Here is a 110,568-nt window from a genome sequence, read left to right on the forward strand (position 1 = left end):
ATGCCGTGCTGGAACCTGCCCAAGGCGCACCGGCTGCTGGTGAACAAGGGCCTGACCGGGACCATGCTCACGGCGCCGGGCTATCTGTCGGTGCTGAAGGCGGCGTCCAGCAGAGCGCCGGCCTAAGGCCTCGCGTCGAGACGGTCGCGATGCTCTAAGGCGGCCATGATCGAAGCCACCCTCGCCGGCCGCCGCGCCTTCATCCTCGAGAACACCCGGCTTCAGCCCCCGCCGCACACGCCCGAACTCCAGCTGCACCTCGCCGACGAGATCACCCCGATCTGGAAGCTGACCGAGGAGGCCCTGGCCGAGATCGGCCTGCCGCCGCCGTTCTGGGCCTTCGCCTGGGCGGGCGGCCAGGCCCTGGCGCGCTACATCCTCGACAATCCCGAGATCGTGGCGGGCAAGCGGGTGATCGATTTCGCCAGCGGCTCGGGGCTGGTGGCGATCGCGGTCATGAAGGCGGGCGCGGCCAGCGTGCTGGCGGCCGACATCGACGTGTTCTGCGAGGCGGCGATCGGCGTCAACGCGGCGGCCAACGGCGTCGAGATCGGCTTCACCCAGGTCAACCTGCTGGACGCCCCGCCGCCAGCTGCCGACGTGCTGCTGGCCGGCGACATCTGCTACGAGCGGCCGATGGCGGAAGCGGTCATGGCCTGGCTGGCCCAGGGCCGGGCGGCGGGCGCGACCGTGCTGATCGGCGACCCGGGCCGCGCCTATTTCCCCAAGGACGGCCTGACCAAGCTGGCCGAGTACCAGGTGCCGACCACCCGCGAGCTCGAGGACATGGCGGTCAAGCGCACCAGCGTCTGGACTCTGCCCTAGTCGCGGACTAGAACAATAAGAGAACAAATGAAGGGCTCGACCATGCGCGAAGACGGCAAGATCGACTATATCGAATGGCCCGCCGGCGACCTTTCGGCCACCAAGGCCTTCTATGGTCAGGCCTTCGGCTGGACCTTCACCGACTATGGGCCCGACTACGCGGCCTTCGAGGGCCAGGGCGCGGACGGCGGCTTTTTCCACGACCCGGCGGACGTTCCGGCCAAGCCGCTGGTGGTGCTCTACGCCCACGACCTGGAGGCCATGCTGGCCAAGGTGACGGCGGCGGGCGCGGCGATCACCAAGCCGATCTTCGCCTTCCCCGGCGGGCGGCGCTTCCAGTTCACCGACCCGTCCGGCAACGAGCTGGCGGTGTGGAGCGAGGGCTGAAAGGCACGTCTGCTTCCTATTGAAGCGCCTCATCTCCACCGCCGTTTTCCCGGCGAAGGCCGGGACCCAGATTCATCCGGAGCGGCTCGTGGGCTTCACCTGGGCCCCGGCCTTCGCCGGGGAGACGGGCAGATAGAACTCGCGATTCAGCAGCGAGAAATCACGCTCCAGCGGATAGTCAGTGCGCGCGAAAAACCGTCACGAAAAGTCGATAAATCCGTCTCCTGACGAATTGCGAGGCGACGGACGGTGGGCGAGGCGGCGCAAGACAGGACCTGCGGCGACTGCGGCATGTGCTGCAAGCTGATGGGCGTGAAGGCCATCGACAAGGCGCCGCATGTCTGGTGCGGCCATTTCCGCAAGGGCGCGGGCTGCGGGATCTATGCCGAGCGGCCCCGGGCCTGCGCCGATTTCTCCTGCTACTGGCTGCGCGCGCCCAACCTGGACGACCGCTGGCGGCCTGACCGGGCGCGGTTCGTCCTGCATCGCGAGAACGACGGCCAGGCCCTGGTGGTCGAGGTCGACCCGGCCTCGCCCGACGCCTGGCGGCGCGCCCCGTTCTACGACACCTTCAAGGCCTGGGCGGCGCGCGGCGCGCCCCGGGGTCTGACCCTCAATGTCCTGGTCGGACAGCGGGGCTACGAGATCCTGCCCGACCGTGACGTCGACTACGGCGTGGTGCGCGAGATCCCGGCATGACCGACACCACCGCCTCGAAGGCCTGCGGCGACTGCGGCATGTGCTGCAAGGTGCTGCACATCAGCGAACTGGACAAGCCGGCCGGCGCCTGGTGCGGCAAGTTCCGCAAGGGCTCGGGCTGCGGCGACTATGACGGCCGGCCCAGCGCCTGCCGGGGTTTTCACTGCCTGTGGCTGACCTCGGAGAAGCTGGACGACGCCTGGCGGCCCAATCGCGCGGGCTTCCTGATGTACGCCGACCACGACGGCAAGCGGCTCAACGTGGTGGTCGACCCCGGCAAGCCGGCGTCGTGGACGCGCGAACCCTACTATTCACGGCTCAAGGCGATGTCGCGGCGGGCCCATGACGGCTACGAGCTGCTGGTCTGCATCGGCGACCGCCGGGTGGTGATGTTCCCCACCGAGGACGTCGACCTGGGCGTGCTCAATCCCGACCACAAGCTGGTCAGCGGCTATGTCGACCGCGACGGCGCGCAGGTTCCGTTCGCCATGGTGCTGAGCGACGTGGAGGGCTGAGGCGCGGTGCGTCCTTCGAGGCCCGCTGTGCGGGCGCCTCAGGATGAGGAATTCAGAGCCATCCCACGGTCCTCATCCTGAGGTGCGAGCCGCAGGCGAGCCTCGAAGGACGCACCGCTTCTCAGAACCTTGGCCGGAAATCCCTGGGCCCCCACCCAAAATCCCGCCGGGCCGGCGCGTCGTCGAAGGTCAGGTCCTGGGCCATGCGGTCGCCCATGGTCGCCGTGGCGCCGGGATAGAACGGCTTGGCCAGGGTCAGCAGCAGGCGAAACAGCCATGGCGGCAGGCCGAGGATCGCCGGCCGGCGGCCCAGGCCCTCGAACACCCGCTGGGCCATCACCCGGTAGGTCAGGGTCTCGCCGCCGGTCAGGTCATAGGCCTTGTCGTGGGCGGCCGGGGACGCGGCGGCGGCCAGGGCGCCGATCGCCAGGTCCTCGGCATGGACCGGCTGGCGCAGGCCCTCGCCGCGTCCCGACAGCGGCAGGATCTTGAAGCGCTGGATCAGGCTGGCCAGGCGGCTGACATTGCCGTCGCGGCCTTCGACATAGATCAGGGTCGGGCGAAGGACCGTCCAGGCCACGCCGTGCTCGGCGCAGAACGCCTCGACCTTGGCCTCGGCGTCGGCCAGGGCCTTGGCCACGCCGCGCTCGGCCGCGTCGGGCGAGTTCTGCTTGGTGAAGCGGCTGGTCGAGGAGAACGCCACCAGCCGGGTCATGCCGCTGGCCTTCAGGGCCGGCAGGGCCTGGGGCAACAGCCAGATCGGCGACAGCGAAAACACCGTGGCGACCGGCGGCAGTTCGTCGGCCAGGTCTGGGTCGGCCAGATCGGCGTCCACCCAGCAGACGTCGTCGCTGGGCGGCCGGCGGCTGAGCGCCATCGGCTCGATCCCGGCGGCGTTCAGGCGCGCCAGCAGGAAGTCGCCGATCAGGCTGGTGGCCCCCAGGACCAGGACCGGTGAAGCCAGGCTTGACGAAGAGGGGGTGTTTTCAGCGTCCATCTTCTCCCTATAGTCGTGCCGGGCGGGACAGCCCATGGATCTTTGACCCCCTGGATCTTTGACCATGACCTTCGACGAGGTGCGCGCCTTCGCGTTCAGCCTGCCCGGCGTCGCCGACGGCGCGTCGTACGGCTACGCCTGCCTCAAGGCGCACGGCAAGTTCCTGACCCGGCTGAAGGAGGACGGCGACACCCTGGTCTGTCCGGGCGTCGGACCGGACGAGCGCGAGATGCTGATCGAGGCCGAACCCGAGACCTTCTACGTCACCGACCACTACCGCAATTATCCCTACGTGCTGGTCCGCCTGTCGCGCGTCCATCCCGGCACGGTGCAACGCCTGCTGGAGCGCCGTTGGCGCGAGGTGACGCCGAAGAAGCTGCTGAAAATCCACGATGGGAAGGGTCTCGGACCATGAAGATCTGGCGAGCTTGCGCGGCCCTAATCGTCTGGGGCGGCGTCGTCCTGCAGCTTTGGCTGATGATCCACGGCAAGGCGGGACCGGAGCTGGGCCAGGCCGTGGTGCGGTTTTTCAGCTTCTTCACGATCCTCAGCAACCTGGCGGTCGGGGTCTTGCTGAGCGCGTCGGTCCTGGCGGCGGCGACACCGCTGGGCCGGTGGGCGGCGCGGGCCGGAACCCGGGTGGCGGTCGCGGTCTACATCGCCGTGACGGCCGCGATCTATCACACCCTGCTGGCCGGGCTCTGGAATCCGCAAGGCGCGCAGTTGGTCGCCGACACCCTGCTGCACAGCGTGACCCCGGCGCTGTACCTGCTGGATTTCCTGATCGCGCCGCCGCGCGAGGCGGCGCGGTGGTCCACGGCCTGGAAGGCGCTGGTCTTTCCCGCCGTGTACGGCGCCTGGTCGCTGCTGCACGGCGCGTTCAGCGGCTTCTATCCCTATCCGTTCCTCGACGTGGCCAAGCACGGCTACGGCGCGGTGCTGGTCAACATGCTGGCGATGGCCGCCGGGTTCTATGTCGTGACCCTGGTCATGACCGGCCTGCAGCACCTGCAATTGCGGCTGGCGCCCTCGGCGCGGCGTCCTATATCCGCCTGAGCCTTTCCGGAGCCCCGCCATGCCGCATTCCATTCCCGACATCCGCTCGGGCGACGTCGCCATGCCGGTCATCGGTCTGGGCACCTGGCAGCTGGAGGACGGCAGCGCCCAGCCGCTGGTCGAGCGGGCCCTGGAACTGGGCTACCGCCACATCGACACCGCCCAGATCTACGGCAACGAACAGGACGTCGGCGCGGCCCTGGCGGCCACCGGCGTGTCGCGCGCCGAGATCTTCCTGACCACCAAGGTCTGGGTCGAGCACTTCGCGCATGGCGACCTGCAGCGGTCTCTCGACGAGAGCCTTCGCAAGCTGAGGGTCCCGCAGGTCGATCTGCTGCTGCTGCACTGGCCCAAGCCCAGGCCCGCCCTGGCCGAGACCATGGCCGCACTGAACGACGTGCGCGACCGCGGCCTGACCCGGGCCATCGGCCTGTCCAACTTCCCCTCCGGCCTGATGGCCAAGGCCCAGGCGGCGTCGGAGGCGCCCATCGCCACCAACCAGGTCGAGTACCACCCCTACCTGTCGCAGAAGACCCTGATCGCCAAGGCGCGGGCGATCGGCGCCTCGATCACCGCTTGGTCGCCCCTGGCCCAGGGCAAGGTCGCGGGCGACCCCGTGCTGATCGAGATCGGCGAGGCGCACGGCAAGACGCCGGGCCAGGTGACGCTGCGCTGGCAGGTCCAGCAGGGCGTGGTGACCATTCCGCGCACCAGGAATCCGGCCCGGCTGGCCGAGAACTTCGACATCTTCGACTTCGCGCTGTCGGACGCGGAGATGGCGCGGATCTCCGCCCTGGCGCGGCCGGACGGACGGCTGGGGGACTGGCTGGACAAGGCGTTCGAATGGGACGTGGAGTGACCATTCCTCCCCCTATGGGGGAGGCGATCGCATAGCGATCGGTGGGGGGAGCTTTAGGGGGCTCGATCGTAGGTCTGGCTACCGACCGAACACGCCCCCCACCGTCGGCTTCGCCGACATCTCCCCCAAAGGGGGAGGACTTACCTCGCCAGCCGCCCGTCCTCGATCGCCGCCGGCTCGAACGGGAAGATCACCTCCGGATCGGGCTTCTCCACGCCCTTCAGCGCCTTCTTCGACCCGGCCGCGTGCAGCAGCCAGCGCAGGATGTTCAACCGCGCGGCCTTCTTGTGGTTGGCCCGCACGCAGACCCACGGGGCGGGGGTCGAGTGGGTGCGCATCAGCATCTCGTCGCGGGCCTTGGAGTAGTCGTCCCACTTGGTCTGGGCCACGGCGTCCAGGTCGCTGACCTTGAAGGCCTTCAGCGGATCCTTGCGGCGAGCCTCCAGGCGCTCGGCCTGTTCCTCGCGGTCGATATCCAGCCACAGCTTGGTCAGCCGCAGGCCGTTCTGCACCAGCATCAGCTCGAAGGCCGGCACGTCGCGCAGGAACTGCTCCTGCTGCTCGTTGGTCGAAAAGCCCATCACCCGCTCGACCCCGGCGCGGTTGTACCAGGAGCGGTTGAAGACCACGGCCTCGCCGGCGGCCGGCAGCTCCTTCACATAGCGCTGGAAGTACCATTCGCTCCGCTCGCGGTCGGAGGGCGCGGGCAGGGCGATGACGCGGGTGGCGCGGCGGTGGGCGTGCTCGGTGACCCGGGCGATGGCCCCGTCCTTGCCGGCCGAGTCCCGGCCCTCGAACAGGGTCAGGGTTTTCCAACCCTCCTTGATCGCCTGCCGTTGCAGGGTGATCAGGGCCAGCTGCAGGTCGCGCAGCTCTTCGTCATAGTCGCGGGACTTGGTCATGGGTGGAGCCTACCCCCGGAACATGCAGTTGCGCTAGGGCGAGGTCGCTTCTCGAGGAAGCGACCTCGCCCTAGAAGTCTTTGGTTTAACGCGTTTTCTTCACGCGAACCGGTATCCACTTCGCTCGAAAACGCTCTAGAAGGGCGTCATGATCCGTCTTTATGTCCCCCATCCCCTCAAGGCCGGCGCCGGCGTCGCGCCCAGCATCGACCAATCGCGCTACCTGACCGCCGTCATGCGGCTGTCGGTCGGCGACGAGATCCTGGTGTTCAACGGCCAGGACGGCGAGTGGCGCGCCAGCCTGACCGAGGCCGGCAAGCGCGGCTGCCTGCTGCGCGCCGAGGAACAGACCCGCCCGCAGGACCACGCCCCCGACCTTGACCTGGTGGTCGCCATGGTCAAGCGCGGCCGGGTCGAGACCATCGTCGAGAAGGCCGCCGAACTGGGCGCGCGCCGCGTGCGCCTGACCCAGACCCGGCGGACCAATGTCGACTTCCTCAAGCTGGGACGCCTGGACGCCATCGCCATCGAGGCCGCCGAACAGACCGGCCGCCTCGACGTGCCGGTGATCGACGATCCGCTGAAGCTGGACAAGATACTCGACGGCTGGGATCCGGCCCGTCGCTTGATCTTCTGCGACGAGGGCGGCGACGCCCGGACGATGATCGAGGCGGTGACCGGCACGGGCGCGCCGGCCGCCATCCTGATCGGTCCGGAGGGCGGCTTCGCGCCGGAGGAGCGCGAGCGCCTGCGGTCGCTGCCCTTCGTCATCCCGGTCTCCCTGGGCCCGCGCATCCTGCGGGCCGATACGGCGGCGATCGCGGCGATGACCTTGTGGCAGGCGGCGGCGGGGGACTGGCGGTAGGGCGGCCGAGGATCAGGTCGGCTCGCCCACATCGATGCGGTTGCCGTCCGGGTCCGCGAACACGAAGGCGCGCTGGCCATAGTCCTTGTCTTGCAGGGACTTGATGATCCGCACGCCGGCCGACTGGCAGACCGCGTAGAGGGCCGCCACGTCGTCCACGTACATATGGAAAACATTGATCGTCGTCGCGCGGTGCTCGCGGGCCTGGCTGAGATGGATCTCGGCTGAATCCTTCTCCAGGACCATGAACCCGACGGGATTGCCGTTCTCGAACGTTTTCCGGAAGCCGAGAACCCCGGAATAGAAGGCGTGGGCGGCCTGGATGTCGCGCACGACTATGCCGGGGGCGGCGCGACCGAAGGTGATGTGCTGAGTGGCGTGGGACATCGCGTGAACCGTTGACGGCGGCAGGGGCGGCGGTGCGCGTGCCGGGCTGAGGAGCGGTGTCCCAACCTTGAGCTTCGCACGGCAAGTCCGTCGGGAAAAGGCCTTGGTCCGATCGACCCGACGGCAAACCTCTGCCTGGAAGCCGTGAGCGAACCCCGCCTGTTGCGAAACCCTGTCCGCGCCCCTTGAGGTTCGCTAAGAAAACGCCCAACTGCGCAGCAAGATATTTCGCGGTCGGGTCGGAGGGAAAATCCCCTTCCTTCTTGGAAGCGTGTTTTGGGAGGGAACGCCGATGGCCGAAGCCATGAGCCAGGAGCGTCCGCTGACGCTGGACGATCTGACCGCCTATTTCGCCCAGGGCTCCAAGCCCAAGGAGCAGTTCCGGGTCGGGGCCGAGCACGAGAAGTTCGGCTTCTACCTGAATGGCCACGCGCCCGTTCCCTACGAGGGGCCCAATGGCGTGCACGCCCTGCTGACCGGCCTGCAGCGCTTCGGCTGGAAGCCGGTGATGGAAGGCCCCACCATCATCGGGCTCGAGCGCAACGGCGCCAATGTCAGCCTGGAGCCCGGCGGCCAGTTCGAGCTGAGCGGCGCGCCGCTGCTGACCATGCACGACATCTGCGAGGAGACCGGCCAGCACCTGGACGAGGTCAAGACCGTCGCCGACGAGCTGGGCCTGGGGTTCCTGGGCCTGGGCTTCTCGCCGCTCTGGCGGCGTGACGAAGTTCCGGTGATGCCTAAAGGCCGCTACGTGATCATGCGCAACTACATGCCCAAGGTCGGAAACCTGGGCCTGGACATGATGCTGCGCACCTGCACCGTGCAAGCCAATCTCGACTTCTCGTCCGAAGCCGACATGGTCGCCAAGTTCCGCATGAGCCTGGCCCTGCAGCCGATCGTCACCGCCCTGTTCGCCAATTCGCCGTTCACCGAGGGCAAGCCCAACGGCTTCCTGTCGGCCCGCGCCAATGTCTGGAACGACACCGACCCCGACCGCACCGGCCTGCTGGACTTCGTGTTCGAGGACGGCTTCGATTTCGAGCGCTACGCCCGCTACGCCCTGGACGTGCCGATGTATTTCGCCAAGCGCGGCGACCGCTATGTCGACCTGGCCGGCCGTAGCTTCCGCGACTTCATCGACGGCAAGATCCCCGAACTGCCGGGCGAACATGCCTCGATCAAGGACTGGGCCGACCACACCACGACCCTGTTCCCAGAGGTGCGGCTGAAGACCTATCTGGAGATGCGCGGGGCCGACGCCGGGCCGTGGAGCCGCCTCTGCGCCCTGCCGGCCCTGTGGACCGGCGTGTTCTACGACGACGCGGCCCTGGCCGCGGCCTGGGACCTCTGCAAGGACTGGACGGCGCAGGATCGCGCCGGCCTGCGCCGCGACGTGCCGAAGCTGGGCTTGAAGGCCCAGGTGGCCGGCCGCACGGCCCAGGACGTGGCCAAGGACTTCGTGGCCATCGCCAAGCAGGGCCTCAAGGCCCGCGCCCACCTCAACGGCGGTTTTCTGGACGAGACGATCTACATGGGCGACCTGGAAGAGATCGCCGACAGCGGGATCACGCCCGCCGAACGCCTGCTGGCGCTGTATAACGGCGCCTGGAAAGGCGACATCAACCGGGTGTTCGAGGACTTCGCCTACTAGGGTTCGGACTCAATTGGCGCCCACCCAACCGTTGTCATCCCGGCCGTAGGACCGCGCAGCGGGCCGAAGCGCCGGGACCCAGAGCAACCGCAGTGCGCTGGCCCCTGGGTCCCGGACAGCCTCTGCGAGGCTTCCGGGATGACAACCGTTAGTGAGGGCTGTGACGCTACTCAGGAACTCAAGCGTTCTATTGAGTAGGGACCCCTAGGGCGCTCGTCGCGTTTCGCGCGAGTCGGGGCGCGAGTCGGGCGTGCGTCAGAAGAAGACGGCGCGAGCCACGGCGATGATGCCGACCCAGGCCGCCAGGCTGGCCGCGACCGCCAGCAGGCGCGCCCAGGCCACGGGCGGAAGGCCGCGTCCCGGCGCCTTGTCCAGGGCCTTCTGACGCGCCGCGGCGCGTGCATCGGGATCGTAGCCCATATAGGCCATGACGTTTCCTCCGGCGCCTCTCTGGGGAGGCTTAGCGCTCAGGCGCCGTCGTCATGGAGCGCCCGAGACGCTAACGAACGTTTACTAACCTTATAGGCGAACGCGGCTCATATGGCGCCGGTTCCCCGATAGGGCCGGTCAATCAGCCCTGGCTCGTCGTCCCGGATGGCGTCGCCTTCCCAGGCCTCGTCGTCGGGCATGACGACATTGGGCGGCCAGTGCTCGGCCTGGCTGGCGCCCGAACCGCTGTCGGTGTGGCGGACCACGTCGTTGACATCCAGCGCCCGGGTCTCGGCCGGCGTCAGTCCGGCGCGCTTGAACTCGACATATTCGGGATGGAAGGCCAGGCGGCCGGTGATCTGGCTGACGCCCAGCGGCGGCGCCTCATGGGACCAGGCGGCGTCCTCGATGATCTGCCGGTCGCGCACCAGGGTGTAGTAGGTCGCCGGGCCCTTGTGCGGATCCTGGGTGACCGTGCCGGACTTGCGCAGGAAGTCCATCGCCACGTCCGCGCGCGGGAAATAGCGGACCGGCGCGAGGTTCGCCTCGCGCAGCAACAGCACGTCGCCGCTGTCGGCGAGCTCGTGGCCCTCGAACAGCACCTCCACCCGTCCCGGCTCGCGCGAGCAGGTGATCGGATGATCCTGACCTGGCGTCGTCATGCTGGTTTCTCCCGTATCGTGATGACGGTCTTGAAGAAACGCGCGGCGCCCCCGTGGGGCTCCAAGGCGGCAAGCCATTGCTTGTGAAACGCCGACTCCCGTGATCTTCTCCCCGCCGAATGGGGAGGGCGAGGGCGAAACGACCAAGTCGACGCCGGCGCCGCTTGAAGATCTCAAGGTTAGTGAATGAATATCGTTGTCGCCGTGGGGATCCTGGTCACGCTCGTGACCGGCGTGCCCGTGCTTATCCAGCTTTTGCGCGGCCACCCGCGCGGCCTGATCATCTGCTTCCTGGCCGAGATGTGGGAGCGGTTTTCCTACTACGGCATGCGCGGCCTGCTGATCTTCTACCTCACCCAGCACTTCCTGTTTGATTCGAAGACCGCCGGCGGCCACTACGGCTCCTACACCTCGCTGGTCTATATCGTGCCGCTGCTCGGCGGCTTCCTGGCCGACCGCTATCTGGGCACCCGCAAGGCCGTGGCCTTCGGCGCCATCCTGCTGGTGGCCGGCCACCTGACCATGGCGGTCGAGGGCCGTCCGGCGACCCAGACCCTGGCCTATGCCGGCCAGACCTACGAATTCCAGGTCCACGGTCGCGGCGAGGAACGCGTCGCCAAGATCCTGGTCGCCGACAAACCCTACGAGGTGGCGGCCAACGACAAGGGCGACTTCGAGATCAAGAACCTGCCCGCCCAGTCGGTGATCCCCGGCGTGCTGCCCAAGGGCAGCTACGAGCTGGGCGTCAAGGACCGTGACCCGCTCTATCTGAACATCTTCTGGCTGGCCCTGGCGCTGATCATCGTCGGCGTGGGCTTCATGAAGGCCAATGTCGCCACCCTGGTGGGTCAGCTCTATCCGCAGGGCGACCCGCGCCGCGACCCCGGCTTCACCCTCTATTACTACGGCATCAATCTCGGCTCGTTCTGGGCGGCGATCCTCTGCGGCCTGCTGGGCGTCAATGTCGGCTGGGGCGCCGGCTTCGGCATGGCGGGCATCGGCATGCTGGCCGGCTTCATCGTCTTCGTGCTGGGCAAGCCCTGGCTGCTGGGCAAGGGCGAGCCGCCCGAGCCCAAGCGGCTCAAGGCGCCGGTCGTCGGTCCGATCAACCGCGAGGGCCTGATCTATATCTCGTCGCTGGGCGTCGTCGGCCTGGTCTTCTTCCTGGTGCAATACACCCCGGTGGTCAGCGCCACCCTGATCGCCGGCATGTTCGGCTCGCTGGGCTACATCCTGTGGTTCGCGTTCGTCAAATGCCAGAAGGTCGAGCGCGAGCGGCTGCTGCTGGCCGTGGTGCTGGTGCTGGGCGCGGTGGTGTTCTGGACCCTGTTCGAGCAGGCCGGCTCGTCGCTGAACCTGTTCGCGGCCACCAACGTCAACCTGCAACTGCTGTCCAAGCCCGTGACCTGGTTCAACGGCGCGGTGATCCTGGGCGCGCCCGAGCAACTGGCGGCGGCGGGGATCGACCCCAAGAGCGGCTTCTGGGTCAACACTTCGTTCAACGCCGCCCAGACCCAGGCGATCAACGCCGGCTGGATCCTGATCTTCGCCCCGGTGTTCGCCGCGATGTGGACCTTCCTGGGCTTCCGCGGCCGTAACCCGGGCCCGATGGTCAAGTTCGGCCTGTCGCTGATCCAGGTCGGCGCCGGCTTCCTGATCCTGCTGATCGGGGCGAACTTCGCCGACGGGGCGTTCCGCATGCCGCTGATCTTCCTGATCGTCATGTACATGCTGCACACCTCGGGCGAGATGTTCATGTCGCCGGTCGGCCTGTCGCAGATGACCAAGCTGTCGCCGCTGTCGATCGTCTCGTTCGTGATGGCGGTCTGGTACATGGCCCTGGCCATGGCCAATCTGTTCGGCGGCTGGATCGCCGGTATCGCCTCGACCGAGACCATCGGCGGTCAGGTGCTGGATCCGGCCGCGGCCATGGTCCAGTCGCTGCTGGTGTTCAAGATCATCGGCCTGATCTCGATCGGGATCGGCGTGCTGTTCCTGGCCCTGTCGCCGATCCTCAAGAAATGGTCGCACGGCTCGGACGACACCAACCCGGAGCCGGTGGCCGAGCCGGCCTCGATCGCCCCCTGAAGGAAAGGCCCCGGAGCGATCCGGGGCCTTTTTCGTTCGGGCGTATCCCCAACCTTCACCGCTCATCCCGGCGAAAGCCGGGACCCAAGCGAAGTCGGCGGTTCTGAACTCAGCGCTCCGTCCTGAAGCTCGGCTTGGGTCCCGGCTTTCGCCGGGATGAGCGGAATTTATGGGGTCGGCCGCCACCCCTCCGGCGCCAGCTCGAAGCCCTCGAACCGGAACCCCGGGGCGACGGTGCAGCCGACCAGGGTCCAGGCGCCCAGGCTGACGGCGGTCTGCCACCAGCCGGTGGGCACCACCACCTGCGGCCGGCAGCCGGCCCGCAGGTCGGGGCCCAGGGTGTGGGCGGTCATGCCGACGCCGTCGGGCGGCGACAGGGTCAGCGAGATCGGCGCGCCGGCGTGGTAGTGCCAGATCTCGACCGCGTCGATCCGGTGCCAGGCCGACATCTCCTGCGCCTGCAGCAGGTAATAGATCGCCGTCGAGGCCGGACGGACCCCATCGACGGAAGCGTCGGCGAAGGTGCGCTTGTACCAGCCGCCTTCCGGATGCGGGGCCAGGTCGAGCAGGCGGATGATCTCCCTGGCGCCCAGGTCGCCGGAAATGCCCAAGCCCTCTCTAGAGGGGGAGGCTTCGATGCCGCTCATCCCTTGAAACCGTCCTTGGCGGCGCGAATCTCGCCGAACGCTTCGGCGGGCGCCAGATGGGCGCGCAGCAGGGGCGCGCGCAAGAACGGATTGGTCGCCTTCTCCAGGCCGATGGTGGTCGGCACCGTCGGCTCGCCGCGTTCGCGGGCGGCGAACACCTGGTCGGCCCGGGCCCTGAGCGCCGGGTCGCTGTCCACCGACAGGGCGAAGCGGGCGTTGGAGGCGGTGTATTCGTGGGCGCAATAGACGGTGGTGTCGTCGGGCAGGGCGGTCAGCTTGGAGAGCGACCCCCACATCTGCTCGGCCGTGCCCTCGAACAATCGGCCACAGCCCAGGGCGAACAGGGTGTCGCCGACAAAGGCGATGTGGCCCTCGGCGTCGTGATAGGCGATGTGGCCCAGGGTGTGGCCGCCGGTGTCGATCACCGACAGGGTCGTCTCGCCCAGCTGGACCGTGTCGCCCTGGCCGACGGGGCGGTCCAGTGGTGCGATGCGGGTGACCTCGGGCGGGCCGACGATGGTGGCGCCCGTCGCCGCCTGGATCGCCGCGTTGCCGCCGGCATGGTCGGGATGCCAGTGGGTGTTGAGGATCAGGTCGAGGCTCCAGCCCAGCTTTTCCAGCTGCGCCAGGATGGCGTCGGCGTCCGGCGTGTCGATGGTCGCCGTCGTTCCCGTGGCGTCGTCGCGCACGAGAAAGCCGTAATTGTCGGACAGGCAGGGAAACTGATGGACGGTCAGCGACATGCTGGGACTCCTCAAGGCTGCCCAGAGCGTCAGAGGTGACGCGACCGGTTCGCCCACCTACATAGATGACGCTGCAGACCGGGAGACTCAATGCGTCGCGACGTGCTCGATCTCAGGGCCTTCTACGCCACCCCCCTCGGGCGGTCGGCGCGCGAGATGCTTGGCCGCAAGGTCGAGGAGGCGTGGGGCGACGCACGCGGTCTCGACGTGCTGGGCCTGGGCTACGCCACGCCCTTCCTCGACCTGGCCCGCACCAGCGCCCGGCGCGTGGTGGCGGCCATGCCGGCGACCCAGGGCGTCGAGGTCTGGCCCAGCGGCGGGCGTAACCAGGCGACCCTGGTCGAGGAGACCGCCCTGCCGTTCCCCAACGCCATGTTCGACCGCATCCTGGCCGTCCATGCCCTGGAAGAGGCCGACGACCCCGCCGCCGTGCTGCGCGAGATTTGGCGGGTCATGGCCCCGTCCGGCCGGTTGATCGTCGCCGTGGCGTCGCGCGACGGCCTGTGGGCCGGATCCGAAAGCACGCCGTTCGGTCATGGCCGTCCGTTCAGCCGTCACCAGCTGGAGGCCCTGCTGCGCGAGGCCGACCTGGAGCCGGCCGGCTGGACTCGTGCGCTCTATGTGCCCCCCATGGCGGTGATGTCGCGCTGGACCGAGGGCTTCGAACAGGTCGGGGCCCGTCTGTGGCCGCGCTTCGCCGGCCTGATCCTGATGGAAGCGGTCAAGCAGACCTTCGCGGTCAAGCCGCGCGGCAACCGTGCGCGGGTGCGGGTGTTCGCGCAGGGGGTGCTGACGCCCTCGCCGGGAGGCCCGGCGCCTGTTCGAAAGGCGCCGAGCGGTCTAAATGCCGCAAGGCCCTTGGAGCCTTCGATTTCCAGGCCTAGCCTTGAGTCGCAAACACCGTCGCCAGCGAGAGCCGCGCCATGAAGATGATCGTCGCCGTTATCAAGCCCAGCCGCCTCGACGCCGTGCTTGAGGCGGTCACCGAGGCCGGCGCCTCGGGCCTGACGGTCACCGAGGTTCGCGGCTACGGCCGCCAGAAGGGCAAGACCGAGGTCTATCGCGGCGCCGAGTACGAGGTGAAGCTGCTGCCGAAGGTCAAGCTGGAGATCGCCGTGCCAACCGATGTGGTCGACTCGGTGGTCGAGGCCCTGCAGCGCACGGCCAACACCGGCAAGATCGGCGACGGCAAGGTGTTCGTGCTCGACTTGGAACAGGCCCTGCGGATCCGCACGGGCGAGCGCGACGCGGCGGCGATCGCGGGCTGATCCTCACTGCGTCCTTCGAGGCCCGCTGCGCGGGCGCCTCAGGATGAGGAATTCAGTTGCACTAGCGTCCTCATCCTGAGGTGCGAGCCGAAGGCGAGCCTCGAAGGACGCTGGGCCCCTACCGCTCCAGCTCCCGCAGGTCCCGACCCCGCGTCTCGGTCCCGAACCAGGCCATCAGCGCCATGGCCAGGACCAGGGGCGCGATGATCATCAGGGCGGCCACCTTCAGCGGCGGCACGGCGGCGAGAATGCCCAGAAGCTGGGCGATCAGCCCGCCCGACTTGCTGCAGGCCGCCACCCAGCCGGTGGCGCGGCCGCGGATCTTCAGCGGGTAGCTCTCGGCGGTGTACGGCAGCAGGATGGCCAGCAGGCCGTTGGTCCCGATGATCATGAGGGCCACGGGCAGGACCGGGCTGACGCCAGGCCCGATGGTCAGCACCCCGGCCACGCCCAGGGCGCTGACGCCGATGCTGACGACCAGCGACCACTTGGTGCTCCAGCGGCTGTAGAGGAAGGCGCAGACGAACACCGTCGGGAAGGCGATCAGGGCCGACTTGGCCAGCAGCTGGCTGGAGACGCCGACGCTGTGTCCCTCGGCCACCAGCTCGGCCGGCAGCCACAGCAGCAGGCCGAAATTGACCAGGCCCCAGGCGACGGCGGCGATGCTCAGAGCCAGGGTCATGCCGGCGTAGCGCGTGGAGATCGGCGGGACGGTCAGGACGTGGTGATGCTCCTCCGGCGTCTCGACCCGTTCGCGGACCACCGAGCCGAACCGCTTCATCACCGCGTGGGCGGCGTCCATCCGGCCGATGGTCATCAAGAACTTGGCGGATTCGGGGATCGCGCCGGACAGGGCGATCAGGATCAGGCCGGTCGGCAGGTTGAGGAACCACATGATCCGCCAGCCGAACTCCGGCTGCAGCAGGGCCGAGCAACTGCTGGAGGCCAGGTAGCCGCCCACCGCGCCCAGGCCGCCGACCAGGACCAGGCTCCAGCCGCGATGCTTGGACGGCATGGTCTCGGCCAGCAGGGCGTAGACCACGGGCAGCAGGCCGCCGGCGGCCGCGCCCATCATGAAGCACATGATCACGTTCCACCAGAAATCGGGCATGGCCCCGCAGATCGAGGTGCCGACGAACATCACCGCCGACAGCAGGATCGAGGCCCGTCGGCCGAAGATGTCGGCCAGGATCCCCCAGATGATCGAGCCGGTCACCGTGCCGCTCAGGGCCGCGAACGGCAGCCAGGCGACCATGGCCTTGGAGACCCCGTACTCCTTGAGCATGCCCGGCACGACGAAGCCCAGGCTGGCCGGCTTCATGATGTCGATGATCAGGGCGACCACCAGCACCAGCATCAGGGCCCAGTGGGCCAGGGACAGCGGCGCGTCCTCGGGCGGGGTGACCTCGACGGTGTGGTGGTCGTGCTCGTGGTGCAGCCCACGACGAGGCAAAAGCCCCCAGCCGGCCAGCGCGCAGCCGGGCGGGATCATCAGCATGCCCACCGTCATGCCCAGGTCCATCGGCATCCCGGCCAGCCGGTAGCCGATGTCGGCGCCCATCAGGTACATCGGCACGTGCAGCACGACCCCGGCGGTGACGATCAGGCAACCGACCCAGAACGCCCACAGGCGCTTGCGATCCGACAGGACGTGGTGATCGGCGTGAGCGGTCATGGTGGTCCAGAAATCGCGTCGAGGGGAGGAGTGCAAGCGGAGCCATAACATGGGTCGATGCGCTGAGGAATTTCCGTGGCAAAAGGGAAACATGGCCGAAGACGCATCTCCACTCACCCACGCCTCGCTACTTGCGCCGGGCTCCACCTGCTGGCGTGTCGAGACCGCGGATCGGCTGGCGCTGTTCATCGACAATGACGAGGCGTTCGACGCCCTCAAGGCCATCCTGCTGTCGGCCAGGAAATCGATCTGGATCCTGGCCTGGGTGTTCGACCCGCTGACGCGGCTGGACCCCGACCGGGTGAGGAAGAGCCGCGACCCGCAGCACGTCGATCGCATCGGCCTGCTGCTGCGCCGCCAGGCGGCGCTCAATCCGGCGCTGGACGTGCGGATCCTGGTCTGGGACATGCCGTTCCCGATCGCCGCCTCGCAGCTGTTCGGCCCGCATCGCGGCCAGGTGTTCTTCGCTGGCTCGCGGGTGAAGTACCACCTGGACAACACCCTGCCGGCCAGCGCCAGCCATCACCAGAAGGTGGTGGTGGTCGACGGCTCGGTGGCCCTGGTCAGCGGCGGCGACATCGGTGTCGACCGCTGGGACACGACCCAGCACCTGGACAACGACCCGCGCCGTCGCCTGCCCACGGGCCATCATTATCCTGCTCGCCACGAAGTGGCGGCCATGGTCGACGGCAAGGCCGCCGAGGCCCTGGGCGAGCTGTTCATCAGCCGCTGGCGCAAGTCCACCGGCGAGATTCTCGCGCCGTCGCCCAAGCCCGAAGAGGCGCCCTGGCCCGACTTCCTGACGCCGGACCTGCGGTCCGTGGACCTGGCCATCTGCCGCACCCAGCCGGCCTGGAAGGGCGACCCCGAGATCAACGAGACGATGCTGATGCACCTGGCGTGCATCAAGTCGGCCAAGCGCCTGATCTATCTGGAGAACCAGTACCTGACCTCGCCGATCATCGTCGAAGCCCTGGCCGAGCGGCTGGCCGAGGACGATGGACCCGAGGTGGTGACGGTCGGGCCCGCCCACAGCCCCAGCTATTTCGACCAGATGACCATGGACAGCGCCCGCACGGCGGCGATCAATCGCCTGCATGAGATCGACGTCCACGGCCGGTTCTCGGCCTTCAGCGCCCGCACGCCGAAGGGGGCGGCGATCATCGTCCACTCCAAGGTGGCGATCATGGACGACCGCGTGCTGCGGCTCGGTTCGGCGAACCTGAACAACCGCTCGATCGGGCTCGACACCGAGTGCGACATCGCCTTCGAGGGCCGCGACGAGACCTCGCGCGCGGCGATCCGCGCCTTCCTCGGCCGGTTGATCGGTCACTTCCTCGACCACGAGACCGGCTATGTGCTCGAGACCTATGACCGCGAGGGCGGCCTGGCGGCGACGATCAACGCCCTGGATCGCAAGGGCGGCGAGCCGCGGCGGCTGGCGCCTGTGCCGCCCCGCCAGCTGACCGGGGTCCAGCAGTTCATCGCCGACTGGAGCCTGGGCGACGCCACCGCCCCGGACGACGCCTGGCGGCCCTGGGGCCGCCGCACGCGGCTCAAGCGAGAGTTGGCGCGCCTGATGGGCCCGCCGCCGGCCCTGCCGGATCATCTGCGGCGGTGATCTCCAGGTCGACGACCAGCGGCAGGTGGTCCGAGGCCACCCGGGCCATGGCGCCGTAGGGCGAGCTGACGCCCACGGTCTCCAGGCCCTTGGTCAGGAAGACATGGTCGATGCGCATGAACGGGAAGCTGGACGGGAAGGTCGCCGTGGGCGTCTGCCGCCAGGTGGGGCTCTGGGACTGGGCGTCACGCAGGGCGGCCCGCAGCAGCCGGTAGGTCGCCGAATAGGGCGTGGCGTTGAAGTCGCCCAGCAGGATGCCCGGCGCCTTCCAGGCCTCGTGCGCCATCCATTGCTCGCCCAGCAGGGCGGCGGCCTGCCGCCTCTGCTCCTGGGGCACGAGGCCCAGGTGGGTGTTGATGATCTGCACCGGCGTGCCGCCGACATCGACCGTCACCCAGATCGCGCCCCGAGGCTCCAGGCCCGGGATGCGGGTGTAGAGCGGCAGGCCGTCGGCCTTGACCTTCTTCTCGGGCAGCCAGGTCAGGATGGCGTCGCCGTAGAGTTCCTCCTCCACCGTCATGGCGGGATGGAAGTGCGAGGTCATCTTCAGCAGTTCGGCCAGCCGGTGGGCCTGGTCCACGCCCCGGGTGCGGGCCCGGCGGACGTCCAGTTCCTGCAGCGCCACCACGTCCGGCTGTTCCGCGGCGATGACCTCGGCCACGCGCTCGACGTCGAGCTTGCGGTCGGTGCCCACGCAACGGTGGACATTGTAGGTCATGAGGCGAAGTTTCATCCGTCGAACAGATCGCCCGAGATCGCGGGAGGTTCCCCCGCCGTCGAAGTTCCGGCCGGCGGCGGATTGCGGCTGAGCATGAACAGGCAGCTTTCGGCCCGCCAGTTCTCGACGGCCTTGGTCGGGTCGATCTGCCGGGCGGGGCCGTTGCCCGCGAAGGCGGCGCAGGCGTCGATCCGCACGTCCAGGTCGTCGGTCAGGGCCAGGAAGTCGGCCAGGGTGCAGAGGTGGATGTTGGGCGTCGACCACCAGGGCAGGGGCAAGGCCTCGGTCTCGGGCATGCGGCCGCGGTGCAGCAGCGACCAGCGCACCCGCCAGTGGCCGAAATTGGGGAACGAGACGACGGCCCGATCGGCGATGCGCAGCAGCTCGTCCAGCACATGGCGCGGCTGGCGCGTGGCCTGCAGGGTCTGGGACAGCACCGCGTAGTCGAAGGTGCGGTCGGGGAAGTGGTCGAGGTCCTGGTCGGCGTCGCCCTGCACCACCGACAGGCCGCGCGACATGCAGGCGGCGACCCCGGCGGCGCTGATCTCCAGCCCCCGGCCGTCGACCTGCTTCTCCTGGGTCAGCAGGTCCAGCAGCACGCCCTCGCCGCAGCCAACGTCCAGCACCCGCGAGCCGGGGCGGACCAGGCGCAGGATTTCCTTGAAGTCTTCCCGGATCATCGTCCTCCCCCTCTGGGGGAGGTGTCGGCGAAGCCGACGGAGGGGGGAGTGATAGGCAGGCGATCGCATCCCGGATCGACGACCTCGAACCTCCCCCCACCGGCCTTCGGCCGCCTCCCCCACGGGGGGAGGGCCTCGAACGCGCGACCCATCACAAGCCCCGCTCCCTGTCCACCGAACCCATGAACCCCAGCAGGGCGGCGTCCATCACCGGTTCGTCCAGCAGGAAGGCGTCATGGCCCTTGTCGCTCTCGATCTCGACGAAGGCCGCCCGGCAGCCGGCGGCGGTCAGGGCCCGCACGATGTGGCGGTTCTCGGCGGTCGGATAGAGCCAGTCGCTGGTGAACGACAGCACGCAGAAGCGCACGTTCCGAGCCCCGGCGAAGGCCTGGGCCAGCACCCCGCCATGGCTGGCCGCCAGGTCGAAATAGTCCATGGCCCGGGTGATGTAGAGATAGGAGTTGGCGTCGAAGCGATCGACGAAGCTGGCCCCCTGGTGGCGCAGATAGCTCTCCACCTGGAAGTCGGCGTCGAAACCCCAGGACAGGCCGTCGCGCTGCAGTTCGCGGCCGAACTTCCGCTGCAGGGCGGGCTCGGACAGATAGGTGATGTGGGCGGCCATCCGCGCGACGGCCAGGCCCTTCTCCGGCCGCGACTTGCCTTGCGCGTAGGCACCGGCCTTCCAGTCGGGGTCGGCCATGATCGCCTGGCGGCCGACCTCGTGGAAGGCGATGTTCTGGGCCGAATGGCGCGAGGCCGAGGCGACGATCACCGCCGAGAACAGGCGCTCGGGATAGTCGGCCGCCCACTGCTGGACCTGCATGCCGCCCATCGAGCCGCCGACCACGGCCGCCAGGGTCTCGATCCCGAGCGCGTCGATCAGCATGGCCTGGCCGCGCACCATGTCGGCGATGGTGATCACGGGGAACGTCAGGCCATAGACCTGGCCGGTGGCCGGATTGATCGAGGCGGGGCCCGTCGAGCCCATGCAGCCGCCGATCACGTTCGAACAGATGATGAAATGCCGGGCCGGGTCGATCGGCTTGCCGGGACCGATCAGGCGGGTCCACCAGCCAGGCTTGCCGGTGGTGGGATGCGCGCCGGCCACGTGCTGGTCGAGGGTCAGGGCGTGGCAGATCAGGATCGCGTTGGTCCCGTCGGCGTTCGGCGTGCCCCAGGTGCGATAGGCGATCTCCAGATTTTCCAGCTGGGCGCCGGAGTCGAGCCGCAAGGGTTGGCTGGACGGGAACCGCCAGGTTCCGCCCTCCGACAGCACGGGCCCGGCGAAATCGAGATTTGCCATGCCCGCCTTGGACCGCTTGACGTCCCCTGTGTCAACTAGCCCCGTCAACCGCGCTTCCGGAGCGCGACGGCGAAGGCTATGGAGGATCATGGACCGACTGATCCTCATGCGCCACGGCAAGGCCGAGCAGCACGCCGCCACGGGCGGAGATTTCGAGCGCGCCCTGGCCCCGCGCGGCCAGGCCGACGCGACCCTGATGGGACAGGTCCTGGCCAAGGCCGACCTGGCGCCCGACCTGGCGCTGGTGTCCTCGGCCCGGCGCACCCGCGAGACCTGGGACGCGGCCAGCCCGGCCTTCCCGGCCGCCCAGGCGCAGGTCCGTCGCGACCTCTATCACGCCGAGGCCCAGGACGTGCTGGCGGCGATTCGCGAAGACGCCCCCGACAGCGGCACGGTCATGGTCGTGGGCCACAATCCCGGCCTGCACGAGCTGGCGGTGCGCATGGCGATGGGCGGCGCGGCCGACCCGGCGCGCCTGGCCAAGCTGCGCGGCAAGTTCCCCACCGCCACCGTCGCGGTTTTTTCGATCGATCCGGATGGAGCCCCGGCCTTGATCCACCTGTTCTATGCTTCGGAAAACGGCGGGCACGGCGGCGAATGAGCAAGATCTACAAGATCCTTTCCCTCGGGGAGTGGAACGCCGCGCGCGTCGCGGGCCGGTTCGCCGGCTCGGCCGTCGACCTGGCCGACGGCTACATCCACTTCTCGGCCGCCGACCAGGCCCAGGAAACCGCCGCCCGGTACTTCGCCGGCCAGGCCGACCTGGTCCTGTTGACCGTCGAGGCCGACCTCCTCGGCGAGGCGCTGAAGTGGGAAGCCTCGCGCGGCGGGGCGCTGTTCCCCCACCTCTATCGTCCGCTGGAAGTCCACGAGGTTTCGGCCGAGCGCGCGCTGGCCCTGGACGCCGGCGGCGTGCCGGCCCTCGGCGAGCTGCCCGCATGAGCCCGCACGACATCGCCGCCCGCGCCCTGCTGGCGCTGGACCCGGAAGACGCCCACGGCTGGGCGATCAAGGGCCTGAAGATGGGCCTGGGTCCGCGTCAGTCCGACGTCGACGACCCGATCCTGGCGATCACCGTCGCCGGCCTGCCGCTGTCCAACTGCGTCGGCCTGGCCGCCGGCTTCGACAAGAACGCGGAGGTTCCGGCCGCCATGTCGAAGGCCGGCTTCGGCTTCGTGGAATGCGGCACCGTCACGCCCCTGGCCCAGGCCGGCAACCCGCGCCCGCGCCTGTTCCGCCTGACCCAGGACCAGGCGGTGATCAACCGCATGGGCTTCAACAACCAGGGCCTGGAACCATTCGCCGCCCGGCTGGCGCGCCTCAAGGCCCAGCGCGCGTCCAGGAACGGGGATGCCATCGTCGGGGCCAATATCGGGGCCAACAAGGACGCCACCGACCGCATCGCCGACTATGTCACCGGCCTGGCCCGGCTGTGGGGGTTGTCGGACTATTTCACCGTCAACATCTCCTCGCCCAACACGCCCGGCCTGCGCGCCCTGCAGACCAAGGCTGCGCTGGAGGACCTGCTGGGCCGCATCGCCGAGGCGCGCGGCCGGCTGAAGGCGGCGGGCACGGTCGACTACCCGATCTTCCTCAAGGTCGCGCCCGACCTGGAGGACGGCGAGGTCGAGGCCATCGTCGCCACGGTCAAGGCCGCCGGCCTCGATGGGATCATCGTCAGCAACACCACCATCGCCCGCCCCGGGGACCTCGCCTCGCCCCAGGCCGACGAAGACGGCGGCCTTTCGGGCAGGCCGCTGCTGCGCGCCTCGACCGCCATGCTGGCCCGGTTCCACGCCGCCAGCAAAGGCGAGCTGGCCCTGATCGGGGCCGGCGGCGTCGCCAGCGGCGCCGACGCTCTGGCCAAGATCCGCGCCGGGGCCAGCGCCGTGCAGCTCTATTCGGCCCTGGTCTATGGCGGCCCCGGCCTGGTGGGCCGCATCAAGCGCGACCTGGCGGCGCGGCTGCGCGCCGAGGGTTTCGCCTCGGTGACCGACGCGATCGGCGCCGCATGACGCCCGACAGCACCCTGGCCTGGCTGCGCCGCTTCGGGCCGTTGGGCGCGTTGCTGATCCTTCTGGTCGTGGCCCTGGCCACCGGCCTGGCCGGCAAGCTGTCGCTCGAGACCCTGCAGGCCCAGGGCATGGCGCTGCAGGGCTTCGCGGCGGCCCATCCGCTCAAATGCGCGATGATCTACGTCGTGATCTATGTGGCCACCGTCTCGATCTCGCTGCCCGGGGCCCTGATCCTGTCGCTGACCGGCGGCTTCCTGTTCGGACCGATCGGCGGCGGCGCCGCGGCGGTGACCGGGGCCACCGGCGGCTCGACGGTGGTCTATCTGGTCTGCCGAACCGCCTTCGGCGACTTCCTGCGACGCAAGCCGGGCGCGCTGCTGTCCCGGGTCGAGGAGGGCTTCAAGACCAACGCCTTCTCCTACCTGCTGACCCTGCGCCTGATCCCGGCCTTTCCGCTGCTGCTGGTCAATGTCGCCTCGGGCCTGATGAACATTCCCCTGCGCACCTACCTGCTGGCCTCGTTCCTGGGCATGATCCCCAGTTCCTTCGTCTATGCCGGGATCGGCTCGGGCCTGGGCCATATCTTCGCCAGCGGCGAGCCGGTGACGATGCACAGCCTGTTCTCGCCGCGGGTCTATCTGCCGATCGTGGCGATGGGCGCACTGGCCTTGCTGCCGCCGCTCTGGCGTTATTGGCGGCGTCGGCGCGTTGCCGAAGCCGCAGACGTGAAGTAACCCAGACAGATGGCCGAGCCGGTCACGCCGCCAGAGACAGAAACTCCCCGACCAGGGCCAAGGCCCGGGCGGCGCTTCCCGTGGCCCGGCGGCCTGTCGGCGCGCCTGCTGCTGCTCACCGTGCTGTTCGTCGCCATCGCCGGGGCTTTCATCCTGCCGCCGGCCCTGGCCGCCTTCGAGGAGCAGTGGCTGCTGGACCGGGTGCGGGCCGCCGAACTGGCCTCGACCATCGCCGACGCCGACCCCGAACGGCGGGTCACCGAGCAGGTCTCGCAGCAGCTTCTCGACCAGGCCGGCGTGGTGATCGTCGCCCTGGAGGTCGATGGGGCCCGCCGCCTCGTCCTGCCCGCCGAACCGCGCGGCCTGAAGATCAAGCCGCCCTACCTGGTCGACCTGCGCCGCCAGAACCCCGGCTCGTGGCTGGCCGCCCCGTTCTTCACCCTGAAGAGCGCGCCGGGCAGCATGGTGCGGGTGATGGCCGAGCCGCGCTTCCGCCAGGAGGCCGAGTTCGTCGAGATCGTCCTGCCCGACGCCCCCCTGAAGGCCCAGCTGATCGGCTATTTCGGTCGGCTGGCGGCGGTCACCGTCTTCGTCGCCGCCCTGGCCGGCGGTCTGATCTACCTGTCGCTGAACTTCCTGCTGGTGCGGCCGATGCAGCGGATCACCCAGGCCATGGAGCGGTTTCGCGCCCAGCCCGAGGACCCCACCGCCCGCGTCGTCGTCTCGCGCCGCCGCGACGAGATCGGTCGCGCCGAGCGGGAGCTGGACTTGATGCAGTCCGACCTGCTGGCCGCCCTACAGGCCAAGGCCCGCCTGGCCGCCCTGGGCGAGGCGGTGGCCAAGATCAATCACGACCTGCGCAACATGCTGACCAGCGCCCAGATGGCCTCGGACCGCCTGGCCGCCCTGGGCGACCCCAAGGTGGCCCAGGCCCTGCCGCGCCTGGAGCGGGCCCTGGACCGCGCCATCACCCTGGCCACCGACGTCATGGCCTATGGCAAGACCAAGGAGCCGGCTCCGGTGGTCCGTCCGATCCTGCTGCGGGCCGCGCTCGACATGGCGGCCGAGGACTCCGGCCTGCTGCCCACGGGCGTGGCCCTGGAGACCGTGATCGACGCCCGCGAGCAGGTGCAGGCCGACCCGGACCAACTTCACCGCATCCTGACCAACCTGCTGCGCAACGCCCGCGAAGCCATCGAGGGCGCGCCGGATCGCGGCGGCAAGGGCAAGGTCTTCGTCGAGCTGCGCCGGGCCGACGGCATGAGCGTCTTGCGACTGTCGGACGACGGCCCCGGCGTGCCGGAGCGGGCCCGCAACAACCTCTTCCAGCCGTTCGTCGGCTCGGTGCGGCGCGGCGGCACAGGCCTGGGCCTGGCCATCGCCCGCGAACTGGCCCAGGGCCATGGCGGCGACCTGGCCCTGGTCGAGACCGGGCCGGGCGGATCGGTGTTCGACCTGACCCTGGCGGGCGCGCCGGAACCGGCCCCGGAAGCGCCGATCGAACCCGCGAAGCCCAAGGCGAAGTCGAAGCCCTGAAACCCTCTCCCAAAGGGAGAGGGAGGGGCCCAAGCGAAGCTTGGGAGGGTGAGGGGTTTAGTCGTCTGACGGCGTGCCGGCAGGGCGCTCGGAGAAAACGGTGAGGGCGTAACCCCTCACCCTCCCAACCGCTGCGCGGTCGGGTCCCTCCCTCTCCCTCCGGGAGAGGGTTCCTAAATCTGAAACCCCTATTCCAGCCCCCGCGCCACGCCCTCGCGCCGGGGGTCCGCCCCGCCCTCAAGCACCCCGCCCGGCCGCACGATCACCCCATGCAGGCCCGAGGTCTCGTTCTGGCCGGTCTTCACCGCCACGCCGCGCGCCTGCAAGGCCGCGGTCATCTCCGGCCCCAGCTTCTCGACGTCGGCCGAGAAGGTGTCGCCGCGCGCCACCATGTTGGGCAGGTTGATCGCCTGCTGCATGGTCAGGCCCCAGTCGAACACCCCGATCATGGCCTTGAGATTGTAGGACAGGATCGCCGAGCCGCCCGGCGAGCCGACGGCGGCCAGGAACTTGCCGTCCTTGTCGAGCACGATGATCGGAACCATCGACGAGCGCGGCCGCTTGCCACCGGCCACGGCGTTGGCGGCCGGGGCGCCGTCGCCGTCCGTGGGGTCGAAGTTGAAGTCGGTCAGCTGGTTGTTGAGGAAGAAGCCGCCGACCATCCGGCCCGAGCCGAACACGCTCTCGACCGTGGTGGTCATCGACACCACATTGCCGGCTGGATCGACGATGACCATGTGGGTGGTGCCCGCCGGCTCCAGGGTCTTGTCGGCGCCCACCGCCGGCGCGCCCTTGGGCAGGCCGAAGCTCGGGGCGGGGCCGGCCGTCTCGCCGATCAGCTTGGCGCGTTGCGCCACATAGGCCGGGTCGAGCAGCCCCTCGATCGGGACCTTCACGAAGGACGGGTCGCCGATATAGCGGTCGCGGTCGGCGTACATCACCCGCTCGGCCTGCGCCAACTGGGTCCAGGCGATCGGGTCGCTGGGGCCGCGCTTGGCGATGTCGGTGTGCTCCAGCATCATCAGGGCCTGGATCACCGACACGCCGCTCGACGACGGGTTGGGCACGCAGACGGTGTAGACCTTCCACGGCCGGCACAGAGCGTCGGCCGAGCGCGGCCTGTAGGCCTTGAGGTCGGCCAGGGTCATGCTGGAGGGCAGGTCGCCCTGGCGCAGCCGGTCGACGATGGCCTGGGCCAGCGGGCCCTCGTAGAGCGCGCTGGGGCCCCGCGAAGCCAGGCTGCGGAGGGTGGCCGCGTAGGCCGGGTTCTTCAGGGTGTCGCCGGCCTGGTAGCGCTGGCCGTTCGGCTTGGTGAAATAGGCGACCGCGTCGGGGGCCTGGCCTTGCGGGATGCGGGTGCTGTTGATCATGCCGGCCAGGCGGGGGCTGACCGTGAAGCCGTCGTCGGCCAGTGTCTCGGCGTCCTTGAACAGCGTGCCCCACGCCGCCTTGCCGTGCTCCTTCTGGGCCTGGGCCAGCATGCCCACCGCGCCGGGCACGCCGGTCGAGCGGCCCGACAGCACGGCGGCGACGAAGTTCAGCGGCTTGCCGTCGGGGCCCAGGAACAGCTGCGGCGTGGCGGCCTGCGGGGCTTTCTCGCGGCCGTCATAGGCAGTGACCTTGCCGGTCTTGGCGTCATAGAACGTCATGAACGAACCGCCGCCCAGCCCCGAGCTCTGCGGCTCCACCAGGCCCAGCACCGACTGCACCGCCACCGCCGCGTCGACGGCCGAGCCGCCGTCCCGCAACACCCTCAGGCCCGCCTCGACCGCCAGCGGATTGGCGGCGGCGACCATGCCACGCGGGGCGTAGGCCGGCGCCGTGGCCGCGACGGCCGGGGTCGGGGACCCCGCCGCCAACGGCGCGCAGCCGGCGAGCAGGGTGAGGAGCAGCGGAGCGACCAGACGCATGAACGAACTTCCGTCGAAACGGCGACCGGCGCGGGCGCCGGACGGCCTTGGGGCACGCGGACGGCCAAGGTCGCCCAACTCTCCAGAAAGGGAGCGCGGCCTTGCGGGTCAAGGCCTCAAGCCCCTTCTCCACAAACTTCGCGCCGTCTGCATCAAAACCCGCTTGCGCCCCACCGGTGAACGGGCTATCTCCCCCGCCTTGCCGAAAGGCAGTGCGCGCCCGTAGCTCAGCTGGATAGAGCATCAGACTACGAATCTGAGGGTCGGACGTTCGAATCGTTCCGGGCGCGCCATCTTTCTTCGACATGCCAGACCGTTGAGAACCGTTGCCATTCAACGGCTCGGGCGGTCGCGAGCAACCGTCTTCGGACAATTCAGCAGACAGTTCAGGAGCCTCGGTCTGACGCTCCTGTGACCACTTTTGTGCCAAGGTCCGCAGTTCGTCGTGCAGATCGTCGGTCCGAAGATGGCCGTATCGGGCGCTCATCTGGAGCGTCGAATGGCCTAAAACCCCGCTCAAACGGTAGAGGTCACCGCCCCCTTGAACCCACCATGACGCGAAGGTGTGGCGAAGGTCGTGCCAACGGAAGTCTTTGATTCCGCTTGCCTTCAAGGCTGACGCGAATGCCTTCTTCGGGTCCACATAACGGCTGCCATCGGATTTGCAGAACAGGTAGGGCGACGTCGGTCGGTTGGGAGTGTGCAGGAGGCTTTCGACTGTGACCGCTGCTGTGTCCACTAAGGGCACGCGGCGTGGCGCGTTGGTCTTCGTCTTATCGAGATGAAATCTCTCTCCTTTCGAGGTCGATCGCCCTCACTGTCAGACCCAGTAGCGCTTCGCGCCGCATCCCGGTTTCGACCGCCAGCACGAGCATGGGTTTGAGGAAGTTGGGCGCCGTCCGCTGCAGGGCCGCGAATTCGATACGAGTCAGAAACCGGGTCCGAGGGCGATGTCCGGTTGCGGAGCCAGGGAGCTTTTGGCGCGTCATTTCGGAGGCGGTTCAGATCTGCTTACAAGCTTGACAATGTGAGATTTTTCTCTGTTCTTTCGCATGAAGCTTTAGGTTGATTTTCGAACCTGGGTGGGGGTTTCATGAGAAGAGCCAAGCTGCTGCCTATCGTTGCCGCGAGCGTCGCGGCGATGGTCGGCGGACCGGCGGCCTATGCCGCATTGCCTGCGGTGAAGCTCCTGACGGCGCCTTTGGTGACGCCCGCGGACGCCTGGAACTACTATGGCGGTGCGGAGGCCCACAGCGATGGCGTGCTGGCCTGGACGACTCCCCCGCCGGAGATCAAGGCCATGGCCCGGTCACTGGGCGCCAGTCGCCTGACGGCCGGTCTTGGCCAAATCGACACGGATCAGTACGCTTCCAATATCGCTGCCTACGTTCGCAATAACATCAAGACCGAGTTCCGCTTCGGCTTGGCCAAGGGGGGGCGGGGCGCGCTCATCGACTTGTCCGGCACGCCGTTCGATCAGGCCGACCTGATGGTGCGCCTGCTGCGCGCGGGTGGGGTGTCGTCGTCGTTCCAGACGGGCACGATCACCCTGAACGCTCAGCAGTTCGGCCAGTGGACAGGCCTCATCAAAGGCCTGGATCCCGTCGCCCAAACCTTCACGGTCGATGGCAAGGCCGCGTGCCAGCTACTAGCCGACGGCGGCGTCCCGGCGACGGTCAACGGCGCGAACGACTGCGCTCTAGTCTCGGGCGATCTCTCCACCGTCACCTTGACGCACGTCTGGGTGCAGACGAACGGCAAGCTGTATGATCCGTCCTTCAAGCGTCATCGTCTGGCGACGCCAGTCGCGCTGAGCGCGGTCACAGGCTGCGCGGCGACCACTTGCGCCGCGACCGTGACGACGCAGGCGATGGCGGGCGCGACCACTGGCGTGCTGGGAACGATGGCGATCCCCTATGTCCAGAACGTCAACGCCGGCGGCGTGACCGCCGGGATGAACGCTATCGCCACCCAAACCGAGGCCAGCCTGCGCGCGACGACCTACGCCAACATGTCGTTTTCGGACTTCACTGGCCAGAAGAAGATCGACGCCAGCTTCAGTCCCGTCGCTTCGGCGTCGCTGCCCTACATTGCATCGACCCAGTTCACCTGGAACTGTGACGCCGCCGCGAGCACCTGTGGCGTGCCTGATCAGTACAGGGCAACGTTCACGATGACCATTTTTGGTCAATCATACACCTTCTTCGGCGACGAAGCGGCGAACCGGGTTCTCGTGATCCGGAACTACGGCCTGTATTCGGACGGCGTAAAGATCGCGACCTATTCCTGCACGACCTGCGGTGTCACCCTCAAGACCCGAGCTGGCGGTGTGACGGGCGTCCAAGACAGCACCACCATGATGGGGTTTTCGGTCAATCATCCCTATGCCGCCAATGGCGGAGTCTATGCGGACGATAGCGGAAACTTGGTCGTATACGATGTGGCGCGCAACGCCGTCACGATCGTGGACGGCTTCGGCGACTCCGGTCTGGCCGCCCAGCAAGCCTATGCTGACCTCGAGGTCGAGCATAACGCCGTGTTGGGCACATCGGCCTCTCTCGTCAGGCCTGAATCTGGGGCAGCCATAGGCATTTTGCGATCTCAGCAGTCCCTCGTGGAGGGCGCGGTAGGAGCGGCGTTTTCCACGCCGGTGACACGGCACCATGTTGTTGGTCTGATTAACTTCGGCACGATCAGCGCCCAGCATTCCCTCTCGTTGCAATCCGCGACTTCGGATGCCGCGACCCTGACGGCCAGCTTCAAGACGGTCGCCCTGCTGGACTCCATCTTCGAGACCGCTATCGAGAACGCGGCGGTTCACACAAGCGCCCCGTCTCTTTTCGTGCTTGCGAACGAGAAGGGCATCCGGTTCATGAACTTCACCAGCGCTCAGGCGAGCGCTGCGCTGCTACAGACTCAGAATTACACCACCGACGATAAGGCGAGGATCATAGCGGGAGCAGGAGAGGGTTTTGATTTCATCCTTCCGCAGAACTCGACCACGGGATGCTTCACGCTCGCCGCCAACCCCGACAACGGTAGTGTAAGCGGCCAAACCTGTCTGTACGCCGAAACCGAACCCAGCCTCGCCTATCGGGACGGCAAAGTTTCCTATCTCATTGGCAACGAGCTCAAGGGCCAAGGCGTCAAAATTCCGGAAATCACGCCGCGCATCGAACGCGCCGACTATAGCCTCAAGCAGAAGAGCTATTACAGCGTCGACTTGGCCCGTGGGGCGCTGACCATCAAGCCCGCGCCGGATATCACGACCGGCGCCGGCGAATTCCCTATGAGTCTGTCATTTATGCGCACCTATGACTCAGGCGCCTCGGTAAGGGAAATGACGAGCCGCGCCGGGTCTCTGCAGAACAGTCAGATCACGCGTAGCTACAGTGCGCCCGGGACCCGATTGCAGGTTGTGGGCTCATCTGCAGGAGGGGAAGACTTCGACGCTTCGGGCCCGCTTGTCGGTGGCGGCTGGTCAAACAACTTTCTCATCTCGGCCGAGATTCGGCCGAACGTTCCATTCGCGTTTGGGCAAAAATCTCTCCTGCACGCGTCGACCGTCCTATCGGCCATCGAGGTCATGCAGGGGGTTCACCTCAGCGAGTCGTTTGGCGGACGGTTGACGGCGATGTTCATCGGCGACTGGCTTGTCAATCAGGTTCAGGAAAACACCATCGCCCTGACCACGGGGCCGGACGTCCAGACCTTCTTCAAGCTGCCCAGCGGGGCCTATCAGGCGCCGTCCGGGGCGACCGCGAAACTGACCCTTTCCGGGGATCGCATCGTGAGAATGGTTGATTCGAAAGTCCAAGCTTTTACTTATCACAATCTAGAAATCAAATATACCGGCTCCGATGGAGCCACGATGACACTTGTCCGTCCCGGAAAGACCCTTGGTGGCGTGAATAGAACCACTGGAAATCTTGTTCACCCCTCGAAGTGGGAGTTTTCGAACGGTGTTGTTGTAAATTTTACCTATAACAACCGTGGCCTTACGTCGGTATACAACAACCTTGGGCGGTCTTTGACCTTCGTTACGGGCGGAGATACATCATCATCGATCCAATCGATCGTCGATGATAGCGGCCGGACTGTCAGTTACGCGCTTAGTGACTGTCCGTGGACCCATCCGGAGCTGCCGAGCAGCTATCCCGAAACCCTGGCCATGCCGGCGATTTTCGCCTGCAACACCCTGAAGGTCACGCGACCGGATCAGACTGTCGAGACCTACAGCTACGCGGCGGGGGATGACTCCCCCAATCCCTCCGTGGTGGTCAAATCGAGCTATCGCCTGCGCCGATGGTACTTGCCTAGCAATTCAACCACACCGTATCGCCTGTTCACCTATGACGACGTGTTCCACCTGAGCTCCATCAAGGACCCTCTCGGTCGAGAGACCAAGTATTTCGAAGGTTCGATCGGTGACGAAACTTTGAAAGTGACTGAAGTGGTGTCCCCGGGCGGCGACGTGGAGCGACACGTCTTCGACGACTACAACAGCCTTCTGAGTTCAGAGGATGCCCTGCATAGGAAGATCACCAAGCGTTATGATGCGTCACAGCGGCTGATCGGCGTCACCTATCCAGAAAGTAATTCAGCGACCTACACCTACGACGTCCGGTCGAATCTAAAGACTGAGTCCAACATCTCGAAATCCGGATCGGAGATCCTCACCGCGACGACGAATTACATGGAGGGCAGCACAGTCTGGTCGTGTGTGAACATATACACCTGTGACAAGCCGCTCACGGAGACCGACGCCCGCAACAATACGACAACCTACACCTGGGACTCGACGACCGGGCAGATGACCAAGGTCGTCAAGCCGCTCGGCGCGCAGACCGACCTGTCCTACGACAGCTATGCGGGAACCGACGGTGGAACCCTGCGGCTGCCGGGCCGCAAGACCGAGAAAGTTTCGGCCAGCCAGAACATCGTGACGACCTACGCCTATGACGCGGCCAAAAAGTTCGTGCTCAAGAGCGCGGCGGTTGATCCGGGCGGAGCGGCCAGTTCCATCACCTGCTTTAAGTTCGACGCGGTGGGCAACCCGATCGGGGTCACCGATCCGCGCGCGGGAGCCTGCCCATGAGCCGCGCGATCATCACTTCGGCGGCCGGTAGGGCTTGGAGGGTCGCGGCGCTGCTGCTGCTCACAGGCTGGCTGGCGCTGAGCGCCGCCGCGCCGGCCCACGCCCAGATAGCCGACGACTACACGACCTACTATCAGTGGGACGGACAGCGGCGGCTGACGATGAAGATCGGTCCCGACCCGGACGGGTCGAACCCGCGTCCGGACAATACGGCCTCGGCCAAGCGGCGGGCGGAGAAATACACCTACGACGACGACGGCCAACTGATCCAGACGGACGTGGGGACGGTGACCGCGGTGGCGGTGTCGGCGACGGGCGTGGTCACGGTCACCGACTGGGCGGCCGAGCAGACCACCCGGGTCCGCTATGACGCGACCGGCAACAAGACCCAGGTTTACGCAGCTGGAACCGCGCCGACCCTGACGCAGATCAGCTACGACGCCGACGATCGCCCCGTCTGTTCGCGGGTCCGGATGGACGCCACCCTGTTCGCCGACCTCTACACCGCCACCGACCGGCCGGACGCCTGCGCGACCCCGGCGGCGGTCGCCAATCCCGACCGGATCACCAAGACGGTCTATGACGCCGCCGGCCAGGTCACCCAGGTGATCCAGGCCCTGGGCACGGCCGACCAGCGCGCCTACGCGACCTACAGCTACACGGCCAACGGCAAGCAGGCCTCGATCAAGGACGCCCGCCAGAATCTGACCACCCTGCGCTATGACGGCTTTGACCGGCTGTGCCGCCAGGAGTTCCCGGCCGTGGCGGTTTCGTCGGCGGTCTCCAACGGCCCGCCGGCCCCGCCAAACCAGGACTATCTGGCCTGCCGCGCGACCCTGGCCGAGGCCCAGGCGGCGACCGGCGGCGACTTCGAGGAGTACGGCTACGACGCCAACGGCAACAAGACCTGGCAACGCAAGCGCGACAACGGCGGGCTGAGCTACACCTACGACGCCCTCAACCGTATGACGATCAAGAGCGGCTCCAGGATCGCCACGGTCAACACCGCTTATGACCTGACCGGCAAGCCGACCGACATCACGTTCGGGATCGGCGGTTCGGGGATCATCTATGGCTACGACACCGCCGGTCGCCTGACCTCGGAGAAGAGTTACGGCCGCGAACTGAAGTTCGAGTACGACGCGGCCGGCAACCGCACCAAGGTCACCTGGCCCGACCTGTCCGAGGCGGCCTACGCCTATGACGCGGCCGGCCGGCCCAAGTCGGTGGCGGCCGGGGCGGCCTCGATCACCTACATCCACGACGACCTGGGCCGGCGCGGCGACCTCAACCGCGCCAGCAACGCCAAGGACCACTTCGGCTACGACAGCGGCAACCGCCCGACCAACTGGACCCTGACCTTCACCGGGGCGGGCAAGAACCAGAGCGACACGCTGGGCTACAACCCGGCCAGCCAGCTGGTCAGCGAGGCCCTGGGCAACGACCTCTACCGGTGGACCGGCTTCAGCAACGACCGAGCCGCCACGGCCGACGGCCTCAATCGCGACGCCACCCTGGTGACGATCGGCGGCTACGACCTCAATCAGAACCTGATCAGGGACAACACCCGCGACTTCACCTACGACGGCGAGAACCGGCTGACGACGGTGACCGGTCCAGCCAGCGCCACCCTGTCCTACGATCCGCTGGGCCGGCTGCGCGAGACCAACATCAACAACGTCGTCACCCAGTTCCTCTATGACGGTGACAAGCTGACGGCCGAGTTCAGCGGCTCGGCGACCACGCCGCTGCGCCGCTACCTGCACGGGGTGGGCACGGACGTGCCGCTGGTCTGGTTCGAGGGCGCGGGCCTGGGCGACATCCGCTACCTGCATCCCGACCGCCAGGGCTCGATCGTGGCCTGGAGCGACGCCGCGGGCGTCGCCCAGGCGACCTACACCTACGGCCCCTATGGCGAGCCCGGCGACAACTGGGCGACCGGCAGCCGCTTCCGCTACACCGGCCAGATCGCCCTGCCGGAGCTGAAGCTCTATCACTACAAGGCCCGGGTCTATGACCCGATGCGGGGCTGGTTTCTCCAAACCGACCCCATCGGCTATGGCGACGGGCTGAACCTCTACGGTTACGTGGGGAATGATCCGCTGAATAAGAGCGATCCGACTGGGACGGCGGAACTGCCGCAGTGGTTGGTCGACGCGTTCCAACGGACAGCGCCGCCTCCATCTGGTGAGCAGGTCCAAAGCTATGGCGGCGATAAGCAGGAGGTAATGGGAGCGTCGATCCGAAGCGCCCAATATCGTGCTGGAATAGAGTTGACTAAATTGGAGGTCGCCGCCGCTGAATTCTTCCTTGGGGGACTTGAATTTACTGCGGGTAAGGTTGCTCAGCCGGCTTTGACTACTGTCGGAAGGTGGATGGCGAAGTCTGAGCTCAATGCGATGGTGGAGAGTGGTGTTGTCCAGGAAAGTCTCAGTGGAACTACACACGTAGCAATGCCTGCATCAGCAAGCGCGTTTAAAGCTGCTCCAAAGGGGAGTCTGTATGTGGAGTTTTCGGTTCCTTCCAGCACTCTGAAGCCGACATCGAACGGCTGGGCAAAGATCGTCGGTCCCAATTCGCTCGAAGGGCGGCTGGCGGCGAGGAGAGGTGAACCGGTTCCTCAAATGCCCAAGGTGGAAGATATTCGCGTGCGAGGAGGAAATTAGCGGTGTCTGGAGCTCAAATCATCGACCTCTGGATTGAGGTTCACGCAAGCGAAATACACGAAATGGTAGAATTCGTAGTCCGGTCAGATAACTGGAGTACTGCTCCAAATTCGGGTGCTTGGGTCGACTTTGAAAGCGACATTGCATGGGCGCGTATAACTGTATGGCCTGAAGGCCAGGCAGACTTAGAAATTGTAGATGCAAAGACATCCGAAAATGTATTTTGGAGGCACTGCGATGATTTGCGTGATGAAATCATCGAAGAATGGTTTTCAGCTTTCAAAGATTTGTTCAAAACTGTTGGCGGGGTGAAAGGTTCCCGCCGATGACGCCTTCGCAGACCACGCCCACGCCCCAACCTGGCGACCGCCTCGTCGCCGCCATCGAGGCGCAGACGGTGGCGATCGAGCGCGCGATGCTCAAGGCGTTCTGGACCCAGCTCGCTGGCCTGACGGTGGTCATGTTGGTGGCCATGACGGTGTTCGTGTTCGTGGTGAAGGCCGGCTGAGGCCATCCATCCGCTAGCCGATCGCGGCCCGATCGCCCCAACCCGAGGGGCTGTCCCCGTGCCGGAAGACCGCCTTGGGTGACCTCAAAACCCGCCAAGCTCTCCGCAGCGACCATCGCGCCCTGATCACCGCCAACTGAGTATCGATGATCTCCCGCGCCTTTTCCGCCGAAAGAAGGAACTGCGGTGCAGCTTCGAGACATATCGTCAGTTGGCTCAGCCGCCTATTGCCGTTGATCAGCATGGCTTGGGAGGCCTCACCCCCGGTTCGGCCTTGCGGGCATATGTCGTAGGCGGGCGTGAGTGAGAGCATTCTGCCGTCCCAGAATGCTGCGTGGTTACGAGCATGATCGTCGGTGTTGCCCGACAGGATGTTGAACACGACGCGGCCGAATAGCTCCTCCAGAGTTCGCGTCGGCTCTCGGGCATGTCGATCTTGGCGGGCGTCGAGACTGACTCGCCGAGCCTCGCCAGAGTTCGGTGATCGACGCTCAGACCGGCGCGAAGGGGTGAGGAGCGGATGTTCAGCGGTCGACGTTCAACCAGACCCAAACTCGATGGCGGAATGGGTAGAGGGTTCCGGTCAAGAAATCCCTAGGTTGACCACATCGCAAGCTGTGCCCTAAGCCTGGACCCTCAAGGTCAAGCTGTGAGTTCAAAATGGGCGGATTGATACGCGTGGCGGCTTTGGGGGCCTTGGCTTTCGCCACCCTCTGCTTCTCCCCCGGCATGGCTCGCGCAGATGTTCCTTCTGTCAGGCTGGCGAGTGGCATGCTGGTCAGTCCCAGCATCGCCGAGGGCTATTATGGAAACGGAACGGCCCATACGAACGGGCTCTGCGCCCTTTCGGCCAGCGCCTGCACGCCCTGGCGTCCCACCGCTATCCGGGACCTGGCCAGATCGCTGAGCCGCGGCGGAACGCTGTCGCTGGACGACTTCGCCATGCGCACCGCGAATCATGTTCGCAACAACGTCGCGACAGAGTTTCGCTACGGCCTTTCGAAGGGCGGATTTGGCTCCTTGCTCGACGCTTCCGGTACGGCCTTCGATCAGGCGCAGCTGATGGTCGAACTGTTGCGGGCCGGCGGCCAGCAAGCGGGCTACCAGGCCGGAACGATCACGCTGACGGGGGCGCAATTCGCCGATTGGACCGGGATCACCCAGGCCGACGCGGCATGCCGTCTTCTCGCGGATGGCGGCGTTCCGGCCGAGATCAACGGATCGACCGTACCATCCTGCGCCTATTCGGGCGCCGTCTCCACCGTGACGTTGAGCCACGTCTGGGTCGTGGCCGGCGACAAGCTCTATGACCCGTCATACAAGAAGCGTCTGAACCGGGGCGGCGTGGATCTGCCCGCGGCGATGAACTGCGGCGTGGCCTCGGCGTCCAATTGCGGCGAGCTGGCCCGCGCGGCGGCCATTCCCGTCGGGACCTATTATCAAGGCAACGACGGCGTCGCCAACTACGTACAGCATGTCGATACCGGGGCCCTGGGCGTCAAACTCAACCAGTACGCGCGTGGCGTCCAGAGCTATGTCGAGACGTCCGCGCCAACCGCCAGCCTAGTGGAAATCGCCGGCGGCCACACGATCGACCAAGCCTATACGCCGATCCCGGCCGCGAGCCTGCCCTATACCGCCAGCGCCAACCGGGTATGGACCACCGAGATCCCCGACGCCTTCCGCAGCCGCTTCCGCATTTCGTTCGACGCCATATCGGTCTGGCTCTACGCCGACGAAGTGGCTGGCAACTGGATTCATGTCGGCGCGACGCTCAACGGCACCGCCAACGGCTCGAACTTCAACCGGCGCTCGGCGCTGTTCCTGGAGCGCGAGGCCGGCTCGGATGCCCCGATCAATGCCGGCGTTCTGTATTCGAACATGTTGGGCGCCTATGCCGACACCAACCAGATCATGGTCCTTGGTGTCGCAAACTTCAGCGCACCGTCCAGCTGGGTGACGATCGATCTGGAGGCGAACCACCCCTACGCCGCCGAAGGCGGCGTCTACCTTGATCAGACGGTAAGCAAAACCCAGTATTTCGACGCCAACTACCCCACTCAAAGCGGAGTTTTCAATCCGATCTACATCATCCAGAGCTGGGGCGAGACCGGACGCGGCCAGGTGGAGCGGATGGCCGCGATGGCGCGGAGCAAGGAGCCGGTCTCCGATCGACGTCTCGTTGCCGGATCGATGTTTCCCAACGGCGGCCCGCTGATCCTGCATCAGATCGGTATCCCCGAGATCGTCGCCAAGTGGCTGTCGCAATCGACCCAGTCGGCCGGGATCGTCGATGCGGTCAATCGCACCGAAACCCAGATGCACCACACGATCGGCACCGTGGTGGACACTCGATACGGCTTCTTCGTCAATGGCGAGACGACCTACGCCACGACCAGCCGCACCTCCATCGCCGCCGATCGCGAAGCCAGCGCGTTGAGCACCGCGACCCTGCTCAACACGTTCGAAGGCAGCGCGGTCGAGCAGTCGCAGGACAGCGGCAATGGCGGGTCTTCCGTCGCGTTGTTCAAGTTGATCAACCAGAAGGGCGTCAAGCTCTACGACGCCGATGCGGCAAATCTCGAGACCGTGCTGGCCTCGACCGTCAACTATTCGGACGGCGCCTCCAGCGAGAAGTCCATCCTGCGGAGCTACGCCGCCGAGGGGTACAAGCTGATCGTGCCGAAGGACGGCGACATCGGCACGCTGGGACAGACCAATTCCTACTACACTTTGGGTTGGTCGCCCTTCCTGGGCTACAAGACCGGCGCGGCGAGGACCGCCTATGTGAGCACGGCGTCGCTCAAGGGCACGTCGACGCTCACCCCCTTGCCCGACAATCCGACGGCGAGCGCCCAGCGGCAGGCCTTCAGCCCGAACGTCAACCTCGCCTCGGGAGTCTTGAAGTTCGACCTCAAGCCAGACCTGACGGTGGGCAGTGGCGATTTTCCGCGCAAGCTCGAATTTCGGCGGTCGTACGACTCTTCGGATGTCCAGATGCGGTATCACGTTGATCGGAACACCTTCATCAATTTTCCGGTTCTGGTCGGCTACGGCAATTCCGCCTCGCATCTGCGCCTGGGATGGCGGCACAATTTCGAGGTCAACGCCGCCTATGTCAGCGACGGCGACCAGGCGCTCGGCGAAAACTCGGCCCGTAACGCCGCCAACGCGATCGCCGCGATCCAGACGCTGCGCGACCTGAACCTGAACGCCACGTTCCAAAAGCGCGCAACCCAGATCTATGTCGCCAATTGGCTGGCCGACCAGATCCAGGGCAATTCGGTGGTCGTTCGCGACATCGAGGGCGCGCGGCGTTTTACACGGCTGCCGAACGGCGCCTTCGCCGCCCCGCCGGGTCAGTCTGGGCTTCTGGTCGCGGGCGGAACCCCGCGCACCGAGGTGATCGACTCCAGCGGGCACCACTTCGCCTACTATGCCGGCACGCTGCAACTGACCAACGGCGACGGCTCGATCCAGAAATTCTCGGTCGGCATCAGCAATGCCCCCTCCTACAACACCCTGTGGGGCGGTAACGGCTTTCGCATCGACGAATGGCTGTTTCCGAGCGGCGACAAGCTGACCTTCACCTACAAGGTGGTCGACGACCTCACCTCGACGGTGAGCGGCGACTCCTCACCCCCGCGTCCCCAGTTGAGCGTGCTCACCAAGGTCCAGAACTCGCAGGGCCGGTTCCTGTCGTTCGACACCAAGATCGAGACCGCGAATGTCAGCGATCCCGATGGATACACCACCGAGTATCTGGTCGTGACCGACGATACTTCACGTACGGTGCGGTTCCGCGAGAAGGGCGTTGATTTCGGCCTCGGCCCGTTGACCGCGAACAGCACCAAAGTCATCGCGGCTGATGGCTCGCAGACCCGGGCCGACTACCAGGCTCTAGTCGGAACCCAGGCCATCCCGGCGGTCCGCTTGACGGCGATGTACGTCTCGTCGAACCTGTCGTCGCCATCGGTCGCCTTCCAGTACGACGGCACGCGACGGGCCCAGCGCTTCACCGACGCCAACGGCCACTTCACGCAATATTTCCCGGCTCGAGTGGCGCCGGGCGGGGGCGTGGCGCTGGGCGAAGTCATTGACCCGACGAACCTGATCCAAGCCAGCCAATTCGACGCGCGCGACAACCAGGTCGCTGCCATCGACCCGCTGCAGCGCAAGACTGTCTACACCTACGATAATGCGGGTCGCCGGATCCGCACGGTGATGCCGGAAGGCAATGTCGAGGAACGCGGCTACGACGTGCGCGGCAATCTGGTGAAAATCTGCCAATTGCCCAAGAGCCGGACCACCGAGACGTGCAACGCCCTGGCCGGCGATCTCGTGGCCTCCAAGACCTATATGGAGGGCGCCTCGGTCTGGAGTTGTGGGCACTGGGCGTCGTGCAACAAGACCAAGACCGAGACCGACGCCCGCGACGCGACCACGGAATACGACTGGGACCTGGACACTGGCAATCTAAAGTCTATCGAGCGGCCTTCGGCCGAAGCGGGGGCGACCCGTCCGCGAACGGATTACGCCTATTCCACCTGGACTGGCGTCGACAGCACAAACTTCAGCATGCTGGCGTCCAAGACCGAGCGGGTTTCAGCCACCCTGAACCGGGTGACCACTTACGACTACGATCAAACCAACAAGTTCGTCCTCAAATCGGCGACCGAGGACTCCGGCGCTTCGCGGTTGAACCTGGTCAGTTGCTTCAAGTTCGACGGTAAGGGCCGCCTGATTTCCGTGACGGATTCGCGGGCGTCGGCGTGCCTCCAATGAGATCGTTGACGGCGCGTCGAACCATGGGGACGATGATGAAGATGGCGCCTTGGCTGGTCGCGACGCTGGCGATCAGTTGCGGCTTGGCGACTCAACCCGCGAGAGCCCAGTCAGCGACGGACGTCACCAGCTACTACGTTTGGGAGGCCAACGCCGATCGGCTGACGATGAAGATCGGACCCGACCCCGACGGCGGGGGCGTACTCAAGCGGCTGGCCGAGAAATACACCTACGACAACGACGGTCAGCTGACGAAGATCGAGGCCGGGACGGTCACCGACACGGTCGGGTCCAACTTCACCGCCATCGACACGACGGCTATCCGTTACGACGCCGCCGGGAACAAGATCCAGGTGCAGACCCGGCCCGGCACGGCGACAGCGACCCTCACCCAGTACAGCTACGACGCGGCCGACCGTCCAGTGTGCACCATAGTCCGCATGGATCTGGCGAACTTCGCCGCCTACTACACGCCGACGTCGATTTCCGACCCCTGCACGCCGCAAACCACGGCCGCCCAGGGCCCCGACCGTGTGACGAAGAAGGTCTACAACGACACCGGCAAGCTGAAGGAGGAGCTCCAGGCTGTCGGCACCTCCGACCTGCGAACCTATGCGGCCTACACCTACACCGACAACGGCAAGCCGCGGACGGTGCGGGACGCCAACATCAACATGACCTTATCGAGCTATGACGGCTTTGATCGCCTGTCCAAGCAGAACTTCCCGTCGACCGCGCGAGGCAGCGGCGTCTGGAGCGAGACCGACTTCGAGGAATATGGCTATGACGCCGGCGGCAATCGCACCTCGCTGCGCAAGCGGGACGGCTCGACGATCATCTACGCCTATGACGCGCTCAACCGCCTGAGCGGCAAGAGCGGGGCGAGGATTCCCGCCGTCCTCTACACCTACGACCTGACCGACAAGGTCAAGTCGGTGAAGTTCCAGGCGACCGGCGCCGAGGTTGCCTATGGTTACGACACGGCTGGCCGCCTGAACGCCGAGACGACGTTCGGTCGGGCCGTCGGCTTCGGTTACGACCGGGCCGGCAACCGCACCTCGATGACCTGGCCGGACGGGACCGGCGCGACCTACGACTACAATTTCGCCAACCAGCCCAAGTCCGTCGACATCGGTGTCGACCATGTCCTGTTCGGCTATGACGACATGGTGCGACGCATCAAGGTCACGGGACGCCACTTCAACCCCGACAGCAGCTACGTCGATACCACGACCACCACGGGCTATGACGCCGGAAGCCGGTTGACCGACTGGACGATGGACCTGACGGGCACGGATCGCGATTTCGGCGAGACGTTCAACTACAACCCGGCCGGCCAACTGTCGGGTCGGGGTCAGGTCGACGGCGCTTATCTGTACCAGGGATGGAGCCGCAACCTCAGCGCCACCGCCGACGGCGTCAACCGCGACCAGGCGATCGTCACGATCGGCGGCGGCGGCTGCGCGGAGACGGGCAAGGGCTACGACTGCAACGGCAGCCTGACCAACGACGGCTGGCGGACCTTCGCCTACGACGGCGAGAATCGTCTGACCTCGGCCTCCGGTCTGCACAGCGCCGCGATCGAGTACGACCCGCTGGGACGGCTGAGCAAGACCACGATCGATGGGGTGGTCACTCAATTCCTTTACGATGGTGGGCGCCTGATCGGCGAATTCAACGGGACCGGCGTCCTGATCCGTCGCTACGTTCATGGCGTCGGGGTCGATGAGCCGCTGATCTGGTACGAGGGCGGCGGCCTCTCCAGCCCGCGCTACCTTCACGCCGATCGCCAGGGTTCGATCATCGGCTGGTCGGACGCCGCCGGCGTCGGGCAACAGGTCTATAGCTACGGCCCCTATGGCGAGCCGGGCGACAACTGGGCGGCTGGCTCGCGCTTCCGATACACCGGCCAGATCGCCCTGCCGGAACTGAAGCTCTACTACTACAAGGCCCGCTTCTACGATCCGGAACGCGGCTGGTTCCTGCAGACCGATCCCATCGGGCAGGATGACGACCTGAACCTCTACGCCTATGTGGGCGCGGATCCGGTGAACAAGTCCGATCCCGAGGGCACGAACGCCATGGCCGCGGCCAGGGCCGGCGCGGCGATCGGGTGCCTCGTGACCTCCGAAACCGCCTGCGCCGGGGGCCTTGGGGCCGTGGTCGGGGCCGGCGTGGGGCTCGGCGCCGTGGCCTGCGCGAGCAGCCACACTTGCCGTGACGCCGCGGGCCAGGCCGCCGTCACGACCGGCCAGACCGCGATGGTGGTGTTGTGCCTGTCCAACAGCGTCTGCGCCCAGTCGCTGATCGGCAAGCTCACCCACCGCAACGAAACCGCGGAACCCAGCGACGGTGCACGCCTTCGGCCGAATGACATTGGAAAGGTCGAGGGCACACTCCCAGAGGCCGAAGACATCGCCGAGGATGATCTTGAGGAGAGCGCCGAGGCGCTCGAGGGCAGCATCGGAGTTCGGGAGCAAGCCGTTCGAGACCACGTGGTTGGTGACCCGGAGGGGTCAGCCAAGGCTCGTCGTCAATATGTTCAACACGTAGGCCACAACACGCGCATCCGGAATGAACGCGAACTACTTGAGCGGATCCGAAGGCGTATAGAGGAGAAGCGCGAGGAGCAACCGCGCCAACCTTGAGGGTGAGCGACGATGGACTGCGATGAAACTTACAGGAAGGTGATCGACGCCGACCATGAGGGTTATGCCCTGTTCGATCTCGCTCAGTGCTTTCTGGACGGTTACGACCTGAGCAAGCTTCGAAAGGACATGCTCTCTTCGGATGATGTGGGCATCGTCAGTGACGGCTTATTCGTGGCCGCCGAGATCGGCGGCCTTGTTGTCCAGTGCCTGCCCGAGATACGGCCCTTGGCCGAAAGCCCGGATCCGGACATCCGCAAGTCGGCGATCAGCTTGCTGTCGGTATACGACAAGGCATAGGCCCTCCGGGCGCCGGCGTCGGGCAACCGGGTCTGTAGCGACGAGCCAAGACGACCTGCCCGCTGGTTGGAGCGCAGCCTCCGAATGAAGCCGAGACCCGGCGCGGCCAGTCGACCCTGGCGGTCCAGCTGGCGCTCTATGTCGTGCTCTACAGCCCGATCCAGATGGCGGCCGATCTGCCGGGACCCCGGGGGGCGGCGCACCGCGGTTGCCCTGGGTCCTGGCTCTCCGCTTCGCTACGGCCGGGATGACAACGGGCGGGGGCGTCCCGCTCAGACCGCCAGCTTCCGGGCCTTCACCCGTACCCGCAGCACGCGGTGGTTGGACGACATGTAGAGGTGGCCGTCGGCGGCCAGCTCGCAGTTGGAGATCACCGCGTCGGCCCGGATGATCCCGATCCGCTGGCCGGCCGGGGTGAAGATCGAAACGCCGTCCTGGCTGGAGGCCCAGAGGTTGCCGGCCCGGTCGACCTTGAGACCGTCGCCGCCCTTGATCCCCGTGGCCGCGCGGTCGACGAACTGGCGGCGCGCGGTCGGGCGGCCCTGGGCGTCCAGGTCCCACGCCACCCAGCCGGACTTGCGGTCGGTGGCGTAGAGCGTGCGGCCGTCGGGCGACAGGCCGATGCCGTTGGGCTCGATGGTCTTGTCGATCAGGGTCAGACCGTTGTCGGTTCCCAGGCGATAGACGCCCGAATAGTCGGTCTGGCGGTAGGGCGAGGCCCAGTCGCCCTTCAGGCCCCAGGGCGGATCGGTGAAATAGATCGCCCCGTCGCGGGCCAGGACCAGGTCGTTGGGGCTGTTGAGCCGCTTGCCCTCGAAGCTGGCGGCCAGCACGGTCTTCTTCCGGGTCGCAAGATCGATGCGCGAGACGCAGCGGTTGCCGCTGTCGCCGACCACCAGGCCGCCGCGCGCCAGGATCAGGCCGTTGGAACCGGCCTCGCGCAGGCTGTTCGTCTCGGGCCCGGCATAGCCCGACGGCGCCAGCCAGACCTCGCCGCCGCGTGACGACGACCAGCGCATGATCTTGTTGGCCGGCACGTCGGAGACCAGCAGGAAGCCGTCGGCGCCGCCGACCCAGACCGGACCCTCGCTCCAGGTGAAGCCGTCCAGCACCTGCTCGACCGGCGCCTCGGCGTCGATCAGGGCGTCGAGCGCCGGGTCCAGGCGCTCGACCTTGCCGACCACGGGATAGGTCTTGGGCGCGGCGAAGGCCGGCGCGGCGGCGGCCAGGCCCAGGAACATCGCGGCGGCGCGGCGGGTGAGGGTTGGAGATTGCGTCACGGGGCGGTGATCCTGTCGGCGTCGGGAGAAGTCTTGGGGGCGGCGTTCAGGCGGCGTACCACCAGGGCCCCGGCGATGAACAGCGCGCCGACCGCCAGGAACGAGGCGGCGCGGACCACGCCGTCCAGGGTGGCCATGTCGAACAGCAGCACCTTGGCGGCGGTGACCAGTAGCACGACCAGGCCCAGCCAGCGCAGGGCGACGTCCTCGCGGGCCGAGGCCCGGAACAGCACCACCAGGCCGAACGCCGCCCACACCGCCGAGAAGGTCCAGGTCTCCAGCCCGCCGCGATCCAGGCCGTCGCGCATGTCCGCCCCGTGGAAGACCCAGCGGACCAGCAGGGTGACGAAGGCGAACAGCACGCCGACCGCCACGCACAGGGCGACGCGGGCGAAGGCCAGTCCGCCTCGCCGCAGGCTGGCGGCCGCCCCGGCCCCGGCCGCGTAGAGGGCCAGGACCAGGGCCACGTGCCAGGACGAGGCCATTGGCGCCTCGGAGGGGCCCCACCACGGGCTGGCCAGCCAGCCGAACACCAGCAGCGCGGCGGCCAGCGCCGTCCAGCCCACGGCGGGGGCGGCGGCGTACAGCCAGGCCGCGCGGGTGGCGTCCAGGCGACGCATCCGGAAGGCCCGGGCGGTCAGCAGGCCAATCACGGCGTAGGCGCAGGCCTCGGCCCGGCCAATGGCGGCAACGTCCATGGCCGCGCCGTGGAAGGCGTGGCGCGTGGCGGTCACGGCCCACAGCAGGGCGAAGACGGCGGCGGCGACGGTCCAGCCCCGGGTCCAGCGGTCGCGGGCGTCGGGGCGCCGGTGGGCGATCGCGCCCAGCAGCAGGGCGGGGGCCAGGAAGGTCAGCAGCAGGTCGTTGAGCAGCGGCGGGCCGCCGACCGGATGGCCCGCGCCCCACCAGGGGTTCAGCACCAGGCCGCCGGTGGCCAGGCCATGCAGGGCGCCCAGGCTGGCGACCACGATCAGCCGCCACCTGGCGATCGGGCCGTCGTCGGGGCGTCCGCGCACCGCCAGCAGCAGGCCGGCGGCCAGGATCAGGGCGGTGCGCAGCGAGGCCTCCAGCAGGGCCTGGCCATGGTCGGCGGGATGGCCGGTCGCCAGGCCGGCGTGCAGCATCAGGAACAGGCCGGTCAGCAGAACCAGCAGGGCGCCGGTCGACAGGGCCTCGGCCTCGGTGCGGTGTTCGGCCAGCTTGCCGCCGACGATCCGCGCGGCGGCCAGCAGGGCGCCGGCGGCGAGCGCGGTGACCAGGGCCAGCAGGGGCAGGGCGAGCTGGCCGCTGGAAGCGTCGGCGACGAAGCCGGGCCGCAGCATCACGGCCAGGGCCGCCACGGCGCCGGCCGTCGACGTGGCGGCCAGGCCGCGCCACGCCAGGCGGTTGGCGATCGCCGCCAGGGCCAGGGCGGCCAGGGCCATGGCGGCGGGCTCGAGGTGGTCGGCGACCGTGGCGTGGACGGTCAGGAAGGCCAGCTCGGCGGCGGCCGCGATCCACAGGCCCAGGCCGGGATCGCGGCGCGGGTCCTCGACGCGCCGGGCGATCAGGACCGCGCCGGCCGCCAGCAGCACGGCGGTCAGGCCGGCGATCAGGCCGCCCCGCTCTCCGGGCAGGTGGTCGAGGACGGGCCAGGCCAGGGTGGCCAGCGCGGCCGCGCCGACCGCGCCGATCGCCAGCAGAGGGGTCCGGTTCCCGGGCGGGCCGCGCAGGGCGCCGGCCAGGGCCGCGCCGGCCATCACGCCGGCCAGGCCAAGCACCTGCAGGCCGAGGATCAGCGGAGAATCCTCGACGAACCGCCTGGAGGTCAGGATGAACAACAGCCCCAGGGTGGCGACGACCACCGGCGCGGCGAAGGCCAGGGGCGGCGCCAGGCGTGGGACGGTCATCGCGGCGCCCGCGACGATCAGCAGGCCGCCGAGCAGCGCGGCGGTCACCGGTTGATTTCCTTCCCCGCTCTCGGCCAGCCACAGGCCGAAGGCGCCGACGCTGACCGTGACTAGGGCGATCGTCGGCAGGCGCGTCAGAAGGTCCCGGGCCGGGGGCGCGTCGTCGACCCGCCGTCGCCACAGCACGGCCGCGACCGGCCCCGCCAGGGCCAGGACCAGCAGGACGGACACGCTGGGCCCTCGGACGGCGATCAAGGCCATCAGGATCCAGACCGCCAGCCCGGCCAGGGTCACGACGCCCGCCCGCGCCCAGCGCCGAAGGGCGACGATCGCCGAACCGGTGACGGCCAGCAGGGCCACGTAGCCTTCCTCGACCAGGGGCGGCCAGACGCCGTGGCGCGACAGGGCCGGGGCCAGGAAGGCGCCGAACAGCGCCAGCAGGGCCAGGGCCTCGCCATGCAGCAGCGCCAGGCCGAGCAAGCCGGCCGAGACGGTCACGGCCAGCGCCGCCGCCACGGGCAGAGAGATCAGGCCGTAGAGCACATGGGCGGCCCACACCGCGCCATAGAGGGTGACCGCTCCGGCTCCGGCGGCCACGGCGGCGGCCAGGGCGTGACGGCCGCCGGGCGCGTTGTTCTGGCGGCGGATCCACTCGCTGGCGGCGACCATGGCCAGGCCCAGGATGGCGGCGGCGACGATGCGGAACGGCGGGGTGAACACCCCGCGCTGGGCGGCCAGCACCACCAGCAGCAGGCCGCCCAGGGCCAGGCCGCCGCCGCCCAGCCAGGCCAGGCCGTTCTCGGCCATCCAGGTCGAGGTCGCCGCCCAGGTGAGGGGGGGAGCGGATGGAGAGGGCGGACGCGGTGGCGCGGGCGGGGCTTGTGGTGCGACTGGAGGCCGGCTCACGGACGCGGCGGGCGCCGTCTCCGCGACCAAGGCGGGCGCATGGGCCGGAACGGTCGGCTTGACGGGGCTCTGCTTCGGTTCGACCGCCGCCGCCGGGCCGGGCGCGCGGACCACGGGCGGGGCGCCCGACAGGTCGCGAAGCCTGGCCTCCAGGGCCTTCAGCCGTCGGTCCTGAAGGAAGATCCAGACCGCCAGGGCGATGATGCAAAGCCAGGTCAAGCAGCGCCCCCGACGGCGTCCACGCCCGTCACGCCGAAGTTGTGCAACATTCCGCCGAGGCCCGTCCAGACGTTGCGTGAAGCGGGCTTGTCGCGACTTAGGTAGGGTGGCCTCGACGCCCGGCGCACCCTGGCCATGGCCGAGGCGGCCCTGGCGGCGCGGCAGGAAAAGTTATCCACAGGGTCGGATGATCTCGAGGACAGACCGAGAGGGGCGAACCCCGACTAGGGATAAGGCCGCGTCTATCCCCGCTCCTTCAGAATAAAATCCCAACCTGATCAATGCCTTACACAAAAACGCACGTTTTCTATCCTCGCTCCTCACGGCGGCCGCACACTGTGCGCATGACCCAAACCACCATCCCCGCCTGGTGCGAGACCCTGCAAGCCAAGCTGATGGCCGCCATCGACGCGGCCTGGGCGACCATCGAGAGCAGCGACGACCCGGTCGCGATCCGCAAGGCCCGCGACAAGGCCAAGGCCTGCGGCGAACTGGCCACCGTGGCCCGCAAGGTCGCGGCCCTGGTTGGCCTTGGCCAGCCAAAACCGATCGCGGCTGGGGCCTTGGCCGATCCGGCCGCGACCTTGACCCAGGCCGAACACGCCCTGCGCGCCCTCGAACAGCTCAAGGCCCGCCGGCGGCGCTGACTCGGACGAGGACACGCACCCTCTCCCATGGGGAGAGGGTGGGGCCCGCGCCGTAGGCGTGGGAGGGTGAGGGGGTAAGACGTCGGACGGCGTGCCGGCAGGGCGCCCCGGGGTAAATGGTGAGGGCGTAATCACCCTCCCACGCTTTCAGCGTGGGCCCCTCCCTCTCCCGCTGGGAGAGGGTTCAGGTCGCCACCCCTCGCCCCGATGTTCGTCCAACCCCGGCGCTTTCGGTTCCACCCGTCCGGGCTCATCCCGAAACACGATCGGCGTTCCCACCACGGCGTCGCCGTTGGCGTCGCGCGAGACCATTCCCCGCGCCGCCACGGCCGGGTCGTCGAAGGCGGCTTTCAGCGACCGCACGGGGGCGAAGCAGACGTCGCGGCCCTCGAACCAGGCCTCCCATTCGGCCTGGGTCCGGGTGGCGAAGGTCTCGCGGAAGAAGGCCCGCAGCGGCTCCTGGCCTGGCCCGGGCGGCAGGCGGGCGTGGTCCAGCAGGTCGGGCCGTCCCAGGGCCGCCAGCAGGTTGGCCGCGAACTTCACCTCCGAGCCGCCCAGCACGATCCACTGGCCGTCGGCGCAGGCGTAGAGGTTGAACATCGCCGCCCCGCCCCACGAGCGTTCGGCCTTGGGGACATTGGCGCGGCCTTCGGCGAACACCGGGCCGGTGGCGTTGGGGGTCCAGGCCATCAGGCTGTCGAGCATGGCGACGTCGAGATAATCGCCCTGGCCGGTCTTCTCCCGTCGCAGCAACGCCATCAGCACCCCCGACAGGGCGGTCAACGAGGCCAGGGCGTCGGCGGCCATCAGGCCGGGCATGGCCGGCTTGCCGTCCTGGCCTTCGTTCAGCGACACCAGGCCGGCCAGGGCCTCGACGGCCAGGTCGTGGGCCGGGCGGTCGCGATAGGGGCCGGTCTGGCCAAAGGCGCTGATCGCGCAGTAGACGACCCCCGGATTGACCGCCTTGACCGCGTCGTAGCCGACCCCCAGCCGGTCGACCACGCCGGGGCGGAAGGCCTCGACCAGCACGTCGGCCTCCTGGGCCAGGGCCCAGAACGCCGCCTGGCCCTCGGCCGATTTCAGGTCCAGCCGCACCGAGCGCTTGCCGCGATGGGTGTTGCGGAACCACACCGTCTGGCCGTGGGTGGCCAGGCCGATATGGCGGCTGGGCTCGCCCTCGCCGACCGGCTCGACCTTGATCACGTCGGCCCCGTGGTCGGCCATCATCAGGGTCAGCATCGGACCCGGCAGGAACAGGGACAGGTCCAGGACCTTGACGCCGTCGAGCTTCATCGGGCGTTCCCCGCCGCCTTGGGCCCCAGCAGCGCGCCGGTGTGCTCGCCCAGGGCCGGGGCGCGGGCGGCGGGCATTCTGCGGCCGTCGACCTTGATCGGGCAGGCCAGCATCTCCAGGCCCTGGGGCCGGGCCGGATGGTCGATGTGGTCGCGCATCGCCACCTCGGCGACGAACGGGTTGTCCAGCGCGTCGGCCAGGTCGGCGATCGGCGAGAACGGCACGCGGCCGCCCAGATAGGCCATCCACTCGGCCCCGGTCCGCGTGGCCATGATGGCGTCGAGGATCGGGGTCAGGGCGTCGAGGTTGGCGCGGCGGGCCGGCATGTCGAGGAAGCGGGGATCGGCCTTCAGATCGGGTCGGTCGACAAGGTCGCAGAACAGCAGCCAGAAGCGTTCGGTCTGGCACATCAGCATGCCCCAGCCGTCCTTGGTCCTGACCCGCTGCGAGGGGCTGATCGACGGGTGGGCGCCGCGCGGCAGGCGACCGGCGTGGTGGCCCTCGTTCATCGCCCACACCGCCGGATAGGAGGTCTGGTGCAGGGCCACGTCGAACAGCGACACGTCGATGTCGCAGCCCACCCGGCTGGCCCGCGCCCCGAGGATCGCCGAGACGATCCCCAGGGCGAACACCGAGCCGGTCATGAAGTCGACCATCGACAGGCCAAAGCGCACCGGCGGCCCGTCCGGCTCGCCGGTCAAGGTCATGAACCCGGCCTCGGCCTGCATCAGGTAGTCATAGCCCGGCCAGGCCTCGCGGCTGTTGCCCCGTCCGTAGGCGGACAGGTGAGCGCAGACCACGGCGGGGTTGATCGCCTCGAGGTCCTGGTAGCGGAGCCCCAGCTTCTCCGGCTGGTCGCCGCGCAGGTTGTTGACCACGGCGTCGGCGCCCGCCACCAGCCGCTCGAAGTCGGCGCGGCCTTGCGGCGTCTTGATCTCCAGGGCGACCGACTGCTTGCCGCGCGAGAAGGTCTGGAAGAACTGGCTGTCGGCCTCGCCCAGGAAGTAGGGGCCCAGGCCGCGGCTGATGTCGCCGCCCAGGGACGGGGCCTCGATCTTGATCACCTGCGCGCCCAGCTCGCACAGCAGCTGGGTGCCATAGGGGCCGGCGGCGTATTGCTCGACCGCCACGATACGCACGCCGTCCAGGGGTCTGTTCATCCGCTCCGCCTCTGCTTTGGAAGATGATGCGACGCCCGCCCGGCCGCGCCTAGGGCGACGTAGCGGAAGGCGGGGGCGGAAGCCGGGGCGAAGGGCGCTTGTTTCGACGGCGCGATGTGCGTAGCAAGCCGCTCAATGACGCCACCGAGTAAGGCCCCATGACCGTCGTCCTGCAGACCGCCCGCGCCCGCGTCGAGATCCTGCCCGCCCTGGGCGGCGCCCTGGGCCGGTTCACCTGGGACGGCCGCGACGTGACCCGGCCGACGCCGGCGGGGACGGCCGAGGTGCTCGACACCGGCTGTTTCCCGCTGGTCCCCTACTGCAACCGCATTCCGAACGGCCGCTTCAGTTTCGGCGGCCATGACGTGGTTCTGTCGCCGAACCTCGGCGATCACCCGCACGCCCTGCACGGCCAGGGCTGGCGCGAGGCCTGGACCGTGGAATCGGCGAGCCAGACCCAGGCGGTGCTGAGCTTCGACCATGCGTCCGGCGAGTGGCCCTGGGCCTATCGCGCCGAGCAGCGCTTCACCCTGGACGACGACGGCCTGCGCCTTGAGCTGTCGGTGACCAACACCGGCGGCGAGGCGATGCCGGCCGGCCTGGGCTTCCACCCCTATTTCCCGGCCAGACCCGGCGAGCGGCTGCGAGCCGGGGTCACGGGCGTCTGGATGATCGACGGCGACTGCCTGCCCACCACCCACGTGGCGGGCGCCTGGCGCTCGGACTGGGCGGTCGGGGCGCCGACGGCGGTCTCCGAGCTGATCGACAACTGCTACACCGGCTGGGACGGCGTCGCGACGCTGTCGGCGCCGGGCGGGGCCAGCACGACCCTGACCGCCTCGCCGGACTGCCGCTGGCTGCACGTCTATTCGCCGCCGGGCGCCGATTTCGTCTGCGCAGAACCGGTGGCCAACCGGCCCGACCCGTTCCACGGCGAGGATAGCGGGATCGTGGCCCTGGCGCCGGGGGAGCGCGCGGCGGTGTGGATGGTGGTGAGCTCCAGCTAATTCAAAAGCCCGTCATCCCCCGACTTGTTCGGGGGACCCAAGCCGAGCTGGCGGCAGCGTTCTTACGATGTATCAGCCGCCGCTTGGGTCCCCCGCATAAAGCGGGGGATGACGGCGTCGTGGTGGATCAATCCACCATCGCTTCCAGCGCCCCGCGATCCCGCAGCAGCACCTTGCGCGCCGCCGGCAGGGCGATCAGGCCATCCTGCTGGAACTGGGTGAGGGTGCGCGACACCGTCTCGATGGTCAGGCCCAGATAGTCGGCCATGTCCTGGCGGGTCATCGGCACGTCGAGCAGCACCTCCGCGCCCGTCCGCTCCGCCAGGTCGAGCAGCAGGGCGGCGACGCGCTCGCAGGCGGCGCGGCGGCCCAGCATCAGCGCGTGGTCCTGGCTGCGGCGCAGGCTGTCGGTGGTCAGTTCCAGCAGCCGCCGGGCGACGTCGCCGCGTTCCGCCGCCAGGGCGTCGAGGGCGGCGCGCGGCATCACCCGCACCAGGGTCTGGCCCAGGGTCTGGGCGCCGACCCGATGGGTCGCGCCGCGCTCCAGGCCGAACACGTCGCCGGGGAAGTGGAAGGCCTCGATCTGCCGGCGGCCGTCGCGCAGGATCCGGCAGGTGCGCACGCTGCCCGAAATCAACTGGTAGACCCGGTCGGCCGGCGCGTCCTGGTCGAAGATCGTCTCGTCGCGTCCGTGAGCGCGGTGCGGGCCGTCGAGGATCGGCGCCGCCGGTTGGCGGGCGGACGACGGTATTGGGGCGTGGATCACGGACAGCATGGAGATCTCCCGTTGGCGCCCCAATCTCCCGCGTCGGCGCGGAACGGTACAGTCGGGGCCCACGCCTAAGGGGGATTACCTAGAGCTCGCGCTCAGCTGCTTCATGGAAGCCAGCCATCCCACCTCCGCTTTCCCGGCGAAGGCCGGGACCCAGATTCATCCTGGGCGGCTCGTGGGTTTCACCTGGGCCCCGGCCTTCGCCGGGGAAACGGAGGAGGGGGCGATTCAAGAGCGAAAGTCGTGATCAAGGGATCGCTATCCCCCGCGGGCCGAAAGCGTCATGCGCACCAGGGCGGCCAGGTTGTCGGCGTGCATCTTGGCCATCAGCTTGGCGCGATAGATTTCGACCGTGCGCGGACTGATCCCCAGGTCGCGGGCGATGACCTTGTTGGGGTGGCCGTCGACCACCCCGTCCAGCACCTGGCGCTCGCGCTCGGACAGGGTCTCCAGGCGCTGCAGGGTCAGGGCGGTGTCGTCGGAGACCTGGGCCGAGGCGGGCGGCGGGGCGGCCTCCAGGGCGCGGGCCACGGCGTCGAGGATGCGGGCCTCGCCGAACGGCTTCTCGATGAAGTCGACCACCCCGGCCCGCATGGCCTCGACCGCCAGCGGGATGTCGCCGTGGCCGGTGATCATGATGATCGGTGTGCGGCAGCCCCGGGCGTTCAGCTCGCGCACCAGCTCCAGGCCGGTCATGTCGGGCATGCGCATGTCGGTGATCACGCAGCCGGCCCCGTCCAGCGGCAGGGCGTCCAGCAGGGCCAGGGCCGAGACGTGGCTGCGCACCTCGAAATCGGCGGCTTCCAGCAGGAAGGCCAGGGCCTCGCGGGCGCTCTCGTCGTCGTCGACCACATGGACCACGGCTTCACTCATCGATCGCATCCTCGTCGCGTTGGTCGTCGTCGTGCTGGGCCGGCAGGGTGAAGTGGAACACCGTCCCGCCCTTGGGGTTGGCGTCGGCCCAGATGCGGCCGCCGTGCGCCTCGATGATCGAGCGCGAGATCGACAGACCCACCCCCATGCCCTCGGCCTTGGTGGTCATGAACGGCTGGAACAGGCGGTCGCGGAAGTCGTCGTTGATGCCCGAGCCGGTGTCGGTGACGCTGACTTGGACCGAACCGCTGTCGAGCCGCTGGCTCGAGATGGTCAGTTCACGGCGCGGCGAGTCGGCCATGGCGTCGACGGCGTTGCGGATCAGGTTGACCAGGACCTGCTGGATCTGCACCCGGTCGGCATAGACCGCGTCGGCGGCGGGATCCAGCTTCAGGCGGGTGGTGACCAGGTGCTCGCGCGCCCCGATCAGGGCCAGGGCGGCGGCGTCCTCGACCACCTTGGACAGGCTTTCGGGCGCCCGCTCGCTGGCCCCGCGCCGGACGAACTCGCGCATCCGGTGGATGACGTCGCCGGCCCGCAGGGCCTGGGCCGAGGCCTTGTCGACGGCGTCGCGCACCTTGGCCTGGTCCTCCGGTCGGCCGCGATCGAGCAGGCGACGCGAGCCGGTCAGCAGGTTGGCGATGGCCGACAGCGGCTGGTTCAGCTCGTGGGCCAGGGTCGAGGCCATCTCGCCCATGGCCGTCAGGCGCGAGACGTGGACCAGTTCGGTCTGCAGGTCGCGCAGCCGGGTCTCGGTCTGCTGGCGATCCGTCAGGTCACGGATGAAGCCGGTATAGAACGGCCTGGAACCCCGGGTCTCGCCCACCGCCAATTCCATGGGAAATGTCGAGCCGTCCTTGCGCTGGCCCACCACCACCCGGCCCGTGCCGATGATCCGCTGCTCGCCGGTGCGGGCGTAGCGGGCCAGGTAGCCGTCGTGGCCCTGGTGGTGCGGCTCGGGCATCAGCAGGCTGACATTGCGCCCGATCGCCTCGGCCGCGCTCCAGCCGAACAACCGCTCGGCGGCCGGGCTGAACGAGGTCATGACGCCCGACAGGTCGATGACGATGACCGCGTCGGGGGCCGAGTCGAGGATCGACTGCAGGTGGTGGGTCATGGCGGCGGCGCGGCGGCGGGCGGCGTGGAACCAGCCGCCGCCGATCGACATGCCCACCCCGATCATCACGAACACCAGGCTCGACAGCGCCGTGGCCTGGTCGGGCAGGCCGCGCACCTTCAGCACCCACACCGCCGCGGCCGCCAGCACGGTGGCGAACAGTCCGGGCGCCAGGCCGCCGACCGCGGCGCTGATCAGCACCGCCGGCACGAACAGCAGGAAGGCCGAGGAGGCGGAGAAGCTGGGGGGCAGGGCCAGTTGGACCAGGCAGCAGGCGACCACCGTCGCCAGGGCCGCCAGATAGACGCGGGGCCGCAGGTCGCTGTGCAGCGTGCCGGCCGAAACCGTGGTCATCACGTGATAGCGGTCTCCGCTCCCCAAGGTCGGTTATCCTATAGCGCGGGGCGGAGCGATTGGCAGTTGCTGATCGCACAGGGCGCGTGGCGCGGCGCGGTGGCTGACCAGGACCAGGCCCTGGCCGGTGCGCTTGAGGCGGACGTCGAGGCGCTGGACGACCAGGGCCTCGGTGGCGGGGTCGAGGCCCTCGGTGGGTTCGTCCAGCAGCAGCCAGGGCGCGTCGCGCAGCAGGGCGCGGGCCAGGGACAGCCGCCGCCGTTCGCCGCCCGACAGGCGCTCGCCGTTCTCGCCGATCCAGGTGTCCAGGCCCTGGGGCAGGGCGCGGACCCGGGTTTCCAGGGCCGCGTCGGCCAGGGCGTCCCAGAGCGCGGTTTCGGCGTGGTCGCCGGCCAGGCGGAGGTTGGCGCGCACCGTGCCGGCGATCAGGGCGGCGTCCTGGGGGGCGTGGGCGAAGGCGGGGCGGAGGATCTGAACGTCCAGGGCTTCGACAGGTTGGCCGTCAATCTCCAACCTCAACCCCACACGCCGATCATCCCCGCGAAAGCGGGGACCCAAGCCGAGTTTGCGGCCTCGCTCGGCGGTCAATGGACCAAGGCCGCTTGGGTCCCCGCTTTCGCGGGGATGGTCGGAATTTGAGAGCCGCAGGGCCAGCAGTCGCTCCAGCACGGTGGTCTTGCCGCAGCCGGAGGGGCCGGTCAGGACCAGCCGCGACCCAGGCTCCAGGACAAGATCCCCAAAGCTCAGGCTCGGACGATCCGGCGCGGCAGGGGCGTCCGGCGTGGCCGGCGCATGAACCAGCACCTCGTCCAGCCGCTGAGCCGCCGCCTGCGCCCCCGCGTCCTGTTCGAACGCCTTGCCCAGACCGCCAAGCCCCTCCAGCGCCATGGCGGCCGCCAGGCCGGCCATGGCCGCCAGGGGCGCGGCGGCGGCATGGGCGAAGGCCAGGGTCAGGGCGACGGCGAGGCCGAGGATCAGGCCCTGCAGTACGGCCAGCCAGCCCTGGGCGGCGACGGCCTGGCGCTTGAGGTCGTCCAACGCCCGGCCCAGGGCCTCGACCTCTTCGGCGGCGCGGTCCTGGGCGCCATAGACCCGCAGCTCCGGCGCGGCGGCGGCATGGGCGGCCAGGGCATCCTTCAGGGCCCCGGCGGCCCGCTGGAGGGCGGGACCGGTGCGGGCGTTGAGGCGGCGGGCCAGCCAATGGGCGGAGGTCACCGCGCCGGCCACCGCCACGGCCACGACCAGGGCCGGGGCCCAGCCGGCCGGGGCGGCCATGGCCAGGCCGGCGGCGACCGCCGCACCCGCCCCCCAGGGGGCCGACAGGCGGATGAAGCGGGTCTCGACGGCGTCGATGTCCTGCACCAGCCGGGCCGAGGCCTCGCCGCGCGACAGGGCCAGGGCCTGGGCCGGCGGGCTGGCCGCCAGCGACGCGAACAGGGCCGGGCGAATGGCGGCCAGGGCCTTGAGCGCGGCGGCGTGGCCGCTCAGCCGCTCCAGGTAGCGGAAGGCGGTGCGCAGGATGGCCAGCAGCCGGATGCCGGCGCTGGGCAGCAGCACGTTGAAGGCCTGGGCGCTGGCCAGCCCGGCCAGGCCGGCGATGGCGGCGCCGGTCAGGAACCAGCCCGACAGGCCTAGCAGCAGCACCGTCGCCGCCCCGACGACGGCGGCCGAGGCGGCGGCCAGGCGCAGGCCGTCGGCGTGGCGCCGGCGCTGCTGGCGGATGAGAAGGGCCAAGGGCGACTCCCTTCCCCCTGGAGGGGGGAAGGGCTGGGGCTGGGGGTGGCGCCGCTGGCGGGTTTCACGCGGGCCGAACCCCATCCGGAAAGTCTTCCACCCCCGTCCCCGACCCTTCCCCCCTCCAGGGGGAAGGGAGCCGCCTGTTGTTCCGGGCCCGCTCACAGGCGCACCACGCGGTCGGCCAGGGCGGCCAGGACTTCGGAATGGGTGGCGATCAGCGTGGTGCGGCCCTCCGCGGCCTGGCGGATGACCGGCAGCAGGGCCAGCTCCGACGCCGCGTCAAGGTCGGCGGTCGGTTCGTCCAGCAGCAGGATCGTGGCGGGCTTGAGCATGGCGCGGGCCAGGGAGAGGCGCCGGCGCTCGCCGCCCGACAGGCCGGCGCCGCGTTCGTCGAGGCGGGCGTCCAGGCCGCCGCGCCCGTCCAGCACCTGGGCCAGGCCGACGATGCGGGCCACCTGTTCGAGCTGGTCGCGCGCGGCGGTCGGCCAGGCCAGGGCCAGGTTGTCGGCCAGGGTTCCCGGCAGGACCAGCGGCGACTGGCCCGCCCAGGCGACGGCGGCGGCGATCGAGCCCAGGTGCGACAGCCGCCGGTCGCCGACCAGCACCTCGCCGCCGCTCAAGGGCGCCAGGCCCAGCAACAGGTTCAGCAGGGTGGTCTTGCCGCTGCCGCTGGGGCCGAGCAGGGCGACGACCTCGCCGGGCGCGACGTCGAGGTCGAAGCCCTCGAACACCGGGGTCTCGCCCACCCCGTAGGCGACGGTCACCGCCTGGAAGCGGAGAGCGGGCGGGGCCTTGAACGTCACGAGGGGCGGGGCCGGTGCGGGGGCGGGCAGGGCGGCCAGGGTCTGGGCGGCGGCCTCGGCGGCCTGGCGGTCGTGATAGGCGGCGGCCAGGCGGCGCAGCGGGGCGTAGACCTCCGGCGCCAGGGCCAGGGCGAAGAAGGCCCGCTTGAGGTCCAGCTGTTCGGGAACCGGGAAGGGCAGCAGCCGCAACAGGTTGAAGCCGCAATAGACCGCCACCAGGGCCACCGACAGGGCGGCGAAGAACTCCAGCGCGCCCGACGACAGGAAGGCGACCCTCAGCACACGGATCGTACGACGAGCCAGGTCCTCGGCGGCCAGGGACAGGTCGCGGGTCACGGCGCCCTCGGCCTGGAAGGCCAAAACCACCGGCAGGGCGCGCACCCGGTCGAGGAACAGGCTTGAGAGCCGCTCCAGGGCCAGGAACTGCCGCCGCGACTCCTCGGCCGCCGCCCCGCCGGCTAGGGCCATGACCAGGCCGAAGGGGATCAAGGTCAGCAGCAGGATGGCGGCCGCCACCGGCGTGGCCACGGCGATGGCGGCGATGATCAGCAACGGCGCGAGCGCCGAGGCCAGCCGGGCGGGCATGAAGCGGGAGATATGGCCGTCCAGCGCCTCGACGCCCTCGACCGCGGCCGACAAGGCCTCGCCGCCGGTGCGTCTCGCCACGCCATGGCCGAGGATGGCGGCGACGGCCTCATGCCGAGCCCGGGCCTTGACCCCTGCGGCGGCCTTGGCGCCCGCCTCGGCGGCCCGCCTGGCCAGCAGGCCGCGCGCCAGGGCGGCGGCCGCGATCAGGACCAGCCAGGGCGCGGCGGCGGCCAGGCCGCGCGGCAGGGCGTCGATGGCCAATGCGTCGATGGAAAGGGCCAGGCCGGCGGCGAAGGCGATGGCGGCGGGCACGTCGGCCAGCAGCCACAGCGGCGCGGCCTGGCGCGCCCGGCCGCCGGCCAAACCGATGGTCTTCAGCCAGGGCCGCGCGACGGCGTCGAGGTCGGCGGTGAAACTGACGGGCATGCACTCGTGTTCAAGGAAAAGGGCGGGGGCGTCCTTGATCCGGATCAAAGCGTTCTAGCCACAACGCGTCTAGGGGTGGATGGTCGCTGGCGCGATCAATCGCCACGCGACAACCGGAGCGCTTCATGGACCCCGCCGTCGTCGATCTTTCCCGTCTGCAGTTCGCCCTGACGGCGCTGTACCACTTCCTGTTCGTCCCCCTCACGCTCGGCCTTTCCTTCATGCTGGTGATCATGGAGAGCGTCTATGTGATGACCAAGCGGCCGATCTGGCGGACCACGACGCGGTTCTGGGGCACGCTGTTCGGCATCAACTTCGTGCTCGGGGTCGCCACCGGCCTGACCATGGAGTTCCAGTTCGGCATGAACTGGTCCTACTATTCGCACTATGTCGGCGACATCTTCGGCGCGCCGCTGGCCATCGAGGGGCTGATGGCCTTCTTCCTCGAGGCCACCTTCGTGGGCCTGATGTTCTTCGGCTGGGACAAGCTGAAGCCGGTGGCCCACCTGGGCGTGACGTTCATGGTCGCCCTGGGCACCAACCTGTCGGCCCTGTGGATCCTGGTGGCCAACGGCTGGATGCAGAACCCGGTCGGCGCGGCCTTCAATCCCGACACCCTGCGGATGGAGGTCACCGACTTCAAGGCGGTGCTGTTCAATCCGGTGGCTCAGGCCAAGTTCGTGCACACGGTCAGCGCCGGCTACACCATCGCCGCCGTCTTCGTGCTGGGCGTTTCCGCCTATTACCTGCTGAAGGGCAAGCACAGGAGCGTCGCCAAGCGGTCGCTGACCGTGGCCGCCGCCTTCGGCCTGGCCTCGTCGCTGTCGGTGGTCGTGCTGGGCGACGAGAGCGGCTACGCCCTGACCGACAACCAGAAAATGAAGCTCGCGGCCCTGGAGGCCATGTGGGAGACCGAGCCGGCCCCGGCCGGCCTGACGGCGTTCGGCATCCCCAGCCTGAAGGACCGCAAGACCCACGCCGAGATCAAGATCCCCTATGTGCTGGGCCTGATCGCCACCCGCAGCCTCGACCGCCCGGTGGCCGGCATCTTCGAACTGGTCGCCCAGGCCGAAGGCCGCATCGAGAACGGCGTCATCGCCTATGGCGCGCTGGAGACCCTGAAGGCCAACCCCAAGGACCTGACGGCGCGCGGCGTGTTCGAGACCCACCGTCGCGACCTGGGCTACGCCCTGCTGCTCAAGCGCTATGTCGCCGACCCGCGCCAGGCCGACCAGGCCCTGATCGCCAAGACCGCCTGGGACACCGTGCCCAACGTGCCGGTGATGTTCTGGGCGTTCCGGATCATGGCCGGGACCGGGATGCTGATGATCGCCCTGTTCGCCACGGCCTTCCTTCTGGTCACCCTGCGCCGGCACGAGACCCGGTGGTTCCTGCGCCTGGCCGTCATCGCCATCCCGCTGCCGTGGATCGCCACCGAGCTGGGCTGGGTGCTGGCCGAGGTCGGCCGCCAGCCCTGGGCGGTGGAGGGCGTGCTGCCCACCTTCCTGGCCCCGTCCACCCTCAGCGTGGCGCAGCTGCTGACCAGCATCGTCGTCTTCACCCTGCTCTACGGCGCCCTGGCGGTGGTCGAGGTCGGGCTGATCCTCAAGACCATCAAGAAGGGCCCCTTCGCCGACCAGGAGGCCTTCCCGTCCCACCACGCCGGCCCCGCCGGCGAAGCCGTCGCCTAAGGAGATCGCACCATGGAACTCCCGATCGACTATCCGACTCTTCGCCTGATCTGGTGGGCCCTGCTGGGCGTGCTGCTGATCGGCTTCGCGCTGACCGACGGCTTCGACATGGGGGTCGGCGCCCTGCTGCCCTTCGTCGCCAGGACCGACGAGGAGCGCCGCATGGTGATCAACACCGTCGGCGCCACCTGGGAAGGCAACCAGGTGTGGTTCATCACCGGCGGGGCCTCGATCTTCGCCGCCTGGCCGCTGGTCTACGGCGTCAGCTTCTCGGGCTTCTACCTGGCCATCTTCCTCGTGCTGGTGGCGATGATCCTGCGGCCGGTGGGCTTCAAGTACCGCTCCAAGCGGCCGGACCCGCGCTGGCGGGCGTTCTGGGACTGGGCGCTGTTCACCGGCAGCTTCGTGCCGGTGCTGGTGTTCGGCGTGGCCGTGGGCAACGTGCTGCAGGGCGCGCCGTTCAAGCTGGATAGCGACCTGCGCACCACCTATCACGGCGCGTTCCTGGGCCTGTTCACCCCCTTCACCTTGGTCTGCGGCCTGCTGTCGACAGCCATGCTGGTGCTGCACGGCGCGGCCTGGCTGGGCGTCAAGGCCGAGGCGGGGCCGGTGCAGGACCGCGCCCGGCGGTTCGGCGCGGCGGCCGGGGTCGCCAGCCTGCTGCTGTTCCTGGTCGGCGGCCTGCTGGCCACGCGCCTGGGCTTCCGCCTGGAGGGCGTGATCGATCCGGCCGCGCCGTCCAACCCGCTGCGGGCCGCCGCCATCGCCGCGCCGGGCGCCTGGTTCGACAACTTCGGCCGCCATCCCTGGATGCTGGTCGCCCCGGCGCTGGGCTTCCTGGGCGCGCTGGTCGCCCTGGCCGGCCTGTGGAAGCGCTCGGCGGCCCTGGCGTTCGGCGGCTCCTCGGCCTCGGCGGCGGGGATCATCGCCACGGTCGGGCTGTCGATGTTTCCGTTCATCCTGCCCAGCAGCATCGATCCGCGCTCCAGCCTGACGGTGTGGAACGCCTCATCCAGCCACCTGACCCTGTTCATCATGCTGATCGTCGTGGTGGTGCTGATGCCGCTGGTGCTGCTCTACACCGCCTGGGTCTACAAGGTGCTGTGGGGCCGGACGAGCACCGCCGCCCTGAAGACCGATCCCGCCCTTTACTGAGGAGACCAAGCCATGTGGTATTTCACCTGGGTTCTGGGCCTGGGCCTGGCCGTCGCCTTCGGGGTGCTGAACGGCGTCTGGTACGAGTTCAACCTGACGGACGACGGGGACCTGGGGGCCTCGGAGCCGGATTGAGGCGCTGCTGGACACGCAAAGCCTCCCCCTGTGGGGGAGGCGGCCGAAGGCCGGAGGGGGGAGTTTTTAGGATCGTCGATCGTAGGTTCGGCCATCTTCCGATAACTCCCCCCTCCGTCGGCTGGGCCGACACCTCCCCCACAGGGGGAGGACCTTGGTCGGGCGCTACGGGCGGCAACGCGACAATTCGGCGCGCCGCCGGTAGCTCTGCATTAACCGTTATTAAACGGCGTCCGGGCTCTTGTGGCGGCCATATCTCGAGCCCCTGGGAACGACCATGACCGATCACGCCGAACCCGCCCTGGAGCTGATCTCGTTCTGCATCGGCGAGCAGGAGTTCTGCATCGACGTCAAGACGGTCCGCGAGATCCGCGGCTGGACCCCGGCCACCCCGATCCCGCACGCCCCCAGCTTCCTGAAGGGCGTCATCAACCTGCGCGGCGCGATCATGCCGGTCATCGACCTGCGCAACCGCCTGGGCCTGGGCGTCACCGTCCCCGAGACCCGCCACGTCATCGTGGTGGTCGAGTGCCAGGACCGGCTGGCCGGCATCCTGGTCGACGCCGTCAGCGAGACCTTCACCGTATCGCGCGACCACCTGCAGCCGACCCCGGACCTGGGCACGGACGAACTGCGGTTCATCCAGGCGATCATCTCGTTGGACAGCCGCCTGATCACCTATCTGAAGATGGACGACGTCTTCCCGGCCCAGGTGCGCCAGGCGGCGTAGACTTTCCGTTCCATCGCGAACGACAAAAGGGCGGACCACCAGGTCCGCCCTTTTTTGATTCAGCGGCGGGGACGGGGACAGGCGCATGCGCCTGTCCCCAATCGATCTACTTCCCCCGCACGATCCGCGCCGCCGCCCCGTGGAAGCTGGCCTCGGCTTCGGCGGCGGCGGCCACGGCGTTGTGGCGGTCGGCCGAGACCGGCATGGCCGCGCGGCCGGTGGTCGGGGCGGCGTAGCTCTGGGCCACCTTGCGGGCGTCCTGGGCGCGCAGGGCGGCGTTGGAGGCCGTGGTCTCATGCCAGTGGGCCAGCTGCTCGGCGGTCAGGGCCCCGTCGCTGGGCATGTCGCCATGGTGGACCACTTCGCCGAAGCCGATGGCCACGAAGCCGTGGATCACGCCGTAGTCCTCTTCCGACAGCAGGAAGGTGATCTGCCGCTCCTCGACCTGGCCGGTATAGACGTCCAGCTCGGGGTCGAACTCGCGCAGCACCAGCACGTCGCCGACCGCGAACTCGCGGTCGTTGCGGCGGATCTCGAAGCGCTTCTTGCCCGAGCGCACGGCGGCGAAATATTGCGGCCAGGTCTTCAGTTCGTGACGGGTCATGGGGGACTTCTTCGGGAAACGGGAGGCGTGGCCTTAGCCGGCCGATCTGGCTGGAAGGTTAAGGCCTGGGAACGAGGTTGTGGAGAGATTTGGCGCCGTGCGTCCTTCGAGGCTCGGCTTCGCCTCGCACCTCAGGAAGAGGAATTCAGCAACAACGCTCCTCTTCCTGAGGCGCCCGCGCAGCGGGCCTCGAAGGACGCACGGCGGGTCCGCTAAGACAAACACGTCCGGGCGATCTCGGCGCGCAGTTCGGGCAGGCCGGCGCCCTTTTCGGACGAGGTGGCCAGCACCCTGGGGAAGGCGGCGGGGCGCTTGGCGATGGCCTTCAGGGTCGCGGCGACCGTGGCCTCGACCTCGGCCGGCTTCATCTTGTCGGCCTTGGTCAGGACGATCTGGTAGGAGACCGCCGCCACATCCAGGGCGTCCAGCGCCTCGGTGTCCACCGACTTCAGCCCGTGGCGGGCGTCGATCAGCAGATAGACCCGCTTCAGGTTGGCCCGGCCGCGCAGATAGGCCCGGCCCAGGTCCTGGAACTTGTCGGCCACGCTGCGGGAGACCCGCGCGAAGCCGTAGCCGGGCAGGTCGACCAGCCGCAGCTGCTCGGCCAGCACGAAGAAGTTGACCTCGCGCGTGCGGCCCGGCGAGTTCGAGGCCCGGGCCAGGTGGTTCTGGCCCACCAGGCCGTTGATCAGGCTGGACTTGCCGACGTTGGAGCGGCCGGCGAAGGCCACTTCCGGCAGGATCGGCGGCGGCATGCCGTCCATCTTGACGGCGCCCATCATGAAGGTCGCCGGCTGGGCGAACAGCACCCGGGCCGCCTCGATCTCGTCGTCGGTATAGGCGAGTTCGTCCATCAGGTGGCCTCGGCGGTCTTGCCGCGGAAGCGGTTCAGGAGCTGGTCGATCGGGTTGTCCACCTTGTAGCGGCGCATGATGATGTACTGCTGCAGGATGGTCAGCACGTTGCTCCAGCACCAGTAGATCACCAGGCCCACCGAGAACTGCGACAGGGTGAAGGTGAAGATGATCGGGAACAGCTGGAAGATCTTCTGCTGCAGCGGATCGCCGGCCGGCGGGTTCATCGCCGTGGTCAGCCACATGGTGAAGCCGTACAGCAGCGGCCAGACGCCGATGTGCAGCGGGCCGTCCAGGAATCCGCCGATCAACGGGGCCATTGCCGGATCCCAGTGGATCGCGCCGAACAGCTTCCAGATGGTGGAGGGGTCGCGGGCCGACAGGTCGGTGATCCAGCCGAAGAACGGCGCGTGCCGCATCTCGATGGTCACCGTCAGCACCTTGTACAGCGAGTAGAAGATCGGAATCTGGATCAGCATGGGCACGCAGCCCATCATCGGATTGATTTTCTCCTTGCCGTACAGCGCCATCATTTCCTGCTGCTGCTTGGCGGGATCGTCCTTGTGCTTGGCCTTGAGCTTCTCGACCTCGGGGGCGATCTTCTTCATCTTGGCCATGGACTCGTAGCTCTTGTCCGCCAGCGGGAAGAGGATGAGCTTCAGGGCCACGGTCAGCAGCATGATGGCGACGCCGAAGTTGCCGACCAGCTTGTAGAAGATCTCCAGGACGTTGAAGATCGGGCGGGTGAACACCGAGAACATGCCCCAGTCGACGGCCTTGTCGAAGCTGGGGATGACGCTGGCGGGACGGTTCCAGAACTGCCACCAGACCACCGGCTTGCCGCCGTATTCGTAGCGGGTCAGCAGCGGTACGGTCTTGGCGCCGGCGAACAGGCGGGTGGTGTGGTTGACGGTCTGGCCGGGCTGCAGCGACTTGGCGGCGCCCAGGAACATCGACTCATAGATGTCGACGCCGCTGGCGGGCACCACGCGGAAGTGGCCCTGCACGGTCTCGGACTGCTCGGGCACCAGGGCCGCCAGCCAGTACTTGTCGGTGATGCCGTTCCAGCCGCCCTTGGACTCGAAGGTCTGGTCCGGCTTGTCCTTCTTCCACTTCTGGTACTTCGTCTGGCTCAGGACGTACTTCTCGTCCTTGACGCCGCCGAACACGCCGATGGCGCCTTCGTGGACGATCTGAGTCTTGCCCAGGGTGTCGGGAACGCCCTGGCGCTGGACCGAGGCGTAGGGGGCCACGGCGACGGCCGCGCCGCCCTGGTTGCGGACGCTGTCGGCGACGGTGAACATCGCGTCGCTGTCGACCGAGATCTGGCGGGTGAACACCAGGCCCTGGCCGTTGTCATAGGTCAGGGTGACCGGGGAATTGGGGCGCAGCACCTGACCGGCCGGGGCCGTCCACACGGTTTGCGGCGTGGGCAGGCCCGGCAGGTTGGCGCCGGCCCAGCCGAAGTCGGCGAACCAGGCGTGCTCGGCGCCCTCGGGGCGGAACAGCTCGACCGGCGGCGAATTCTTGTCGGCCGTCTGGGTGAAGCGCTTCAGCCAGAGGTCATCGATGCGCGCGCCCTTCAGGGCGATCGAACCCGACAGGGCCGGGGTGTCGACGATGATGCGCGGGCTCTGGGCCTTGGCCTCGTCGCGCGACAGCTTCAGCGGCTGGGGCTTGCCGTCGGCGCCGACCACCATGCCGGGCGTCAGGGCGACCTGCGCCTCGGCGACCTTCCTGGCCTGGACGGCGGCGGCTTCCTTGCGGCTGGCCGGGCCCGCGTACAGGAACTGGTAGCCGATCAGGATCGCAAACGCGCAGATGAGGAACATCAGCGTGTTTTTGTTGGAGTCGTTCTGCATGGGGTGACTTAACCAGAAACGGAGGAATCGGGCGCGACGGGGGCGTGCGGAGCGGGCTTGTCGCCCGGGCCCGCGCGATCGTGTTCGGCGGCGAGGCTTATCAGCGCGGTTTTAACATCGTCAAGCAAACGCCCCCACGCCCGCTGGCCAGTTCCGCCGCGGGCAATGAACACATAGTCGCATGAAGGGCGGCCATGAAGGGGAAGAAGTAGCCTGGCGGCCTCGCGAAGGCGTCTTTTGGCGCGATTTCGCTGAACGGAGCCGCCGATCTTCTTGGTGGCGGTGAATCCGACCCGGATCAGCGGGTCGTCGTCGAGGCGGGCGCGCATCTGCATGAACACCGCGCCGCGCGCCAGGGCCGGAGCCTTGGCGGCCCTCAGGAAGTCCGGGCGCTTCCTGAGGCGCTCGATCTTCACGGATGGCGGAAGCTGGGCTTCGGTCATGAAAAAAGCCGCCCTTTCCGGCGCAGGCGCTGGGCCTGGTTCGAGGAAAGGGCGGCTTCCATCATGGTCTTGTTTCCCGCGAAAAGCGGGAGAAGGCTTTTAGGCCGTCAGGCGCTTACGGCCCTTGGCGCGGCGACGCGCGACGATCTTCTGGCCGTTCTTGGTGGCCATACGCGCGCGGTAGCCGTGACGGCGGGCTCGCACGAGCTTCGACGGCTGGAATGTCCGCTTCACGAGGTGGCTCCGATAATAATGGGACGCGAGGGCCGAGGGGCCTCCGCGAGTGAGGGGCGGTGGATAAGGGAAGGGGCGCGGCCTGTCAACATGAGTCCGCGCCTTATCGAGCCCGCAGCCGAACGGGATCATCCTGACCCGGCAATTTCACGTGCAGCACCCGCACGTCTCCAGCAGTGGCGTTGTCGGCCGTGTCAGGCAGGACGCGGAAGTAGATCGTGCAGCCGCTGACGATCCGCTCGCGCACGCCAGCGAACTTGGCGCTCGTCCTGAACCGCACCGGGGCGTTGATCAGGTCCTCGATGGCTTCGACCAGATCCTGAAGGCGCCGCAAGGCTTGGGGCGTGGGTCCATCATAGGCGAAAAACCGATCCGCCGCCGCCACGATGTCGCCCTCCGCGCGTGGCGAGACAACCAGTTCGCGGACCAACTGGGATCAGTCGCGCTTGGCGAGGGCGACACGCGCCCGCGCGTCATCCAGCACGCGTCTGAGAAAAGTCGCGGCGTCCTGGCCCCGCAGGCCGAGGCCCGCGTCACAATCGCGATCCGCCTTCGCCAAGATGGCGGCTGTCTCCAGATCCTCGGCCGAGGACACTTCGGAAGGTTGCGAAACGGCATGATCGCGACGGCTGGACATGGTTCGATCATAGCTCGCTCAGGCGGCGATTGGAACCTGCCGCCGGGGTGGGCTCAGGTGGAGATATCGGGCCGGATCACCGCCTTGCCGATCACTTGGCGCTCCGCCAGCAACTCGAACGCCTCGCGCCACCGCTCCAGCGGCAGTTCCGCATGCACATGCGGATGGATCACGCCCTGGTCCGCCATCCTCCGCACCGCCTCGACGTTCTCGCGCCCCTTCTCCGGGAACTGGCGGCCGTACTCGCCGGCCCGCACGCCCATCACCGAGAAGCCCTTGATCAGCGGCATGTTGACCGAGAGCGTCGGGATGCGCCCCGTCGTGAAGCCGATCACCAGCAGCCGGCCGTCGAAGGCGATGCAGCGCACGCTCTCGTCGAACACGTCGCCGCCGACGGGGTCGTAGATCACGTCGGCGCCGCGTCCGCCGGTGATCGCCTTGACCTTGTCCTTGAAGCCCTCGGTGACATTGACCACGGCGTCGGGGGCGTAGAGGGCCTGGATCGCCGCCAGCTTGCCGTCGGAGGCCGAGGCGGCGATCACCCTGGCGCCCAGGGCCTTGGCCAGGTCCACCGCCGCCAGGCCCACGCCGCCGGCCGCGCCGTGCACCAGCACCCACTCGCCGGGCTCCAGCCGCGCCCGCCGTACCAGGGCGACATAGGCGGTGAGGTAGGCCGCGCCATAGGCCGCCGCCTCGCCGAACGACAGCCGGGCGGGCTTGGGCTTCAGGGCGTCGGCCGATAGCACCGCATAGTCCGCGAACCCGCCCAGCCGCGCGCCGCCGACCACGGCGTCGCCGATCTTCCAGCCCGTCACCCCCTCGCCCAGGGCCGCCACCTCGCCGGCCAGGTCGAGGCCGGGCGTGAAGGGCAGGGGCGGCTTGAACTGGTATTCGCCGCGGGTCATCAGCAGGTCGGGGAAATTGACGCTGGCGGCCTTCACCCGGACCATCACCTCGCCGGGCCCCGGCGTGGGCGTGGGGACGTCGCGGATCGCGCAGCCGGCGAAATCAGGAGCCAGGGTTTCGACGACGAGGGCGCGCATCAGACTCCCTTCCCCCTGGAGGGGGGAAGGGTTGGGGATGGGGGTGGAAACGGTTCAGGATAGGGCTGGAACGCGGCGCGACCCACCACCGGCGCCACCCCCATCCCTGCCCTTCCCCCCTCCAGGGGGAAGGGTTCAAGAACGCTATTCATCGCTAGGTCCGCGCCTCGAACCCCGCCCGCACCAGCCGCGCGATCTCCCGGCACGCCGCGTCGGCCGCGGGGACCGCCCCGGTGAACGCCGTGAACCCGTGCGCCAGGCTGTCGTAGCAGCGGTAGGTGGTCGGCACGCCGGCCGCGACCAGGCGCTTGGCGTAGGCCTCGCCCTGGTCGACCAGCGGGTCGAAGCCGGCGGTGATCACCACGGCGGGGGCCAGGCCCGCCAGGTCGGTGGTCTTGTCGGGCGACAGGCGCGGATCGGCCGGGTTGGCGTCCGGACCCATATAGTGGCCCATGAACCAGTCCATGATCGGCCGGCTCAGCGGATAGGCGTCGGCATAGGTGGTCATGGACGCGGTCTCGCTGGCCACGTCGACGGCGGGGTAGATCAGCAGCTGCAGGGCCGGCTGGGCCTCGCCCGTCCGCTGCATCTCCTGGGCGACGATGGCCGCGAAGTTGCCGCCCATGGAATCGCCGCCGATCGCCGCCGTCCCGGGCAGGGCCCCAAAGCGGGCGGCGTTGTCGCGGCTCCAGCGGAAGGCGGCCAGCACGTCGTCCAGACCGGCCGGGAAGCGGTGGTCGGGGGCCAGGCGGTAGTCGACCGAGATCACCGCCGTGCGGGCGATCCGCGCCAGGATCCCGCAAAAGGCGTGGCAGGTTTCCAGGTCGCCGATCACCCCGCCGCCGAAGTGGGCGAAGACGATCAGCGGCGCGTCGCTGTCCTGGTCGGCCGGGCGGTAGGCGCGGAGCTTCAAGGGGCCTTCAGGCCCGTCGATCGACAGGGTCTCGGTGCGTACGCCGGGCTCGGGCGGACCGCTCATGGCCGCCAGGCCCTTGGCGCTGGCGGCGCGGGCCTCGTCCGGCGACAGGCTGGTGATCGACGGCATCTTGGCCGCTGCGGCGGTGAGGAACTGGAAGCGCGGGTCCAGGGTGCGTCCGCCGCGATAGACCGTCCCGCCGCCGGACATCGCCCGCAGGATCGGGCCGGGCAGCGACATCAGGACCTTGAGGATGAACTTCTGGACGGCGGGATCGGCCATTTGGGGGCTCTCGTTGTTGTCGGGCGCGAAAAGGCTCTAGAGGCGAGGCAGGGCGGGCAGGCCGCCCAGGATCATCCGGACGGCGAAGTCGGCCGCGCCCTCGACGTCGATCGGCCGGCGCTCCAGCATCTTGTCGCCGACCTCGCGGGCCACCGCGATACAGGCGGCGGTGAAGTAGTCCAGGTCGACGGCCGGGGCGTGGTCGTGCTCCAGCACCTTGGCGAAGGCGTCGCGCACCTCGTCGAACACCGCGACGATTTCCGGGGTGGCGCGGGCGTGGGGAAAGACCTCGCCGGCCGGCCGGTTGATCCGCCAGCTCTCGTGCTCGCCTTCCAGAAAGTCGAAATAGGCGCGGATGGCGCCGCGCAGGAAGCTTTCGAAATCGACGGCCTTGTCGGACTCGGCCCGCAGGATCGGCCGGAAGCGCCGCGCGCCGTCGTCGGCCAGGGCGTCGAACACCTCTTCCTTGGACTTGTAGTAATTGTAGAAGGTGCCCGAGGCCAAACCCGTGCGGCGGATGATGTCGCGCACCGTGGCGGTCTCGTAGCCCAGCTCGCCGAACACCGCGCGCGCCGCGTCGAGGATCGCCTGGCGATTGGCGACCTTGGTGCGCTCGCGCTTGCCCGGACGGCTGTCCTCCGGATCCGGGCGGGCGGGGAAATAGGCGATGTTCGACATCGGAACGCGACTCGTGGCGAGGCCAGATGACGCCCCGTCATGATTTCAGCCCCAATCGGGGATTGGAGCAAGCTCTGGCTGAACCGCCCTGCGTCCTTCGAGGCTTCGCTTCGCTACGCACCTCAGGATGAGGACGGTGGTCTGTTTCTGATTTCCTCATCCTGAGGCGCCCGCGCAGCGGGCCTCGAAGGACGCACCGCGTTTCATTCCGCCGCCAGGGGCAAGGCCTCGCCCGCCCGGGCCGCCACCGGCAAGGCGCCGCCGGCCGCCCGCGCCCGCTTCTCGCCCGCCGCGATCTCCTTCTTGAGGTCGGCGCAATAGACCCCGAAGTCGACCTGGATGGTGTGGCGGGCCGAGGCGTAATACTGGCCGGTGTGGCGTTCCTCGTCCTTGGCGGTGATCTTCGCCATCTCCGCTTCGCTCGGCGGCGCGTAGCGGCCGGTCAGATAGGCGGCGACCAGCTTGGACTGCTGCTCGGCGAAATTGACCAGGGTCGGCAGGGCCTGGGCCAGGCCCATATAGAAGAGGTTGGGCGCGCCCGGCTTCATCATCCGTTTGAACAGCGGCAGGCGGTGGTCGGCGTCGGGAACCAGGGCCGGCTCGTCCAGGAACGGGAAGCTGATCCTGTAGCCGGTGGCGAAGACGATGACGTCGACCGCCTCGACGCTGTCGTCGGCGAAGCGGACCTCGCGGCCCTCCAGCGCCTTGATCGCCGGCTTGAAGGTGATGTCGCCGCAGCCGGCCCGGGTCAGGAACTCGCCGGACACCGAGGGGTGGGCCTCCAGCGGCTCGTGGTCGGGCTTGGGCAGGCCGTAGTCCTCCATCCGGCCCACATGCTTGCGGATCAGGCCGCGGACGATCTTCAAGCCCAGCTTGCGCGGCATCCACGGCGGCATGGCCGACTTGTCCGACGGCTTGCCGTTCAGGTATTTCGGAAACACCCAGACCCCGCGCCGGGCCGAGACGATCAGCTTGCCGGCGATCGGCCGTTGGGCCAGCTCACTCGCAATGTCCATGGCCGAATTGCCCATGCCCACCACCACCACGGTCTTGCCGCGCATGTCGACCGGGTCGAACGGGTCGCTATAGGCGTGGGCGTGGAAGGCGACGCCGTCGAACTGGCCGGGATACTCGGGAAGGCGCGGGTCCCAGTGGTGGCCGTTGCAGACCAGCAGCACGTCGTAGAGCCGGGTCTCGCCGGTCGACAGGGTCACCGACCACAGGCCGTCGTCGGTGCGCCGGGCGCTGGTCACCTTGGTGTTGAAGGTGATGGTCTCGCGCAGGCCGAAATGGGCCACGTAGTCCTTGAAATAGGCCAGGACCTGGCTGTGGTGCGGGAAGTCGGGCCAGCCGGCCGGGACCGGGAAATCCTCGAAGGCCAGCCGCCATTTCGAGGTGTCGATGTGCAGGCTCTCGTAGCAGGCCGACAGGCCGTTGGGGTTGCGATAGTACCAGTTGCCGCCGATGTCGTCGGAGGCCTCGAAACAGTCATAGGGGACGCCGGCGTCCTTCAGCCGCTTGGCGGTGGTGAAACCGCTGCAGCCCGCGCCGATGATGCAGGCCTTGGGTAGCGCCGGAGCCATCGCGTTCTCCCTGACTTATCGTTGTTCAGGAGAGCGTAACAGCGTTATCCGGCAGGTCAAATTGCCCTTGGGGCAGGTCAGCCGCCCAGGCGCGTGTAGGTCGCGGTGCAGCGGCTCTTGCACTGGGCCCATTGACCGCCGCAGCCGTCGTCGTCGCCGCTGGCGCCGCAGAAATAGTAGGCCTTGGCGCAGCTGGCGCGGCACTGGTTGGGGTCCTGGCCCTGGCGGCCGGCGGCCAGGGGAATGGGGATCGGCAGGATCGGATTGGGCGCCTCGACGGGCTGCGAGGCCGAGACGGGCGGGATCATCCGCGTCGGCTTGGCGCGCACCTGAGCGCTGACGGGGGCGCCGGCCGGGGCGGCCAGGGCGGCGATCGTCAGCAGGCAGGCGAGGGCGCGGCGCATGGGCGAGGTGTAGCGCGGCGGGCGTTGAGGTTGGGTTAACCATAAGGCCTGTCATCCCGGACAAGGCCCGCAGGGCCGCCGATCCGGGACCGCCGGAAGCGCCTGCGTTCACGCGTCGGTCCCGGATCTTCGCGCTGCGCGCCAAGTGAGGCCGGGATGACAACGGTGGGGTGGGCTAAGGCTCTGCGGACAGTTGAGCGGTTTGGGCCGGGAAGCGCCCTGCGTCCTTCGAGGCCCTCCCTTGGAGGGCGCCTCAGGATGAGGAATTCAGCAACAATGCTCCTCATCCTGAGGTGCGTAGCGTAGCGAAGCCTCGAAGGACGCACCGCATCGCCCTTCAACATCTACTGTCCACGGCTCCTAAGCCCCCGACGTCGCCAGGAACGCCGCCAGCCCCTCGGCCAGGTGGTCGAACATCGTCCGCATCCGCAGCGTCGCCCGCAGGTCCTCGTGCATGACCAGCCAGACCGGCAGGTCGAAGCCGATCTGGCCGGGGCAGACCGGGATCAGGTCGAGGTCACGGCGGGCGACGCCGTGCTGGATGAAGCCGATTCCGAAGCCGGCGCGGACGGCGGCCAGCTGCGCCAGGTCGCTGTCGGCGCGGAACGCGAAGCCCCCCGGCGGCAGGGGCACGTGCTGGACCAGGCCGCGCAGGAACGGCGTGCCCTTGTCGAAGCCGACCAGCGCATGGTCGCGCAAGGCGTCCAGGGTGATGGGGGCGCCGTTCGCCTCGACATAGCGGCGGTGGGCGTAGAGGCCCAGGTGGGTGTCGCCCAGGCGGCGGGCGACCAGGGCGTCCTGGGTGGGGCGGACCATGCGCACGGCAATGTCGGCCGCGCCGCGCAGCAGGTCCTGCTGCTGGTTGTCCAGCGACAGCTCGACGACCACGCCGGGGTGCAGCGGGCGGTAGGCGGCCAGGACCCTTGGCAGCACCTCGGCGCCGATGATCTCGCTGGCGGTGATGCGGACGATCCCGCGCGCGGTGTTGCCCGCCCCCGAGGCGGCGCGGGCCATGGCGCTGGCCGCTCCGGCCATGGCCCGGGCGTGCGGGGCCAGGTCGAGGGCGGCGTCGGTGGGCTTCAGGCCCTGGGGCGAGCGGGTGAACAGGGCCACGCCCAGGCCGCGCTCCAGTTCGGCGACCTGCCGACCCAGGGTCGGCTGGGTCAGGCCCAGGTCGCGGGCGGCGGCCGACAGGCTGCCCTCGGTCAGCACGGCCAGGAAGGCGCGGTAGAGGTTCCAGTCGGGATCACTCATGCATTTGTGCATAGCAGATCAACGAGCTTCGGCAATTCTCGTTTATCAGATCGAGGCGCAAGTTCCCGTCATCAGCTTTTCACGGAAGACCGGACATGACCTCGAACCCTCAGCGTATCGCCCTGGTGATCGGCGCGGCCGGCGGCATCGGCGGCGAAGCGGCCGCCGCCCTGGTCCGCCACGGCTGGACCGTTCGCGGCCTGACCCGCCGGCCGATGCCGGCCCGGCCCGGGATGGACTGGGTTTCCGGCGACGCCATGGTCGCCGCCGACGTGGCCCGCGCGGCCCGGGGCGCGTCGCTGATCGTCCACGCCGCCAATCCGCCCGGCTACAAGGACTGGGACAAGCTGGTCCTGCCGATGCTCGACAACAGCATCGCCGCGGCCCGGGCGGCAGGCGCGCGGGTGCTGCTGCCGGGCACGGTCTACAATTTCGGCCTGGAGGCTTTCCCGCTGATCGACGAGACCGCGCCGCAGCGACCGACCACCCGCAAGGGCAAGATCCGGGTCGAGATGGAGCGGCGGCTGAAGGTGGCGTCCACGCAAGGCGTCCCCGTGTTGATCGTCCGGGCCGGCGACTTCTTCGGCCCCCACGCCGGCAACAACTGGTTCGGCCAGGCGGTGGTCAAGCCGGGCGGGCCGCTGACCTCGGTGACCGAGCCCGCCGCGCGCGGCCTCAGCCACGCCTGGGCCTATCTGCCCGACCTGGCCGAGACCATGGCCCGGCTGCTGGACCGCGCCGATCGGCTTGGGCCGTTCGAGGTGTTCCACTTCGGCGGCCATCTGCTGGCCTGGGGCGAGATGGCGGCCTCGGTGCGCCGGGCAGCCGGCCAGCCGCGCCTGCCGGTCAAGAGCTTCCCCTGGGCGCTGGTGGTGGCCCTGTCGCCCTTCGTGCGGCTGTTCGGTGAGATGGCCGAGATGCGCTACCTGTGGCGCGAGCCGATGGTGCTGAACGACGGCAAGCTGCGGACCTTCCTGGGCGGGGAGGTGCCGGCCACGCCGCTGGACCTGGCGGTGGCGGCGAGTTTGCGGGGGCTGGGGTGCTTGGAGGCTTCGCGCGATATGAACCCTCTCCCAGAGGGAGAGGGCGGGGCCCGCCGCGTAGCGGTGGGAGGGTGAGGGGTTACACCCTCACCGCTTTCACTCGAACGCCCTGCCGGCACGCCGTCGAACGCAGAACCCCCTCACCCTCCCAAGCTTCGCTTGGGCCCCTCCCTCTCCCCATGGGAGAGGGCTAGGCGCCCAGCTTCCCGATCAGCGCCATGGCCGCGGCCGGGTTGCGCACCTTCGCCCCGGAGATGAAGTAGGCGAAGACGTCGCCGCGCTGGGCCCACGTCCGCGCCTGGGCCACCACGCCGTCCAGCTCTTCCGAGGTCATGCCGGTGGGCTCGTCCTCGCGGCTGCACATCAGCCGGGCATAGGTGAAGTCGGCGGTCGGTTCGTCGATGCGCGGCCAGTCGGGCGACTCGTCGTCGACGGCGTAGACGATGGCCGCGCCGTATTTGGCGGCCAGGTCGTAGAACGCCTGCGTCTGGAAGGTGGGGCTGCGGACCTCCAGGGCATGGCGCGCCGGCCGGCCGCCGATCTCCTTGGGCAGCAGCTTCAAGAAGCCCTCGAAATCGACCGGGTCGAACTTCTTGGTGGCCATGAACTGCCAGTTGATGGGGCCCAGCTTGGGACCCAGCTCCTCCAGCCCCTGGGTCAGGAACTTCTCCAGCGAGTCGTTGTTCTCCGACAGCACCCGGCGATTGGTGCAGAAGCGGCTGGCCTTGACCGCGAACACGAAGTCGTCGGGCGTCTCGTCGCGCCACTTCATCCAGCTGTTGGGCTTGAAGGTGGAATAGTAGGTGCCGTTGATCTCGATGCTGGTCAGCTTGGACGCGGCGTATTTCAGCTCGTCCTTCTGCTTGAGGTCATCGGGATAGAAGGGACCGCCCCGCCAGGGCTCGAAGGTCCAGCCGCCGATGCCGGCGCGAATGGTTCCGGGCATGAGTGTTCCCTTCCTGTTCTTGTGGCGCACCCTATGGGGACACCGCGGCGTTCGCAAGTCGCCAAATCAGGTCCTCCCCCTATGGGGGAGGTGTCGGCGCAGCCGACGGTGGGGGGAGTCTTGGGCAAGCGGCGGTTGCCTGGATCGGGCGTCGTATCACGCCCCCCACCGGTCGCTTCGCGACCGCCTCCCCCACAGGGGGAGGATCTAGGAGGTAAGGCTTCGGCCTCTCAGCACTCCACCCGATTGACCGACAGCCCCACCGCCAATCCCCCCAGCGAGGTCTCCTTGTAGATCTCGCTCATGTCCTCGCCGGTCCGCTTCATGGTGGCGATCACCTTGTCCAGCGACACCGAGTGCTGGCCGTCGCCCAGCAGCGCCAGCCGCGCGGCGTCGATGGCCTTGATCGCCCCCATGGCGTTGCGCTCGATGCAGGGGATCTGCACCAGGCCGCCGATCGGGTCGCAGGTCAGGCCGAGATTGTGCTCCATGCCGATCTCGGCGGCGTTCTCGATCTGCTCGTTGGTCCCGCCCAGGGCCGCGCACAGTCCGCCGGCCGCCATCGAGCAGGCCACCCCGACCTCGCCCTGGCAGCCGACCTCGGCCCCGCTGATCGAGGCGTTGCGCTTATAGAGCGCGCCGATGGCGGCGGCGGTGAGCAGGAACACCCGCACCCCCTGCGGCGTGCCCTGGTGGAAGCGGTGGTAGAAGCGCAGCACCGCCGGGATCAGGCCGGCCGCGCCGTTGGTCGGGGCGGTGACCACCCGGCCGCCGGCCGCGTTCTCCTCGTTGACCGCCATGGCCCACAGGTTGACATAGTCCATGGCCGCCAGCGGGTCGCTGATCTGGCGCTCCATGCGGCCCTGGATGGTCTGGTGGATCTGCCGCGCCCGGCGCTTGACCGACAGGCCGCCGGGCAGGATGCCGGTCTCGCGCATGCCGCGGTCGATACAGGCCTCCATGGCGTCGAAGATCCGGTCCAGGCCGGCGTTCAGCGCCGCCTCGTCCATCCGCGACAGCTCGTTGGCCCCCATCACCCCGGCGATGGTCAGGCCGGCGTCGGCGGCCCGCTGCAGCAGGTCGGCGCCGGACTCGAACGGGAAGGGGATCTCGGGGCCTTCCTCCGGCGGGGTGTTGCGGCCCATTTCGCTCTCGTCGCGCACGAAGCCGCCGCCGATCGAGAAATAGGTGCGCTCGGCCAGCGCGACGCCAGCGGCGTCGAAGGCGGTAAAGGTCAGCGCGTTGGGATGCTGGGGCAAGCGCTCGTGGCCGGCCCAGACGATGTCGCGCTCGGCGTCGAAGCCGATCCCGACGCCGTCCTCCCTTGGGCCGCCCAGCATCAGCCACTGGCTGGCGGCGGCTTCGACCAGGGCCGCCTCGCCGGCGTCGGGGTCCAGCGTGGCGGGCACGAAGCCCATCAGCCCCAGGATCACCGCCCGGTCGGTGGCGTGGCCGCGCCCGGTCAGGGCCAGGGAGGCGTAGAGCCGGGTCTCGACCCGGGCGACGTCGGGCAGCTGGCCGGCGTCGCGCAGCCGCCCGACAAACAGCCCGGCGGCCGTCATCGGCCCCATGGTGTGGCTGCTGGACGGGCCGACGCCGAGTTTGAACAGATCGAAGACGGAGGCTGTCATTCAGGTATCCCGCTCATCCCAACGTGGGAGGAGCACCAATCAATCGCAATGAACCTGTCATCCCGGACAAGGCCCGAAGGGCCGCCGATCCGGGACCGCCGGAAGCGCGGCGCTCAGGCGTCGGTCCCGGATCTTCGCGCTGCGCGCTCGTCCGGGATGACAAGTGAGAGAGAAAGCTACTTCCGGTCCGCCTTGGACGCGTCCCGCGGCGCCTTGAACTCCGACCCCGCCTGCCATTCCGGCCAGGTCTTGGAATTGGCCAGGTCCGAGCCGACCTCGTAGAACAGCCCGATGTCCTGGGCCTGGCCGGTCAGGTCCCAGTCGGCTTTCCATTCGTCGGCTGGCTGGTGGTAGCGGTTGGCGGTGTAGTCGGCCTCGGCCTTGGCGCCGGCTTCCTTGCCGCCGACCAACAGGTCCTCGCCCGAGCCGACCGAGATGGCCGGCACGCCGCGCTTGGCGAACGGGAAGTGGTCCGAGCGGTAGAAGTGGCCGGCCTGGGGCGAGGGGTCTGGCGTGAAATAGCGGCCGTGGGCCTTGGCCTTGGCGACCAGCAGGTTCTGCAGGTCGACCTTGCCATCGCCCGAGGTGGTGATGTCCTTGGCCGGGCCGGTGGCCGACAGGGCGTCGATGTTCAGGTCGCCGACGGTCTTGGACAGCGGATAGAGCGGGTTGGCGGCGTAGTATTCCGAGCCCAGCAGGCCGCGTTCCTCGGCGGTGACCGCCAGGAACAGGATCGAGCGCTGCGGGGCCGGCTGGCTCTTGAAGGCGCGGGCCAGTTCCAGGATGGCGGCGATGCCGTCGGCGTTGTCGATCGCGCCATTATAGATCTTGTCGCCGCGCGCGTCGGGCTGGCCGACGCCCAGGTGGTCCCAGTGGGCGCTGTAGATCACCGTCTCGTCGGGGCGGGTCGCGCCCTTGATGCGGCCGGCGATGTTCTTGGAGACGATCACCGAATGGTCGACGGCGTATTCGGCCGAGAAGGTCGCGCCCTTCAGGGTCACCGGCTTGAAGTCGCGGGACTGGGCCTGGGCCTTCAGGGCGTCGAAGTCGAGGCCGGCCGCCTTGAACAGGCTGACGGCCGTGTCGCGCTGGATCCAGGCTTCCAGGTCGGGATGGACGGCCTTGGGCGCCTTGCGGACGATGTCGAACATCGTGTTGGTGTTGGAGTTCTTGACCGTCGCCCAGCCGTACGAGGCCGGGGCGGTCTCGTGGACGATCAGCACGCCCGCCGCGCCCTGGCGGGCGGCCTCCTCGAACTTGTAGGTCCAGCGGCCGTAATAGGTCATGGCCTTGCCGCCGAAATCGCCGGTTCCGGTTTCGAAGTCGGGGTCGTTGATCAGCACGACCAGGACCTTGCCCTTCAGGTCCAGGCCCTTGAAATCGTCCCAATGGCGCTCGGGCGCCTTGACGCCGTAGCCGACGAAGACCAGCGGGGCGTCCTTGATCGACACCTTGTCGGCGTTGGTCATGGCCGCGCGGATGGCGATCTGCTCGCCCTGGGCCAGGGGAACGGCCTTGCCGTCGAGGGTGAACTGGGCCGCGACCGGGCCCTTGATGTCGAACTTGCCCAGCGGCACGTCTTGGGTCCAGGCCCGGGTCCCGTCCTTCAGATCGCCGGCCGGCTCCAGGCCGATGGCCTTCATCTGGTCGACGATGTAGCCGACGGACTTGGTCTCGCCCGCCGTGGCCGGGCCGCGGCCCTCGAAGTCGTCGGACGACAGCACCTTGATGTGGGCCGACAATTTGGCGGGGTCGATGTTGGGCGCGTCAGCGGCCCCTTGCGCGAAAGAGGGGTTCGCCAGCATGGGAGCGGCGATCAGGGCGGTCGCGAGCAGCAGGCGTTTCATCGTTGTCACTCTTTGGAGCAGATCTTTGTCGTTGGGGCGGGACCCTAGCGGGAGCTTTGCGCGGCGGCTAGGGGCGGTCGCCCTGCGTCCTTCGAGGCCCGCTGCGCGGGCGCCTCAGGATGAGGGCCGTTGTGCTGAATTCCTCATCCTGAGGTGCGAGGCGGAGCCGAGCCTCGAAGGACGCACGGCGTCAGATCTCCCCGCCCAGCACCCGCGCATACAGCGCCGGGTCGACATTGCCGCCGGAGCAGACGATGGCCGCCGTCTGGCCTTTCAGGTCGATCTTCCCGGTCAGAGCCGCCGTCAGGGCCACGCAGCCGCCCGGCTCGATCACCAGTTTCAGCACCGAGAAGGCGTAGCGCATGGCCTCGGCGACCTCGGCGTCGGTGACGGCGACGACGCCCGTCAGGTTCCGCTGGTTGATCGGCCAGGTCAGTTCGCCGGGGGTCGGGGTCAGCAGGGCGTCGCAGATCGAGCGAGCGCCGTCGTCGATGGTCTCGCGCTGGCCGGAGGCGAGAGATCGCCGGGTTTCGTCGAAGCCGGCCGGCTCGGCGCCCCAGACCTGCGTCGCCGGCGACAGCGCCTTGACCGCCGTGGAGACGCCGGCGATCAGCCCGCCGCCGCCGACGGGCGAGAGCACCCGGTCCAGCTCGACGCCGAGGGCGCGGGCGTCCTCGACGATCTCCAGCCCGACCGTGCCCTGGCCGGCGATGATGTGCGGGTCGTCATAGGACGGCACGACCACGCAGCCGCGCTCGGCGGCGATCTCGGCGGCGATGGCGATGCGGTCGTCGGCGAAGCGGTCGTAGAAGCGGATCTCGGCCCCGAAACCGCGCGTGCCCTCGACCTTCACCGCCGGCGAGTCGCTGGGCATGACGATCAGGGCCGGGCAGCCCAGCAGCCGCGCGGCCAGCGCCACGCCCTGGGCGTGGTTGCCGGACGAGAAGGCCACCACCCCGCGACGGCGCTCGTCGGCGCTCAACCGCGACAGGCGGTTATAGGCGCCCCGGAACTTGAAGGCGCCGGCCCGCTGCAGGGTTTCGGACTTGATCAGCACCCGGCCGCCCAGGCGCTCGTTGAGCGCGGGGCTTTCGATCAGCGGGGTGCGGACGGCGTGGCCGGCCAGGCGCGCGGCGGCGTCCTGGACGTCGGAAAAGGCGATGGGGAGGGCAAGGGTCATGGCCAAGGTCTACCTCCACACGTTCTCCACCGAAACCCTTTGCGAGCGCTGCCTTTAGGGAGATAAGGAAACACAGGAATCGCTGGGGAGCAGTCCGTGAAGAAAGCCCTTTTCGCTGTCGCGGCTTGCGCCGCCATGGCCGTCGCCGCGCCGGCCCTGGCCGGTGAAGTCTTCGTCGGCGTCTACAAGCATGACGTGACCTTCCTGGGCGAGGCCGTCGGCCTGGGCGCCGCCGGTCGCGAGGACGGGGTCGACGTCCACCTGGGCTATCGCACCGACCGCATCGAGAGCCTGGGCTGGCTGGGCAAGCCCCAGGTCCACGCCTTTGTCTCGATCAACAGCGAGAACACCTCCAACTTCGTGGCCGCCGGCTTCGACTGGCCGATCGAACTGGGCGACGCGGGCGGCTTCTACCTGCGCCCGGGCTTTGGCCTGGCCTATACCGACGGCGAGGCCGGCCTGCCGCCGGTCAACCAGCCAGGCATCAGCCAGGCCGAGATCGACCGCCGCCTGGTGCTCTACAACACCCGCATTGATTTCGGCTCCAAGGTGCTGTTCGAGCCGGAACTGGCCCTGGGCTACCGGTTCAACGACCGGATGTCGGCTGAACTGTCCTATACGCACCTGTCGAACGGCCAGATCTTCCACCAAGGCAAGAACCAGGGGCTTGACGACGTGGGTGTGCGGCTGGTTTACGCCTTCTGACTTCGCGGGGTTCGGCGATCCGGACCCCACAGTCGCCCAAGCTTGGGCCGCCCAGAATTGAATTCAACGTCCGCAGCCGAGTCCTGTCGAAGGGCCGCGTGACGTCACCGGGCAGGTGACAAGGCATACCTAGACCATGGCCAATGTGACCGTAGTCGGCGCCCAATGGGGCGACGAGGGCAAGGGCAAGATCGTCGACTGGCTCAGCAACCGGGCCGATGTCGTCGTGCGTTTCCAGGGCGGCCACAACGCCGGCCACACCCTGGTGGTGGACGGCAAGGTCTACAAGCTGGCCCTGCTGCCGTCTGGGGTTGTTCAAGGCAAGCTGTCGGTCATCGGCAACGGCGTGGTGGTCGATCCCTGGCACCTGCTCTCCGAGATCGACAAGATCGCCGAGCAGGGCGTGCTGATCTCGCCCGAGCTGCTGGTGGTGGCCGACAACGCCTGCCTGATCCTGCCGCTGCACAAGGACCTGGACCAGGCCCGCGAGGCCGCCTCGACCCAGAAGATCGGCACCACCGGCCGCGGCATCGGCCCGGCCTATGAGGACAAGGTCGGCCGCCGCGCCATCCGTGTCGCCGACCTGGCCGACCCCGAGGCCCTGAAGCCGAAGATCGAGCGCCTGCTCGCCCACCACGGCGCCCTGCGCCGGGGCCTGGGCCTGCCGGAAGCCGACGGCGCCCAGCTGTTCGACCAGCTGATGGAGATCGCCCCGCGCGTGCTGGCCTACGCCCAGCCGGCCTGGCGCCTGCTGGACAAGGCCTGCAAGGAGGGCCGCAAGATCCTGTTCGAGGGCGCCCAGGGCGCCCTGCTCGACGTCGACCACGGCACCTATCCGTTCGTCACCTCGTCCAACACCGTGGCCGGCCAGGCCTCGGCCGGCTCGGGCATGGGCCCATCGGCGGTCGGCTATGTGCTGGGCATCGTCAAGGCCTACACCACCCGCGTCGGCGAGGGCCCGTTCGCGGCCGAGCTGGACGACGAGGTCGGCCGCCACCTGTCGACGGTCGGCCGCGAGGTCGGCGTCAACACCGGCCGGGCCCGCCGCTGCGGCTGGTTCGACGCGGTGCTGGTGCGCCAGTCGGTGGCCATCAACGGCATCCACGGCGTGGCCCTGACCAAGCTGGACGTGCTGGACGGCCTCAAGACCCTGAAGATCTGCGTCGGCTACAAGATCGGCGACAAGGTCGTCGACTATCTGCCGGCCGGCATGCGCGATCAGAAGGCCGCCCAGCCGATCTACGAGGAGATGGACGGCTGGAGCGAAAGCACCGCCGGCGCCCGCTCGTTCAAGGACCTCAACGCCAACGCCGTGAAGTACGTGCGCCGGGTCGAGGAACTGATCGGCGCCCCGGTGGCCCTGCTGTCGACCAGCCCCGAGCGCGACGACACCATCCTGATGCGCGACCCGTTCCAGGGGTAGGGGCGGGCGGCGAGGGATGCCGGTCGTCCCTCGCCATCCCCGTCAACCGGCCGCGCGCGGACGGGGCGGCGGGGCGGTGGGCGCGCGGGTGGCGCGGGCCAGGTTGGCCTTGGTGACCACTTCCCGCGCATAGGCCTCGGCCTGGGCCGCGGTGGTGATTCCGGCCAGGCGGGCCTTGATCGCCTCGACTTCGGCCGGGTCGCCGCGCGCCAACTCCACGTCGGTCTTGGCCAGCACCTGCAGGAAGCCCTGGGTGTTGCCGGTCTCGGGCAGCGGTTGGGCGCCGGCTTCCGCCGACGTCGCCAGGGCGGCGGGCCGCGCGGCGAGACTCGCCGGGTTGTTCAGGACCGTCGGGCAGTCGGTGCGCGGCGCGGTCAGCGACAGCAGCGACAGCACGTCGTTGGCCCCCGCGTCGCGCTGGGTCATGGTTCCGACGCCGTAGAGCGCGTTGAGCGTCGCCGACACCGAGGCGTGATCGTACAGGCTCAGATCGACGGCGCCCTGCGGGATCAGGGGCGAGACGATGACGGCGGGCACGCGCACGCCGTACCAGTCGAACAGGAAGCCGCCGCTGTTGATCGACAGGTCCTGCGGGCTGCCGTCTCCCGGCGGCGTCGCGGCCCCGGGCTGCACGGAGTCGTAGAAGCCGCCGTGCTCGTCATAGGTGATGATCAGCAGGCTGCGTTCCCAGACCGGCGAATTGCGGATCGCCTCGTAGGTCGCCTTGATCAGGGCCTCGCCGCCCGCCACCGAATCCATCGGGTGCTGCGACGAGCCGCCGACATAGGAACCGCCGAGGACGTCGCCATAGTTGGGCTCGATGAAGGTGTAGGCGTAGGGATAGGGCCCCTGGAGGTCCGAGGCGAAGGACGAGAAGTCGTTGGTGTTGACCTTGTAGACGATGCCCTTGAGGGCGGCCACCTGGGGCACGCCGCCCAGGACCGGTCCGTTCTCGTCCACATAGATGCGCCATTGCAGGCCGGCCGCCGTCAGCTTGTCGTAGATCGACGCGCCGGAGGGGTAGGTGAAGCCGCCGCCCAGGGGCGCCTCCCACGTCCCGATCTGGAACGAGCCCGGCGAATCCGCCCAGCCGGCCGACGAGGCTCCGTGGACGAAGAACCGGTTGGGCCAGGTCGGGCCGGGGATGGATGAATGCCACTGATTGCAGATCGCGAAGGTCGTCGCCAGTTGGTAGATCACCGGCACCTGACTCGGCGTGAAGCCCAGCATGATGTCGCCGTACTCGTCGGCGGTCGGCAGGCCGGGGTTCTTCGAGGTGATCTCGGTGGTTGTCGTGGCGTAGTTGGCGACGAAGCCGGTGTTGACGATCGGCTGGTTGTAGGCGGTCCACGGCGTGCGCACGGTCCCTGGTCCGGCCAGTTGTTCGACCACGTCGGAAAACTCGTGCCCGGGATCTGTCGGCATGGCCGGCGGGGCCGGAGATCCGGCATTGTAGGTGACGCCGTTGTACTGGTTGCTGTTGGCCGAGGTGGCGACCGTGATGTTCGGGATGCCCGAAAAGGCGAAGATGTTGTCGAACGAGTGGTTCTCCAGCATCAGGACGAAGACGTTGTCGACCTGGGTGTAGGGGCCAACCTTGGTCATCGACGCCGGACAGCCGCCGGAGGGCAGGTTGACCAGGAAGCTGCTGGTGTCGACCGTCAGCGGCAGGTTCTGGCCGGCGTCGGCCGATTGCAGCTGGCATTCCTTCCAGTTGGCGACCGTCCAGGAGCCCGTGCTGGCATAGACGCCGGGCGCCGAGCCGTCCTGGACGGCCATCTTGACGGCCCAGTAGTCCAGCACCAGGGCCACGTCGAGCCCCAGCCGGAAGTAGACGGTGAGCGGCCCGACCTGCTCGCCCGGCGCGGCGAACCAGGTGGCGCTCTGGGTTCCATCGGTGCTGTTGTTGTGGAACAGGGTGATGGTGGCGTGGCCGTCGGTGTTGTTGGTGACATAGGCCTGGGCGGACACGCGATCGACCGGGTTCATCGGCGTCGAGGTGCCGTCCGAGTCCAGGTTGATGACGAAGGTCTGGGTGTCGACCGTGAAGCCCAGGTTCTGCCCCGCGTCGGCGCTCTGCAGCTGGCATTCCTTCCAGTCGCTGTATTGCAGAACGCCGCTGCTCTCGTAGAGGCCGGGCGTCGTGCCGCCCGTCACGCTGATCTCGCAGGACCAGTAGTCGAGGACGGTGAACGATCCCCAGCCGGTATTGAAGTGAACCGTCAGCGGGCCGACCTGCTGGCCCGGCGCCGCGGTCCACGAGCCGCTTTCGGTTCCATAGTCGGAGTTGTTGTGCCACAGCGAAATGGCGGCGGTCCCGTCGGTGTTGTTGGTGATGTAGACTTGGGCGGTCTGTGGCGTTGACATGGGTGTGCCTCCCGGACGCTTCGGGCCGGACCTCTCCGCGAGGTCGACGGGCCGTTGAAAGGAATATGCGGCGACCATTCTTCCGTGGGGATGTGTTGAAGCTAACACACGTGTGGATTGCGACAAGTGAATGGAGCCGAGCTCCCGCCGATCGGGTCCCCCGCACGGTTAGCGTTTGTTTAGCGCGGCCACGCTACAAACCCCTCGCCACCAAGGGGATCGCAGGACTTGTCAGCGCGCCGTAAGTTGAAGTCCGTCCACAAGTCGGACCGCCTGACGCGCAGCCTGCGGGCGCTCGAGCGCACGGCTTCGACCAGCCGGGTGCTGAACCTGCTGGCCATCCAGGCCCAGAGCGGCCACCGGCCCGAGCACGGCGAGGCGCCGCTGTTCCGCAACCGGGTCCTCAACTCCGCCCTGGTGGTCAAGCACCGCCTGCGGGCCGACGACATCTTCCTGTTCGACGAGATCCGGCCCACCGCCACCAAGATCATCATCCCGTTCGAACGCAGCGACCTGGGTCTGGGCGGCCAGTCGTTCTTCGTGGGCCAGCGCGGCTGGGTCGACCTGCTGCGCGAGGCCTGCAACGAATACAGCGACATGGGACGCGACCTGGCGACCTTGCGGCTGATCGACCAGCTGCCGTCGCTGGACCCGTTCCTGCTGCGCGAGCACCTGCGCCGCCATGGGCTGATGGCGGCGCCCTGCTATTTCGCGCTGTCGGGCGCGGACCTGGAGCAGATGCACAGCTTCGTGTCGGTGCAGATCGCGCGCCTGATCGACCTGGCCTTCCAGGAAACCGGCCGGATCGTGCCCGGCGCCTATGCCGCCCGCCTGGTCGAGGCCCTGCTGTCGACCGACGTCGACGCGCGCCTGGAGCCGCTGCGCGAGACCCTGGTCATGGACGGCGAGAGCTTCAAGGAAGGCGTCTTCAGCTGGAAGGGCTTCCTCTATTACAAGTGGATGCTGACCCGGCTGTGGTCGGAGCTGGACGCCGTGGGCGGCGAGATCGCCCGGCTGACGATCACCGGCAACCGCGACCTGGAGACCGCCCGCTATGTCGAGGACATCCGCAAGCGGCTGCGGCGCGGCATCGTCGTCGAGCGCAAGGCGATCCTGCGCTCGCTGGAGATCTACGACCGGGCCTTCGAGGACCTGATCGAGAACAGCCGGCCCCAGGCGTTCCGCGCCTTCCTGCTGCGCGCGCCCGAGATGTTCCTGTCGCTGGGCGAGAAGGTCGGGGTGATCGCCCACATCGCCAGCTTCTGGCGCTACCGCTTCCCGCTGGGCCAGCCCCTGGTCGCCGATATCGGCGAGGCGGTCGACATCCTGCAGGACTTCGACGCGGGTTTGAGCGCCAATCTGGGGGTGTAGGGCCGGAGCGGCTCGTTCACTAAGATCTGTCATCCCGGGCGGAGCGAAGCGCAGACCCGGGACCGCCGGAAGCGCGGCGCTCACGCGTCGGTCCCGGATCGGCGCGCTGCGCGCTTGTCCGGGATGACAGCGGAGGTGTGGGGCAAGCTGATTGCGAAGGCCCAGGGGCTGGTTTTCACCCTCCGACCCGTGACCCGCGACATTTTCGTCGCGGTCGCCCGCCATCAAGTGGATTTTTACCATCGTCCGCCTAATGTGACGGCCGGTTACAGTTGGAGCCCCCGGTCCCGTGTTCGACGGCAATATTCGCACCTTGCAGCGTGTGGCGGCGAAGATGCAGCGCGTGCTGGTCGTCGATCCCAACACCGCGGCCGTGCGCCTGCTCGCCGACCAGCTGCGCCACGTGGGCAACGTCCAGATCTTTCACGCCACCTCGATCGAGGCCGGTTGGTCGATGGCCCGGACCGTTGATCCGCTGCTGATCTTCGTCGAGCACGCCTCCCACGGCTGCGACGGCCTGGCCCTGGCCCGCAAGATCCGCCGCAGCGACCTGGCCTGCCGCGAGAACCCGATCGTCATGTGCACGGCCGAGGCCACCGCCGAGGCGATCTTCGGGGCCCGCGACGCCGGCATCCACGAGTTCATGCGCAAGCCGTTCACGATCAAGGACCTGGAGCGGCGGCTGGAGGCGGTGACGCTGAAGCCGCGCGACTGGGTCGAGGCCGTGCAGTATGTCGGCCCTGACCGGCGTCGGTTCAACTCGGCTGAATACAAGGGCCCGCGCAAGCGCAAGGCCGACGGGGCCGGCACGCCCGCCGCCCGCCTCTCCCAGGCCCTGCGCATCGTCAAGTCGGCGGCCACGGCGCTGGACACCGACCCCAACCAGGCCCGCCGGGCCCTGGCCGCCCAGGCGGTCGAGCTCAAGAAGGTCGGGGCGCTGGTCAACGAACCGCGCCTGGTCCAGGCCGCCGAGGCGCTGGAAGCCTGCACGGCCGGCCCCACCGCCGAGACCCTGGGCCGCCAGGAACTGCTCAAGCGCATCGACTCGCTGATGGTGTTCATGGCCGAGGACACGGGGCGGGTGGCGTAGGGGTCGAGCTTTCTCGCGCCCCCACGGTTGTCATCCCGGACAAGGCCCGCAGGGCCGCCGATCCGGGACCGCCGGAAGCGCCTGCGTTCACGCGTCGGTCCCGGATCTTCGCGCTGCGCGCCAAGTCGAAGGCCGGGATGACAGCCTTCTTGGCTCTGGATGTTGATTTCGAAAAAGGGCGGCGTTCTCGCGAACGCCGCCCTTCGTCGTTTCGGGATGCACCCAGCCCTAGAAGGCCAGGCGGGCGATCAGCTGGTAGACCGGGCCGGCTTCTTCGCTCTCCAGCTCGTATTCGGCGTAGTCGCGCGCGCGCTGGTCGGCCGTGCTGTCGAACTTGTCGAAGGTTTCCCGCTTCTTGGCGTTCAGCAGGTTCGAGCCCGTCAGGCGCAGGGTGAAGCGGTCGCCGATGCGCTTTTCCACGAAGATCTCGAGGTCGGCGCCGTAGGTGGTGGTGACCTCCTCGCCGATCAGGCGGCCATAGGCCTCGCCCTGCTTGCGGTAGCTGGCCCCGAAGGCGCCGCCCAGCTCGGGAAGGTCCTGGATGAAGCCGACGTTCAGCACGTATTTCGACTGGTCGTTGAACCGGCGGCCGCCGAAGGTGTCGTCGATGTCGCTGTCGAGCCACGAGTAGTTGAAGAACACGCCGGTGTTTTCCAGGCCGACCACCGTCAGCGGGGTCGAGAGGTCGAACTCCACGCCCCAGACGCCGCCATCGCCGACATTGCGCGGCTGCAGGACCTGGGCCGGGGCGCCGGCCGAGGGGACGAGGTTGGTGCTGGCCAGCTCGATCAGGTCGGTGACGTCGCGATAGAAGACGTTGACCCCGGCCACGCCGCGGGCGCCCAGGCGGCGCTCATAGCCGACGTCCAGGCCCCAGGCCTTTTCCGGCTTGAGATCGGGGTTGCCGACGAAATCATTGTCGCCGTATTCCTCGTTCAGTCGGGCCGGCGACAACTGGTCGAAGCCGGGGCGACGCACGGTGCGGGCCACCGAGGCGCTGATCCGGTCGCTGGACGACAGGCTCCAGCGCAGGTGGGCCGACGGCAGCAGGACGGCGTAGTCGGTGTCGCTGTCCCGGTCGGCGGCGGCGACGCTGGGGCTGCGGTCCTCGATGCTGACGTCGGTGGTCTCATAGCGCAGGCCCGCCTCCCACTTGAACGGACCGGACTTGCCCGACAGCATCGCATAGGGGTCGATGCGGGTTTCCTCGACGGTGCTCAGGCCGCCCTCGACCGGGGCGAACGGGTTGTTCGGGTTGGCCGCGCCGACGTTGAAGCGGTTGCGGACCGTGGTGATCGAGGTGTCGCGGTCCTTCTTCTGGTACTGGACGCCCAGCTCCAGCTTGGCGGCGCCCAGGTCGCGCTGGTGCTCGATCGCGGCCGAGGTCTCGTTGTCCTCGATGTCGGTGATCGTGCGGTCCAGGGTGTTGCGCGGCTTGGCCCGGTTGTAGTCGGCGTCGTCCTCGCGGTCGAAATCCGACTCGGTGAAGCGGGCGTAGCCGAGCTTGAACTTGGTCAGGCCGCCGAACATCTCGTGCGCGTACTTGCCCGACAGTGTCGTGTTCTCCTGCTCGATCTCGACGACCTGGGCGTTGACGGTCAGCAGGTTGCCGCCCGTGGTCTTGCCGAACACGATCGGGGCCGGATTGCCGCCGGTGGCGGTGTTGTATTCCAGCGAGCGTTCGTCCTGGGTGCGGTCGGTCTTGACGTAGAAGGCGCTCAGGTCGAGGTCGCCGCCGGCCAGCGGCGTCTTGTAGCTGGCGTTGAACGAATAGTCGGTGCCGTCGCGCAGGTCGGTCTGGTCTTCGCGATTGACGAAGTTGGCCGCGCCGGCCGGCGGCTGGGTGTAGCGCAGGCTGGTCTTTTCCTTGGGGTTGCGACGACCTTGGAGGTTGGCGCCCAGCAGCAGGCGGCCGGGGCCGACCTGTCCGCCCCACACGCCACCCAGCGTTTCGCGGATGCGGCCGTCGTTGAACGACAGCGCGCCGGCCCGGACGAAGCCGCCGTTCAGGGAGTAGGCGTCGCGCAGGACGATGTTCAGGGCCCCGGCCACGGCGTCGCCGCTGCGGTTGGCCGAGGCGCTGCGCACCACCTCGATGCGTTCGATCAGCTCGGCCGGGATGCGGTCGACGAAGAACGAGCGGTCGACGCTCGATCCCGGCACCTTCTCGCCGTTGATCAGGATCTGGGTGTAGCCGGGGTCGAGGCCGCGCAGGCGCACGCCGTCCGATTCCAGCACGTCCGACAGGAAGGCCACGCTGGGCACGCGCTTGAGGGCGTCGCCGGCGGTCAGCGGCTCGAAGCGCTGGAAGTAGTCCAGGCCGTAGTCGAGGACCGGCGCGGCGCTTTCCGTGCGGTTGCGGTAGGCGATCTGGGCCTGCACGACGACTTCGGAGGCCGTGACTGGCGTTTCGGCGGCGGTGGCGATCGGCGCGTCGACCTCGGCGGCCCGGACGCCGGTGGGGGCCGCGACGGCCAGGGCCAGGGGCGCGAACGCCGCCAGGGCGAACAGAGCGGTCTTCTTCATCGGAACATCCCCCAGGCGGGCGTCCCGGATTCGGGATCGACCGCACGTTGTCATCACGGGGAGGGGCATAGTTTCGCCGCAATGCGGCGACCAGTGATGTTTCGCTGACAGTTTTGTGTCGATTTTACTGCCGGGCGCGGAAGATCCGTGCGCGGATCAGCGATGGGCAACCTAACGCGCCAGCCACCGGCGCAGGGCCTGGTTGACCGCCTCGGGAGCCTCCATCGGCGTCATGTGTCCGGCCCCGGGGATGACCAGCAGGTGCGTGCAGCCGATCGCCCGGGCCATCTCGCGGTGGCCCTCGACCGGCGTGATGGCGTCGTTCTCGCCGCAGATGATCTGGATCGGCTTGTTCAGCGTCCGCAGCGCCGCCGCGCCGTCGAAGCGCTCCAGGGCGTTCTGGCGCAGGAAGACCTCGCGGCCCAGGCGCTGGGTCATGGCCTGGATGCGACCGGTCAGGTCTTCGTCGTCGAGCCGCGAAGGGTCGATATAGCTGGCCAGGATGCGCTCGGTGACCCCCAGGAACTGGCCCGGGCGCTGGGCCGCGGCGTTCAGGGCCCGCCGCTGGGCCGCGCGCTCGGGGGTGTCGGCGCGGATGGAGGTGTCGAGCAGGGCCAGGCGTTCGATGCGCTCGGGGGCCTGGCGGGCGATCTCCTGGGCGACGTAGCCGCCCATCGAGAAGCCGGCCAGGGCGAAGGTCGGCTCGGCCTGGTCCAGCACCGACCTGGCCAGCTCGGCGAGGGTCGCGCCTTGGGTGAGGTCGGCCACCGCGCAGCGGGCGACGTCGGCCAGGCCCGAGATCTGGTCGCGCCAAAGCTCGGCGTCGTTCAGGAGGCCGGGCAGGAGGATCAATTGGGGGCGAGGATCGGTCATCGAAAAACGCCCCGGACCTTGCGATCCGGGGCGCTCCAGTCTTTCAGGTCAGAACGATCTACGCTTCGACCATGTTCTTGGCGATGGCGGCTTCGCGCATCGACTTCTGCAGCTTCTCGAACGCCCGGACCTCGATCTGACGCACCCGCTCGCGGCTGACGCCGTATTCGGTGGCCAGGTCTTCCAGGGTGGTCGGGTCGTCCTTCAGGCGTCGCTCGGTGAGGATGTGGCGCTCACGGTCGGTGAGTTCGACCATGGCCTCCTCGAGCAGGCCCATGCGCATGGACTTTTCCTGGCTCTCGGCGACCGCGGTCTCTTGCGAAACCTGGTTGTCGTCGGCCAGCCAGTCCTGCCACTCGCTCTCGCTGTCCGAACGCAGCGGGGCGTTCAGCGAGGCGTCGGGGCCGGACAGGCGGCGGTTCATCGAGATGACCTCGCTGTCCAGCACGCCCAGCTTGGTGGCGATGTAGTCGACCTGGTCGGGACGCAGGTCGCCGTCCTGGAAGGCGGCGATCTGGCTCTTGGCCTTGCGCAGGTTGAAGAACAGCTTCTTCTGCGCGGCGGTCGTGCCCATCTTCACCAGCGACCACGAGCGCAGGATGTATTCCTGGATCGAGGCGCGGATCCACCACATGGCGTAGGTGGCCAGGCGGAAACCCTTGTCGGGCTCGAACTTCTTGACGGCCTGCATCAGGCCGACATTGCCCTCGGAGATCACCTCGCCGATCGGCAGGCCGTAGCCGCGATAGCCCATGGCGATCTTGGCCACCAGGCGCAGATGGCTCGTCACCATCTTGTGGGCGGCTTCGCTGTCCTGATGCTCTTTCCAACGCTGGGCGAGCATGAACTCCTCGTCCTTGGGCAGCATCGGGAACTTGCGGATTTCGGTGAGGTAACGCGACAGGCCGCCATCCGGCGACATCACCGATAGTGAATTCACGGCCATAAATACTATCCCCTTGGTACGGACCCGCACGCGGACCGCGCGCCATCATCCCCTTGACAATGGGTCAGATAGGAACGCGTTGCAGTGAAGGTAAGGTCGATAACGCATTTGTAATGTCCGACACCCAGACTCGGGTATTAGACCTTCCGAAAATGAGAATGAACGTTCATTCTCATTTTTTCAAGGCCAAAATTCTGTGGCGACCCTCAGAGTCGCTGGGGCGCGCCTTCCGCATGGGAAACGGCCTCTCGGCCGCGTGGAATCCGCGACGCGGATCGCGCCGTTCCGGCCGGTCGAAAACGGAGGCCTTGCCCGCGTCCGCGTCGTGCTCATCTAATGGTCGCGCTTGAAGAACCACGGAGTCGTCGCATGACGCGTTTCATCATCCGCGCCCTGATCGCGGCGCTGGGCCTCTGGCTGGCGTCCGAGATCGTGCCGGGCATCGCGGCGCCGGGCGGCTGGACCAGCCTGCTGATCGCCGCCGTCCTGCTGGGAATCGTCAACGCCGTGGTCCGGCCCGTGGTCTTCCTGCTCACCCTGCCGCTGACCCTGGTGACCCTGGGCCTGTTCCTGCTGGTGGTGAACGCCGCGATGCTGGGCCTGGTCGGCCTGCTGCTGAAAGGCTTCGTGGTCGACGGCCTGTGGGCCGGGATTCTCGGCTCGGTGGTGGTCGGGGTGGTCAGCTGGCTGGGCCACCTGCTGATGGGGGATGGGCGCGAGCGGGCCTAGGCTCGAATTGGACCCACGCAACCCAAATTGTTTCGTCATCCCGGGCCTTGTGCCCGGGACCCCTTTGTCCGCCGCAGGTGCGGGATGTGGCGCGCCGGCGCGCCATTGCACTTCACCGTCGGCTGAACCAGGGGTTCCGGGCACAAGGCCCGGAATGACGGTTGAAAGGGAGGCGCGAACGGACCGGGGTTCGAGGTCGTCCGTCCGCCTACCCAACCCCCGCCGCCGCCAGGTCACGCCAGCCGCGCGCTTCCTTGCGGAAGTGGGCGTGGGTCTTGGCCAGGCGCTTGTCGATCTCGGCCAGGGCCTCGCGGGCCTCGTCCTCGCGGCCGACCTGCGCCAGGAACACGGCGTAGCGCGCCATGCCCTCGAAGCCCGGCAGGTGGGCGGCGGCCCAGCGCAGGGCGGTGTCGGCCTCGGTCTGGCGGCCCAGGGCGTGATAGGCGCGCCCCATGGCCAGGGCCACCTGCGGGGTGCGGGCGGCGTTGGACTGGGCGCTCAGGGTTTCCAGCAGCGGCAAGGCCTCGGCGGGGCGGTTCAGCTCGATCAGGGCGTTGGCGCGGCCCAGCAGCAATTGCGGATCGTCGGCGTACAGACCTTGCAGCGCCTCGGCATACAGCCGCTCGGCCTCCTGGTGCCGGCCCAGGCCGGTGGCGGCCGCGGCCTGGCGCGCGCGGGCGCCCACGGTCGGGGCGTCGTCGACCGCCTGGGTCGCCTCGCGATACTCTCGCTGCGGGTCCAGCGCCTTGCGGGCCGCCTGGCCCATGCGCTGGGCCTTGCTGCCGCCCAGGAACTCCGGCGCGACGATGGCCAGCAGATAGACCAGCCCGCCCAGCGGCTGGAAGGCCAGGATGATCCACAGCCAGTACATCTGCTGATGGGTGCGGACCACGTGAACACACAGGGCGATCGAGAAGATCAGCGAAAGACCGATGGCGGGGAACATCGAGAACTCCAAGCTCTACCTTGGGTGTTTGTCGCGTTGATGGGCCGGCGTCAATCGCCCGCCCCTCAGTCGGCCTGTCGCGCGGCCTTTTTCGGATCGGCCTTGGGGGCCGGGGCCAGGCGCAGGACCTCGGCCTGGTAACGTTCGTCGTCGCCGGCCGCCGCGAAGGGCAAGGCGTCGGCGATGGCGTCCAGCATCGGGTCCAGCCACTGGTGCTCGACCTTGTGGAAGTCGCCCAGCACATAGTGCATCACCGCGTCCTTGTGGCCGGGGTGACCCACGCCGATGCGGCCGCGCCGGAACGTATCCCCGACCTGGCTGGTGATCGAGCGCACGCCGTTGTTGCCCGCCGCCCCGCCGCCGGCCTTCATCCGGAAACGGCCGGGGGCCATGTCGATCTCGTCGTGGAAGACGATGACGTCGGTCGGGGCCAGCTTGAAGAACTTCATCGCCTCGCCGACGGCGCGGCCACTCTCGTTGTAGAAGGTCTTGGGCTTGAGCAGCAGCAGCTTGACCGGGCCGTCCGGCGTGGAGACCTGGCCCTCGCAGGCCAGGCCCTGGAAGCGCGAGCGCCACGGCGCCGTGCCCCATTCGCGGGCGATGGCGTCGACGGCCATGAACCCGACATTGTGCCGGTTCTTCTCGTACTTGGCTTCGGGATTGCCGAGACCGGCGAGGATCAGCATGGACGGCTTGCTCCGTGCGTCCTTCGAGGCCTTGCTGCGCAAGGCGCCTCAGGATGAGGGATACGATTGGCGGATCAACCCAGGTTCCTCATCCTGAGGCGCCCGCGCAAGCGGGCCTCGAAGGACGCGGCCCTTCAGCCAAAACGCAAAACGGGCGGGCCGTGAAGCCCGCCCGTTTCGATAGCTCAGATCGGAAACCCGACCACCGGCCCTTAGGCTTCGGTGGTGGTGTCGCCTTCGCCCGACTGGGCGGCGGCCGAGGCCTTCAGGTTGGCGATCACGAAGTCGCGGTCCTGGGCCGGGCGCACGCCTTCCGGCAGCTTCACTTCCGAGATGCGGATGGTGTCGCCGATGTCGTGGTGAGCCAGGTCGATGATCAGCTCTTCCGGGATGGCGTCGGCCGGGCAGGCCAGCTCGACGGTGTGACGGACGATCTCCAGCGAGCCGCCCTTCTTCATGCCGACCGAGATGTCGTGGTTCTTGAAGTGGACCGGAACCTGGATCTTGATCAGCTGGTGCTCGCCGACGCGGAACAGGTCGAAGTGGATCGGCTCGTCGGTGACCGGGTGGAACTGGATCGCCTTGGCGATGACCGACTGCTTGTCTTCGCCGTGCTGCAGCGTGACCAGGTGGCCGAGCAGCTTGCCGGTGTAGAGCGCCTTGCGGAATTCGTTCGACTTCACCGCGACGTTTACGGGAGCCTTTTCGCCGCCGTACAGGATGCCGGGGATCTTGCCGGCGCGGCGGGTTTCACGCGAACCGCCGGTGCCGGCGCGATCGCGAACTTCGACGTTGAGAATGATGTCGGCCATGTCTGTCTCTCTGGAGAGCCGGATGCTCTCGGAATGCGAAGCCGCCGCACAAGACTGGATTGTCCCGCCCGGTCGACGTTTTTGAGGTCGCGCTCAATACACAGAACGGCCGCCCATGGCAACGGGCGCGAATGTCGCCCCAAGAGTCACCCTCTCCCGGAGGGGAGAGGGAGGGGCCCGCGTCCCGAAGGGGCGTGGGAGGGTGAGGGGTGACGCTGTTGGCCGTTTTGAGCGCGGAGCCAGGGCGCTTGGGGTTGGGGTTATCGGGGGCGGGGGAAGGCGTCTGGCGCCTTAACCCCTCACCCTCCCATGCTGCCACATGGGCCCCTCCCTCTCCCTCCGGGAGAGGGTTCGTGCTCTAGCTCTTCTTCTTGGCCGAGCCCGCCTTCTTGGCGACCGGCTTCTTCTTCTTGACCACCGGCTCCGGCTTGGGCGGGGGCGGGGGCTCGTAGGGCAGGGCGGCGCCCGAGGCCTTGATCACGCACATGCCGGTGTCGATCATGATGTGCTGGCCCAGGCAGAACACGTCCTCGTAGTGCGGCTTGGCGACGGCCAGGCACTGGTAGAGGTTCAGCTTGGCCATGTTCAGGCACATGGCGCTGGCCGGTTCGGCCATGACCGCGTCGATCAAGGCCAGCTTGTCGTCGCCGGCATAGCCCAGGGCGGCCAGGGCGGCCACGGCCAGGCCACGGATCACCAGGGGCTTGTAGGGCGGCGGCGCGGAACGGAGCGCGGCGGCCGGCACGGCGTCCGGGGCGGCGACCAGCGGCACGGCGGAGCCGTTCCAGGCCTGCTGCAGCACGGCCACGTCGGCGCTGTCGGCCAGGGCCGGGGTCGCCGACATGGTCTTGGCGTAGGCCAGGCGGCCGTCGCGGTCGAGCACGGTGGTCTTCGACCAGGCCGAGTGCTGGACGTCGTAGGCCGCCTGTTTCACGGCCTTGCCGGCGGTGTAGACCTTCAGGCCGTCGCCGTTGAGGGTGTCGATGATCCGGGCGGCGGCGGTGTCGCTGCCCTTGAAGCCGACGGCGTAGGCCGGGTCGGCGACCAGCTGGTTGATGACCTGCTGGCGCTGGGTCGGGTCGGCGGCGAAGGTGCGCACCGAGGCCACGAAGGTGGGGTCCTGCAGGGCCAGAATGGCGGCGTAGGACGTCGCGCCCGACAGGAACTGCTTGGGTTCGTAGGCGACGGCGACCTTCAGGGACGACTGGATCTGGGCGGCGTCCTGGAAGTTGGGGCTGATGGCGCCGGCCCGCTGCATGTAGCCGCGGAAGGCGCTGGCCCGCTCGACGATGGCCGAGGACAGGGTGATCGGCGGCGGGGCGGGCGGCGCGGCGACCACTGGCACCGGCGGAGGCGGGGTGCTGCAGCTGGCCAGGACCGTGGCGACGGCCACGGCCATGGCCGTCAGAGCGGCGCGCTTGCGCGTGGTGGATAGCATCCCGAGAACATCCCCAATGATATAGAGCGCCCGCCATACCATCGGCGAACGGGCGACATTGTGACAGTCAGCCCGTTAACCACACCTTGACAAGCGCCGCCTTCGAAAAGCGCCGGACGGCTGGTCCGGCTTCGGCCTGGAGCAACCTCGCCGGTAGAGTTTGCGACTTCTACTTTTGGATGCGCCAACCTAAGCTTGGCCAAATTAAACCTGGGGATGTTCATGTTGAAGAAGCTTGCGGCGGCGGCCTGCGTGGCGGCCTGCGCGTTTTCGTCGCCCGCGGGGGCGACCAGCGCCGAAGAGGGCTACATCGTCGGCGTGATGGCGATGCGCAATGGCGCGGTGATCTTCTCCCACACCGGTGTTCGGACGGGGACGCCGCCGGCCTGCCACGGTCAAGGCTATGGCTGGGCGCTGAGCGGCGCCACCTTGGGCGGCCAGGCTCAGGTTTCGGCCCTGCTGACCGCCTACGCTCAGCACAAGAAGATCGTGATCATCGGTATGGGAAGCTGCGCCGACTGGCCCGACACCGAGTCTCTCAACTACTTCCGCATCATCGACTAGTCGAACAGCTTGGAGACCGATTCCTCGTTGGCGATCCGGCGGATGGCCTCGCCGATCAGCGGCGCGCACGAGACGTAGCGGATCTTGGGGCAGGCCTTGACCACGTCGGAGGCCTCGATCGAGTCGGTGACCACCAGCTCGGTCAGCACCGAATTGGCCACCCGCTCGGCGGCCGCGCCCGACAGCACCCCGTGGGTGACATAGGCGCTGACCGAGGTCGCGCCCTGGGCGATCAGGGCGGCGGCGGCGTTGCACAGGGTGCCGGCCGAATCGACGATGTCGTCGAACAGGATGCAGCGGCGGCCTTCGACGTCGCCGATGATGTTCATGACCTCGCTCTCGCCCGGAGCCGAGCGGCGCTTGTCGACGATGGCCAGGTCGGCGTCGTTCAGGCGCTTGGCCAGGGCCCGGGCCCGCACCACGCCGCCGACGTCGGGCGAGACGACCATCAGGTCGTCCTTGATCGTGTAGCGCTTGTGGATGTCGTCGGCGAGCAGGCGCGAGGGCAGCAGGTTGTCGGTCGGAATGTCGAAGAAGCCCTGGATCTGGCCGGCGTGCAGATCCATGGTCAGCACCCGGTCGGCGCCCGAACGGGTGATCAGATTGGCCACCAGCTTGGCCGAGATCGGCGTGCGGCCGCCGGTCTTGCGGTCCTGGCGGGCGTAGCCGAAGTAGGGGAGGACGGCGGTGATCCGCTTGCCCGACGCGCGCTTCAGGGCGTCGATGCAGATCAACAGCTCCATCAGGTTGTCGTTGGCCGGATAGCTGGTCGACTGGATGACGAAGACGTCTTCGCCGCGCACGTTTTCGTCGATGGTGACGAACACCTCGAGGTCGGCGAACCGGCGCACCTGGGCGCGGGTCAGCGGCATGTCGAGATACTCCGCGATGGACTGGGCCAGGGTGCGGTTCGAATTGCCGGACAGCAGCTTCATGGTTTTGTCTCGCGGAGGGGTGTCGCCGTTGCGGGGGCTTCTAGCAGTCCCGGGCGCGGGAACAAGGCTGAGTCGCGATTGACCGGGGTTATTTGGCGCGTTCATGCCTCGAGCGCGATCGCCGAGAGCAGCCGTCCGTAGTCGGACTCGCCGCTCAGCACAGCGCGGCGGTTGGAAAAGAACAGGTCGGCTTCCGCGCGGGTATCGCGGCCGACCCATTCGCGCCGTTCGATTCCCGCCGTGTCCAGACGGTCCAGCACGAAGGCCGGCAGGTCGAACATCCGCTTGTCGTCGCTGGCGCCGGCCGTGAAGAATCGCTTGGAGCCGGGGCAGTCGTCCTCGAAGCGGCGCAGGAACTCCAGGCCGACCTCGTAGGACTTGGGGCCGATGCAGGGGCCGACGGCGGCGACCATGCGGGACGGATCGCCGCCCAGGGCGACCATCTGGTCGACGGCCGACTGCACGACGCCGTCCAGCGCCCCGCGCCAGCCCGCGTGGGCGGCGGCGACGATGCGGGCCACGGGGTCGACGATCAGCACCGGCGCGCAGTCGGCGTGCAGGGCCCCGCAGACCACGCCCGGCGTCTTGGTGACAACGGCGTCGCCCTCCGGGCGAACGTCGCCCCACGAACCGTCGGCGACGATGGTGATGGTCGAGTGGATCTGGAAACAGGTGTTGAGGTCTTCCGGCGCGGCCCCGAACCAGGCGGCGGCGCGCGCCCGGTTCTCGGCGACGTCGGCGGGCTCGTCACCGCTGCCGCGTCCGACGTTGAAGCTGGAATAGAGGCCGGTCGAGACCCCGCCCTGGCGCGTGAAGAACGCGTGCTTCACGCCGGCCACGGCGGCCAGCAGCGGCGACTGGACGGTGGGAAGATCGCCGGGGGGAAGCTCTGTCATCTCAAGCGTCCTCGAACAGGGGAACGGCCAGGTCGGGCGCATGGATGCAGACGACCTTGAACAGACCGCCCATCTGCGCCGCTCCGGTCAGGCGATCAAGCTGTCTTGCGAGGATCTGGGCCTGGTCGGGGCGGGCGGCGGCCAGAACCTGGGCCCGGGCCCCGATGCCCAGGGCCTCCAGGAACGCGCCCTGCGGCAGGATCGGGCCCGCGGCGGCCCCGGCCTCGACGGCGGCGGCCAGCACGGCGGGGAAGTCGGCCCAGACGGTCAGGTCGGCCTGGCCGGGCTCGCTCAGGGGCGAGACCTTGGCGTGGGCCTTCAGCGCCTGCAGGGTGTCGCCCGGTCCCGGCGTGTCGCGGCCGTAGTCGATCAGCAGGGCGGCCCCGCCGTCGCGGGCGACCCGGTGGCCGATCTCCGCGCCGAGGGCGGCCTGGGCGGGGGAGGATTCGATGAGGGTTCCGGGTGGAAAGTCCTCCCCCTGTGGGGGAGGTGTCGCCCCTTGGGCGACGGAGGGGGGAGTGTGCGGACTCGGCAGGTTCCCCCCACCGGCCCTGCGGGCCGCCTCCCCCACGGGGGGAGGACCTAGCGCTCTCAGCCCGAACGCCAGTTGCCCCGCCTCATCCAGCCCCACCACCCGTTCCGCCCAGCCGCCCTCGGTCCGCACGAACTGGCGAGCCGGCAGGCAGTCGAGCACCTCGTTGGCGACCAGCAGCAGCGGCGCCCCGTCCGGCACGGCCTCCAGCCGGTCGGCCCAGCGCGGCGTCGGCGCCGCGCCTTCCAGCCGCGCGGCCTGAAGCGCGCGCAACGGCGCCGACACCTCGACCAGCCACAGGTCGGCGGCCTCGATGAAGTCCGGCAGCAGCCTGGCGGCCCGCAGGATGTCGCTGATCAGGGTTCCGTCGCCAGGGCCCATCTCGACCAGCCGCACCGGCGAGGGCCGGCCCATGCGGGTCCAGGTCTCCAGCAGCCACAGGCCGATCAGCTCGCCGAACATCTGGCTGACGCCCGGCGCGGTCAGGAAGTCGCCGCCCGCGCCCAGCGCGGGGCGAGTGGCGTAATAGCCGTCGCGAGGGTCGTGCAGGCAGCGGGTGAAATATTCGGCGACGCTGATCGGGCCGTCCTGGGCGATCTGCGCCCTCAGGCGGTCAAGCAGGCTCATGGTCTTCCGCGAGCGGAGCGGGAACCGGCTCGCGCAGGGCCTTCCACAGCAGCCAGGCGCCGACCAGCAGCATCGGGATCGACAGCATCATCCCCATGGTCAGGCCGAACGGGAAGTCGGGCATGCCGTGGTCGGGGTTGCGGACGTTCTCCAGCGCCGCCCGGAACAGGCCGTAGCCCAGCAGGAAGGTCCCCACCAGCGCGCCGCGCCGTTGCAGCCATTTCAGGCGATGGACCGCGAAGCTCAGGATCAGGAACAGCAGCACCCCCTCCAGCGCCGCCTCATAGAGCTGGCTGGGATGGCGCGGAAGCGGACCGGCCGGGCAGATCCCACCGTTGGCCTTCTGGATCGTGGCGTTGCAGAACACCATGCCCCACGGATGGTCGGTGATCCGGCCCCACAGCTCGCCGTTGATGAAGTTGGCGCAGCGACCGAAGAACAGGCCGATCGGCGCGACCGGGGCCACCAGGTCGCCCAGCTTGAGGATGTCGATCCGGTTGCGGCGGGCGAACAGCAGGATCGCGGCGCAGACGCCCAGGAACCCGCCGTGGAAGGACATGCCGCCCTCCCAGACCTTGAACACGTCCATCGGGTTGTCGGCCAGGTTGGCCCGCTGGTCGGCGTTGAGCAGCATGTAGAACAGCACGTAGCCGATCCGGCCGCCCAGGATGATGCCCAGGGTGATCCACAGCACCAGATCGTCGATCTGCAGCGGCGTGGCGGCGGGCTTGCGGCCGCCCCACAGCTTGGCGTCGCGCGCCAGGACGACGGCGTAGCGCCAGCCCAGCAGGATGCCGGCCACATAGGCCAGGGCGTACCAGCGCAGGGCCAGAGGCCCCCATTGCAGCGCCCACGGGCCGATATGGACGATGGGGTCGATGTCGGGAAAGATCACGCCGAACGGCTCCTGGCGGACAGAGGCAGGAACCTCTAGCGCGTTCCTCCTTCGCTTTCATCTCCCGTTTCCCATATAAGGGCTCGCCTCCCATCGCCGCGCCCCTGGAATCTCGATGCACAGCCAAAACCCCTTTCTCGACGAATTCGCCAAGCTGACCCAGGCCGCCATGGGCATCGCCCAGACCGCCGGCGAGGAAGCCAAGACCGCGATGCGGGCCCAGGCCGACCGGCTGGCCGCCGAATTCGACCTGATCCGCCGCGACGATTTCGAGGCCCTGAAGGCCGAGGTCGCGGCGCTTCGCGAGGAAGTCGCGGCCCTGAAGGCCAAGAAAACCGCGGCCAAGCCGGTGTCTCCCAAAGGCGACGAAGCGGCCAAATAGGCGAGTTTCGTTTCCCGTTCGACGTGAAGGCGGTTGTGACGCCGCCCGCGAAGCAGCTTAGAGTCCCTCGAGTGGGTGATTTGAACGGGTCCCACCGACCCGTTTTCCCCCGGGGGCCAAAGGTTCTTATGGACACCCAACCCGAAGAAGACGACGTCCTGCTGGCGATGGATCCCCTGGAGGTCGTCGAGCACGTCCTGGCGGCCGAGAACCTGACCTTCGACCGCACCGAGGACGGCGACCTGGCCTTCGCCCTGACCGGCGACTGGAAGGATTACGAGCTGTGGTTCGCGTGGCGGCCCGAGGCCGACTGCCTGCAGCTGTGCCTGTCGCTGGACCTGCGCGCCAGCAAGACCAAACGCCCCAGCGCCTATGAGCTGCTGTCGATGATCAACCAGCGCGTCTGGCTGGGCCATTTCGAAGTCTGGACCGAGGATGGCGAAGTGGTGTTCCGCCACGCCCTGGCCCTGCCGGCCGGCGAACGCCCGACCATGGCCCAGGCCGCCTCGATGATCGACGCGGCGGTGGAAGCCGCCGACCGCTTCTACCCGGCCTTCGATTTCCTGCTGCACAGCGCCAAGACCCCGGACGAGGCGATGGCCGCCTGCATGTTCGAAACGGTGGGCCAGGCTTAAAAAATTACTGCCGCGATCCTTCTGGTTGTCATCCGGCCGTAGCGAAGCGAAGAGCCGGGACCCAGGGGCCGTGCGCATCGCCCCTGGGTCCCGGACAGCCTCTGCGAGGCTTCCGGGATGACAACGATTAGGGATGCCCTTACCATGACCCCCATCCTCCTCCTCGGCGCCGGACGCATGGGCGGGGCCCTGATCGCGGGCTGGCGCGAGGCCGGGGCCTTCGCCGCCGCCGACCTGATCATCCGCGACCCCCATGCCGACCCCGCCGCCTTTCCCGGCGCGGTGGTCAATCCGCCGTTGGAGGCCCTGGCCGCCGCCAGGACCGTGCTGCTGGCCGTCAAGCCGCAGATCTGGCGCGAGGCGGCGGCTGACGTCGTTCCGCACCTGGCCCCCGACGCCGTCATCGTCTCGATCGCCGCCGGGGTGCGCGCCGCCGACATTTCCGAGGTGTTCGGCGGTCGCCGCGTGGTCCGGGTGATGCCGACCACCGCCGTGGCCATCGGCCTGGGCACGGCCAGCATTTATGCCGACACGGCGGAGGCGAGGGCCCGCGCCCACGCCCTGCTCGCGCCCGTCGCCACGGTGGTCGATCTCGACGACGAGGCGCTGATGCACGCGGCGACTGCCGTCTCGGGTTCGGCCCCGGCCTATCTCTACGCCTTCATCGAGGCGCTGGAGGCGGCCGGGGCCGGCCAGGGCCTGGACCCCGCCGCCTCGGCCACCCTGGCCCGCGCCACCATCGTCGGCGCCGCCGCCCTGCTGGGGCAGGGCGGGGAGGAGCCGGCCGAGCTGCGCAGGCAGGTGACCTCGCCGGGCGGCACCACGGCGGCGGCCCTGGCGGTGCTGATGGGCGAGGGCGGTTTCGGCGACCTGTTGCCCCGGGCGATGGCGGCGGCGGTCCGGCGCTCGAAGGAGCTGGGGGCGTAGCCGCAAGGTCCTCCCCCCGTGGGGGAGGCGGTCGCGCAGCGACCGGTGGGGGGAGCGTTCGGGCTGGGGCAAGCGCGTCGCCATTTGCAGAGACTCCCCCCACCGTCGGCTTCGCCGACACCTCCCCCACAGGGGGAGGACCTTAGAAAGTGGCGGCCTCCCTCTCCCCATGGGAGAGGGTGCTTGCTTCGCTCCCCTCAACCCGCCATCTGAACAAGCATGACCGCCGCCGAAGACATCCTCGATCGCGCCGCCGCCGCGGCCCTGGCCCTGGCCGCCGACCGGCCGTGGACGCAGGTTTCCCTGCGTGACATCGCCGTGAAGGCCGAGATCCCGTTCGCCGAGCTCTACGCCCGGGCCGACGGCAAGGCCGCGGTGCTGAACCACCTGGCGACGCGCTTCGACCGCGCCGCGCTGGGCACGGCTTCGGCTGAAGACGCGGCCATCCACGACCGCCTGTTCGATGCCGCCATGGCCCGGATCGAGGCGATGGAGCCGCACCGCCCCGCCCTGATCGCCATCAGTCGCTCCGAGAGCCTGGTCATTTCGGCGTTGCGGTTCCCCAGGACCGCCCGCGCCATCCTGGAAGCGGCCGGAGTCGACGCCACCCCCGCCCGCCTGACGGCGATGACGGCGGTCTGGGCCCGGACCCTGCAGGTCTGGCGCGACGACGAAGGGGCGCTGAACCGCACCATGGCCGAGCTGGACAAGCGCCTGAAGCAGCTGGCTTCGGGCCTGGAGAAGGTCGGGGCGGGGCTTTCCTGATCGAGAACAAACTTCACCTTGTGCGGGAAAGCCGTCATCCTGGTTGAGATCCAACTTGGGGTGGCGAAATGCAGGGCGGGAAATTCATCCGGGGATTGGGCGGAGCGATACTGATCGCCGCTTTACTGTCAGGCGCGCCGGCCACGGCATCATCGACCGGGGCCGGTCATATCAGCGTTGTCCAGGTGCTGAGCAACGGCGTCGTGCTGTTCAATCACGACGGCGACAGGACGACCCTCCCCGGCTGCGCTACGAACCTGGGGCGTTGGACGTTCGACGGGGCCACCCCGGCCGGCCAGGCCAAGCTGGCCGTGCTGATGTCGGCCTATGGCTTGAACAAGCGTATCGTCGTCGCCGGACTGGGCGCTTGCAACGAGACGTCCGGCATCGAGAGCATGAACAATTTCTATCTCACCGACTGAGCCGGCGTCGCGATCCCGGAGCTCCCCCCGCGCCGCCATGGAGCGGTCCCGACGACGGGACAAAAAGCCCGCCGGGATCGCTCCCGGCGGGCTTCTTCGTTCAGGCTCGAGCCCGACCTAGCTCTTGGTGGTGTTGGTCGGCAGCTTGCAGCCGCCGCCCACGCCCTTGGCCTGGAGGCAGGACATGACTTCCTTGGGGTTGGTCGAGCCGGCGCCCAGCGGATAGGCGATGACCCAGCCCGGCAGGCCGTCGGAACAGGCGACCTCGACATAGCCGTCGGTGGCGGTCTGACCGATGACCCGCGAACCGGAAACCGTGCAGCTGCCCTTGCCGAGCGACTTCAGGTTGGCCGTCAGGCGCGGATAGACCGCGTCGGCCTTGGTGAAGCTGCAGCGGTAGCCGTTGATCTCCGAGGCCACGCAGTCATAGACGTGGTTTTCGGTGGCCGAGAACACGCCGATGCCGCCGTCCGGACGGTTGGAGCACTTCAGCTCGACGATTTCCTTGCGGTTGTCCTGGCTGGGCAGCATGCCGTACTTTTCGACCTTGCAGTCGAAGCCGGCCTTGGTGGCCAGCTTGGTGTACAGGCCGGCCTGCTCGGTCTGGGCCGCGACGCTGTCGGTCAGGGTGCAGCCGCCGCCGACGAAGCTGGCCTGGGCGCAGTCGATCGTCTTGGCCAGGGCGCCGCTCGTGGCGGTCTGTTGCAGCATGTAGCCCTTGCCGTCCTGGCAGGCGACTTCGAAATAGTTGTCGGTCTTGGTGCTGAGGACGTAGCGCTTGTCCTTGACCGCGCAGTTCTTGCCCGCGCCGGCCGCCAGGGTGTCGACGATGGCCAGCTGGGTGGCCTTGTCGGTCAGCTTGCAGCTGACATTGCCGCCGTCGTCGTACAGCAGGCAGCTGTTGGCGGTGACGTCCTGGTCCACGGTGACCGGGGTGGCGGTGGTCAGGATGTAGCCGGTGCCGCCCTTGCAGGCGACTTCGAAATAGCTGTTCTTGGCGCCGGAGCCGATGGCGCGGGCGTTTTCCAGGTCGCAGGGCACGCCGGCCTTCTTGATGTAGGGTAGCAGGCCGGCCTTGGCGTCGAGGTTGGCCGGCAGCGCGCAGGCCAGGCCGCCGGTCTTGCCGTCGGGGCCAGGCGCGCTGCTTTCGAGGCAGGTATAGGCCAGCGGCGCGACGTCCTTCTTGGCCGAGATCGCGAAGCCCATGCCCTGCTGGCAGGCCACTTCGTAATACTTCGTGGCGGTCTTCTTGTCCTCGCCGATGAAGCGGGCGTCGGAGACGGTGCAGGTCAGGCCGGCGGCCGTGACCATGGCCGGCGCGTCTTTCATGCCCGCTTCGCGCGCCTTGGCGTCGACCGCGGCGGGCTTTTCCTTCTCCTTCGGCGCCGAGATCACGGCGGCCGGAATGAGCGCGGCGAGCGCGAGGGCGGCGGTCAAGCCGATCGCGAAGGGCCTCATGGGGGTACGTCTCCTGGGTAAATTTCCTCGCGGCGGACTTAAGGCCCGCTTGCATCGAGGGTCAAGATGTCGTCCGACGGGGGCGCAATCATGACGACGGCCCGGAACACGGGCCGCGACCGGAGGACGCGGGATGCGCGACGGGATCGAAGAGACGCCCACGGATGAGGCGCCGGAGACGCGCCGCCCGCGGCTGGTCTATCCGTTCGAGCAGACGCCGGAGCCCGGTTCGGGCCAGGCGGTCGAGGTCGCGCCCGGCGTGCTGTGGCTGCGCCAGCCGCTGGGCGGCTCGCTGGGCTTCATTAATGTCTGGGCGATCCGGGACGGCGAGGGCTGGGCGGTGGTCGACACCGGCATGCAGACCAAGGAGACCTCGCAGGCCTGGCGGACGGCCTTCGCCCTGGCCCTGGGCGGGGCGCCGGTCACCCGGGTGATCGTCACCCACCTGCATCCCGACCATGTCGGCCTGGCTGGCTGGATCGCCCGCAAGTTCGACGTCCGCCTGTGGATGACCCGGCTGGAATATTTCCAGTGCCGGATGCTGGTGGCCGACACCGGCCGCGAGGCGCCCGAGGACGGGGTGCGGTTCTTCCGGGCCGCCGGCTGGAACGAGGACGGCATCGAGAGCTACCGGACCCGGTTCGGCGGCTTCGGCAAGGCGATCTACCAACTGCCCGACAGCTATCGCCGGATGGTCGACGGCGAGTCCTTCACGATCGGCGACCATGCCTGGCGGGTGGTGACGGGGCAGGGCCATTCGCCCGACCACGCCTGCCTGTGGTGCGAGGACCTGGGCGTGCTGATCTCGGGCGACCAGGTGCTGCCGAAGATCTCGTCGAACGTCTCGGTGTTCCCCACCGAGCCCGACGCCGATCCGCTGACCGACTGGCTGACCTCGCTGGCCAAGGTCAAGGCGACGGTGCCCGACAGCGTGCTGGTGCTGCCGGCCCACAACGACCCGTTCCGGGGGCTGCACGCCCGCATCGACCACCTGATCAACGGCCACGAGCGCGGCCTGGGGCGGTTGCAGGGCAAGCTGGAGGAGCCCCGGCGGGCGGTCGACGTGTTCGGCGCGCTGTTCGCCCGGCCGATCGGGCCGGACCTGCTGGGCATGGCCACCGGCGAGGCCCTGGCCCACCTCAACTGCCTGATCGGGCGGGGGCTGGCGGTGCGCGAGGCCGACGCCGACGGGGTGAACTGGTACCGGGCGGTAGGGTAGAATCCACGCCGAGCGGGTTGAGGGTAGGCCCTTCTGCAAGGGGCGTTCTTGATCTATGGTTGTGTGATCGGAAACGTCACGAGGTCAGGTCATGAAGCCCGCGCTTTTCGTTATCGGCGTCGCGATGGCGCTGTCCTCGGCCCCGGCCATGGCCGACAACGGCCAGGTTTTCGACTTCGCCAGCCAATTGCGCGCCTATTCCTCCAGCCTCCCGCGAGACGACGCCAAGCAGTGCTTCAATGGCAAGTTCATCGCCGGGGCAAACCGTTCCGGTGAGAAGACACTCTACATCCAGGCGGCCCAGGGCGGGATCTACCGGCTGCAACTGGCTGACGGCTGCGCCGCCCTGAATTCCGCCGAGAAGGTTTCGGTGCGGGCGAATGGCAGCGACGTGGTGTGCCTGGGCGAGAGAGCCGAAATGGTCGCGCAGACGGCGACGGGCGCCAAGCGTTGCCAGGTTGCCGACGTACGCCGGCTGACGTCCGGCGAACGGTCGGCGCTCTCGACGGCGACTCGGCGATAGCCTCGACACGGCGTCGCGCCAAGCGTCACGCCGAGGTCAGCTCCCTAGGGTCTTCACGCTCGAGTTCCGCGCCCGGCGCCCCGGCCCATCGCGGTCGGAACCGTGAATCCGCGGAAAGAGCGCGGTAGAAAAACAATCGTTTGATATTTCGTGCGCGAACCATATTGTCGCGTCATGACCACGCCTCCCGACCGCCGCCTGGTGTTCCTGCTCAACGTCGCCCACCGACGGGTGCAGCGCTATGTCGAGGCCAAGATGGCCGCCAAGGGCGGGCTGACCGCCGCCCAGTCCGGGGCCCTGTTCGTGCTGGGCCAGGGCGACGGGACGCTGATCGGCGAGGCGGCCGAGGCCCTGGACCTGGCCCCCTCGGCCATGACCGGCCTGATCGACCGCATGGCCCGCGCCGAGCTGGTCGAGCGCCGCCCCGACCCCAAGGACGGCCGCGCCCTGCGCCTCTACCTGACCGACAAGGGCCGCGAGGCCCGCGAGGACGCCAAGGCCGGCGTCGAAGGCCTCAACGCCCACCTCACCGAGGGCTTCACGGACGACGAGATCGCCGTGGTGTCCCGCTGGCTGTCCAGCCTGCAATCGAAATTCCCCAAAGGAGATCCCGCATGACCGAACATGTCCAGGTCGTCGTCGAAGCCGGCGTCATGACCATCACCCTGGCTCGTCCGGACAAGAAGAACGCGCTGAGCAACACCATGTACGGCGTGCTGGCCGACAGCCTGGAGCGGGCCGAGGCCGATCCCGCGATCCGGGTGGTGGTGTTCCAGGGCGACGGCGACAGCTTCAGCTCCGGCAACGACTTGAAGGACTTCACCGCCCAGGCCACCGGCGCCTTCGAGGGCGAGCGCCACGTGATGCGGTTCCTGAAGAACCTGGCCAAGGCCACCCGGCCGCTGGTCGCCGCCGTCCAGGGCCAGGCCGTGGGCGTCGGCACGACCATGCTGCTGCACTGCGACCTGGTGTTCACCAGCCCCGACGCCAGACTGACCGTGCCGTTCGTCAACCTGGCCCTGTCGCCCGAAGCCGCTTCCAGCCTGCTGCTGCCGTCGCGCATCGGCCACGCCCGCGCCTACGCCATGTTCGCCCTCGGCGAAGCGGTGGACGGGACCACGGCCGTCGCCTGGGGCATCGCCAACGCGGTCGTGCCGCTGGAGGAGCTCCGCGCCCGGGCCCGCGCCGCCGCCGACCAGCTGGCCAAGCGTCCGCTGGGCGCCCTGACCGTCACCAAGCGGCTGATGCGCGACGCCGAGGCGATCTCGGCCCTGATGGACAAGGAAGGCGAGCTGTTCGCCCAGCGCCTGCAGACCGCCGAGGCTCGCGAGGCCTTCATGGCCTTCGCCGAGCGCCGGGCCCCGGACTTCAGCAAGGTCGGCTGAGGTCATGCTGGCCGTGCTCCTGGCGGCGACGCTGCTGGCCTTGGCGGGGATCCATCTCTACTGGGCGTTCGGCGGCCGCTGGCCTGGCCACGACGAGGCCTCCATGGTCGAGCACGTGGTCGGGCGCACCCGCGGCATGCGGGCCCCGAGCCTGTTGTCCGGCCTTGTCGTGGCCCTGGCCCTGGCGACCGGCGGGGCGCTGGTCCTGGCGACCCTGGCGCCGACCGCCTGGGACGGCTGGCCGAAGGCCGCGCGCTGGGTGCTCTTCGCGGTGTTCGCCGGGCGCGGCCTGGTGACCTATGCGCCGCCGGTCTTCCGCTATGCCGAGGGCACGCCGTTCGCGACCCTCAACCGTCGCGCCTACGGACCGCTATGCCTGGCCATCGCCCTGGGGATTCTGGTCCTGCAGCTGTAGCGTCGATCACAACGAGAAAAGTCTGGGAGAAACCTCATGGCCGACCGCATCAAATCGCCCTTCGGGGCCTATACGCCAGCCCGCGACGTGGTCGCCGGCCATGACCTGACCGGCAAGGTCGCCATCGTCACCGGCGGGGCCACCGGCATCGGCGTCGAGACCGCCCGGGCCCTGGCCGAGGCTGGGGCCGAGGTGGTGATCGCCGTCCGCAAACCCGACCTGGCCGAAGCCGCCGTCGCCGACATCGCCAGGACGGCCAAGGGTAAGGTCAGCTGGTCGATGCTCGACCTTTCCAGCTTCAAGTCGATCCGCGCCTTCGCGCAGCGCTGGGGCGACCGGCCGCTGAACCTGCTGATCAACAACGCCGGCGTCATGGCCTGCCCGCTCGCCTATACCGAGGACGGGCTGGAGATGCAGATCGGCACGAACCACTTCGGCCACTTCCTGCTGTCGGTGCTGCTGGCGCCGAACCTGGTCGCCGCCGCCAAGGCGTCCGGAAAGTCGTCGCGCGTGGTGTCGCTGTCGTCGATCGGCCACCGCCGAAGCCCGATGAATTTCGACGACCCGAACTTCCGGAACCGGCCCTACGACAAGTGGGAAAGCTATGGCCAGGCCAAGACCGCCAACGCCCTGTTCGCGGTCGGCTTCAACGCGCGGTTCAAGGGCTTGGCGGAGGATGGGGGCGTGTTCGCCAACGCCGTCATGCCCGGCGGCATCATGACCCCGCTGCAACGTCACCTGCCGATCGAGGAGCAGCGGGCGCTGGGCTGGATCGACGAGAACGGCAAGGTGCGCGACGGCTTCAAGACGCCCGAGCAGGGCGCCTCGACCAGCGTCTGGGCGGCGGTCGGCGATGAACTGGAAGGCGTCGGCGGCCTCTATCTGGAAGACCTGGCCCAGGCCGCGCCCTGGACCAAGGAGGCCGGATGGTCCGGCGTCATGCCCTACGCGCTCGATCCCGAACAGGCCGACCGGCTGTGGGCGCTGTCGGTCGAGACCACCGGGGCCTGAAATCCTCGCCCTTCGACAGGCTCAGGGTGAGGATTTCTCCTGAACCGGCGTATCACTAGCCCTCATCCTGAGCTTGTCGAAGGACGAGGCCGCCGCCGCCGCCCCCTGCCGGACCCTCTTCAAAGGAGCTTTCCATGAGCCTGAACGGCAAGACCCTGTTCATCACCGGCGCCTCGCGCGGCATCGGCCTGGCCATCGCCCTGCGGGCGGCCCGTGACGGCGCCAACATCGTGATCGCCGCCAAGACCGCCGACCCGCACCCCAAGCTGCCCGGCACCATCTACACCGCCGCCGCCGAGATCGAGGCGGCCGGCGGCAAGGCCCTGCCGCTGATCGTCGACGTGCGCGAGGAAGCCAGCGTCCAGGCCGCCGTCGACAAGGCCGTGGAAACGTTCGGCGGCATCGATATCTGCGTCAACAACGCCTCGGCGATCTCGCTCACCGGCACGCTGTCGACCGACATGAAGCGCTACGACCTGATGCACCAGATCAACGGGCGCGGCACGTTCCTGACCTCGAGGATCTGCCTGCCGCACCTGAAGAAGGCGGCCAATCCGCACGTTCTGGCCCTGTCGCCGCCGCTGGACATCAAGCCGCGCTGGTTCGCGCCGCACGTCGCCTATTCGATGGCCAAGTACAATATGAGCCTGTGCATGCTGGGCATGGCCGAGGAGTTCCGGGCCGACGGCGTGGCCTTCAACGCCCTGTGGCCGCGCACCGCCATCGCCACCGCCGCCATCCAGTTCGCCCTGGCCGGCGCGGAGGGCCTCAAGCACTGCCGCACGGTCGAGATCATGGCCGACGCGGCCCACGCCATGTTCCTCAAGCCCTCGCGTGAGTTCACCAGCCAGTTCGTGATCGACGACACGTTCCTGTACGGCGAGGGCGTGCGCGACTTCGACCAGTACCGGGTGGACCCGACCGCGACCCTGATGCCGGACTTCTTCGTGCCGGAGGACAGCGTCCCGCCGCCGGGAGTGGTGATCGGGTAGGTTCCAAGTTCGCAAATAGCGAACTTTTTTACACGTCGCACTCATCGTGTTAAAAAAAACGCGATCCTTTAACATGAGGAATGCGACGTGTTAAAGTCGATCTACACCATTCCCGCTTTGCCGCCGACGGCAGAACTCGAAACCGTGGCGGTGCTTCGTGAAGCCGCGCGGGCTCACCGCTACTTGGCGGAATTGAAGGGGCGGGCCACGGCTATCCCCAACCAGGGCATCTTGATCGACACCCTGTCGCTCCAGGAGGCGCGGGCGAGTTCGGAAATCGAGAACATCGTCACGACCCAGGACGAGATGTTCCAGGCAACGCTCTTTCCCGACAGTCCCGATGGCGGGCCGGCCAAAGAAGTCGCGCTTTATCGCGACGCATTGAAGCGCGGCTACGACCGGCTCGCCGAAACTCAGGGCCTGCTGACCAACAACACGATCATCGAGATGTTCCAGGTGCTCAAGCGCACCACAGGCGAGTTCCGGGCGACGCCGGGAACGGCGCTACGCAACGACGCGTCTGGCGAGATCGTCTATGTGCCGCCACAGGATCGCGCCGCGATCGTCAAACACATGACGGCGCTGGAGCGCTTCCTGAACGACGAAGCCGACAGTGACTTGGATCCGTTGATAAAAATGGCCCTGATCCATCATCAGTTCGAGAGTATCCATC

General features: G+C 68.6%; 102 protein-coding genes, 1 tRNA gene and 5 pseudogenes (2 of these 108 cut by a window edge). 55 read left to right on the forward strand and 53 right to left on the reverse strand.

The window, feature by feature from the left end; translation table 11 throughout:
* The 5 genes from ASD79_RS02330 to ASD79_RS02350 form a co-directional block, all read left to right on the forward strand.
* Nucleotides 1-126: the final stretch of a fatty acid desaturase family protein gene (locus ASD79_RS02330; protein WP_156400321.1), read on the forward strand. Its footprint begins 816 nt before the window's first position; the window shows 126 of its 942 coding nt (coding positions 817-942); its start codon lies off the left edge, out of view; its stop codon occupies nucleotides 124-126.
* Nucleotides 127-165: 39 nt separating this feature from the next.
* Nucleotides 166-825 (forward strand): methyltransferase, encoded by a 660-nt coding sequence (locus ASD79_RS02335; protein ID WP_056719436.1) that lies wholly within the window; start codon nucleotides 166-168, stop codon nucleotides 823-825.
* Nucleotides 826-867: 42 nt separating this feature from the next.
* Nucleotides 868-1,212, forward strand: coding sequence for a VOC family protein (locus ASD79_RS02340; protein ID WP_056719863.1), 345 nt, complete (start codon nucleotides 868-870; stop codon nucleotides 1,210-1,212).
* A 249-nt stretch (nucleotides 1,213-1,461) separates the two neighbouring features.
* Entirely contained in the window at nucleotides 1,462-1,911 is a 450-nt protein-coding gene (locus ASD79_RS02345; RefSeq protein ID WP_056719437.1) for a hypothetical protein, read from the forward strand.
* Nucleotides 1,908-2,426 carry a hypothetical protein gene (locus ASD79_RS02350; RefSeq protein WP_056719438.1) on the forward strand — a complete coding sequence of 173 codons (519 nt, stop codon included), beginning with the start codon at nucleotides 1,908-1,910 and terminating at the stop codon, nucleotides 2,424-2,426. The genes ASD79_RS02345 and ASD79_RS02350 overlap by 4 nt, the downstream gene beginning before the upstream one ends.
* Nucleotides 2,427-2,547: 121 nt before the next feature.
* Here ASD79_RS02350 and ASD79_RS02355 read toward each other — a convergent pair whose 3' ends face one another.
* Entirely contained in the window at nucleotides 2,548-3,423 is an 876-nt protein-coding gene (locus tag ASD79_RS02355) for an SDR family oxidoreductase (RefSeq protein WP_056719439.1), read from the reverse strand.
* A gap of 64 nt (nucleotides 3,424-3,487) precedes the next feature.
* Between ASD79_RS02355 and ASD79_RS02360 the strand changes: the two genes are divergently transcribed.
* The 3 genes from ASD79_RS02360 to ASD79_RS02370 are packed head-to-tail and all read left to right on the forward strand — an operon-like array spanning nucleotide 3,488 to nucleotide 5,338.
* Nucleotides 3,488-3,838 (forward strand): MmcQ/YjbR family DNA-binding protein, encoded by a 351-nt coding sequence (locus tag ASD79_RS02360; protein ID WP_156400322.1) that lies wholly within the window; start codon nucleotides 3,488-3,490, stop codon nucleotides 3,836-3,838.
* Entirely contained in the window at nucleotides 3,835-4,479 is a 645-nt protein-coding gene (locus tag ASD79_RS02365) for a Pr6Pr family membrane protein (RefSeq protein WP_056719441.1), read from the forward strand. Before ASD79_RS02360 ends, ASD79_RS02365 begins: the two co-directional genes overlap by 4 nt.
* 19 nt (nucleotides 4,480-4,498) lie before the next feature.
* A complete protein-coding gene (locus ASD79_RS02370) occupies nucleotides 4,499-5,338 on the forward strand; it encodes an aldo/keto reductase (RefSeq protein ID WP_056719442.1) in 840 nt (279 codons plus the stop codon).
* Between the two features lie 140 nt (nucleotides 5,339-5,478).
* Here the strand turns inward: ASD79_RS02370 and ppk2 are convergent, their stop codons facing one another.
* Nucleotides 5,479-6,240, reverse strand: a complete 762-nt coding sequence (ppk2, locus tag ASD79_RS02375; protein WP_056719443.1) for a polyphosphate kinase 2 — start codon at nucleotides 6,238-6,240, stop codon at nucleotides 5,479-5,481.
* Between the two features lie 148 nt (nucleotides 6,241-6,388).
* Between ppk2 and ASD79_RS02380 the strand changes: the two genes are divergently transcribed.
* Entirely contained in the window at nucleotides 6,389-7,105 is a 717-nt protein-coding gene (locus ASD79_RS02380) for a 16S rRNA (uracil(1498)-N(3))-methyltransferase (RefSeq protein ID WP_056719444.1), read from the forward strand.
* A 12-nt stretch (nucleotides 7,106-7,117) separates the two neighbouring features.
* Here ASD79_RS02380 and ASD79_RS02385 read toward each other — a convergent pair whose 3' ends face one another.
* A complete protein-coding gene (locus ASD79_RS02385) occupies nucleotides 7,118-7,492 on the reverse strand; it encodes a glyoxalase/bleomycin resistance/extradiol dioxygenase family protein (RefSeq protein ID WP_056719445.1) in 375 nt (124 codons plus the stop codon).
* 292 nt (nucleotides 7,493-7,784) lie between these two features.
* Between ASD79_RS02385 and ASD79_RS02390 the strand changes: the two genes are divergently transcribed.
* Nucleotides 7,785-9,143: a glutamate--cysteine ligase gene (locus ASD79_RS02390; protein ID WP_056719446.1), complete on the forward strand. Its 1,359-nt coding sequence runs from the start codon at nucleotides 7,785-7,787 to the stop codon at nucleotides 9,141-9,143.
* Between the two features lie 255 nt (nucleotides 9,144-9,398).
* On the opposite strand, the gene ASD79_RS23650 is transcribed toward ASD79_RS02390, so the two are convergent.
* Both ASD79_RS23650 and ASD79_RS02395 read right to left on the reverse strand, forming a co-directional pair.
* Nucleotides 9,399-9,572 (reverse strand): hypothetical protein, encoded by a 174-nt coding sequence (locus ASD79_RS23650; RefSeq protein WP_156400323.1) that lies wholly within the window; start codon nucleotides 9,570-9,572, stop codon nucleotides 9,399-9,401.
* Between the two features lie 107 nt (nucleotides 9,573-9,679).
* Nucleotides 9,680-10,234, reverse strand: coding sequence for a DUF427 domain-containing protein (locus tag ASD79_RS02395; protein WP_056719447.1), 555 nt, complete (start codon nucleotides 10,232-10,234; stop codon nucleotides 9,680-9,682).
* Between the two features lie 186 nt (nucleotides 10,235-10,420).
* Here ASD79_RS02395 and ASD79_RS02400 point away from each other — a divergent pair, with 186 nt between their 5' ends.
* A complete protein-coding gene (locus ASD79_RS02400) occupies nucleotides 10,421-12,322 on the forward strand; it encodes a peptide MFS transporter (protein WP_056719448.1) in 1,902 nt (633 codons plus the stop codon).
* 167 nt (nucleotides 12,323-12,489) lie between these two features.
* Here ASD79_RS02400 and ASD79_RS02405 read toward each other — a convergent pair whose 3' ends face one another.
* Nucleotides 12,490-12,969, reverse strand: a complete 480-nt coding sequence (locus tag ASD79_RS02405) for a cupin domain-containing protein (protein ID WP_056719449.1) — start codon at nucleotides 12,967-12,969, stop codon at nucleotides 12,490-12,492.
* Complete coding sequence (gloB, locus tag ASD79_RS02410; RefSeq protein WP_056719450.1) at nucleotides 12,966-13,712, reverse strand: hydroxyacylglutathione hydrolase; 747 nt, start codon at nucleotides 13,710-13,712, stop codon at nucleotides 12,966-12,968. Before gloB ends, ASD79_RS02405 begins: the two co-directional genes overlap by 4 nt.
* Nucleotides 13,713-13,802: 90 nt before the next feature.
* Here gloB and ASD79_RS02415 point away from each other — a divergent pair, with 90 nt between their 5' ends.
* Both ASD79_RS02415 and ASD79_RS02420 read left to right on the forward strand, forming a co-directional pair.
* Nucleotides 13,803-14,639, forward strand: a complete 837-nt coding sequence (locus ASD79_RS02415; RefSeq protein WP_056719451.1) for a class I SAM-dependent methyltransferase — start codon at nucleotides 13,803-13,805, stop codon at nucleotides 14,637-14,639.
* Nucleotides 14,636-14,980, forward strand: coding sequence for a P-II family nitrogen regulator (locus tag ASD79_RS02420; RefSeq protein ID WP_007668349.1), 345 nt, complete (start codon nucleotides 14,636-14,638; stop codon nucleotides 14,978-14,980). The genes ASD79_RS02415 and ASD79_RS02420 overlap by 4 nt, the downstream gene beginning before the upstream one ends.
* A gap of 118 nt (nucleotides 14,981-15,098) precedes the next feature.
* On the opposite strand, the gene ASD79_RS02425 is transcribed toward ASD79_RS02420, so the two are convergent.
* Complete coding sequence (locus ASD79_RS02425) at nucleotides 15,099-16,655, reverse strand: MFS transporter (RefSeq protein ID WP_056719452.1); 1,557 nt, start codon at nucleotides 16,653-16,655, stop codon at nucleotides 15,099-15,101.
* A gap of 91 nt (nucleotides 16,656-16,746) precedes the next feature.
* Here ASD79_RS02425 and ASD79_RS02430 point away from each other — a divergent pair, with 91 nt between their 5' ends.
* Nucleotides 16,747-18,276 (forward strand): phospholipase D-like domain-containing protein, encoded by a 1,530-nt coding sequence (locus ASD79_RS02430; RefSeq protein ID WP_056719453.1) that lies wholly within the window; start codon nucleotides 16,747-16,749, stop codon nucleotides 18,274-18,276.
* Here ASD79_RS02430 and ASD79_RS02435 read toward each other — a convergent pair.
* The 3 genes from ASD79_RS02435 to ASD79_RS02445 form a co-directional block, all read right to left on the reverse strand.
* Nucleotides 18,212-19,009 (reverse strand): endonuclease/exonuclease/phosphatase family protein, encoded by a 798-nt coding sequence (locus tag ASD79_RS02435; RefSeq protein WP_056719454.1) that lies wholly within the window; start codon nucleotides 19,007-19,009, stop codon nucleotides 18,212-18,214. The genes ASD79_RS02430 and ASD79_RS02435 overlap by 65 nt on opposite strands.
* Nucleotides 19,006-19,674: a methionine biosynthesis protein MetW gene (metW, locus tag ASD79_RS02440; RefSeq protein WP_056719455.1), complete on the reverse strand. Its 669-nt coding sequence runs from the start codon at nucleotides 19,672-19,674 to the stop codon at nucleotides 19,006-19,008. Before metW ends, ASD79_RS02435 begins: the two co-directional genes overlap by 4 nt.
* Before the next feature lie 151 nt (nucleotides 19,675-19,825).
* Complete coding sequence (locus tag ASD79_RS02445) at nucleotides 19,826-20,977, reverse strand: homoserine O-acetyltransferase (RefSeq protein WP_056719456.1); 1,152 nt, start codon at nucleotides 20,975-20,977, stop codon at nucleotides 19,826-19,828.
* An 88-nt stretch (nucleotides 20,978-21,065) separates the two neighbouring features.
* On the opposite strand from ASD79_RS02445, the gene ASD79_RS02450 reads away from it, so the two are divergent.
* From ASD79_RS02450 to ASD79_RS02470, 5 genes are read left to right on the forward strand one after another with little or no spacing between them, the layout of a single operon-like run.
* Nucleotides 21,066-21,578 (forward strand): histidine phosphatase family protein, encoded by a 513-nt coding sequence (locus ASD79_RS02450; protein ID WP_056719457.1) that lies wholly within the window; start codon nucleotides 21,066-21,068, stop codon nucleotides 21,576-21,578.
* A complete protein-coding gene (locus tag ASD79_RS02455) occupies nucleotides 21,575-21,919 on the forward strand; it encodes a DUF952 domain-containing protein (RefSeq protein ID WP_056719458.1) in 345 nt (114 codons plus the stop codon). Before ASD79_RS02450 ends, ASD79_RS02455 begins: the two co-directional genes overlap by 4 nt.
* A complete protein-coding gene (locus ASD79_RS02460; protein ID WP_056719459.1) occupies nucleotides 21,916-22,992 on the forward strand; it encodes a quinone-dependent dihydroorotate dehydrogenase in 1,077 nt (358 codons plus the stop codon). The genes ASD79_RS02455 and ASD79_RS02460 overlap by 4 nt, the downstream gene beginning before the upstream one ends.
* Nucleotides 22,989-23,726, forward strand: coding sequence for a TVP38/TMEM64 family protein (locus tag ASD79_RS02465; RefSeq protein WP_056719460.1), 738 nt, complete (start codon nucleotides 22,989-22,991; stop codon nucleotides 23,724-23,726). Before ASD79_RS02460 ends, ASD79_RS02465 begins: the two co-directional genes overlap by 4 nt.
* 9 nt (nucleotides 23,727-23,735) lie before the next feature.
* The gene (locus ASD79_RS02470; RefSeq protein WP_056719461.1) at nucleotides 23,736-25,262 is read left to right on the forward strand and encodes a HAMP domain-containing sensor histidine kinase; all 1,527 of its coding nucleotides are present in this window, start codon (nucleotides 23,736-23,738) and stop codon (nucleotides 25,260-25,262) included.
* 188 nt (nucleotides 25,263-25,450) lie between these two features.
* Here ASD79_RS02470 and ggt read toward each other — a convergent pair whose 3' ends face one another.
* Nucleotides 25,451-27,172, reverse strand: a complete 1,722-nt coding sequence (gene ggt / locus ASD79_RS02475; RefSeq protein ID WP_056719462.1) for a gamma-glutamyltransferase — start codon at nucleotides 27,170-27,172, stop codon at nucleotides 25,451-25,453.
* A 216-nt stretch (nucleotides 27,173-27,388) separates the two neighbouring features.
* Between ggt and ASD79_RS02480 the strand changes: the two genes are divergently transcribed.
* Nucleotides 27,389-27,465, forward strand: a tRNA-Arg gene (locus ASD79_RS02480).
* 179 nt (nucleotides 27,466-27,644) lie between these two features.
* On the opposite strand, the pseudogene ASD79_RS25460 reads toward ASD79_RS02480, so the two are convergent.
* A pseudogene (locus tag ASD79_RS25460) lies at nucleotides 27,645-27,953 on the reverse strand (site-specific integrase); the annotation flags it as partial.
* A gap of 312 nt (nucleotides 27,954-28,265) precedes the next feature.
* Between ASD79_RS25460 and ASD79_RS02485 the strand changes: the two are divergent.
* The 4 genes from ASD79_RS02485 to ASD79_RS02495 are packed head-to-tail and all read left to right on the forward strand — an operon-like array spanning nucleotide 28,266 to nucleotide 35,444.
* Nucleotides 28,266-32,270, forward strand: coding sequence for an RHS repeat protein (locus ASD79_RS02485; protein WP_056719463.1), 4,005 nt, complete (start codon nucleotides 28,266-28,268; stop codon nucleotides 32,268-32,270).
* Complete coding sequence (locus tag ASD79_RS02490; protein WP_056719464.1) at nucleotides 32,267-34,936, forward strand: RHS repeat-associated core domain-containing protein; 2,670 nt, start codon at nucleotides 32,267-32,269, stop codon at nucleotides 34,934-34,936. The genes ASD79_RS02485 and ASD79_RS02490 overlap by 4 nt, the downstream gene beginning before the upstream one ends.
* A 2-nt stretch (nucleotides 34,937-34,938) precedes the next feature.
* The gene (locus ASD79_RS23660; RefSeq protein ID WP_156400324.1) at nucleotides 34,939-35,265 is read left to right on the forward strand and encodes a hypothetical protein; all 327 of its coding nucleotides are present in this window, start codon (nucleotides 34,939-34,941) and stop codon (nucleotides 35,263-35,265) included.
* Nucleotides 35,262-35,444 carry a hypothetical protein gene (locus tag ASD79_RS02495; RefSeq protein ID WP_056719465.1) on the forward strand — a complete coding sequence of 61 codons (183 nt, stop codon included), beginning with the start codon at nucleotides 35,262-35,264 and terminating at the stop codon, nucleotides 35,442-35,444. The genes ASD79_RS23660 and ASD79_RS02495 overlap by 4 nt, the downstream gene beginning before the upstream one ends.
* Before the next feature lie 13 nt (nucleotides 35,445-35,457).
* Here the strand turns inward: ASD79_RS02495 and ASD79_RS02500 are convergent.
* A pseudogene (locus ASD79_RS02500) lies at nucleotides 35,458-35,859 on the reverse strand (HipA domain-containing protein); the annotation flags it as partial.
* 356 nt (nucleotides 35,860-36,215) lie between these two features.
* On the opposite strand from ASD79_RS02500, the gene ASD79_RS02505 reads away from it, so the two are divergent.
* The 4 genes from ASD79_RS02505 to ASD79_RS24840 all read left to right on the forward strand — a co-directional run bounded on the left by ASD79_RS02505 (nucleotide 36,216) and on the right by ASD79_RS24840 (nucleotide 43,428).
* Nucleotides 36,216-40,229 (forward strand): RHS repeat protein, encoded by a 4,014-nt coding sequence (locus tag ASD79_RS02505; RefSeq protein WP_056719467.1) that lies wholly within the window; start codon nucleotides 36,216-36,218, stop codon nucleotides 40,227-40,229.
* Between the two features lie 35 nt (nucleotides 40,230-40,264).
* Complete coding sequence (locus ASD79_RS02510) at nucleotides 40,265-42,877, forward strand: RHS repeat-associated core domain-containing protein (protein WP_162252328.1); 2,613 nt, start codon at nucleotides 40,265-40,267, stop codon at nucleotides 42,875-42,877.
* Nucleotides 42,878-42,916: 39 nt separating this feature from the next.
* Nucleotides 42,917-43,177: a hypothetical protein gene (locus ASD79_RS02515; protein ID WP_156400326.1), complete on the forward strand. Its 261-nt coding sequence runs from the start codon at nucleotides 42,917-42,919 to the stop codon at nucleotides 43,175-43,177.
* 62 nt (nucleotides 43,178-43,239) lie between these two features.
* A complete protein-coding gene (locus ASD79_RS24840; protein WP_156400368.1) occupies nucleotides 43,240-43,428 on the forward strand; it encodes a glycoside hydrolase family 97 catalytic domain-containing protein in 189 nt (62 codons plus the stop codon).
* 21 nt (nucleotides 43,429-43,449) lie between these two features.
* On the opposite strand, the gene ASD79_RS02520 is transcribed toward ASD79_RS24840, so the two are convergent.
* Both ASD79_RS02520 and ASD79_RS02525 read right to left on the reverse strand, forming a co-directional pair.
* The gene (locus tag ASD79_RS02520; protein ID WP_056719470.1) at nucleotides 43,450-44,457 is read right to left on the reverse strand and encodes an SMP-30/gluconolactonase/LRE family protein; all 1,008 of its coding nucleotides are present in this window, start codon (nucleotides 44,455-44,457) and stop codon (nucleotides 43,450-43,452) included.
* Complete coding sequence (locus ASD79_RS02525) at nucleotides 44,454-47,471, reverse strand: DUF2339 domain-containing protein (protein WP_056719471.1); 3,018 nt, start codon at nucleotides 47,469-47,471, stop codon at nucleotides 44,454-44,456. Before ASD79_RS02525 ends, ASD79_RS02520 begins: the two co-directional genes overlap by 4 nt.
* A gap of 344 nt (nucleotides 47,472-47,815) precedes the next feature.
* Here ASD79_RS02525 and ASD79_RS02530 point away from each other — a divergent pair, with 344 nt between their 5' ends.
* Nucleotides 47,816-48,118, forward strand: coding sequence for a hypothetical protein (locus tag ASD79_RS02530; RefSeq protein WP_056719472.1), 303 nt, complete (start codon nucleotides 47,816-47,818; stop codon nucleotides 48,116-48,118).
* A gap of 147 nt (nucleotides 48,119-48,265) precedes the next feature.
* On the opposite strand, the gene ASD79_RS02535 is transcribed toward ASD79_RS02530, so the two are convergent.
* Both ASD79_RS02535 and ASD79_RS02540 read right to left on the reverse strand, forming a co-directional pair.
* On the reverse strand, nucleotides 48,266-49,411 hold the full coding sequence (locus tag ASD79_RS02535; RefSeq protein ID WP_056719473.1) for a CaiB/BaiF CoA-transferase family protein: 1,146 nt from the start codon (nucleotides 49,409-49,411) through the stop codon (nucleotides 48,266-48,268).
* Complete coding sequence (locus ASD79_RS02540) at nucleotides 49,408-50,571, reverse strand: CaiB/BaiF CoA-transferase family protein (protein WP_056719474.1); 1,164 nt, start codon at nucleotides 50,569-50,571, stop codon at nucleotides 49,408-49,410. Before ASD79_RS02540 ends, ASD79_RS02535 begins: the two co-directional genes overlap by 4 nt.
* Before the next feature lie 158 nt (nucleotides 50,572-50,729).
* Here ASD79_RS02540 and ASD79_RS02545 point away from each other — a divergent pair, with 158 nt between their 5' ends.
* Entirely contained in the window at nucleotides 50,730-51,578 is an 849-nt protein-coding gene (locus tag ASD79_RS02545; protein WP_056719475.1) for an aldose 1-epimerase, read from the forward strand.
* Between the two features lie 127 nt (nucleotides 51,579-51,705).
* Here the strand turns inward: ASD79_RS02545 and ASD79_RS02550 are convergent, their stop codons facing one another.
* The 5 genes from ASD79_RS02550 to cydD form a co-directional block, all read right to left on the reverse strand.
* Nucleotides 51,706-52,353, reverse strand: coding sequence for a helix-turn-helix domain-containing protein (locus ASD79_RS02550; protein ID WP_056719476.1), 648 nt, complete (start codon nucleotides 52,351-52,353; stop codon nucleotides 51,706-51,708).
* A gap of 255 nt (nucleotides 52,354-52,608) precedes the next feature.
* Complete coding sequence (gene fixJ, locus ASD79_RS02560) at nucleotides 52,609-53,223, reverse strand: response regulator FixJ (RefSeq protein ID WP_056719478.1); 615 nt, start codon at nucleotides 53,221-53,223, stop codon at nucleotides 52,609-52,611.
* Nucleotides 53,216-54,694 (reverse strand): PAS domain S-box protein, encoded by a 1,479-nt coding sequence (locus ASD79_RS02565; RefSeq protein ID WP_235524303.1) that lies wholly within the window; start codon nucleotides 54,692-54,694, stop codon nucleotides 53,216-53,218. Before ASD79_RS02565 ends, fixJ begins: the two co-directional genes overlap by 8 nt.
* A 33-nt stretch (nucleotides 54,695-54,727) precedes the next feature.
* Complete coding sequence (locus ASD79_RS02570; RefSeq protein ID WP_056719480.1) at nucleotides 54,728-56,428, reverse strand: ATP-binding cassette domain-containing protein; 1,701 nt, start codon at nucleotides 56,426-56,428, stop codon at nucleotides 54,728-54,730.
* Between the two features lie 161 nt (nucleotides 56,429-56,589).
* Nucleotides 56,590-58,248: a thiol reductant ABC exporter subunit CydD gene (gene cydD, locus ASD79_RS02575; protein ID WP_056719481.1), complete on the reverse strand. Its 1,659-nt coding sequence runs from the start codon at nucleotides 58,246-58,248 to the stop codon at nucleotides 56,590-56,592.
* A 125-nt stretch (nucleotides 58,249-58,373) separates the two neighbouring features.
* Between cydD and ASD79_RS02580 the strand changes: the two genes are divergently transcribed.
* The 4 genes from ASD79_RS02580 to ASD79_RS02595 all read left to right on the forward strand — a co-directional run bounded on the left by ASD79_RS02580 (nucleotide 58,374) and on the right by ASD79_RS02595 (nucleotide 61,959).
* Nucleotides 58,374-59,939 (forward strand): cytochrome ubiquinol oxidase subunit I, encoded by a 1,566-nt coding sequence (locus tag ASD79_RS02580; protein WP_056719482.1) that lies wholly within the window; start codon nucleotides 58,374-58,376, stop codon nucleotides 59,937-59,939.
* A 12-nt stretch (nucleotides 59,940-59,951) separates the two neighbouring features.
* On the forward strand, nucleotides 59,952-61,094 hold the full coding sequence (gene cydB, locus ASD79_RS02585; RefSeq protein WP_056719483.1) for a cytochrome d ubiquinol oxidase subunit II: 1,143 nt from the start codon (nucleotides 59,952-59,954) through the stop codon (nucleotides 61,092-61,094).
* Nucleotides 61,095-61,106: 12 nt separating this feature from the next.
* Nucleotides 61,107-61,229, forward strand: coding sequence for a cytochrome bd-I oxidase subunit CydX (gene cydX, locus ASD79_RS02590; protein ID WP_007669187.1), 123 nt, complete (start codon nucleotides 61,107-61,109; stop codon nucleotides 61,227-61,229).
* A 277-nt stretch (nucleotides 61,230-61,506) separates the two neighbouring features.
* Nucleotides 61,507-61,959, forward strand: coding sequence for a chemotaxis protein CheW (locus ASD79_RS02595; protein WP_007669186.1), 453 nt, complete (start codon nucleotides 61,507-61,509; stop codon nucleotides 61,957-61,959).
* A gap of 106 nt (nucleotides 61,960-62,065) precedes the next feature.
* Here ASD79_RS02595 and ASD79_RS02600 read toward each other — a convergent pair whose 3' ends face one another.
* The 13 genes from ASD79_RS02600 to ASD79_RS02655 all read right to left on the reverse strand — a co-directional run bounded on the left by ASD79_RS02600 (nucleotide 62,066) and on the right by ASD79_RS02655 (nucleotide 72,753).
* The gene (locus tag ASD79_RS02600; protein WP_056719484.1) at nucleotides 62,066-62,563 is read right to left on the reverse strand and encodes an ASCH/PUA domain-containing protein; all 498 of its coding nucleotides are present in this window, start codon (nucleotides 62,561-62,563) and stop codon (nucleotides 62,066-62,068) included.
* A gap of 212 nt (nucleotides 62,564-62,775) precedes the next feature.
* Nucleotides 62,776-63,417 (reverse strand): ribosome biogenesis GTP-binding protein YihA/YsxC, encoded by a 642-nt coding sequence (yihA, locus tag ASD79_RS02605; protein ID WP_082584775.1) that lies wholly within the window; start codon nucleotides 63,415-63,417, stop codon nucleotides 62,776-62,778.
* Entirely contained in the window at nucleotides 63,417-65,279 is a 1,863-nt protein-coding gene (yidC, locus tag ASD79_RS02610; protein ID WP_056719485.1) for a membrane protein insertase YidC, read from the reverse strand. Before yidC ends, yihA begins: the two co-directional genes overlap by 1 nt.
* 8 nt (nucleotides 65,280-65,287) lie before the next feature.
* A complete protein-coding gene (gene rnpA, locus ASD79_RS02615) occupies nucleotides 65,288-65,722 on the reverse strand; it encodes a ribonuclease P protein component (protein ID WP_056719486.1) in 435 nt (144 codons plus the stop codon).
* Nucleotides 65,723-65,821: 99 nt separating this feature from the next.
* Complete coding sequence (gene rpmH / locus ASD79_RS02620; protein WP_012284717.1) at nucleotides 65,822-65,956, reverse strand: 50S ribosomal protein L34; 135 nt, start codon at nucleotides 65,954-65,956, stop codon at nucleotides 65,822-65,824.
* Between the two features lie 103 nt (nucleotides 65,957-66,059).
* Nucleotides 66,060-66,386: a type II toxin-antitoxin system RelE/ParE family toxin gene (locus ASD79_RS02625; RefSeq protein WP_056719487.1), complete on the reverse strand. Its 327-nt coding sequence runs from the start codon at nucleotides 66,384-66,386 to the stop codon at nucleotides 66,060-66,062.
* Between the two features lie 6 nt (nucleotides 66,387-66,392).
* Entirely contained in the window at nucleotides 66,393-66,593 is a 201-nt protein-coding gene (locus tag ASD79_RS23670) for a hypothetical protein (protein ID WP_156400327.1), read from the reverse strand.
* Nucleotides 66,594-66,646: 53 nt separating this feature from the next.
* Nucleotides 66,647-67,636, reverse strand: a complete 990-nt coding sequence (locus ASD79_RS02630) for an NADPH:quinone oxidoreductase family protein (RefSeq protein WP_056719488.1) — start codon at nucleotides 67,634-67,636, stop codon at nucleotides 66,647-66,649.
* Between the two features lie 154 nt (nucleotides 67,637-67,790).
* Nucleotides 67,791-68,834: an alpha/beta hydrolase gene (locus ASD79_RS02635; RefSeq protein WP_056719489.1), complete on the reverse strand. Its 1,044-nt coding sequence runs from the start codon at nucleotides 68,832-68,834 to the stop codon at nucleotides 67,791-67,793.
* A gap of 36 nt (nucleotides 68,835-68,870) precedes the next feature.
* A complete protein-coding gene (locus ASD79_RS02640; protein WP_056719490.1) occupies nucleotides 68,871-69,512 on the reverse strand; it encodes a TetR/AcrR family transcriptional regulator in 642 nt (213 codons plus the stop codon).
* Nucleotides 69,513-69,715: 203 nt separating this feature from the next.
* The gene (locus ASD79_RS02645) at nucleotides 69,716-71,095 is read right to left on the reverse strand and encodes an NAD(P)/FAD-dependent oxidoreductase (protein ID WP_056719491.1); all 1,380 of its coding nucleotides are present in this window, start codon (nucleotides 71,093-71,095) and stop codon (nucleotides 69,716-69,718) included.
* A 77-nt stretch (nucleotides 71,096-71,172) separates the two neighbouring features.
* Nucleotides 71,173-71,499: a hypothetical protein gene (locus ASD79_RS02650; protein ID WP_056719492.1), complete on the reverse strand. Its 327-nt coding sequence runs from the start codon at nucleotides 71,497-71,499 to the stop codon at nucleotides 71,173-71,175.
* A 360-nt stretch (nucleotides 71,500-71,859) separates the two neighbouring features.
* Entirely contained in the window at nucleotides 71,860-72,753 is an 894-nt protein-coding gene (locus ASD79_RS02655; protein ID WP_056719865.1) for a LysR family transcriptional regulator, read from the reverse strand.
* 95 nt (nucleotides 72,754-72,848) lie between these two features.
* Here ASD79_RS02655 and ASD79_RS02660 point away from each other — a divergent pair.
* Both ASD79_RS02660 and ASD79_RS24845 read left to right on the forward strand, forming a co-directional pair.
* Nucleotides 72,849-73,502, forward strand: a pseudogene (locus tag ASD79_RS02660) (NAD-dependent epimerase/dehydratase family protein); the annotation flags it as partial.
* Between the two features lie 293 nt (nucleotides 73,503-73,795).
* Nucleotides 73,796-73,879, forward strand: a pseudogene (locus tag ASD79_RS24845) (hypothetical protein); the annotation flags it as partial.
* A gap of 107 nt (nucleotides 73,880-73,986) precedes the next feature.
* Here the strand turns inward: ASD79_RS24845 and ASD79_RS02665 are convergent.
* The 4 genes and pseudogenes from ASD79_RS02665 to ASD79_RS02680 all read right to left on the reverse strand — a co-directional run bounded on the left by ASD79_RS02665 (nucleotide 73,987) and on the right by ASD79_RS02680 (nucleotide 79,400).
* Nucleotides 73,987-74,807, reverse strand: a pseudogene (locus ASD79_RS02665) (DUF72 domain-containing protein).
* Between the two features lie 165 nt (nucleotides 74,808-74,972).
* A complete protein-coding gene (locus ASD79_RS02670; protein WP_056719495.1) occupies nucleotides 74,973-76,373 on the reverse strand; it encodes an L-serine ammonia-lyase in 1,401 nt (466 codons plus the stop codon).
* Between the two features lie 176 nt (nucleotides 76,374-76,549).
* Nucleotides 76,550-78,220 (reverse strand): M28 family metallopeptidase, encoded by a 1,671-nt coding sequence (locus ASD79_RS02675; protein ID WP_056719496.1) that lies wholly within the window; start codon nucleotides 78,218-78,220, stop codon nucleotides 76,550-76,552.
* A 190-nt stretch (nucleotides 78,221-78,410) separates the two neighbouring features.
* On the reverse strand, nucleotides 78,411-79,400 hold the full coding sequence (locus ASD79_RS02680) for a threonine/serine dehydratase (protein ID WP_056719497.1): 990 nt from the start codon (nucleotides 79,398-79,400) through the stop codon (nucleotides 78,411-78,413).
* 135 nt (nucleotides 79,401-79,535) lie between these two features.
* Between ASD79_RS02680 and ASD79_RS02685 the strand changes: the two genes are divergently transcribed.
* Both ASD79_RS02685 and ASD79_RS02690 read left to right on the forward strand, forming a co-directional pair.
* Complete coding sequence (locus ASD79_RS02685; RefSeq protein ID WP_056719498.1) at nucleotides 79,536-80,105, forward strand: acyloxyacyl hydrolase; 570 nt, start codon at nucleotides 79,536-79,538, stop codon at nucleotides 80,103-80,105.
* A 136-nt stretch (nucleotides 80,106-80,241) separates the two neighbouring features.
* The gene (locus tag ASD79_RS02690) at nucleotides 80,242-81,528 is read left to right on the forward strand and encodes an adenylosuccinate synthase (protein WP_056719499.1); all 1,287 of its coding nucleotides are present in this window, start codon (nucleotides 80,242-80,244) and stop codon (nucleotides 81,526-81,528) included.
* A gap of 42 nt (nucleotides 81,529-81,570) precedes the next feature.
* Here ASD79_RS02690 and ASD79_RS02695 read toward each other — a convergent pair whose 3' ends face one another.
* A complete protein-coding gene (locus tag ASD79_RS02695) occupies nucleotides 81,571-83,895 on the reverse strand; it encodes an alkaline phosphatase family protein (RefSeq protein ID WP_200952266.1) in 2,325 nt (774 codons plus the stop codon).
* Between the two features lie 228 nt (nucleotides 83,896-84,123).
* Here ASD79_RS02695 and ASD79_RS02700 point away from each other — a divergent pair, with 228 nt between their 5' ends.
* Together ASD79_RS02700 and ASD79_RS02705 are read left to right on the forward strand one after the other, a co-directional pair.
* Nucleotides 84,124-85,266 carry a hypothetical protein gene (locus ASD79_RS02700; protein ID WP_056719500.1) on the forward strand — a complete coding sequence of 381 codons (1,143 nt, stop codon included), beginning with the start codon at nucleotides 84,124-84,126 and terminating at the stop codon, nucleotides 85,264-85,266.
* Between the two features lie 289 nt (nucleotides 85,267-85,555).
* Nucleotides 85,556-86,356, forward strand: coding sequence for a response regulator (locus ASD79_RS02705; protein WP_156400329.1), 801 nt, complete (start codon nucleotides 85,556-85,558; stop codon nucleotides 86,354-86,356).
* A 228-nt stretch (nucleotides 86,357-86,584) separates the two neighbouring features.
* On the opposite strand, the gene ASD79_RS02710 is transcribed toward ASD79_RS02705, so the two are convergent.
* The 3 genes from ASD79_RS02710 to rpoH all read right to left on the reverse strand — a co-directional run bounded on the left by ASD79_RS02710 (nucleotide 86,585) and on the right by rpoH (nucleotide 90,710).
* Entirely contained in the window at nucleotides 86,585-88,882 is a 2,298-nt protein-coding gene (locus ASD79_RS02710) for a TonB-dependent siderophore receptor (RefSeq protein ID WP_056719501.1), read from the reverse strand.
* A gap of 171 nt (nucleotides 88,883-89,053) precedes the next feature.
* Entirely contained in the window at nucleotides 89,054-89,755 is a 702-nt protein-coding gene (locus ASD79_RS02715) for an alpha/beta fold hydrolase (protein ID WP_056719502.1), read from the reverse strand.
* A 58-nt stretch (nucleotides 89,756-89,813) separates the two neighbouring features.
* Nucleotides 89,814-90,710, reverse strand: a complete 897-nt coding sequence (gene rpoH / locus ASD79_RS02720; protein ID WP_156400369.1) for an RNA polymerase sigma factor RpoH — start codon at nucleotides 90,708-90,710, stop codon at nucleotides 89,814-89,816.
* 360 nt (nucleotides 90,711-91,070) lie between these two features.
* Between rpoH and ASD79_RS02725 the strand changes: the two genes are divergently transcribed.
* The gene (locus ASD79_RS02725) at nucleotides 91,071-91,430 is read left to right on the forward strand and encodes a phage holin family protein (RefSeq protein ID WP_056719503.1); all 360 of its coding nucleotides are present in this window, start codon (nucleotides 91,071-91,073) and stop codon (nucleotides 91,428-91,430) included.
* Between the two features lie 208 nt (nucleotides 91,431-91,638).
* On the opposite strand, the gene ASD79_RS02730 is transcribed toward ASD79_RS02725, so the two are convergent.
* The 4 genes from ASD79_RS02730 to ASD79_RS02745 all read right to left on the reverse strand — a co-directional run bounded on the left by ASD79_RS02730 (nucleotide 91,639) and on the right by ASD79_RS02745 (nucleotide 95,312).
* Complete coding sequence (locus tag ASD79_RS02730; protein WP_056719867.1) at nucleotides 91,639-92,376, reverse strand: tetratricopeptide repeat protein; 738 nt, start codon at nucleotides 92,374-92,376, stop codon at nucleotides 91,639-91,641.
* Between the two features lie 65 nt (nucleotides 92,377-92,441).
* On the reverse strand, nucleotides 92,442-93,062 hold the full coding sequence (pth, locus tag ASD79_RS02735) for an aminoacyl-tRNA hydrolase (protein ID WP_056719504.1): 621 nt from the start codon (nucleotides 93,060-93,062) through the stop codon (nucleotides 92,442-92,444).
* A gap of 212 nt (nucleotides 93,063-93,274) precedes the next feature.
* Complete coding sequence (locus ASD79_RS02740) at nucleotides 93,275-93,874, reverse strand: 50S ribosomal protein L25/general stress protein Ctc (RefSeq protein ID WP_056719505.1); 600 nt, start codon at nucleotides 93,872-93,874, stop codon at nucleotides 93,275-93,277.
* 358 nt (nucleotides 93,875-94,232) lie between these two features.
* Nucleotides 94,233-95,312: a hypothetical protein gene (locus tag ASD79_RS02745; protein WP_056719506.1), complete on the reverse strand. Its 1,080-nt coding sequence runs from the start codon at nucleotides 95,310-95,312 to the stop codon at nucleotides 94,233-94,235.
* 222 nt (nucleotides 95,313-95,534) lie between these two features.
* Between ASD79_RS02745 and ASD79_RS02750 the strand changes: the two genes are divergently transcribed.
* A complete protein-coding gene (locus ASD79_RS02750) occupies nucleotides 95,535-95,876 on the forward strand; it encodes a hypothetical protein (RefSeq protein WP_082584802.1) in 342 nt (113 codons plus the stop codon).
* Here ASD79_RS02750 and ASD79_RS02755 read toward each other — a convergent pair.
* The 4 genes from ASD79_RS02755 to lgt form a co-directional block, all read right to left on the reverse strand.
* Nucleotides 95,873-96,811, reverse strand: coding sequence for a ribose-phosphate pyrophosphokinase (locus tag ASD79_RS02755; RefSeq protein ID WP_007666251.1), 939 nt, complete (start codon nucleotides 96,809-96,811; stop codon nucleotides 95,873-95,875). The genes ASD79_RS02750 and ASD79_RS02755 overlap by 4 nt on opposite strands.
* Nucleotides 96,812-96,912: 101 nt before the next feature.
* Nucleotides 96,913-97,707 carry a peptidoglycan editing factor PgeF gene (gene pgeF, locus ASD79_RS02760; RefSeq protein ID WP_056719508.1) on the reverse strand — a complete coding sequence of 265 codons (795 nt, stop codon included), beginning with the start codon at nucleotides 97,705-97,707 and terminating at the stop codon, nucleotides 96,913-96,915.
* A 1-nt stretch (nucleotide 97,708) separates the two neighbouring features.
* Nucleotides 97,709-98,866: a class I SAM-dependent methyltransferase gene (locus ASD79_RS02765; RefSeq protein WP_056719509.1), complete on the reverse strand. Its 1,158-nt coding sequence runs from the start codon at nucleotides 98,864-98,866 to the stop codon at nucleotides 97,709-97,711.
* Complete coding sequence (gene lgt / locus ASD79_RS02770) at nucleotides 98,853-99,761, reverse strand: prolipoprotein diacylglyceryl transferase (RefSeq protein ID WP_056719510.1); 909 nt, start codon at nucleotides 99,759-99,761, stop codon at nucleotides 98,853-98,855. Before lgt ends, ASD79_RS02765 begins: the two co-directional genes overlap by 14 nt.
* Before the next feature lie 115 nt (nucleotides 99,762-99,876).
* On the opposite strand from lgt, the gene ASD79_RS02775 reads away from it, so the two are divergent.
* The 5 genes from ASD79_RS02775 (at nucleotide 99,877) to ASD79_RS02795 (ending at nucleotide 102,892) form a co-directional block, all read left to right on the forward strand.
* Nucleotides 99,877-100,143 carry an accessory factor UbiK family protein gene (locus ASD79_RS02775; protein WP_007666239.1) on the forward strand — a complete coding sequence of 89 codons (267 nt, stop codon included), beginning with the start codon at nucleotides 99,877-99,879 and terminating at the stop codon, nucleotides 100,141-100,143.
* Nucleotides 100,144-100,271: 128 nt separating this feature from the next.
* A complete protein-coding gene (locus tag ASD79_RS02780; protein WP_007666236.1) occupies nucleotides 100,272-100,778 on the forward strand; it encodes a YbjN domain-containing protein in 507 nt (168 codons plus the stop codon).
* A gap of 144 nt (nucleotides 100,779-100,922) precedes the next feature.
* Nucleotides 100,923-101,705, forward strand: coding sequence for a pyrroline-5-carboxylate reductase (gene proC, locus ASD79_RS02785; RefSeq protein WP_056719511.1), 783 nt, complete (start codon nucleotides 100,923-100,925; stop codon nucleotides 101,703-101,705).
* 219 nt (nucleotides 101,706-101,924) lie between these two features.
* Complete coding sequence (locus ASD79_RS02790; RefSeq protein WP_056719512.1) at nucleotides 101,925-102,470, forward strand: hypothetical protein; 546 nt, start codon at nucleotides 101,925-101,927, stop codon at nucleotides 102,468-102,470.
* A 68-nt stretch (nucleotides 102,471-102,538) separates the two neighbouring features.
* Entirely contained in the window at nucleotides 102,539-102,892 is a 354-nt protein-coding gene (locus tag ASD79_RS02795) for a hypothetical protein (protein ID WP_156400330.1), read from the forward strand.
* A 117-nt stretch (nucleotides 102,893-103,009) separates the two neighbouring features.
* On the opposite strand, the gene ASD79_RS02800 is transcribed toward ASD79_RS02795, so the two are convergent.
* Nucleotides 103,010-104,350, reverse strand: a complete 1,341-nt coding sequence (locus ASD79_RS02800) for a hypothetical protein (RefSeq protein WP_056719514.1) — start codon at nucleotides 104,348-104,350, stop codon at nucleotides 103,010-103,012.
* Between the two features lie 133 nt (nucleotides 104,351-104,483).
* Here ASD79_RS02800 and ASD79_RS02805 point away from each other — a divergent pair, with 133 nt between their 5' ends.
* The 8 genes from ASD79_RS02805 to ASD79_RS02840 form a co-directional block, all read left to right on the forward strand.
* Nucleotides 104,484-105,569 carry an MBL fold metallo-hydrolase gene (locus ASD79_RS02805; protein ID WP_056719515.1) on the forward strand — a complete coding sequence of 362 codons (1,086 nt, stop codon included), beginning with the start codon at nucleotides 104,484-104,486 and terminating at the stop codon, nucleotides 105,567-105,569.
* 91 nt (nucleotides 105,570-105,660) lie between these two features.
* Nucleotides 105,661-106,092 (forward strand): DUF6491 family protein, encoded by a 432-nt coding sequence (locus tag ASD79_RS02810; protein ID WP_056719516.1) that lies wholly within the window; start codon nucleotides 105,661-105,663, stop codon nucleotides 106,090-106,092.
* A 174-nt stretch (nucleotides 106,093-106,266) separates the two neighbouring features.
* Entirely contained in the window at nucleotides 106,267-106,710 is a 444-nt protein-coding gene (locus tag ASD79_RS02815) for a MarR family winged helix-turn-helix transcriptional regulator (RefSeq protein ID WP_056719517.1), read from the forward strand.
* The gene (locus ASD79_RS02820) at nucleotides 106,707-107,477 is read left to right on the forward strand and encodes an enoyl-CoA hydratase (protein ID WP_056719518.1); all 771 of its coding nucleotides are present in this window, start codon (nucleotides 106,707-106,709) and stop codon (nucleotides 107,475-107,477) included. Before ASD79_RS02815 ends, ASD79_RS02820 begins: the two co-directional genes overlap by 4 nt.
* A 4-nt stretch (nucleotides 107,478-107,481) precedes the next feature.
* Complete coding sequence (locus ASD79_RS02825) at nucleotides 107,482-107,892, forward strand: DUF3995 domain-containing protein (RefSeq protein WP_056719519.1); 411 nt, start codon at nucleotides 107,482-107,484, stop codon at nucleotides 107,890-107,892.
* Between the two features lie 36 nt (nucleotides 107,893-107,928).
* Nucleotides 107,929-108,903, forward strand: coding sequence for an SDR family NAD(P)-dependent oxidoreductase (locus ASD79_RS02830; protein ID WP_056719520.1), 975 nt, complete (start codon nucleotides 107,929-107,931; stop codon nucleotides 108,901-108,903).
* A 134-nt stretch (nucleotides 108,904-109,037) separates the two neighbouring features.
* Complete coding sequence (locus tag ASD79_RS02835; RefSeq protein ID WP_056719521.1) at nucleotides 109,038-109,895, forward strand: NAD(P)-dependent oxidoreductase; 858 nt, start codon at nucleotides 109,038-109,040, stop codon at nucleotides 109,893-109,895.
* A gap of 87 nt (nucleotides 109,896-109,982) precedes the next feature.
* Nucleotides 109,983-110,568: the 5' portion of a Fic family protein gene (locus tag ASD79_RS02840; protein ID WP_056719522.1), read on the forward strand. It continues 518 nt past the right edge of the window; the window shows 586 of its 1,104 coding nt (coding positions 1-586); it begins with the start codon at nucleotides 109,983-109,985; its stop codon lies off the right edge, out of view.

The organism is Caulobacter sp. Root655 (assembly GCF_001427665.1).
GTDB lineage: Bacteria > Pseudomonadota > Alphaproteobacteria > Caulobacterales > Caulobacteraceae > Caulobacter.

Bases quoted from the DNA above. Each gene is read 5' to 3' on its own strand.
- ASD79_RS02335 (WP_056719436.1), top strand. From the start codon at position 166: ATGATCGAAGCCACCCTCGCCGGCCGCCGCGCCTTCATCCTCGAGAAC.
- ASD79_RS02420 (WP_007668349.1), top strand. From the start codon at position 14,636: ATGAAGATGATCGTCGCCGTTATCAAGCCCAGCCGCCTCGACGCCGTG.
- pth (WP_056719504.1), bottom strand. From the start codon at position 93,062: ATGCTGATCCTCGCCGGTCTCGGCAATCCCGAAGCCAAGTACGAGAAG.
- ASD79_RS02470 (WP_056719461.1), top strand. From the start codon at position 23,736: ATGGCCGAGCCGGTCACGCCGCCAGAGACAGAAACTCCCCGACCAGGG.
- ASD79_RS02380 (WP_056719444.1), top strand. From the start codon at position 6,389: ATGATCCGTCTTTATGTCCCCCATCCCCTCAAGGCCGGCGCCGGCGTC.
- ASD79_RS02680 (WP_056719497.1), bottom strand. From the start codon at position 79,400: ATGACCCTTGCCCTCCCCATCGCCTTTTCCGACGTCCAGGACGCCGCC.
- ASD79_RS02780 (WP_007666236.1), top strand. From the start codon at position 100,272: ATGGACACCCAACCCGAAGAAGACGACGTCCTGCTGGCGATGGATCCC.
- ASD79_RS02490 (WP_056719464.1), top strand. From the start codon at position 32,267: ATGAGCCGCGCGATCATCACTTCGGCGGCCGGTAGGGCTTGGAGGGTC.
- ASD79_RS02795 (WP_156400330.1), top strand. From the start codon at position 102,539: ATGCAGGGCGGGAAATTCATCCGGGGATTGGGCGGAGCGATACTGATC.
- yidC (WP_056719485.1), bottom strand. From the start codon at position 65,279: ATGCAGAACGACTCCAACAAAAACACGCTGATGTTCCTCATCTGCGCG.
- ASD79_RS02805 (WP_056719515.1), top strand. From the start codon at position 104,484: ATGCGCGACGGGATCGAAGAGACGCCCACGGATGAGGCGCCGGAGACG.
- ASD79_RS02640 (WP_056719490.1), bottom strand. From the start codon at position 69,512: ATGTCGAACATCGCCTATTTCCCCGCCCGCCCGGATCCGGAGGACAGC.
- gloB (WP_056719450.1), bottom strand. From the start codon at position 13,712: ATGTCGCTGACCGTCCATCAGTTTCCCTGCCTGTCCGACAATTACGGC.
- ASD79_RS02600 (WP_056719484.1), bottom strand. From the start codon at position 62,563: ATGACCCGTCACGAACTGAAGACCTGGCCGCAATATTTCGCCGCCGTG.
- ASD79_RS02715 (WP_056719502.1), bottom strand. From the start codon at position 89,755: ATGACCGATCCTCGCCCCCAATTGATCCTCCTGCCCGGCCTCCTGAAC.
- ASD79_RS02670 (WP_056719495.1), bottom strand. From the start codon at position 76,373: ATGACAGCCTCCGTCTTCGATCTGTTCAAACTCGGCGTCGGCCCGTCC.
- ASD79_RS02540 (WP_056719474.1), bottom strand. From the start codon at position 50,571: ATGAACAGACCCCTGGACGGCGTGCGTATCGTGGCGGTCGAGCAATAC.
- ppk2 (WP_056719443.1), bottom strand. From the start codon at position 6,240: ATGACCAAGTCCCGCGACTATGACGAAGAGCTGCGCGACCTGCAGCTG.
- ASD79_RS02450 (WP_056719457.1), top strand. From the start codon at position 21,066: ATGGACCGACTGATCCTCATGCGCCACGGCAAGGCCGAGCAGCACGCC.
- ASD79_RS02775 (WP_007666239.1), top strand. From the start codon at position 99,877: ATGCACAGCCAAAACCCCTTTCTCGACGAATTCGCCAAGCTGACCCAG.
- ASD79_RS02685 (WP_056719498.1), top strand. From the start codon at position 79,536: ATGGCCGTCGCCGCGCCGGCCCTGGCCGGTGAAGTCTTCGTCGGCGTC.
- ASD79_RS02580 (WP_056719482.1), top strand. From the start codon at position 58,374: ATGGACCCCGCCGTCGTCGATCTTTCCCGTCTGCAGTTCGCCCTGACG.
- ASD79_RS02390 (WP_056719446.1), top strand. From the start codon at position 7,785: ATGGCCGAAGCCATGAGCCAGGAGCGTCCGCTGACGCTGGACGATCTG.
- yihA (WP_082584775.1), bottom strand. From the start codon at position 63,417: ATGGACGAACTCGCCTATACCGACGACGAGATCGAGGCGGCCCGGGTG.
- ASD79_RS02360 (WP_156400322.1), top strand. From the start codon at position 3,488: ATGACCTTCGACGAGGTGCGCGCCTTCGCGTTCAGCCTGCCCGGCGTC.
- ASD79_RS02800 (WP_056719514.1), bottom strand. From the start codon at position 104,350: ATGAGGCCCTTCGCGATCGGCTTGACCGCCGCCCTCGCGCTCGCCGCG.
- ASD79_RS02460 (WP_056719459.1), top strand. From the start codon at position 21,916: ATGAGCCCGCACGACATCGCCGCCCGCGCCCTGCTGGCGCTGGACCCG.
- ASD79_RS02340 (WP_056719863.1), top strand. From the start codon at position 868: ATGCGCGAAGACGGCAAGATCGACTATATCGAATGGCCCGCCGGCGAC.
- ASD79_RS02595 (WP_007669186.1), top strand. From the start codon at position 61,507: ATGACCGATCACGCCGAACCCGCCCTGGAGCTGATCTCGTTCTGCATC.
- ASD79_RS02710 (WP_056719501.1), bottom strand. From the start codon at position 88,882: ATGAAGAAGACCGCTCTGTTCGCCCTGGCGGCGTTCGCGCCCCTGGCC.
- ASD79_RS02630 (WP_056719488.1), bottom strand. From the start codon at position 67,636: ATGCGCGCCCTCGTCGTCGAAACCCTGGCTCCTGATTTCGCCGGCTGC.
- ASD79_RS02645 (WP_056719491.1), bottom strand. From the start codon at position 71,095: ATGGCTCCGGCGCTACCCAAGGCCTGCATCATCGGCGCGGGCTGCAGC.
- ASD79_RS02435 (WP_056719454.1), bottom strand. From the start codon at position 19,009: ATGAAACTTCGCCTCATGACCTACAATGTCCACCGTTGCGTGGGCACC.
- ggt (WP_056719462.1), bottom strand. From the start codon at position 27,172: ATGCGTCTGGTCGCTCCGCTGCTCCTCACCCTGCTCGCCGGCTGCGCG.
- fixJ (WP_056719478.1), bottom strand. From the start codon at position 53,223: ATGAGTGAAGCCGTGGTCCATGTGGTCGACGACGACGAGAGCGCCCGC.
- ASD79_RS02635 (WP_056719489.1), bottom strand. From the start codon at position 68,834: ATGGCCGATCCCGCCGTCCAGAAGTTCATCCTCAAGGTCCTGATGTCG.
- cydD (WP_056719481.1), bottom strand. From the start codon at position 58,248: ATGCCCGTCAGTTTCACCGCCGACCTCGACGCCGTCGCGCGGCCCTGG.
- ASD79_RS02405 (WP_056719449.1), bottom strand. From the start codon at position 12,969: ATGAGCGGCATCGAAGCCTCCCCCTCTAGAGAGGGCTTGGGCATTTCC.
- cydX (WP_007669187.1), top strand. From the start codon at position 61,107: ATGTGGTATTTCACCTGGGTTCTGGGCCTGGGCCTGGCCGTCGCCTTC.
- ASD79_RS02755 (WP_007666251.1), bottom strand. From the start codon at position 96,811: ATGAAGCTGCTGTCCGGCAATTCGAACCGCACCCTGGCCCAGTCCATC.
- ASD79_RS02445 (WP_056719456.1), bottom strand. From the start codon at position 20,977: ATGGCAAATCTCGATTTCGCCGGGCCCGTGCTGTCGGAGGGCGGAACC.
- ASD79_RS02545 (WP_056719475.1), top strand. From the start codon at position 50,730: ATGACCGTCGTCCTGCAGACCGCCCGCGCCCGCGTCGAGATCCTGCCC.
- ASD79_RS02465 (WP_056719460.1), top strand. From the start codon at position 22,989: ATGACGCCCGACAGCACCCTGGCCTGGCTGCGCCGCTTCGGGCCGTTG.
- ASD79_RS02750 (WP_082584802.1), top strand. From the start codon at position 95,535: ATGTTGAAGAAGCTTGCGGCGGCGGCCTGCGTGGCGGCCTGCGCGTTT.
- ASD79_RS02495 (WP_056719465.1), top strand. From the start codon at position 35,262: ATGACGCCTTCGCAGACCACGCCCACGCCCCAACCTGGCGACCGCCTC.
- ASD79_RS02485 (WP_056719463.1), top strand. From the start codon at position 28,266: ATGAGAAGAGCCAAGCTGCTGCCTATCGTTGCCGCGAGCGTCGCGGCG.
- ASD79_RS02505 (WP_056719467.1), top strand. From the start codon at position 36,216: ATGCTGGTCAGTCCCAGCATCGCCGAGGGCTATTATGGAAACGGAACG.
- proC (WP_056719511.1), top strand. From the start codon at position 100,923: ATGACCCCCATCCTCCTCCTCGGCGCCGGACGCATGGGCGGGGCCCTG.
- ASD79_RS02790 (WP_056719512.1), top strand. From the start codon at position 101,925: ATGACCGCCGCCGAAGACATCCTCGATCGCGCCGCCGCCGCGGCCCTG.
- ASD79_RS02725 (WP_056719503.1), top strand. From the start codon at position 91,071: ATGACGCGTTTCATCATCCGCGCCCTGATCGCGGCGCTGGGCCTCTGG.
- ASD79_RS02695 (WP_200952266.1), bottom strand. From the start codon at position 83,895: ATGTCAACGCCACAGACCGCCCAAGTCTACATCACCAACAACACCGAC.
- ASD79_RS02385 (WP_056719445.1), bottom strand. From the start codon at position 7,492: ATGTCCCACGCCACTCAGCACATCACCTTCGGTCGCGCCGCCCCCGGC.
- ASD79_RS02550 (WP_056719476.1), bottom strand. From the start codon at position 52,353: ATGCTGTCCGTGATCCACGCCCCAATACCGTCGTCCGCCCGCCAACCG.
- ASD79_RS02355 (WP_056719439.1), bottom strand. From the start codon at position 3,423: ATGGACGCTGAAAACACCCCCTCTTCGTCAAGCCTGGCTTCACCGGTC.
- ASD79_RS02730 (WP_056719867.1), bottom strand. From the start codon at position 92,376: ATGTTCCCCGCCATCGGTCTTTCGCTGATCTTCTCGATCGCCCTGTGT.
- rnpA (WP_056719486.1), bottom strand. From the start codon at position 65,722: ATGACCGAAGCCCAGCTTCCGCCATCCGTGAAGATCGAGCGCCTCAGG.
- ASD79_RS02565 (WP_235524303.1), bottom strand. From the start codon at position 54,694: ATGACCACGGTTTCGGCCGGCACGCTGCACAGCGACCTGCGGCCCCGC.
- ASD79_RS02825 (WP_056719519.1), top strand. From the start codon at position 107,482: ATGCTGGCCGTGCTCCTGGCGGCGACGCTGCTGGCCTTGGCGGGGATC.
- ASD79_RS02455 (WP_056719458.1), top strand. From the start codon at position 21,575: ATGAGCAAGATCTACAAGATCCTTTCCCTCGGGGAGTGGAACGCCGCG.
- ASD79_RS02365 (WP_056719441.1), top strand. From the start codon at position 3,835: ATGAAGATCTGGCGAGCTTGCGCGGCCCTAATCGTCTGGGGCGGCGTC.
- ASD79_RS02815 (WP_056719517.1), top strand. From the start codon at position 106,267: ATGACCACGCCTCCCGACCGCCGCCTGGTGTTCCTGCTCAACGTCGCC.
- ASD79_RS23650 (WP_156400323.1), bottom strand. From the start codon at position 9,572: ATGGCCTATATGGGCTACGATCCCGATGCACGCGCCGCGGCGCGTCAG.
- ASD79_RS02350 (WP_056719438.1), top strand. From the start codon at position 1,908: ATGACCGACACCACCGCCTCGAAGGCCTGCGGCGACTGCGGCATGTGC.
- ASD79_RS02535 (WP_056719473.1), bottom strand. From the start codon at position 49,411: ATGAAGCTCGACGGCGTCAAGGTCCTGGACCTGTCCCTGTTCCTGCCG.
- ASD79_RS02510 (WP_162252328.1), top strand. From the start codon at position 40,265: ATGAAGATGGCGCCTTGGCTGGTCGCGACGCTGGCGATCAGTTGCGGC.
- ASD79_RS02765 (WP_056719509.1), bottom strand. From the start codon at position 98,866: ATGAGCCTGCTTGACCGCCTGAGGGCGCAGATCGCCCAGGACGGCCCG.
- ASD79_RS02655 (WP_056719865.1), bottom strand. From the start codon at position 72,753: ATGAGTGATCCCGACTGGAACCTCTACCGCGCCTTCCTGGCCGTGCTG.
- ASD79_RS02690 (WP_056719499.1), top strand. From the start codon at position 80,242: ATGGCCAATGTGACCGTAGTCGGCGCCCAATGGGGCGACGAGGGCAAG.
- metW (WP_056719455.1), bottom strand. From the start codon at position 19,674: ATGATCCGGGAAGACTTCAAGGAAATCCTGCGCCTGGTCCGCCCCGGC.
- ASD79_RS02425 (WP_056719452.1), bottom strand. From the start codon at position 16,655: ATGACCGCTCACGCCGATCACCACGTCCTGTCGGATCGCAAGCGCCTG.
- cydB (WP_056719483.1), top strand. From the start codon at position 59,952: ATGGAACTCCCGATCGACTATCCGACTCTTCGCCTGATCTGGTGGGCC.
- ASD79_RS02530 (WP_056719472.1), top strand. From the start codon at position 47,816: ATGACCCAAACCACCATCCCCGCCTGGTGCGAGACCCTGCAAGCCAAG.
- ASD79_RS02675 (WP_056719496.1), bottom strand. From the start codon at position 78,220: ATGAAACGCCTGCTGCTCGCGACCGCCCTGATCGCCGCTCCCATGCTG.
- ASD79_RS02820 (WP_056719518.1), top strand. From the start codon at position 106,707: ATGACCGAACATGTCCAGGTCGTCGTCGAAGCCGGCGTCATGACCATC.
- ASD79_RS02650 (WP_056719492.1), bottom strand. From the start codon at position 71,499: ATGCGCCGCGCCCTCGCCTGCCTGCTGACGATCGCCGCCCTGGCCGCC.
- ASD79_RS02430 (WP_056719453.1), top strand. From the start codon at position 16,747: ATGGCCGAAGACGCATCTCCACTCACCCACGCCTCGCTACTTGCGCCG.
- ASD79_RS02835 (WP_056719521.1), top strand. From the start codon at position 109,038: ATGAGCCTGAACGGCAAGACCCTGTTCATCACCGGCGCCTCGCGCGGC.
- ASD79_RS02370 (WP_056719442.1), top strand. From the start codon at position 4,499: ATGCCGCATTCCATTCCCGACATCCGCTCGGGCGACGTCGCCATGCCG.
- ASD79_RS02415 (WP_056719451.1), top strand. From the start codon at position 13,803: ATGCGTCGCGACGTGCTCGATCTCAGGGCCTTCTACGCCACCCCCCTC.
- ASD79_RS02740 (WP_056719505.1), bottom strand. From the start codon at position 93,874: ATGGCCGACATCATTCTCAACGTCGAAGTTCGCGATCGCGCCGGCACC.
- pgeF (WP_056719508.1), bottom strand. From the start codon at position 97,707: ATGACAGAGCTTCCCCCCGGCGATCTTCCCACCGTCCAGTCGCCGCTG.
- ASD79_RS02745 (WP_056719506.1), bottom strand. From the start codon at position 95,312: ATGCTATCCACCACGCGCAAGCGCGCCGCTCTGACGGCCATGGCCGTG.
- ASD79_RS02810 (WP_056719516.1), top strand. From the start codon at position 105,661: ATGAAGCCCGCGCTTTTCGTTATCGGCGTCGCGATGGCGCTGTCCTCG.
- ASD79_RS02395 (WP_056719447.1), bottom strand. From the start codon at position 10,234: ATGACGACGCCAGGTCAGGATCATCCGATCACCTGCTCGCGCGAGCCG.
- ASD79_RS02830 (WP_056719520.1), top strand. From the start codon at position 107,929: ATGGCCGACCGCATCAAATCGCCCTTCGGGGCCTATACGCCAGCCCGC.
- ASD79_RS23670 (WP_156400327.1), bottom strand. From the start codon at position 66,593: ATGTCCAGCCGTCGCGATCATGCCGTTTCGCAACCTTCCGAAGTGTCC.
- ASD79_RS02400 (WP_056719448.1), top strand. From the start codon at position 10,421: ATGAATATCGTTGTCGCCGTGGGGATCCTGGTCACGCTCGTGACCGGC.